90 protein-coding genes, 1 tRNA gene and 2 pseudogenes (1 of these 93 running past the window's edge) are annotated in these 91060 nt (G+C 57.2%); 48 read left to right on the top strand and 45 right to left on the bottom strand.

The window, feature by feature from the left end; translation table 11 throughout:
* Positions 1-25: 25 nt before the first annotated feature.
* Complete coding sequence (locus LVD08_RS07380; protein ID WP_247267815.1) at positions 26-943, bottom strand: DMT family transporter; 918 nt, start codon at positions 941-943, stop codon at positions 26-28.
* Positions 944-1223: 280 nt separating this feature from the next.
* Between LVD08_RS07380 and LVD08_RS07375 the strand changes: the two genes are divergently transcribed.
* The 3 genes from LVD08_RS07375 (at position 1224) to LVD08_RS07365 (ending at position 2664) form a co-directional block, all read left to right on the top strand.
* Positions 1224-1805 carry a DJ-1/PfpI family protein gene (locus tag LVD08_RS07375; protein WP_103368246.1) on the top strand — a complete coding sequence of 194 codons (582 nt, stop codon included), beginning with the start codon at positions 1224-1226 and terminating at the stop codon, positions 1803-1805.
* Positions 1806-1818: 13 nt separating this feature from the next.
* Positions 1819-2124, top strand: coding sequence for a ribbon-helix-helix domain-containing protein (locus tag LVD08_RS07370; RefSeq protein WP_150370430.1), 306 nt, complete (start codon positions 1819-1821; stop codon positions 2122-2124).
* A 195-nt stretch (positions 2125-2319) separates the two neighbouring features.
* Positions 2320-2664, top strand: a complete 345-nt coding sequence (locus LVD08_RS07365) for a YegP family protein (protein ID WP_247267814.1) — start codon at positions 2320-2322, stop codon at positions 2662-2664.
* Between the two features lie 123 nt (positions 2665-2787).
* On the opposite strand, the gene LVD08_RS07360 is transcribed toward LVD08_RS07365, so the two are convergent.
* Positions 2788-3672, bottom strand: coding sequence for a dihydrodipicolinate synthase family protein (locus LVD08_RS07360; protein WP_247267817.1), 885 nt, complete (start codon positions 3670-3672; stop codon positions 2788-2790).
* 22 nt (positions 3673-3694) lie between these two features.
* The gene (locus tag LVD08_RS07355) at positions 3695-4477 is read right to left on the bottom strand and encodes an aldolase (RefSeq protein WP_103368249.1); all 783 of its coding nucleotides are present in this window, start codon (positions 4475-4477) and stop codon (positions 3695-3697) included.
* A gap of 106 nt (positions 4478-4583) precedes the next feature.
* On the opposite strand from LVD08_RS07355, the gene LVD08_RS07350 reads away from it, so the two are divergent.
* Positions 4584-5126, top strand: a complete 543-nt coding sequence (locus tag LVD08_RS07350) for a helix-turn-helix domain-containing protein (protein WP_027614428.1) — start codon at positions 4584-4586, stop codon at positions 5124-5126.
* A 99-nt stretch (positions 5127-5225) separates the two neighbouring features.
* Here LVD08_RS07350 and LVD08_RS07345 read toward each other — a convergent pair whose 3' ends face one another.
* Positions 5226-6245, bottom strand: a complete 1020-nt coding sequence (locus LVD08_RS07345) for a DUF4917 family protein (RefSeq protein WP_247267813.1) — start codon at positions 6243-6245, stop codon at positions 5226-5228.
* Positions 6246-6398: 153 nt separating this feature from the next.
* Here LVD08_RS07345 and yiaY point away from each other — a divergent pair, with 153 nt between their 5' ends.
* Positions 6399-7547: an L-threonine dehydrogenase gene (yiaY, locus tag LVD08_RS07340; RefSeq protein ID WP_096797067.1), complete on the top strand. Its 1149-nt coding sequence runs from the start codon at positions 6399-6401 to the stop codon at positions 7545-7547.
* Positions 7548-7691: 144 nt separating this feature from the next.
* Here the strand turns inward: yiaY and LVD08_RS07335 are convergent, their stop codons facing one another.
* Positions 7692-8180, bottom strand: coding sequence for a DMT family transporter (locus LVD08_RS07335; protein ID WP_115988043.1), 489 nt, complete (start codon positions 8178-8180; stop codon positions 7692-7694).
* Positions 8181-8257: 77 nt separating this feature from the next.
* Here LVD08_RS07335 and LVD08_RS07330 point away from each other — a divergent pair, with 77 nt between their 5' ends.
* The 8 genes from LVD08_RS07330 to LVD08_RS07295 all read left to right on the top strand — a co-directional run bounded on the left by LVD08_RS07330 (position 8258) and on the right by LVD08_RS07295 (position 14085).
* A complete protein-coding gene (locus LVD08_RS07330) occupies positions 8258-9169 on the top strand; it encodes a LysR family transcriptional regulator (protein ID WP_247267812.1) in 912 nt (303 codons plus the stop codon).
* A gap of 22 nt (positions 9170-9191) precedes the next feature.
* Positions 9192-9926, top strand: a complete 735-nt coding sequence (locus tag LVD08_RS07325) for a hypothetical protein (RefSeq protein ID WP_247267811.1) — start codon at positions 9192-9194, stop codon at positions 9924-9926.
* Between the two features lie 37 nt (positions 9927-9963).
* Entirely contained in the window at positions 9964-10680 is a 717-nt protein-coding gene (locus tag LVD08_RS07320; protein ID WP_247267810.1) for a hypothetical protein, read from the top strand.
* 4 nt (positions 10681-10684) lie between these two features.
* Positions 10685-11101 (top strand): fosfomycin resistance glutathione transferase, encoded by a 417-nt coding sequence (gene fos, locus LVD08_RS07315; protein WP_027614435.1) that lies wholly within the window; start codon positions 10685-10687, stop codon positions 11099-11101.
* Between the two features lie 60 nt (positions 11102-11161).
* Positions 11162-11800, top strand: coding sequence for a LysE family translocator (locus LVD08_RS07310; RefSeq protein ID WP_097086642.1), 639 nt, complete (start codon positions 11162-11164; stop codon positions 11798-11800).
* 79 nt (positions 11801-11879) lie between these two features.
* The gene (locus LVD08_RS07305; protein WP_247267809.1) at positions 11880-13229 is read left to right on the top strand and encodes a sensor domain-containing protein; all 1350 of its coding nucleotides are present in this window, start codon (positions 11880-11882) and stop codon (positions 13227-13229) included.
* Between the two features lie 118 nt (positions 13230-13347).
* Positions 13348-13506, top strand: coding sequence for a KGG domain-containing protein (locus LVD08_RS07300; RefSeq protein WP_003222499.1), 159 nt, complete (start codon positions 13348-13350; stop codon positions 13504-13506).
* Between the two features lie 75 nt (positions 13507-13581).
* On the top strand, positions 13582-14085 hold the full coding sequence (locus tag LVD08_RS07295; protein WP_027614439.1) for a DUF4142 domain-containing protein: 504 nt from the start codon (positions 13582-13584) through the stop codon (positions 14083-14085).
* A gap of 100 nt (positions 14086-14185) precedes the next feature.
* Here the strand turns inward: LVD08_RS07295 and LVD08_RS07290 are convergent, their stop codons facing one another.
* Positions 14186-14596, bottom strand: a complete 411-nt coding sequence (locus LVD08_RS07290) for a low affinity iron permease family protein (protein WP_047598058.1) — start codon at positions 14594-14596, stop codon at positions 14186-14188.
* Between the two features lie 187 nt (positions 14597-14783).
* Between LVD08_RS07290 and tam the strand changes: the two genes are divergently transcribed.
* A complete protein-coding gene (gene tam, locus LVD08_RS07285) occupies positions 14784-15554 on the top strand; it encodes a trans-aconitate 2-methyltransferase (protein ID WP_247267808.1) in 771 nt (256 codons plus the stop codon).
* A gap of 117 nt (positions 15555-15671) precedes the next feature.
* On the opposite strand, the gene LVD08_RS07280 is transcribed toward tam, so the two are convergent.
* The 3 genes from LVD08_RS07280 to LVD08_RS07270 form a co-directional block, all read right to left on the bottom strand.
* Positions 15672-16400 carry a class I SAM-dependent methyltransferase gene (locus tag LVD08_RS07280; protein ID WP_247267807.1) on the bottom strand — a complete coding sequence of 243 codons (729 nt, stop codon included), beginning with the start codon at positions 16398-16400 and terminating at the stop codon, positions 15672-15674.
* Positions 16401-16556: 156 nt separating this feature from the next.
* Positions 16557-16964 (bottom strand): type II toxin-antitoxin system HicB family antitoxin, encoded by a 408-nt coding sequence (locus LVD08_RS07275; RefSeq protein WP_247267806.1) that lies wholly within the window; start codon positions 16962-16964, stop codon positions 16557-16559.
* 36 nt (positions 16965-17000) lie between these two features.
* Complete coding sequence (locus tag LVD08_RS07270) at positions 17001-17180, bottom strand: type II toxin-antitoxin system HicA family toxin (RefSeq protein WP_247267805.1); 180 nt, start codon at positions 17178-17180, stop codon at positions 17001-17003.
* Positions 17181-17961: 781 nt separating this feature from the next.
* Here LVD08_RS07270 and LVD08_RS07265 point away from each other — a divergent pair.
* Positions 17962-20388: a DEAD/DEAH box helicase gene (locus tag LVD08_RS07265; protein ID WP_019096082.1), complete on the top strand. Its 2427-nt coding sequence runs from the start codon at positions 17962-17964 to the stop codon at positions 20386-20388.
* A gap of 231 nt (positions 20389-20619) precedes the next feature.
* On the opposite strand, the gene LVD08_RS07260 is transcribed toward LVD08_RS07265, so the two are convergent.
* From LVD08_RS07260 to LVD08_RS07230, 7 genes are all read right to left on the bottom strand, one after another.
* Positions 20620-21717 (bottom strand): ImmA/IrrE family metallo-endopeptidase, encoded by a 1098-nt coding sequence (locus tag LVD08_RS07260; RefSeq protein ID WP_019096083.1) that lies wholly within the window; start codon positions 21715-21717, stop codon positions 20620-20622.
* Positions 21707-22327, bottom strand: a complete 621-nt coding sequence (locus tag LVD08_RS07255; RefSeq protein WP_019096084.1) for a hypothetical protein — start codon at positions 22325-22327, stop codon at positions 21707-21709. Before LVD08_RS07255 ends, LVD08_RS07260 begins: the two co-directional genes overlap by 11 nt.
* Before the next feature lie 223 nt (positions 22328-22550).
* Positions 22551-24521 (bottom strand): hypothetical protein, encoded by a 1971-nt coding sequence (locus LVD08_RS07250; RefSeq protein ID WP_019094044.1) that lies wholly within the window; start codon positions 24519-24521, stop codon positions 22551-22553.
* A gap of 92 nt (positions 24522-24613) precedes the next feature.
* Positions 24614-24985, bottom strand: coding sequence for a hypothetical protein (locus tag LVD08_RS07245; protein ID WP_019096085.1), 372 nt, complete (start codon positions 24983-24985; stop codon positions 24614-24616).
* Positions 24986-25124: 139 nt separating this feature from the next.
* Positions 25125-25742 (bottom strand): hypothetical protein, encoded by a 618-nt coding sequence (locus LVD08_RS07240; protein WP_026022909.1) that lies wholly within the window; start codon positions 25740-25742, stop codon positions 25125-25127.
* 75 nt (positions 25743-25817) lie between these two features.
* Positions 25818-29195: a site-specific integrase gene (locus LVD08_RS07235; protein WP_123482939.1), complete on the bottom strand. Its 3378-nt coding sequence runs from the start codon at positions 29193-29195 to the stop codon at positions 25818-25820.
* Positions 29192-30646, bottom strand: coding sequence for a tyrosine-type recombinase/integrase (locus LVD08_RS07230; protein ID WP_019093000.1), 1455 nt, complete (start codon positions 30644-30646; stop codon positions 29192-29194). The genes LVD08_RS07235 and LVD08_RS07230 overlap by 4 nt, the downstream gene beginning before the upstream one ends.
* Before the next feature lie 496 nt (positions 30647-31142).
* Between LVD08_RS07230 and LVD08_RS07225 the strand changes: the two genes are divergently transcribed.
* From LVD08_RS07225 to LVD08_RS07215, 3 genes are read left to right on the top strand one after another with little or no spacing between them, the layout of a single operon-like run.
* Entirely contained in the window at positions 31143-32186 is a 1044-nt protein-coding gene (locus LVD08_RS07225; protein ID WP_019092999.1) for a hypothetical protein, read from the top strand.
* A 7-nt stretch (positions 32187-32193) separates the two neighbouring features.
* The gene (locus LVD08_RS07220) at positions 32194-33366 is read left to right on the top strand and encodes a hypothetical protein (protein ID WP_019092998.1); all 1173 of its coding nucleotides are present in this window, start codon (positions 32194-32196) and stop codon (positions 33364-33366) included.
* Positions 33363-34049, top strand: a complete 687-nt coding sequence (locus LVD08_RS07215) for a hypothetical protein (protein WP_019092997.1) — start codon at positions 33363-33365, stop codon at positions 34047-34049. The genes LVD08_RS07220 and LVD08_RS07215 overlap by 4 nt, the downstream gene beginning before the upstream one ends.
* Positions 34050-34956: 907 nt before the next feature.
* Here LVD08_RS07215 and LVD08_RS07210 read toward each other — a convergent pair.
* Positions 34957-35751: an AraC family transcriptional regulator gene (locus LVD08_RS07210; protein ID WP_019092995.1), complete on the bottom strand. Its 795-nt coding sequence runs from the start codon at positions 35749-35751 to the stop codon at positions 34957-34959.
* Positions 35752-35839: 88 nt separating this feature from the next.
* Between LVD08_RS07210 and LVD08_RS07205 the strand changes: the two genes are divergently transcribed.
* Positions 35840-37048, top strand: a complete 1209-nt coding sequence (locus LVD08_RS07205; protein ID WP_019092994.1) for an MFS transporter — start codon at positions 35840-35842, stop codon at positions 37046-37048.
* A 79-nt stretch (positions 37049-37127) separates the two neighbouring features.
* The gene (locus LVD08_RS07200) at positions 37128-37709 is read left to right on the top strand and encodes an NAD(P)H-dependent oxidoreductase (protein ID WP_019092993.1); all 582 of its coding nucleotides are present in this window, start codon (positions 37128-37130) and stop codon (positions 37707-37709) included.
* Between the two features lie 42 nt (positions 37710-37751).
* On the opposite strand, the pseudogene LVD08_RS28040 reads toward LVD08_RS07200, so the two are convergent.
* The 3 genes and pseudogenes from LVD08_RS28040 to LVD08_RS07185 all read right to left on the bottom strand — a co-directional run.
* Positions 37752-37901, bottom strand: a pseudogene (locus LVD08_RS28040) (LysR substrate-binding domain-containing protein); the annotation flags it as partial.
* Between the two features lie 301 nt (positions 37902-38202).
* Positions 38203-39090, bottom strand: a complete 888-nt coding sequence (locus LVD08_RS07190; RefSeq protein ID WP_026022880.1) for a GntR family transcriptional regulator — start codon at positions 39088-39090, stop codon at positions 38203-38205.
* 111 nt (positions 39091-39201) lie between these two features.
* A complete protein-coding gene (locus LVD08_RS07185) occupies positions 39202-40518 on the bottom strand; it encodes a CitMHS family transporter (protein ID WP_026019990.1) in 1317 nt (438 codons plus the stop codon).
* A 348-nt stretch (positions 40519-40866) separates the two neighbouring features.
* Between LVD08_RS07185 and LVD08_RS07180 the strand changes: the two genes are divergently transcribed.
* The 6 genes from LVD08_RS07180 to LVD08_RS07155 all read left to right on the top strand — a co-directional run bounded on the left by LVD08_RS07180 (position 40867) and on the right by LVD08_RS07155 (position 48521).
* On the top strand, positions 40867-43473 hold the full coding sequence (locus tag LVD08_RS07180) for an aconitate hydratase (RefSeq protein WP_019095798.1): 2607 nt from the start codon (positions 40867-40869) through the stop codon (positions 43471-43473).
* A gap of 31 nt (positions 43474-43504) precedes the next feature.
* Positions 43505-44653, top strand: coding sequence for a 2-methylaconitate cis-trans isomerase PrpF (gene prpF / locus LVD08_RS07175; RefSeq protein WP_019094145.1), 1149 nt, complete (start codon positions 43505-43507; stop codon positions 44651-44653).
* A gap of 79 nt (positions 44654-44732) precedes the next feature.
* Entirely contained in the window at positions 44733-45959 is a 1227-nt protein-coding gene (locus LVD08_RS07170) for a lactonase family protein (RefSeq protein ID WP_247267804.1), read from the top strand.
* A gap of 31 nt (positions 45960-45990) precedes the next feature.
* Complete coding sequence (locus tag LVD08_RS07165) at positions 45991-46701, top strand: TerC family protein (protein ID WP_019094148.1); 711 nt, start codon at positions 45991-45993, stop codon at positions 46699-46701.
* Positions 46698-47432, top strand: a complete 735-nt coding sequence (locus LVD08_RS07160) for a transporter substrate-binding domain-containing protein (RefSeq protein WP_019094149.1) — start codon at positions 46698-46700, stop codon at positions 47430-47432. The genes LVD08_RS07165 and LVD08_RS07160 overlap by 4 nt, the downstream gene beginning before the upstream one ends.
* 177 nt (positions 47433-47609) lie before the next feature.
* A complete protein-coding gene (locus LVD08_RS07155; protein WP_080591066.1) occupies positions 47610-48521 on the top strand; it encodes an alpha/beta hydrolase in 912 nt (303 codons plus the stop codon).
* A 187-nt stretch (positions 48522-48708) separates the two neighbouring features.
* On the opposite strand, the gene LVD08_RS07150 is transcribed toward LVD08_RS07155, so the two are convergent.
* The gene (locus tag LVD08_RS07150; protein WP_019095799.1) at positions 48709-49167 is read right to left on the bottom strand and encodes a winged helix-turn-helix transcriptional regulator; all 459 of its coding nucleotides are present in this window, start codon (positions 49165-49167) and stop codon (positions 48709-48711) included.
* Between the two features lie 96 nt (positions 49168-49263).
* On the opposite strand from LVD08_RS07150, the gene LVD08_RS07145 reads away from it, so the two are divergent.
* Positions 49264-50211, top strand: a complete 948-nt coding sequence (locus tag LVD08_RS07145) for an aromatic alcohol reductase (protein ID WP_019094704.1) — start codon at positions 49264-49266, stop codon at positions 50209-50211.
* A 131-nt stretch (positions 50212-50342) separates the two neighbouring features.
* Here LVD08_RS07145 and LVD08_RS07140 read toward each other — a convergent pair whose 3' ends face one another.
* The gene (locus LVD08_RS07140; RefSeq protein ID WP_080591072.1) at positions 50343-50798 is read right to left on the bottom strand and encodes a helix-turn-helix domain-containing protein; all 456 of its coding nucleotides are present in this window, start codon (positions 50796-50798) and stop codon (positions 50343-50345) included.
* Positions 50799-51086: 288 nt separating this feature from the next.
* Between LVD08_RS07140 and LVD08_RS07135 the strand changes: the two genes are divergently transcribed.
* Both LVD08_RS07135 and LVD08_RS07125 read left to right on the top strand, forming a co-directional pair.
* Positions 51087-51818: a metallophosphoesterase family protein gene (locus LVD08_RS07135; RefSeq protein WP_019095800.1), complete on the top strand. Its 732-nt coding sequence runs from the start codon at positions 51087-51089 to the stop codon at positions 51816-51818.
* 471 nt (positions 51819-52289) lie between these two features.
* Positions 52290-52787 carry a hypothetical protein gene (locus tag LVD08_RS07125; protein WP_019094616.1) on the top strand — a complete coding sequence of 166 codons (498 nt, stop codon included), beginning with the start codon at positions 52290-52292 and terminating at the stop codon, positions 52785-52787.
* Between the two features lie 123 nt (positions 52788-52910).
* Here the strand turns inward: LVD08_RS07125 and LVD08_RS07120 are convergent, their stop codons facing one another.
* On the bottom strand, positions 52911-53987 hold the full coding sequence (locus LVD08_RS07120; RefSeq protein ID WP_019095801.1) for a hypothetical protein: 1077 nt from the start codon (positions 53985-53987) through the stop codon (positions 52911-52913).
* Between the two features lie 171 nt (positions 53988-54158).
* Here LVD08_RS07120 and LVD08_RS07115 point away from each other — a divergent pair.
* Positions 54159-54800: pseudogene (locus LVD08_RS07115) on the top strand (methyl-accepting chemotaxis protein); the annotation flags it as partial.
* A 197-nt stretch (positions 54801-54997) separates the two neighbouring features.
* Here LVD08_RS07115 and LVD08_RS07110 read toward each other — a convergent pair.
* Positions 54998-55900 carry a LysR family transcriptional regulator gene (locus LVD08_RS07110; protein WP_019095802.1) on the bottom strand — a complete coding sequence of 301 codons (903 nt, stop codon included), beginning with the start codon at positions 55898-55900 and terminating at the stop codon, positions 54998-55000.
* 105 nt (positions 55901-56005) lie between these two features.
* On the opposite strand from LVD08_RS07110, the gene LVD08_RS07105 reads away from it, so the two are divergent.
* Entirely contained in the window at positions 56006-56449 is a 444-nt protein-coding gene (locus tag LVD08_RS07105; protein ID WP_019093162.1) for a (R)-mandelonitrile lyase, read from the top strand.
* Between the two features lie 109 nt (positions 56450-56558).
* Here the strand turns inward: LVD08_RS07105 and LVD08_RS07100 are convergent, their stop codons facing one another.
* Positions 56559-57200 (bottom strand): HAD family hydrolase, encoded by a 642-nt coding sequence (locus tag LVD08_RS07100; RefSeq protein ID WP_019093163.1) that lies wholly within the window; start codon positions 57198-57200, stop codon positions 56559-56561.
* Between the two features lie 52 nt (positions 57201-57252).
* Here LVD08_RS07100 and LVD08_RS07095 point away from each other — a divergent pair, with 52 nt between their 5' ends.
* Both LVD08_RS07095 and LVD08_RS07090 read left to right on the top strand, forming a co-directional pair.
* Positions 57253-58146, top strand: coding sequence for an HNH endonuclease (locus tag LVD08_RS07095; RefSeq protein WP_247267803.1), 894 nt, complete (start codon positions 57253-57255; stop codon positions 58144-58146).
* Positions 58147-58195: 49 nt separating this feature from the next.
* Positions 58196-58426, top strand: coding sequence for a hypothetical protein (locus LVD08_RS07090; RefSeq protein WP_019093165.1), 231 nt, complete (start codon positions 58196-58198; stop codon positions 58424-58426).
* A 174-nt stretch (positions 58427-58600) separates the two neighbouring features.
* Here LVD08_RS07090 and LVD08_RS07085 read toward each other — a convergent pair whose 3' ends face one another.
* The gene (locus LVD08_RS07085) at positions 58601-59659 is read right to left on the bottom strand and encodes a tyrosine-type recombinase/integrase (RefSeq protein WP_019093166.1); all 1059 of its coding nucleotides are present in this window, start codon (positions 59657-59659) and stop codon (positions 58601-58603) included.
* 446 nt (positions 59660-60105) lie between these two features.
* Between LVD08_RS07085 and LVD08_RS07080 the strand changes: the two genes are divergently transcribed.
* Positions 60106-60897 carry a hypothetical protein gene (locus tag LVD08_RS07080; RefSeq protein ID WP_019093167.1) on the top strand — a complete coding sequence of 264 codons (792 nt, stop codon included), beginning with the start codon at positions 60106-60108 and terminating at the stop codon, positions 60895-60897.
* A gap of 83 nt (positions 60898-60980) precedes the next feature.
* Here the strand turns inward: LVD08_RS07080 and LVD08_RS07075 are convergent, their stop codons facing one another.
* The 3 genes from LVD08_RS07075 to LVD08_RS07065 all read right to left on the bottom strand — a co-directional run bounded on the left by LVD08_RS07075 (position 60981) and on the right by LVD08_RS07065 (position 63291).
* Entirely contained in the window at positions 60981-61883 is a 903-nt protein-coding gene (locus LVD08_RS07075; RefSeq protein WP_019093168.1) for a ribonuclease H1 domain-containing protein, read from the bottom strand.
* 64 nt (positions 61884-61947) lie between these two features.
* A complete protein-coding gene (locus tag LVD08_RS07070; RefSeq protein WP_019093169.1) occupies positions 61948-62304 on the bottom strand; it encodes an MbcA/ParS/Xre antitoxin family protein in 357 nt (118 codons plus the stop codon).
* A gap of 339 nt (positions 62305-62643) precedes the next feature.
* Positions 62644-63291: a TetR/AcrR family transcriptional regulator gene (locus tag LVD08_RS07065; protein WP_019095803.1), complete on the bottom strand. Its 648-nt coding sequence runs from the start codon at positions 63289-63291 to the stop codon at positions 62644-62646.
* Positions 63292-63800: 509 nt separating this feature from the next.
* On the opposite strand from LVD08_RS07065, the gene LVD08_RS07060 reads away from it, so the two are divergent.
* Positions 63801-64490 carry a hypothetical protein gene (locus LVD08_RS07060; protein ID WP_247267802.1) on the top strand — a complete coding sequence of 230 codons (690 nt, stop codon included), beginning with the start codon at positions 63801-63803 and terminating at the stop codon, positions 64488-64490.
* A 481-nt stretch (positions 64491-64971) separates the two neighbouring features.
* Here LVD08_RS07060 and LVD08_RS07055 read toward each other — a convergent pair.
* The 4 genes from LVD08_RS07055 to LVD08_RS07040 all read right to left on the bottom strand — a co-directional run bounded on the left by LVD08_RS07055 (position 64972) and on the right by LVD08_RS07040 (position 67458).
* Positions 64972-65045, bottom strand: a tRNA-Gly gene (locus LVD08_RS07055).
* Between the two features lie 255 nt (positions 65046-65300).
* Complete coding sequence (locus LVD08_RS07050) at positions 65301-66185, bottom strand: alpha/beta fold hydrolase (protein WP_027614445.1); 885 nt, start codon at positions 66183-66185, stop codon at positions 65301-65303.
* Positions 66186-66501: 316 nt separating this feature from the next.
* Positions 66502-67194 carry a pseudouridine synthase gene (locus LVD08_RS07045; RefSeq protein WP_247267801.1) on the bottom strand — a complete coding sequence of 231 codons (693 nt, stop codon included), beginning with the start codon at positions 67192-67194 and terminating at the stop codon, positions 66502-66504.
* 33 nt (positions 67195-67227) lie between these two features.
* Positions 67228-67458, bottom strand: coding sequence for a cysteine-rich CWC family protein (locus LVD08_RS07040; protein ID WP_098967655.1), 231 nt, complete (start codon positions 67456-67458; stop codon positions 67228-67230).
* Positions 67459-67831: 373 nt separating this feature from the next.
* Between LVD08_RS07040 and LVD08_RS07035 the strand changes: the two genes are divergently transcribed.
* Positions 67832-68080: a hypothetical protein gene (locus tag LVD08_RS07035; protein ID WP_103368263.1), complete on the top strand. Its 249-nt coding sequence runs from the start codon at positions 67832-67834 to the stop codon at positions 68078-68080.
* 179 nt (positions 68081-68259) lie between these two features.
* Positions 68260-68658, top strand: a complete 399-nt coding sequence (locus LVD08_RS07030; protein ID WP_007963255.1) for a hypothetical protein — start codon at positions 68260-68262, stop codon at positions 68656-68658.
* 65 nt (positions 68659-68723) lie between these two features.
* Here the strand turns inward: LVD08_RS07030 and LVD08_RS07025 are convergent, their stop codons facing one another.
* The gene (locus LVD08_RS07025) at positions 68724-69836 is read right to left on the bottom strand and encodes an enoyl-CoA hydratase/isomerase family protein (protein ID WP_183781618.1); all 1113 of its coding nucleotides are present in this window, start codon (positions 69834-69836) and stop codon (positions 68724-68726) included.
* A gap of 132 nt (positions 69837-69968) precedes the next feature.
* On the opposite strand from LVD08_RS07025, the gene ung reads away from it, so the two are divergent.
* Positions 69969-70661, top strand: coding sequence for a uracil-DNA glycosylase (ung, locus tag LVD08_RS07020; RefSeq protein WP_247267800.1), 693 nt, complete (start codon positions 69969-69971; stop codon positions 70659-70661).
* 127 nt (positions 70662-70788) lie between these two features.
* On the opposite strand, the gene LVD08_RS07015 is transcribed toward ung, so the two are convergent.
* Genes LVD08_RS07015 through LVD08_RS06995 form a run of 5 tightly spaced genes read right to left on the bottom strand, consistent with a single transcriptional unit; the run spans position 70789 to position 76158 of the window.
* The gene (locus LVD08_RS07015; RefSeq protein ID WP_247267799.1) at positions 70789-71823 is read right to left on the bottom strand and encodes an AbrB family transcriptional regulator; all 1035 of its coding nucleotides are present in this window, start codon (positions 71821-71823) and stop codon (positions 70789-70791) included.
* Entirely contained in the window at positions 71816-73330 is a 1515-nt protein-coding gene (locus LVD08_RS07010) for a tripartite tricarboxylate transporter permease (protein WP_183781620.1), read from the bottom strand. Before LVD08_RS07010 ends, LVD08_RS07015 begins: the two co-directional genes overlap by 8 nt.
* A 1-nt stretch (position 73331) precedes the next feature.
* Positions 73332-73790 carry a tripartite tricarboxylate transporter TctB family protein gene (locus LVD08_RS07005; RefSeq protein WP_027614453.1) on the bottom strand — a complete coding sequence of 153 codons (459 nt, stop codon included), beginning with the start codon at positions 73788-73790 and terminating at the stop codon, positions 73332-73334.
* Positions 73791-73848: 58 nt separating this feature from the next.
* Positions 73849-74826 carry a Bug family tripartite tricarboxylate transporter substrate binding protein gene (locus LVD08_RS07000; protein WP_027614454.1) on the bottom strand — a complete coding sequence of 326 codons (978 nt, stop codon included), beginning with the start codon at positions 74824-74826 and terminating at the stop codon, positions 73849-73851.
* 39 nt (positions 74827-74865) lie between these two features.
* Positions 74866-76158, bottom strand: coding sequence for an OprD family porin (locus LVD08_RS06995; protein ID WP_027614455.1), 1293 nt, complete (start codon positions 76156-76158; stop codon positions 74866-74868).
* A gap of 237 nt (positions 76159-76395) precedes the next feature.
* On the opposite strand from LVD08_RS06995, the gene LVD08_RS06990 reads away from it, so the two are divergent.
* Together LVD08_RS06990 and LVD08_RS06985 are read left to right on the top strand one after the other, a co-directional pair.
* Entirely contained in the window at positions 76396-77067 is a 672-nt protein-coding gene (locus LVD08_RS06990; RefSeq protein WP_003222545.1) for a response regulator, read from the top strand.
* Entirely contained in the window at positions 77060-78445 is a 1386-nt protein-coding gene (locus tag LVD08_RS06985) for a sensor histidine kinase (RefSeq protein ID WP_247267798.1), read from the top strand. Before LVD08_RS06990 ends, LVD08_RS06985 begins: the two co-directional genes overlap by 8 nt.
* A 117-nt stretch (positions 78446-78562) precedes the next feature.
* On the opposite strand, the gene LVD08_RS06980 is transcribed toward LVD08_RS06985, so the two are convergent.
* A complete protein-coding gene (locus LVD08_RS06980; protein WP_247267797.1) occupies positions 78563-79384 on the bottom strand; it encodes an HDOD domain-containing protein in 822 nt (273 codons plus the stop codon).
* Between the two features lie 35 nt (positions 79385-79419).
* Complete coding sequence (gene ygfZ / locus LVD08_RS06975) at positions 79420-80361, bottom strand: CAF17-like 4Fe-4S cluster assembly/insertion protein YgfZ (protein WP_247267796.1); 942 nt, start codon at positions 80359-80361, stop codon at positions 79420-79422.
* 149 nt (positions 80362-80510) lie between these two features.
* On the opposite strand from ygfZ, the gene LVD08_RS06970 reads away from it, so the two are divergent.
* Positions 80511-80765, top strand: a complete 255-nt coding sequence (locus LVD08_RS06970) for an FAD assembly factor SdhE (protein ID WP_003222550.1) — start codon at positions 80511-80513, stop codon at positions 80763-80765.
* A complete protein-coding gene (locus LVD08_RS06965) occupies positions 80749-81201 on the top strand; it encodes a protein YgfX (RefSeq protein ID WP_247267795.1) in 453 nt (150 codons plus the stop codon). The genes LVD08_RS06970 and LVD08_RS06965 overlap by 17 nt, the downstream gene beginning before the upstream one ends.
* Here LVD08_RS06965 and nadB read toward each other — a convergent pair.
* Complete coding sequence (nadB, locus tag LVD08_RS06960) at positions 81170-82786, bottom strand: L-aspartate oxidase (protein ID WP_247267794.1); 1617 nt, start codon at positions 82784-82786, stop codon at positions 81170-81172. The two genes, LVD08_RS06965 and nadB, sit on opposite strands and share 32 nt — an antisense overlap.
* 558 nt (positions 82787-83344) lie before the next feature.
* Here nadB and rpoE point away from each other — a divergent pair.
* From rpoE to LVD08_RS06940, 4 genes are all read left to right on the top strand, one after another.
* Entirely contained in the window at positions 83345-83926 is a 582-nt protein-coding gene (gene rpoE, locus LVD08_RS06955; RefSeq protein ID WP_003172477.1) for an RNA polymerase sigma factor RpoE, read from the top strand.
* Between the two features lie 30 nt (positions 83927-83956).
* A complete protein-coding gene (locus LVD08_RS06950) occupies positions 83957-84544 on the top strand; it encodes a sigma-E factor negative regulatory protein (protein WP_003222558.1) in 588 nt (195 codons plus the stop codon).
* An 8-nt stretch (positions 84545-84552) separates the two neighbouring features.
* Positions 84553-85515, top strand: a complete 963-nt coding sequence (locus tag LVD08_RS06945) for a MucB/RseB C-terminal domain-containing protein (RefSeq protein WP_247267793.1) — start codon at positions 84553-84555, stop codon at positions 85513-85515.
* A gap of 210 nt (positions 85516-85725) precedes the next feature.
* A complete protein-coding gene (locus tag LVD08_RS06940; RefSeq protein WP_007963275.1) occupies positions 85726-87156 on the top strand; it encodes a DegQ family serine endoprotease in 1431 nt (476 codons plus the stop codon).
* A 78-nt stretch (positions 87157-87234) separates the two neighbouring features.
* On the opposite strand, the gene LVD08_RS06935 is transcribed toward LVD08_RS06940, so the two are convergent.
* On the bottom strand, positions 87235-88668 hold the full coding sequence (locus LVD08_RS06935) for a M48 family metalloprotease (protein ID WP_007963277.1): 1434 nt from the start codon (positions 88666-88668) through the stop codon (positions 87235-87237).
* A gap of 98 nt (positions 88669-88766) precedes the next feature.
* Here LVD08_RS06935 and LVD08_RS06930 point away from each other — a divergent pair, with 98 nt between their 5' ends.
* Complete coding sequence (locus LVD08_RS06930) at positions 88767-89006, top strand: sulfurtransferase TusA family protein (RefSeq protein WP_007963279.1); 240 nt, start codon at positions 88767-88769, stop codon at positions 89004-89006.
* 31 nt (positions 89007-89037) lie between these two features.
* Positions 89038-90108 carry an AI-2E family transporter gene (locus LVD08_RS06925; RefSeq protein WP_027614463.1) on the top strand — a complete coding sequence of 357 codons (1071 nt, stop codon included), beginning with the start codon at positions 89038-89040 and terminating at the stop codon, positions 90106-90108.
* Positions 90109-90239: 131 nt separating this feature from the next.
* On the opposite strand, the gene LVD08_RS06920 is transcribed toward LVD08_RS06925, so the two are convergent.
* Entirely contained in the window at positions 90240-90713 is a 474-nt protein-coding gene (locus LVD08_RS06920) for a peroxiredoxin (protein ID WP_003222570.1), read from the bottom strand.
* 10 nt (positions 90714-90723) lie between these two features.
* Positions 90724-91060: the 3' portion of a glycine cleavage system protein R gene (locus LVD08_RS06915; protein WP_007963284.1), read on the bottom strand. It continues 224 nt past the right edge of the window; the window shows 337 of its 561 coding nt (coding positions 225-561); its start codon lies beyond the right edge, outside the window; it ends in the stop codon at positions 90724-90726.

The raw sequence follows: 91060 nt of genomic DNA, 5'->3' as shown, positions 1-91060 counted from the left end.
GATGAAGAATCAGGGCGAATACCGATCAGTTTGAGATTCTAGGGTTGCTGAGCAACATAGAATCTCCCACATGGGGTTTGATGGCGGTCTTGCGCCCAAGCATCACCGTTGCGATGACCCCGCAGGCAAACACCCAGGTAATCGGCTCGACATGTTCACCAAAGAACAGCGCCGAAAACGCGATGGTGAAGAAGATCTGCAGCAACTGGATCTGACTGACCCGCGCGATCCCGCCCATCGCCAACCCGGCGTACCAGGCGAAGAAGCCGAGAAACTGCGAAAACAGTGCCACGTAGCCGAACGCCCACCAGGCCTTGGCTGACACTGCACCGTGATGTTGCAGCGCCAGATACAAGACTGGCCCGATCAGCAGCGGCGTCGACAGCACCAGCGCCCAGCAGATCACCTGCCAGCCGCCCATTTCCCTGGCCAACCGGCCACCCTCGGCATACCCCAGACCGCCGACGGCAATTGCGCCGAGCATCAACAAGTCACCGGCCTGAATGCTCCCGGCGCCGGTGTACAACGCGTAGCCGAGCACCAGCGCACTGCCCAGTGCGGCGCAGGCCCAGAAGGCTTTCGACGGGCGTTCATGGGACAGCCAGGCGGCATACAGCGCCACGCACAGCGGCTGCAAACCGTTGACCAGGGCGCCGTGGGACGCCGGTAAGGTCTGCATGGCCCACGCCGACAGCACCGGGAAGCCGAGAATCACCCCGGCGATCACCAGGCTCAGGCCTTTGATCTGCTGCCAGCTCGGCCACTTCTCGCGTCGCCATAACAACAACGCTGCCGCGGGAATCGCCGCGAACAGCGCGCGGCCGAGGCCGTTGAGCAGCGGATGCAGTTCCTGCACCACAATCCGGGTGAAGGGCAGGGTGAGGCTGAAAATCACAACCCCGAGCAGGCCGAGGGCCATGCCGGTGTTTTCGCGCGAGGACATGTGAGTGACCAGAATTGAAGGTGACAGGAAGGTGGCTTCATCTAGCCATAAACCGGGCGGGTCGGGCTGTTACAGCTAGGCACAGACTTAGGCGTACAGTTTGAGGGCCTCTTCGCGAGCAGGCTCGCTCCCACAGTGGACGGCATTCCAGTGTGGGAGCGAGCCTGCTCGCGAAAAACGATAACGCGGTCTTCGAGGTAGTAGCCGGTTGTTACCCGCCCCAACGGATAAGGTCTACCTTGAATACTCCTGCAAGCCCATTCCCAGAGGAGTCCTCCCCATGGCCGCGAAAAAAATCCTGATGCTGGTCGGCGATTACGTCGAAGACTACGAAGTGATGGTGCCGTTCCAGGCCCTGCAAATGGTCGGTCACACTGTGCACGCCGTGTGCCCGGACAAGGCTGCGGGCAAGACTGTGCGCACCGCGATTCATGACTTCGAAGGCGACCAGACTTACAGTGAGAAACCGGGTCACCTGTTCGCCCTCAATTTCGACTTTGCCAAGGTCACCGAGGCCGATTACGACGCGCTGCTGATCCCCGGCGGTCGTGCGCCGGAATACCTGCGCCTGAACGAAAAAGTCCTGGAGCTGGTGCGCGCCTTCGACAAGGCCGGCAAGCCGATTGCTGCGGTCTGCCACGGTGCGCAATTGCTGGCAGCGGCCGGCGTTCTCGAAGGTCGCGAGTGCAGCGCCTATCCGGCCTGCGCCCCGGAAGTTCGGCTGGCCGGTGGCACGTTCATCGATATCCCGGTGACCGACGGCCACGTTCAGGGCAATCTGGCGACTGCGCCAGCATGGCCGGCGCATCCGAACTGGCTGGCCGGTTTCCTCGGTTTGCTTGGCACCAAAATCACCCTGTAACGAGGATTCGCCGATGTGCGAGCTCTACGTCAAGGCCGACCCGATTCTCTACGAATCCCGCTCGCGCTCGTTGCGCATCTGCGGCGTGGTGACGACCCTGCGCCTGGAAAACCAGTTCTGGGACATCCTCAGCGAAATCGCCGAAGTCGATGGCATGACCACCAACCAGTTGATCGCCAAGCTGTATGAAGAGGTGATGGATTATCGCGGGGAGGTGGTGAATTTCGCTTCGTTCCTGCGGGTGAGTTGCACGCGGTATCTGAGTCAGCGACGGGTGAGTGCGCCGGAGTTGTCGGTGGTGCGGGCGGGGGTGAAATAGCCAACACCGGGGTGACGCCTTCGCGAGCAGGCTCGCTCCCACATTGATTGCCGAGTGCTCACCTATTTTTGTGATCACTGGAGATCTACTGTGGGAGCGGGCTTGCTCGCGAAGAGGCCATTACAGGCGACAGAAGTCATGGGCTGGTCTTTACTCATTGGCGCAAAACCTTTCAACCGCCAAGGAGAAACGAGCATGTCCGGATGGTACGAAGTGAGCAAAAGCAGCAACGGCCAGTTCAGGTTTGTGCTGAAGGCCGCCAACGCTGAAACCATTCTCACCAGCGAGCTCTACACCACCCGCGCGGCTGCCGACAGCGGCATTGCTTCGGTGCAGACCAATAGCCCGCTGGATGAACGCTACGAGAAGAAATCGACGAAGGATGGCCACCCATACTTCAACCTCAAGGCCGCCAACCATCAGATCATCGGCAGCAGCGAGTCGTACTCCAACGATGCCGCGTGTGCCAAAGGCATCGCGAGCGTCAAGGCCAATGGGCCGAGCAAAGTGATCAAGGACAAGACCTTGCCGGTGCTCTGAAGAGCACAGATGAGCAAAAATGTGGGAGCGGGCTTGCTCGCGAAAGCGGTGGATCAGTCAATGGAGATGTCGACTGACACGACGCCTTCGCGAGCAAGCCCGCTCCCACATTGGGTTTGTGTGTCAGCGCAGGGTCTTGAGGATCGCTTTTAGCTGAGCTTGCCCTGCTTCGCTCAGCGGGAACACCGGTAGTCGTGGAGCGCCGACTTCCAGCCCGATTTCACGCAGTCCGGCCTTGATCGTCGCTGGCAAACCGCCCTTGAGAATGAAGTCCAGCAGCGGCAACTGGCGGTAGAACAACTCACGCGCCCGTTGCAGATCACCGGCCAGCGCAGCCGCGTACAAATCCAGATTCAGTTGCGGGATCAGGTTCGGCGCAGCGGTGCACCAACCCTTGGCCCCGGCGGCGAAAGCCTCCAGCGCCAGCGGATTGCAGCCGTTGTAGAACGGTACCTGACCGTCGCCCAACAGTTGCAGCTTGTGCATGCGCTGAATGTCGCCAGTGCTCTCCTTGACCATGGTCACGTTTTCCACGCCATTGACGATGCGCAGAATCAGCTCGACCGACATGTCGGTGCCGCTGGTGGCCGGGTTGTTGTAGAGCATGATCGGCACACCGACGCTGTCGCCGATGGCGCGGTAGTGCGCAAGGATTTCCGCTTCAGTCAGCTTCCAGTACGACGCTGGCAGCACCATCACCACGTCAGCGCCGTGGGCTTCGGCGAAGCGTGCGCGGCGTACGGCTTTGGCGGTGGTCAGGTCGGACACGCTGACGATGGTCGGCACCCGTTTGGCTACGTGCTTGATGCTGAACTCGGCGACCTGATCCCATTCGGCGTCGCTCAGGTAGGCGCCTTCGCCGGTGCTGCCCAGCGGAGCGATGGCATGGACGCCGCTGTCGATCAGACGATCGATGGATTGGCCGAGAGCCGGCAGATCGAGGCCTTCGCCGTGGGTGCCGAACGGGGTGATGGTGTAACCGATGATGCCGTGAATATTGGACATGATGAGTCTCCGGAAAAAGCTGAAATCAGTTCAGGCAATCGGCGTGTTGGCGCAGGTTCTGCCGGGCGTAGTAGTTGAAAGCGGCGGCGTGGCGTTTGGGTTTCGACACCCAGTCATGGGCCTCGCGCCCCAGCGCCGGAATGATCGGTTTGATGGTGCCGGCGGCCATCGCCAGCAGCTGCAGTTTGGCGGCGCGCTCGATCAGTTGGGCGATGACACAGGCTTCTTCGATCGTGCTGCCGGTCGACAGTTGGCCGTGGTGCGACAGTAGAATCGCGCGCTTGTCGCCCAGTGCACCGGCAATCAGTTCGCCCTCTTCGTTACCCACCGGCACGCCCGGCCAGCCTTCGAGAAACGCGCAGTCGTCGTACAGCGGGCACAGGTCCATGTGGGAAATCTGCAGCGGCACCTCCAGCATCGACAGCGCGGCAATGTGCGTCGGGTGCGTGTGGATGATGCAGTTCACGTCCGGCCGGGCGCGGTAGACCCAGCTGTGGAAACGGTTGGCTGGGTTGGCCATGCCGTGGCCTTCGAGCACTTCCAGATCTTCGTTGACCAGCAGCAGATTGCTCGCGGTGATTTCATCGAAACCCAGGCCCAGTTGCTGAGTGTAATAGGTCCCCGGTTGTGGGCCGCGAGCGGTGATCTGCCCGGCCAGACCGGAGTCATGACCGCTCTCGAACAGGATCCGGCAGGTCAGCGCCAGCTTTTGCCGGTCAGTCCACGTATTATCCGCCAGCGTGTTTTGCATCTGGGTCAGCGCTTGCTTGACCAGTTGCTCTTTGGGTAGTGCTAATGTCTTGGCCATGTCTGTGTCCTTTGGGTGATTGCAAATGACACTAAAGAGCCTATATGACACAAAGTGTCATAAGCAAGCATCAATCGTCGTTTCCTTGATGGAATAACTGCTGCGCATGTCTATCCGTTTGAAATTGTTGAGAAAAAAACTTGGCGTGACACTTGAGGCGCTGGCGGAAAAATCCGGCATGACCAAGAGTTATCTGTCGAAGGTCGAGCGCGGGCTGAACACCCCGTCGATTGCGGCCGCGCTGAAACTGGCGAAAGCGCTAAACGTGAAGGTCGAGGAATTGTTCTCCGAAGACAACGTCAGCCTCGACAGCTACAGCCTGGTGCGCAGTCACGAACGCCAGTCACTGGCGGCCAACGATCAGAGCCCGGGGTATGCGGTGCTGGCGCATCAGGTCAGCGAGCGCAACCTGCTGCCGTTCATCATCTACCCGCCGCGCGAGTTCACCGACAAGACCTTCAAGGAGCATTTGGGCGAGGAGTTTCTGTTCGTCCACGAAGGGCAGGTGGAAGTGGATTTCATGAACGAACGGGTGCTGCTGGAACGGGGCGATGCGCTGCATTTCAACGCGCAGAAGCCGCACCGGATCAGGTCGGTGGGCGAGGTGCAGGCGCAGTTGCTGGTGGTGGTGCACAGTAGCGAAGAATGAGTTGGCCCCAAAAGCTTCGCGAGCAAGCCCGCTCCCACATTTGGAATGCATTCCCCTGTGGGAGCGGGCCTGCTCGCGAAAGCGTCAGTCCGGTTTACATCAAACCTCGACCGGCACCGACAACTTCGGATTACCCAACGCATGCGTCTTCGCATCAAAAAACCGCAACTCAACCCCGGTCCCTTCGAACACCTTCGCGTAATGCCGCTTCTGATGCTGAATGAACGCCGCACTGCGCGGATAAATCGAGATCGCCACACTCGCCGGTTTCGCCAGGCGCAGTGCCCTCACGATGTGAGCATCCTGCTCGCCCAGCGCATGACCGAAGATGCACAGGTTCTGCGCGTGTCCCAATAACTGCTCGTAGCAGAACGACAGATACTCCGAGCTGCGAATAGTCTTTAGCTTGTCCGCGCTCGGCCCTTCGTTGACGAACAGCGGCACGTCGTCCAGCGTCTTGATCGTGTTGTTGATCGCGAAGCTGCCGAGCAGGGTGCCCTCGGTCGAGGTCAGTTTGCGCGCGGTGCCGTCCTGATTGCGCACCAGGTGCAAACCGCCGTGCAGGTACAGCAGGCGCGGTTTGGCGCTGGCGCTGTCGCTCAGATCAAAACTGGCGTCGGGGCCGTTGAACAGGTCGTCGATGGCCTCGCTGCGGTGCTGGATCGCCCAGTAGTTGAGCAGGTCGTAATTGGTGGTGAACACCGTGCGATAACGCGCCAGTTCTTCATTGAGCGTGGCCAGGGTCGAGGCCTGCACCAGGCGCCATGGAATGTGCACCGCATGTACGCTGTTGATCAGCGCTTCCTTGATCGCGTAGTAGCGATTGCGCGGTGCGGCCGAGCTGACGGCCAACGCTTTGTTGACCCGGCTGGTGGTTTTCAACGCACCGAGCACCTGCTCGAAGCTGCGCGTCTGCAACGCGTCGAACACGCTCAGTTCCGACGGGCTCAGCGGTTTTTCTTCCACGGTGCGCGCGTTTTCGAACAGCGAGTCGTAGCCGAAATCGTCCCACACCGCGCGGCTGGCGCCATTGCCCACCAGCAGACCGTTGAAGTCGGCGGTGGCGCGCAGGGCGCTCCAGTCTTCGAGGGTGGCATCGACATCCAGAAAATCGGTCATTGCGTGGGCAGTCTCAAAACAAAGGGCGGATGGACGGCGACTTTATCACGAGCGGGCATTGAGCCAGATCAACATCGGTGGTGACCGATCGGTCGATCCTGTGCACATCCGCCGTATCGGAGCAGTCGATTCGGCCCCAGTCAGGAGACGCGCATGAGCAGCACCTTTTTCATTCCGGCGGTAAACATCATGGGCAACGGATGCCTCGACGAGGCCATGGTTGCGATCCGCAACTACGGCTTTCGCAAGGCGCTGATCGTCACCGACGCGGGGCTGGCCAAGGCTGGCGTGGCGACCATGCTCGCCGAGAAACTGGCGATGCAGGACATCGATTCGGTGATCTTCGATGGCGCCAAACCGAATCCGAGCATTGCCAATGTCGAGGCCGGGTTGGCGCTGCTCAAGGACAGTCGCTGCGATTTCGTGGTGTCGCTGGGCGGCGGTTCGCCCCATGACTGCGCCAAGGGCATTGCTCTGTGTGCGACCAACGGCGGGCAGATCCGCGACTACGAAGGCGTCGATCAATCGAGCAAGCCGCAATTGCCGCTGATCGCCATCAACACCACCGCCGGCACCGCCAGCGAGATGACCCGTTTCTGCATCATCACCGACGAATCACGCCACGTGAAAATGGCCATCGTCGACCGCAACGTCACGCCGCTGCTGTCGGTCAACGACCCGGCCCTGATGGTCGCCATGCCGAAAAGCCTGACGGCCGCCACCGGCATGGATGCGTTGACCCATGCCATCGAGGCCTACGTCTCAACTGCGGCCAACCCGATCACCGATGCCTGCGCACTGAAGGCCATGACCTTGATCAGCAACAACCTGCGCCTGGCCGTGCGTGACGGCAGCGACCTCGCGGCGCGGGAAAACATGGCTTACGCGCAGTTCCTCGCCGGCATGGCGTTCAACAACGCATCGCTTGGCTACGTGCACGCCATGGCCCACCAGTTGGGCGGTTTCTACGACTTGCCCCATGGCGTGTGCAACGCCGTGCTGCTGCCGCATGTGCAGACCTTCAACGCGTTGATCTGTGCCGAACGCCTGACTGACGTCGCTCACGCCATGGGTGCGGACATCCGTGGTTTCAGCCCGGAAGAGGGCGCTCAGGCGGCGATCAACGCGATCCGTTGTCTGGCCAAGGACGTCGAGATTCCGGGTGGCCTGCGTGAACTCGGCGCCAAGCTCAGCGACATCCCCGTGCTTGCCACCAACGCGCTGAAAGATGCATGCGGCCTGACCAACCCACGGGCGGCGGATCAGCGGCAGATCGAGGAGATTTTCCGTAACGCGTTTTGAGATGCGCCGTCCTGATATGTTCAGCAGAGCTCACTGGCCCCTTCGCGAGCAAGCTCGCTCCCACAGTTGAAATGCGATCACTGTGGGAGCGAGCCTGCTCGCGAAGACTGACTCGTCAACACCACAAAACCATGAGCTCTCAGATCAGCCAACCGCCGCCACATTCCGCTCAAACACCCCACCAAACTGAATCAACACCACCCCGCCAATCAGCAGCAACGCGCCCAACACCCGCGACGCCGTCAGCTGTTTTTCCACCAACCCGAACAACCCGAAGTGATCCAGCACCATCGACGCAATCACCTGGCCGGCCAACGCCAGCGCAACAAACCCCGACGCGCCGAGCTTCGGCAGCAACATCACCGCCAGCGCCACAAAGCACACGCCGAACGCACCGCCAGCCCACATCCACAACGGCGCCTTGCTGATAAAACCCAGCGACGGCAGCGGCAGGCGCAACGCCAGAATCACCGGCAACAGCACCAACACACTCACCAGCAACGAGGCCAAGGTTGCCCATAGCGGATGGCCGAGGCCCCGCGCCAGATTGCTGTTGATCGCACTCTGAAACGGCACCACCGCCCCGGCAAACGCGGCCAGCAGCAATAAACCGACCCACTGCAACGTACTCATGATCACTCTCCAACAGGTTTTGCTGGACTCTAGGTTATTCGTCGCGCAGATTTAAATTCCGTTTTGTCATCCAGAACATGCACAAGATGAATGATCTGCGCCGTATCGATCTCAACCTGCTGGTGGTCCTCGACGCCTTACTCGGCGAGCAACATGTCACCCGCGCCGCCGAGCGGCTACACCTGAGTCAACCGGCGGTCAGCCATGCGCTGGCGCGGCTGCGCGACTTGCTCGGCGATCCGCTGCTGGTGCGCGCCGGTTCGACGCTGGTGCCCACGGCGCGGGCGCTGGAACTGGTTGCGCCACTGGCCGAAGCGTTGGTCCAGGTGCAATCGCTGCTGGCGCCGAACACGTTCGATCCGGCCACTGCGCGGCGAACCTTTCGTGTGGCGATGTCCGACTACGGCGCGGCCATCATCCTGCCCGATCTGATCCGCACCTTGCGCCGCGAGGCGCCGGGCATCGACCTGCAGATCAGCCATGCGAGCCGCGAGGGCATGCTGGAGGGTGTGTTCAACGGTGACATCGATTTGGCCGCCGGGGTGTTCCCGGAAATGCCCAACGAGTTGCGCAGCAGCGTGCTGTTCGAAGAGCGCTACGTCTGCCTGCTGGATCGCTGTAGCTTGCCGGCCGACGGCGTACTGGATTTGCCGACCTACCTGTCGCGCCCGCATGTTTTGCTGGAAATGCGCGGCAGCGGCACCCCGGAAATCGAGCGGGCGCTGACCTCATTGCACGAACGCCGCCGCGTCGCCATCAGCCTGCCGCACTGGAACGTCGCGCCGCAGTTGATCAGCGGTACGGATCTGATTCTCACGGTGTCGTCACGCAGCGTGCGCGAGATTGATCAGCAGGAGCTGATTGTGCTGCCGCCACCGTTCGAGATTGCGCCGTTCACGTTTGTGCTGGCGTGGCATAAGCGCCGGGGTGGGGATCAGGCGTTGAACTGGTTGAATCGCCGGATTGAGAAAGGGATAGTGCGCGGCTGAAAACGTTATCAAGGAGTGGGGTGTGACAGTGAAGTCTGGATGGATCGGGTGGGTGGCCCTGAGTGGGTGGTTGATGGCGGGGCAGGTGTTGGCTGGTTGCGTGCCAACACCGATGGCAGGAGATCTGGATCTTTCTGTCTGCAAGGAGTGGCCTGCATATCCAGGATTAACCATCAACGCCACTGCACAGTTTAAGCGCGGATCCCCATCTGATGACCCAGAAGCGCTGAGTACCTACGATTTCGACTTGTCCGTTCTGGACACCGCTCAATCGAAGCCCATTGCGACTTATTACAAAGCGGCTGCATTTGTATTGGATGGCGTCAGTTTGCGAGAAATAACGCTCGATACGGCTCGCTACACACTGACTACCGATCTTCGTGCCTTTGGCGTACGTGCGTTATCCACTAATGGATCCCGGATCAATCCGATGGAAGAAAACCTGCTTTCGCTCTACGTGAAAGAGGGCGAAAAATTGCGCCCGGTATTGGATAAATTAGTGGTTTATCGGTATGGCGGCGAGTGGGATGGTGACTGCGAAGGCGAGCGATATGAGATTTCAAGAACGGTGGAAATCGCTAAAACGAGCTCTCACGGCTATGCAGATCTGATTGTCGAAACCTTGGAGAAAGACACAACAAGTGTGGGGACGGGAGACGCATGTAAAACTGAAACCACTGACAACAAACCCGTTTTGACAACATTGCACTACGACGGAAAATCCTACGTTTTGCCAAACGGTTTCCAAGGCCTGTAACTCGCCAGCCCAACACGACACTTATCAAGGAAGAACCATGCTTAACCCCACGAGACTCCTGATCGCCCTCGGTTTGCTAGCCATCACCGCCCAAGCCCACGCCGCCTGCACCACCAAGAATTTCGACGGCAAATCCATGTCACGCTGCAACGTCTGGCCGGCGTTCCCGAGTCAGGCGATTTCGGTCAAATCCACCTATCTGGCCGATTCCGGTGGTGACGATGCCGGGGCGTTCGATCTGGACCTGGCGCTCCTCAATGCCAGCAACGCCAAACCCATCGCCACCTACCGTAAGCCGGGCGCCTACAACTCTGATGCCGTGCGCCTGGATGATGTGCGCATCGACACGGCGCGCTACCGTTTGACGCCGGATATCCGCGCTTTTGGGCTGCGAGCCAAGTTCGTCCACAGTTCCCATGCCATTCCCTACGAGAAAACCGATCTGGCGCTGTATGTGCGCGAGGGCGACGAGTTACGTCCGGTGCTTGAAGGCCTGGTGGTCTTCAAGAACAACGGTGAGTTCGTGAATGACTGCGAGGGCTACAGCAAAAAAATCCGCCGGACCCTCGAGATCGCTCCAACGAGCCACAATGGTTTCGCTGATCTGATCGTCACCACCACCGGCAGCAAAATGAAAAACACCAAGTCCGGCAATCAGTGCGTTTCGACAAACACCGACCTGAAGAAAAAACAGATCACCCTGACGTACGATGGCCAGCAGTACAACATCCCTGAAGACCTCAGAGGTTACTGACCCCATGCTTACCGGCCTCAACCACCTGACCCTCGCCGTCAGTGATTTGCCCCGCAGCCTGGCGTTCTATCGCGATGTATTGGGTCTGCGCGTCGAAGCCTCGTGGGACGCCGGTGCCTATCTGTCGCTGCCGGGGCTGTGGTTGTGTCTGTCGCTGGATGCGCAGCGCACCACCGAGCCGTCCGTCGACTACACCCATTACGCGTTCAGCCTCGCCGAGGCAGATTTTCCGTTGTTTGTGCAGACGCTAAAAGCGGCGAATGTGAAGGAATGGCGCGACAACCGCAGCGAAGGTGCGTCGTTCTACTTTCTTGACCCTGATGGCCACAAGCTTGAGGTTCACGTCGGTGATCTGGCTTCGCGACTGGCAGCCTGTCGGTTGAAACCGTACACGGGCATGCGTTTTTACGACGCGTCGTGATCAGACACATTGGGCTGATATAGACTGGCCATCATTTGTACTGGCGCCAGCAGGTTTTCCATGACTCCATCGCTGCTAATGGCCGTTCTGGCCTCGGGTTTCATATACGGCATCACGCCCGGGCCGGGTGTTCTGGCGGTGTTCGGCATCGGTGCGGCGCATGGGCGACGGGCCGGGGCCGGGTTTCTTTGTGGGCATTTGCTTGGCGATGTGGTCTGGTGCAGCACCGCGCTGATCGCCATCGTCGGTGCCCGCGAGATCGGCAGCACCGCATTCGATGTGCTGGGTGTGCTCAGCGGCTTGTACCTGTTCTGGCTTGGCTGGCGCGCAGTGCGAGCCCAGCGGCGCAGCGCTGATCAGCCACAGGGCGCGGCGCGTCAGCCGTTCTGGCACGGCATCCTGTTCGGCCTGACCAATCCCAAGGCGTATCCGGTGGCGGTGGCGACGTTTACGGCGCTGCTGTCGAGCCGCGCCGAACTGCTCAACTGGTCGATGCTGCCGGGGCTGATCGCCCTGAGCTTTCTCGGCGGATTGCTGGCTTACGCTATCTTGATCGGCGTTGTCGGCGCCCGACGGGTGCGCACGCTGTATCAGCGCCACGAGCTGATGATCACGCGTTTGTGTGGCGTGATGTTCATCGGTTTTGCGATCAACGCACTGATGCACGCACTACCGGGATTGCTGCCGAACAAGGCTTGAAGTTGTGTGCAGGGATGCGTGAACAAAGGGTCAGGGATGGTTGAACAGTGCTGCATTGTCCGGACACCCACGCTGAACCATGGAAAGCCGAAATTCCGCGCCGTTGGCGAGTTATATGGACCTGTTGCTCGATGCCGTCTGCGCGGTGGACAGGCAGGGCCGTTTCGTTTTTGTCAGTGCTGCCTGCGAGCGTATTTTTGGTTATACGCCTGACGAGTTGATCGGCCGGTCGATGATCGAACTGGTGCATCCCGCAGACCGCCAGCGCACCCTGGCTGCCGCCCACGACATCATGAGCGGCGAACCCAAGCACAACTTTGAAAACCGTTACGTGCGCAAGGATGGCCGCATCGTCAACATCCTCTGGTCGGCGCGCTGGTCGGAGGTCGATCAACTGCGCATCGCCGTGGCCCGCGACATCACCGAGCGCAAGCAGGCGGAATCGCGTCAGGCTGCGCTGTACGCGATTTCCGAGGCGGCGCATGTCGCCGAAGACTTGCTGGCGCTGTTCAAGCGCATCCACCTGATCATCGGTGAGTGGCTGCCGGCGCTGAATTTCTCCGTGGCGCTGTACGACGAGCACTGTGCGCAGCTGAATTTTCCCTATCACGTCGACGATCACGAATTGCAGCCCGAGCAACCTGGCACCGTTACCGGGCGTTTGTGTGCGGAGGTCATCCGCAGCGGTCAGCCGATTCTGCTGACGCCGGACAGCCCCGACGCCTCGCCCGACTTCGCCGCGCTGGTGGCGGGGCAGGACTCACCGTGCTGGCTCGGTGTGCCGCTGAATTCGAAGAACGGCACCATCGGTGCGCTGATTGTCAAAAGCCTGCCGGGCGGCGAGCGTTACACCGAGCAGGACAAGGAACTGCTGCAATACGTCTGCGCCCAGGTCGCCACCGCCATCGAGCGCCAGCAGTTGCACGCGCGGCTCAAACGCATGGCGCAGTACGATCAACTGACCCAGTTGCCCAATCGCGGGTTGCTCAAAGACCGCCTCAAGGCTGCGCTGGCCGCTGCCCGTGATACCTCGGGAAACATGGCGCTGCTGTACGTCGATCTGGATCGCTTCAAACAGGTCAACGACACCTTTGGCCATGCGGTCGGCGACATGCTGCTGCAAACGGTGGCGAGTCGGCTCAAGGGCTGCGTACGCGACACCGATACCGTGGCGCGCATCGGTGGCGACGAATTCGTGGTGCTGTTGCACAGCGTTCACGCCGCTGAAGACGCCGACAGCGTGGCCGGAAAAATCCGCCAGGTGCTGGTGCAGCCGATGCGCCTGGACGGTCACAACCTGCATATCGAACCGAGCATCGGCGTGGCCCGTTATCCCGAACATGGCAGTGAGGAGCAACAATTGTTCCGGCATGCCGACCAAGCGATGTACGCCGCCAAACGCCTCAATCATCGGGCGGTGGATAGCTGAAACAGTGCGCGCCGTTCGTCGCGGCGCGGGCAACTTTTCTAAACCTTTGGCAGTCCGGCAATTCTCAATCTAGGCGGGCATCTGCTCGCCAACGATCAACACCAAGAGGAAGAGAATCATGCCTAATTCAAGAAACTCGAACTCGGGAAACTTCGCCAACGATCGAACCAAGGCCTCTGAAGCCGGTCGCAAAGGTGGGAAAACCACCACCACGACGGTCGACAAAGAGCCTGCGAAAACCGAAATGGGCCGCAAGCCAGCTCAGAAGTCGAAGTAGTCGGTGAGGTAGTTTTGATTGAGAGGCGGGGGTGCAAGCCCCCGCTTGAATTTGCAGAGATAGGAGGGCGCGACCATGAGCCGGATGGCCACCCAGATACGTCGTTTCAGTTTTGCCACGCTGTTGGGTTTGTTCGCGGGCACAGCATTCGCCCAATCGCCTGCCGACTTCATCAACGATGCGTCCGCCAAAGGCATGGCCGACATCGAAGCCAGCCGTCTGGCGCACCAGAAATCCGAATCCAAAGAGGTCAAGGATTACACCATTGTCGTGATCAATGACCGCACCACGGCCAACCAGCATCTGGCGAAGATCGCGAAGAAACTCGATCTGCCGGTCGCTCCCCGTGAAGAAATTGCCGACAAGGCCAAGACCATGATCCCTCAGGTCAAGGACGGTGAAACCTTCGACCAGGCCTACGCCGCGAGCCAGGTGAAAGCGACCGAAGAGGCCATCCAGCAGATCCAGCAGGAAGCGCAGTCGACCGACGTGCCGGAAATCAAGGCATTTGCCGACGAGACGCTGCCAAAACTGCAAAGCCATCTGGAAATGGCGCGGGCGCTGCAAGCCAGTCGCTGACACCAACTGCCAATCAAAAGATCGCAGCCTGCGGCAGCTCCTACATAGAACGGTGTAGGAACTGCCGCAGGCTGCGATCTTTTGTTTTGTTCAACTTTACTTAGCAGTCATTCAAATCCTGCTTCGGCTTGCTCTTCTCCCCCAGCCCCTCAAGGTTGAACACCTCGCTTTCCCCCAAGCTGCGGTAATGCTTGCGCAGCGCCTCGAGTTGTTTGAGATCCAGCGATTCCAGACCGAGCATCGCGTTCTGCGCCTCCTTGTTCACCCGCAATAACTCATCAAGCTTCAGATGCAGGATGTCGGTATCACGGTTCTGCGTATTCTGGATCAGGAATACCATCAGAAAAGTGATGATCGTGGTCGAGGTGTTGATGATCAGTTGCCAGGTGTCATTGAAATCAAAAATCGGCCCACTCAACCCCCACAGAAAAATCAGAATCAATGCACCCATGAAGGTTTTCGGGCTACCGGCCCAGAGGGCCAGGGTCTGGGAGATTTTGGCGAATTTCATTGCGGTGTTCCTTATTGGGAGAGCTTGAAATTCAGACATCCGGGGCGCGATGAAAATTCTACTTACAAATGGCGACTGCCAATAATTGTGAGGGCGAAGACATCCCTTGCAATAAGCCCGTCTGGAACTGCCCGCAGCGCTACCTGTATTGTGACGAACCGCTGGAATGTCCCGACAGGAGAACGCAATGAGTTGGTCCGCCAGACAATACGTCGCTTTCGAAGATGAACGCACCCGCCCGGCCCGTGATCTGCTGGCGGCGATTCCCCCGGTTCAGGCGCGATCGGTGGTCGATATCGGTTGCGGCCCGGGTAACTCCACCGAGCTGCTGGTGCAGCGTTTTGAGCTGGCGCAGATCCGGGGTCTGGACAGTTCGGCAGACATGATCGCTGCGGCGCGCAAGCGCCTGCCGGAGTTGCAGTTTGAGGTCGCGCAAATCGATAGTTGGGCGGATCAAGGGCCGTTCGATGTGATCTTCGCCAACGCCGTGTTGCAGTGGGTGCCGGATCACGCGGCGTTGCTGCCGGCGTTGGCGGGTAAGCTTTCGGACGGTGGCAGTCTGGCGATCCAGATGCCGGACAACCTCAACGAGCCTTCTCATCGACTGATGCGCGAAGTCGCCGCCAACGGCCCATGGGCCGCGAAACTCGCCGACGCCGCCGGGCAGCGCACCGAGATGGCCAGTGCCAGCGATTACTTCTCGATGTTGCGTCCGCACTGTGCGCGGGTCGATGTGTGGCGTACCACCTATCACCATCAACTGCCGGGCGGGGCGGCGGGGGTGGTGGAGTGGTTCAAGGGCAGTGGTTTGATTCCGTTCCTGAATCCGCTGACTGAAGAGGAGCAGGCGCAGTATCTACAGCAGTATCTGGCGGCCGTTTCCGAGGCGTATCCGGCGTTGCCTGATCGTTCGGTGCTGTTGCCGTTTCCGCGGCTGTTCATCGTCGCGACTCGCTGAAGCCAGCCTTCAGCCACCTGTAGTGAGGGGATGGACTGCGCAGCAGGCCCTTTAAGCGGTTGCTACGCAACCATCGGGGATAAATCCCCTCACCACATATTGTTTGCTCAGATCAGATTAGCGCTGCACCGCCACCAACATCATCATCGGCCGTTCCCGCTCTTCAGCCAGCGCTGGTTGCGCGGCCACCTCCGCATCGCTCGGCCCCCATTCGTTGACATGGCGAATGGCAAAACCTGCCGCGATCAACGAATTCAACAGCGTGCCCATCGTGCGGTGCTGCTTGATTACCCCTTCGGCCAGCCAGTTGGTTACCCGCTCGCCCTCCATCTGATAGCTGTCCAGCGGCCAGCGCTTGTGACCGTCGCTGTCGACCAGCCAGTCCGGATTGCGCGGCGCCATGAAGATCGGGTGTTCGATGGAGAACACAAAATGCGAACCCGGTTTTAACGCCGCGTACAGATGAGCGAACAGTCCGGCCAGATCCTTGATGTAGTGCAGCGCCAGCGAACTGTAGGCCAGATCGAAACTGCAGGCCGGCAAGTCGAGATGTTCAAGGTCGGCACGTTCATAGCGAATGTTCGCCGCCGCAGTGGTTTCGCGCGCCCGCTCGAGCATCTTTTCCGAGACATCCAGCCCCAGCACATTGGCGGCGCCGTGCTCACTGGCCCAGCGGCTGAACCAGCCATAGCCGCAGCCGAGGTCGACCACGTTCAAGTCGTGCATCGATGGCAGCAACGCCTTGAGCGCCGGCCACTCCGGCGCGGCATCGAGGCCACCGATGGAGCGGTTCATCTGGCTGTAGCCCTGGAAAAACTCCGGGTCGTCGTAAATATTTTGCGTCATGGGGGAAGTGCTCTTTTGAGTTCGGTCATCAGCGGCACAGAGGCCGCGCCATGGAGTCCCTCGAAAGTCAAAACGCGTATTCGTCGATGGCCGCGCAGGGGGAGGGTTGTGGATGATGGGTGATGGGGAAGTCCTGGCGGAGAGCCGGGTTTGCATTCAACCTTGCTGCAAGACCTTCAACGCTGCCGAAGCCAGAAACCCCGAACGACTTTTCTCTTCCGGGTGATGAAGCACATATTCATCAATGCGGTTGAGCAGATGGCCGGGCAGCGTGATGTTGAGTTTCTGCGCCTTGCCCAGGTATTTGGTAACGTCGATATCAACCACAGCCCAGGCACAACCGGCATATTGCGGGTTCACTACGTGCACGCCAAGCTTGCTGGCTGGCGGGATCGGCGAACCGTCCTCTGCCAGAATTTCGAAATGACCCTCAATGGCTTCGCGAGCCATCGCGACGGCATCATCCAGATCATCGCCGGCAGAAAAACAGCCGGGAATATCCGGCACTTCCACTCCCCAGGCGTGTTCTTCATCACCTATTGAAATTGCGATCGGGTAAAGCATGTTCGTGGTCCTCCTGGGCGCTGTTGGCGGAGTAAGTCAGAGCAGCGCCTGTTTCATAATGCTGATGGCCGTTTTCTTTAGCAGGTCTTTCTTCGGGTGCGGCACCGTCACCAGTCCAGGCTTGACGGGATGTTTAAAGTGATGATGACTGCCTTTGACCCGCACCAGATACCAGCCGTCTGCGACGAGTTGACCGATTAAAAAGCGGCTATTCACAACACCTCCTTGTGGTGTGCTTGGTGGGTACTATAACTACTGATTTTTTTTTATCAACACCATAACCACCGAGCGGTCATCGACTTTTAATTGGCTCGCTGGCAAGGTCCAGTCTAGGCTGGGGCTTCGCGTTGGGATGATGGGTGTGTTGCAGGCCTTTACGGGGCAATGCGGACAAATCCCGGACACAAAAAAACCGGCCCTGTAGGCCGGTTTTTCTGTTCCTGCATCCCCCGTCATAACACGACGTGAGACCTGAATGAGTGGAGCGGGTAGAGGGAATCGAACCTTTATTGGATATTTCCCGCCTGAAGCGTGTATCCGTGTAGTGATTCTCTTCCCCTGCGACCCGGTTTTACGGGCGAATAGCTTTCTTTTTCATTGTGCACCATGGTGCACCTTGAAATCCATCACCCCACGGAACGATAAACAAGGAATCGGTCGCTCAATCCTGATGCTTCAAAGCAGCGCATGGCAAGGTCGACAGGGTAGCTCGATTGCGAGTCTAGCGGAGCTCGGAGAGTACGATGCGGTTATCTTCGGCACCCCGACCGGCGTCGACCCTTTGGACGTCGCGTCCACTTGCATGAGGTGGAGCAAGCTGTCAGAGGAGGCTCCGACTCCTCACAATTAATCGTTGATGATGAGATCCAATCCGACGAACATGAGCCGCTAAAGCTCAACGGCGATTGGGAGGTAAACAAGGATGGTGGACTTCAACAAACTCAGATCGCAGTCTCAGCGACCTGCACCGATAGATCCCCTGGAAATCTTCAGGCGCATGCCCAAGCCGCAAGGCATCAATGATCTTTACACCAGTCAAGCTGAGGTGCTGGAGGCCTGGTTCAAGCGCAAGGACGAGCGTGACACGGTGGTCAAGCTCCATACCGGGGGAGGAAAGACTCTAGTAGGTCTGCTGATTGCTCAGTCGACCTTGAATGATCTGAAAGAGCCTGTGCTGTATCTGGCTCCGACCACGCAGTTGGTCAAGCAAACCCTGGAGAAAGCAAAATCGCTTGGGATTCTCGCTGTCCCATACACCCGAGGGCAGCCGCTGCACGATGACTTTATAAACGGCAAAGCGGTGATGGTCGCGTCGTACAAAGCGTTATTCAACGGCCATAGTAAGTTTGGGGTTCGTGGGGGGCGGATGCCCATTAAAGTGGGCGCAGTAATCCTCGATGACGCCCATGTGGCATTCTCTGTTGTGCGTGAGTCGTTCACTCTTGAGGTCTCCTCTGAGGATGACAAGGAAACGTATAACGCGCTGTGCACCTTATTCCGTAACGCCTTTCGAGAAATTGATCGACTGGGAACCTTTGACGATACCGTTTCGGGCCTGAACAACGGCGTCGTGGAAGTACCTTATTGGGCCTGGAATGAGCAGTTGGACACTGTAAGGGGAATGTTGCGTGGCAACGGCGAGGACGTTCCGTTTGCTTGGCCATTACTGCGGGACAATCTGCACCTGTGCCATGCGCTGATCAGTAGCAAAGCATTTACTGTTACGACTGTCCTGCCCCAGGTGAACAATTTCCCCACATTCGCTGATGCTCCCCGGCGAATCTATATGTCGGCGACCATCGCTGACGATAGCGAGATTGTCCGTACGTTCGACGCCGATCCTCAGCATGTGAACAACGCGTTGGCCTCCAGATCTCTCGCAGGGATCAGTGAGCGGATGATCCTGATCCCAAGCCTGATGCAGTTCGATTTCGATGCACAAAGCGTCGCTAAATCCATTCTCAAGCAAGTCGCTGCGATGAACCTTGGGGCTGTGGTATTAGTGCATGCCAATTATGCTGCAAAGGCATGGGATGGCACTGCTCAATTCGCCGAAGGCTCAGACCAAGTTGAGAATGCAATTGAGGCACTGCAATCCCGCAGAACCAGTGGGCCAGTCGTATTTGCCAACCGTTACGATGGGATCGATTTACCTGGCGATTCATGCAGAATCCTGGTGATGGAAGGGCTTCCCTCCGGGACGTCTGATTATGAGCTCCTGCGTGCTGCCACCCTATACGGTGGGGCTACCATCAGTCGCATGCTAGCGCAGCGCATAGAGCAGGGTATCGGACGTGGAGCGCGTGGAGCGGGTGACCATTGCGTAGTGCTGCTTCTTGGTTCTGATTTAGCGGGTTGGATTGCCAAGGACGCGAATTTTAAGCTGCTCACGAGCGCGACCCGAGCACAGCTCGAAATGGGGTCGACGGTCAGCAAGGAAGTCAGTGACGTTAACGATTTGGGGAATACAATCGGGCTCAGTATCAACCGGAACACTGAATGGGTTGAATACCATGCCGCCATGCTCGCGGAATACGTGGGCCCGGAAGCCCCAGATCCGAAGCGGTTCGATACGGCGTCGACGGAGCGCAAAGCTTTCAACCTCTGGGCGGATGGCTGTTATGACAAGGCCATCGCTCGCTTGGATCAGGTAGCAGGTGCTCAGGACGCGGTTGATGACCAAACACGCGGTTGGCTGTACCAGTTGGCAGGCCGGATAGCGAACAACTGGGGACAAGCCGAGCGCAGTGACGAGCTCCAACGATCGGCATTTTCGGCGAACCGTAACCTTCTACGTCCGCGCACCTCATCACCCTACCGACCCCTCCCTACTCCTGGTGCGCAGGGCGCAGCGATTGCATCTCAGCTGCGTGGATATCGGATGAGACGTGGATTGCTTCAACGTTTCGAGCAGGTGGTATCCAGGTTGAACAGCAACGCTTCTGCCGCCCAGTTTGAGCAGGCGCTTGCAGACCTCGGTGGCTTGATAGGTCTTTCTACCGAACGCCATGACGTCGGTGGGGAGGGGCCTGATGTTCTCTGGCTTCTACCCAACAAGGCTGCTCTGATCCTGGAAGCAAAAAGTCGCAAGCTGGACAGAAACCCTTTAACCAAGGAGGAGCATGGTCAGCTCCTGGTCGCAGAACAGTGGTTCGTTCAAAACTACCCCGGATACTCAAGTCTCCGTGTAGTTGTGCATCCTACGAACAAGGCAACCGCAGCAGCGTCAGCACACGAAAGCTATGCCCTCACACTTGATCGGCTCAATCAACTGGTGGCAAATTCCCGGGTGTTGCTGAGAGAGCTCTGCGAGTCTCAGTTGACCGACATTGAGCTTGAAGGGCATTGCCAGCAGCTAATCGAGCACTCGCAGATACGTGCGGACAGATTGGCCAACTACTTAGTGCCTTTTGTGGAAGGGTAGTGGATATCCACGCATAGTACTTCTGGAATCGGTGGACGGCGGGCGCATGGTGCGTCAGCCGGTCGCCCAAGTCGAAGGTTCAGTAGGCTAGTGCTCGCTAGCTGGTTACCTCGATCAGCTGCACCTGCATTTTTCAGGATTTTAGTTTTACGGTTCTACGCTCGTCAGAGGGAGGATATGTGCCTGCAGTCGTTCGAAGTTGAGCGCCATATCCGCCTCCTGGTAGATCCTTTAGACCAGCCTCAAAGGTGGTTCAGGTGGTGTGAGCATGAAGCGGCTTTCAACCATCTCACGGGTAAGCCCACAGGCCTTGAGAGCCTTTCTCCAGCTAGCGTGATCCAGCAAATCCAGCGCGCGCTGCACCAGTCGAGGGGATTCCATCTCGATCTGATCATCGAGATCTTCCCGCCGTGTGAAGCCCTTGCGATTCAGATAGGTGAAGCCTGACTTGGCCTGTTCTTGGCTGATGAGATCCAAGGCCTGAGCCCGATAGATCAGCGCCTTGAAACTAACCTTCCACCTCAGCTTGAGCTCACCCAAGGCTTGCCAGTTGAGATACCTGCCTCGCATTGCAGGGAATTCTCCTGCAAAGCTGGCCCTGGGCATCAAAAGGGCACTTGCGAATTGGTTGGCCTGATCTTCCGTGTGCCGGCAGCCCGTTTCCACACCTTGGTGCATCACCAGGTGACCGAGCTCATGGGCGATGTCGAAACGTTGTCTGCACGGGTTCTGCTTCGCGGTATTGCGAACAATCAGTGGGCGCTTGTTGTGTAGGGAAAACGCGTCGATGCGGTCATCCGCTTCAGCGATATTGACGACCAGCACTCCAATCTTCTCGACCAGTCTGGTGACGTTCGAGAGAGGCCCCAGCCCCAACGATTGCTCTCTACGAAAACGCTCTGCAATCTGTTCGATAGTATCGACGCTTGTCACTGGTTCATCGTGTGTCCGAAAGCTGATATCCGGGAACGCGACTTCTTTGTCGAGCTCATCGATCAGCAGTTCGAAAAGCTCAACCTGAGCTGCAATCGATTTCTTCACCGTCACCGTTGAGGCGCGCACGCTTCGGAAATGGCATTGCTCAAGTTCAACGGAGCTGCGTCTAGGCGCAAAGAAAAACTCCTGAGTGACGCCCAGAGCCGTGCTCAGCATTTCAAGCTGCGCGGCGGAGGGAAATCCATTCACCTCCAGTTTGTGAGCATACTGCCGGGTAACCCCAAGCAGGTCACCGATGTCTGCAAGCGACCAACCGGACGCGCAGCGCGCAAGGCGCAGCTTGTCCGGAGAGAATTCGTCGCCTAATGCCAGTTGCTGTGTTCTATCGTCCATCTACGCTGCCAGGTTCGTCGGGTTTTTTCGTGTCGGCGTCTTTGTTTCTGCGAACCACCAAAGGTTCCTCGATCTCGACTTGAGCAGGGAGATCGCTGGTTCTGACCGGCACGCTGGCCTTGTATTCATGTGCCCAGTGGCAAAGGATATTTTGGTTGATATCGAAGCCCACGATCGTGGCTTTGAACTCAGGGAATTCGAGGTCGTTGTTCCCATCGACAAACAGTCTCCAGGTGGAAACCTCGGGGCTGGCCTCGAAGAGACTCAGTTGGTGCAGCTCGACCAGATTGGCCTTGAGCCGATGCAGTTTCTTAGGAGCATCAGGATCGTCGGTGACGATCTGTAGCAATACACCGTTGATGCTGATCGTGAAGTCCATGGTGCCGTTTCGCAGCTCAAGCCATGGCAGGGTCACATCGGCACCCAACGCCTTACAGAGCCCTTGGAGACGCCCGTAGAGCAGGGTTGCGCGGGTGTATGCGGTATCGTTTGGGGTAGATGCATCAGCCAGCGCCTGATACGCAACTGAGATCACTTCCTGGCAGACCAGATCCAGGTATTCGGGGAGCAACTCGGGTGCGAAATGACTTGGGTGCTGGGTTTCGTGCATCGATACGACCTCGAAAACTGTGCAAATAAGGGATACTGTCAACCGGCATTTTTGTGCAGAAATCTTGGTTTGTCAACTGGATGGTCTTCTGGCTCTTCGCACCCAAAAACGTCTCAACCAGCGGATATCGAGCCAAAGCGTTTATTGATCGGTCGCGTCTATGCGAGCTCTGTGAGCAGCCGACACAACGCATGGTTGGAGTAATGCTCAGCAGTTCCTGACATCACTCAACCAGCGGCACAATCCTCTGCAAAGTCCCAGGGCTCGCAAGCCTCGGAGAGCCCTCAATCTCATACACGCAGTGCTCAATCACGCGAACTCCTTGCGCCTGCAGGTTCCTGACGAAGGCAGCCCCCATCTTTTCTCCACCAGCACCGCCTTGAGCGGAGGTGAACACCAGTACCGGAGGGAGCTCGACCCCCAGTGCTTCGCTCGGGCTCAGTGCAAATCCTGCATCCCATGAGTACCCCGCGAACTCGTCCGCTTTGATCATCCGATACGTCTGTGACTGAGACACGAAAAGCTCATTCGACCTGACGTTCACAATGCGAATCAGGGCGTCATCCTTACGTCGAAGACCACGTGGAGAGAGCCGAATCAGATCGCCCTTTTTAGGCACTTTCGTATCGGCTGGAACTGAGCTGTATCGTCGATTGAGCAACTGGTTAATATCAGGGCAATCACAGATCACCGCGATGCGCTGAACGTCCTCTGCATCGATCCGTGCCTCGATCTCGGAGAGTTTCCGAAGGCATTGCTGTATTGGCAAAGCACCTTGCTGGCGAATGCGGACATCCACGGTGGGGAAGTAGCGAGACATCTGATCAACAGCTGCATTGGCCGGCAGGGTGGCATCGACCAGCGCAACCAAATTCACCACATTCTCCAGCTCTGCCAGCAGCTGAAAAATCTCGAACAAGGGCAACTGATTGAGCTGATGTACGACGATTGCCTGGGCATGCGCGCCATCTGTAATTTCGTAGAACGGAACAGGGGCATGACCTAACTCATTTTCATAGGCCGCGCACCTGGCCTTCGCGATCGTCACCGAGGTCGGCACGGTATTCGTCAAAAGCTCCGAGACCGCACAGTACTGCTGGGTGAATTCGACGGCTGCTTGGACATCGTCATATCGAACGAGCAGTACGCGTGAATTCAGTGCCAAGGTCACTTCGTCGAGCATGTCGAAAGCGAACATGTCCGGGGTGAACGCGCTCAAGCGGCTGAAGGCGTGTTCAATCTCACGCTCGCTATAGGTTGGGTGAAAGGGCGTGCAGATCCTGGTCAGATGATGGCGTACTGCGCTCTGCAGGATATGGTTCGACTTGAGCTGAACGTGGCCCTCCGTCGCCACAACCCAGCCGTGGCCCTCACACTCGCGAATCGCTTCAAGCACATCATCGGAGCCCGCGATGACGCTGCCGATAACATCACCACCGCCATCTACCTCAACCGCATTGACCCCAACCACGTCAGCCCCACATCCATAAACAGAAGCGACTTCAACAAGGGTGTTCCCCGCCGTTGACTGGGCTTCCAGATGCCTTAGCAGTGCCCAGGCCTTCCTCAATCCAGGCGTCTGATCGAAGCCTGGATGATCCAAAACTGAGTCGTCATTGGTCTCCAGAAACGGTAGTGCCAGTGGAGGATGAATAAGGAGGAAGCAGGCGTTTAGTGGCAGACAAATCACCATCTGCTCCGCACTGGCTTGGTCGAATCCTTGAATCATGATTCCAGACACCGACTCCTGGAAGTCCATGTACTCCTGCCATGCGAACTGCAACTGGGCCGTCTGAGCATCGCCCAGGTGCTTCCCAAGAATGAACCGACTTTCATGGTCAAGCAGCTGTCGCACACTGCGCTGTTCCAGCAGAGCAGCTTGTTCCAAAACGCTCGCGAGTCCGGACGGCGGTGAGTATTGGGGGAGCGCTTTCTGTGTACTCACGAAGCCCGCCAGTGCCCTGCATTCGTCATATTCCACGCAAAGAGCGGGGTACAGGTAGGTAATGACCAGCCCCCTCCCGCGCTTAGCGATGGACGCGCGATAGGTCATGCCGGGGAATATGGGTTTCGACACAAGCTCCGGATCGAGCCACGCCTTGAAGGATGTCCCGGTGGCCAGCGATAGGAGATGGAATTGCCGCTCGCCATCCAGCGTGAGCGTGAATTTCCGGACGAAGTAGTACTTTGCCATTGGCCTGATGCACCGTTGGGTAGAAAGACAGGGAAATGAAGCTGGACGAAAGCTGCTGTGAAGCCGCGAAGCGGGGCCTGCCTAGGGCCCAGTCAGAACGTGAGGATCTTCCCTGACCGAATGATCTCTTCCCGGAAAGCCGCACGCTGCAAGCCACGCTCGGCATCTCGCAGCTGGGTTCTGAGCAGCTGGATCTCGGTTCGTAAGCTGGCCAGCGATTTGTCGTACTGCGAATGGGCCTTGGTGGAGGGTTGGGATCGCACATGCTCCAGCAGCAGCTCTGCAATCTGGGACAGCTCTGGCCCGCCACGCCCCTCGTAAAAGACTTGCCTGGTAAGCCCCACCGTCCCGGCCAGCCATGCAAGGTTTATCTTGCCGGCCCGCATCCGCACGCTCTTACCTGACTCGATGATCTCCAGGGCTACCTGGCGCAGCCTCTTCGCCGACTCCAGTTCCGGTTCCATGGCGCGTAGCACCTCATGCGGCGAACCGCCTCCAGAACCGACTCCAGAAGCACCTACAGAAGCACTCCCAGCTGACCTAGCCCCAACTCCCAACCCAACTTCAGCCTCAGCCTCAGCCTTGGAGATACGATCATTCAGTTCACGCACGGGCATTCTTCCATTCGACATAGGGGGCAATGAGTGTTGAGTCGGCTATCGGTTTCGGGATGCCGCTGACATCTGAGAGGTCGGTCAGGGTGTCGTTTATGATCCGAATGGCCCGCTTGTGATCGAGGATCCTGTCCACCAACTGGCAGGTCACTTCATACTCGCGCTGGTACTCAGCCACTCCGCTGGCCTTGGTAGCAACGTCCTGAGACCGGGCAGCCTGCATGGGGCGTTTCGACAAATCGTCCACGATGTTGCGAAGCTTGGCGTTCTCCTCCTCCAACTGGGTGTTTCGGATCATGACCGGATGCAGTGGATCTATGTGCGTGTTGTATGGGGTGGGTGGGGCACTTCCATCGCCAAGGAGCCCTGGGTAAGCGTCGAGGCACTTCCTGTATGACTTTCCACGCTTCAAGAGCAGGCTGCGGTCGACGCCGCAGATACGAGCGACTTCATCAGCCAGCTGGCTGATGTTTTTGAAGGGCTCAGCCTGTTGTTGAAGCACCTGCAAGGCGGCATGGATTCGAGCAATCGTTGCCTTGAGTTGTGCTTCACCTCGTCGCTCTTTGGGTGTTCGAGCAGTCGGAGCTTTAGTGGGTGTTCCTTTCATGGTCAGTTTCGCGCAGTCCTGCAAGCTCGCCTGGCCAATTCACCTAACTTGGACACACGAGCTCGCCTGGTCATCTCAATTTGCCCCTGCCATTGAGGCCTGATGGTTGAGGAGAAGGGCGGAGGGCTTGCTCAGCGCATACGCGGAGATTTCCTCAAATGTAAGGCCTGTACCGCCCATGATCGACAAGATCTGCCCGATGTAGATTTCCCTTTCCTCGAACGGTTGGTTGGCAACCTGGAGGAACTCCGGATTACGTGCGAGCTCATCAAGAATCAGGGGGTAATGTTCTGATGCGAATGCTGGAAACTGGGAGGAATCTATCAGCATCGAAATAACGCGCTGCTTGGGATCTGCCATATCGACACTGTGACGAACAGCGTTAGCAAGGTCGCGATGACGAGCGATGTAGCCTTTAGGAAATTTTTCTTCTCGCCATTTTTTTTCAAGAATTTGGATGACTTGACGATAGCCAGCCAGCTCCAGAGTGCACAGCGAAAGTTCGTCGTAAATTATCTCGGCGTTGGATGAGTTGGGCTGGTACTTTAGTGTCTGCTGTAGCCTAGGTTTGAGGTTTTCAGCACGGTTAGCAAGGTCGCGGACTTTTGCGTTAAGGCCAGGCAGGTGATCGACACCGAAGACAGCGTAAGGGCAGATACCACAGGTACGAGCCTTCCGGGTGAAAGCCATCAGTTTTTTTGGGCACTCGCCATCAAGTGCGCACATGCAACAGTCTAGAAATTTGATGCGCTGAGTTTTCGTGCTGGCAATCAAGTCCAGGCCAGTTTCATCGGCATCCAAAATATCAGGGATTACAGAGACAAGATGCTGGTCGCGCACGGTCTCTTCACGATGTTGTGTCCAGCCTTTGACTAGGGCTGAGTTGGGCGATGACGGGGCGGGAGGCCGTCCGGTCAGAGCCGCGAATGCGTGCGCCGAAACCGCTTGGTTGGCGGAATCAATCAGTGCCAGCGTTTCTTGCTTAGTCGGCACTACGTAATGAGCGGACGTGTACCGCTGTGCGTGGCCGACTTGTCCTCCGATAATGGCGTAGTCGAGGTAGGCATAAATGCGGCGATGAGTAATCCACGTCGCACGCAACGCATGGGGAGTGTGTACTGCTGACCAATTCCCACTGGCTGTTTGCTCCACGAAATCATGGCGATTTTCAGGGGATACGAAGCTGTTGTACACCTCCTGAAAGCCCCGAAGTATCAACGTCCACTTGAGGGCGTATGATGCATCGGAAAACGGTGCGCCGTTCGCGAGCCAGGGACTTCTGAAAAGGGGGTGGATTTTTTTATATTTATTAGTGCTATTGGGGTCTTTCTCGTAATAAATGCCTGTGTATTTTTTGCCGTATTCTCTTGTCTGGAAATGGCGCTCTTGAAGCAGCACGTCCATGACTTTGTAAGGCAAAGTCACAGGACGGCTATTGCCGTTTTTGTCCGTGTTGACATAAAGGATACAGCTACTCAGACTCCCCCTCAGGGAATGATCATAGTATTTATCGAAGCTGCGAACATCAAGCCATTGGCAATTTTGCAAGCGTAGGCCTGAAAACAGGGCCACTGTGAGCATCCTCACCTGCGATAACCATGGTACGTATACTTCCCCGTTACTGGATTTGAACTTTTCATTCTTCCAAGAGTACGCGTTGATGATTTTTTTGAGGGGGATCTCCAGGGCTTCAGAACTGCCATCAGGGTTCCACAGTTTGATGGAGTACGAAATTCCGTATTTCTCAATGTCAATCCAGACGCTGTTTTTCAGATCCAAGGTGTCTTGGAAACTCAGTAAGCCTTTGATGCATTTGTTCTGGAGTTCGACTCCGACCGCATCGAGTGCCAACATGTAGGCTTCAACCATCATCATGGAGTTAATGGGCAAGGGAACCTTGTCACTTTTTCCCGACGGGCCACTTCCAGGTGAGTCCAGCTCTGGATGGATTGGGTTTTTGTAGGGCCCGCTGATCAGTACTTTGCCGTTTGGCAGTAATTCGCTACCGTTCGCTATCGCGACCTCAAAAAAACGCCATACAGAAAAGATGAAGTGTGCTTTGGTTTTAATGCTCCGCTTGAGGTCATAAAACTGCATCAGCGTGAGGGGAAGATCGACCTCGGAGTTATCTTCGTTGTTAGTGAGCTTGGTATTTTTGCTCGTGCGATGCCAAAATATGGAGCGATGGAACTCCTCAATATTGGTCGGGAATTCGATACCGCTTTCTGGATGTTTGCTCAGCCATGCGGGCAGATACCTGCCCAGGTAGTCCATCAAGATATGAATATAGCCAATCTCTTGCCGGCGAGTGGTCTTCGCGAGTTCTTCGATATGGCCAAAATGCAGATTTCCTGCTTTGATCCATGAGAGTAAATTTTCCTCAATGTGCGGGTTTTGTGGGGTGTTGTAATAACCCTCAATCCATTCGTATGTACCGCTGGTGGGGCGCCTGCGACCAGGAAGAACCGCGTACTCTTCGGGAGAGAGTACACTCTGCGCTTCCCAGCTTTTTGTATTGCGGGCAAGTTTTTCCTCAGATTTTTTTTGGTTCCTCTTCTTGCGGCCATCCAGCCCTGAGTTATAGCGTGCCCTTCTCCATTTGAGGTTTTCGCTTTTTGATTGATTAGGGTCGATCGAGCCCCAGTGTTTTGCAAACTCCTCATAAGATTTTCTGATTTCGGCGCTCGATTCTTCAATCCTTGTCGTGCTTAAGTGAGTATGATAGCCCTCAAGCAGTCGCGCTTGATCAGGACTTACAATCGCCGGATATTTTTGGGCGAATAGGTGAAGCCAAGATAAATAGGAAAAGTGAAGGCATATACCGCCCTTCTTAGCTTTGCTTTTTATTTGACGTTGTTTGTCAACAACTGCAGGAGCTGCCTCCCATAACTCTTCGAATACCACATCTTCAGGTTTTTTCCAGTTAACGCGATACTGGAATGTTCGACTGCAGCGCTTCTGATGCGACTCTTTAATTCCAGTGATCTCGTGAATGAAATCCTCAGATCTGCCAATCATCTCGGGATACTTGGGCCATACACCACTCAGGTTGAAGCTGTAGGGGAGGGTGGCGTTTCCCCTCGACCATAAGAGTACGAACATCGCCCGGATGGGGATGCGAAGTCCGCTTACATCTTTGGGAGGTGATGTATGCTCGCCCGTAAGCTGTACGTACAAGGGCATTGCAAGATCGAGCTGTTTGTCCGGTACGAGGCAGAGCCTGTAGAGCGTTGTGAGCTCCTGATAGGTCAAAGCTCGACCTTTACGATGCCTCAGGAAGATGGTTAAGGCCAGGCGATGTCTGGCTTGCATATCCTTCAGAAGCTCGGGATTGGTTTTCCCCGCAACGTTCTCGGCCTCCATGGCTTTCTGAGCCAGCTCTTCCAGGATTGCCGCAGCGCTCTCAAGGACATCATCGCCGTGCAGGGTGATACTGTCGGTGGTGTTGATCACGCTTCTGGGCCCCGCTCAAGCAGTTCTTCGCTCAAGCGCGCGTAGGCCAGGCCACGGTAGTGGTCAATGCTTTCGCCCTTGCCTTGGTGGTACACGAGTTCGTTGGCAGCATCGACGTCCACAAGGGTGTTGATGCCCAGATCTGCGGCATAGATCTCGGTACTCCGGAGGTCGGCGTGACCCATCAGCAACTGGATTTCAGGTAGATCGAGGCCCGGCTTAGGTCGGCCCGGCACCATAACGTAGTTGCGCGCCCACACGCCGAAGAGGTGCCGGAAGTCGTGGGACGAGTAGTTTCCCTGGGGAGCGACGAACTTCAGTTTCTTCTGGGTGGCTTGAATGCGGCGGTTGATCGCCTTGTTGACGGTGTTCGAATTGAGCTTGCAGAGAGGTGCGCCGTAGGTGTCTTCATCAAGCGATAGCAGTAGCCATGGGCTGTCGGAGCAGGGGCGCACAGCCATGTAATCAGCCAGCTTCTGCCAGAAAATGGATTTGAACGGCTCGAACATCGTGACGACAGCAGTCTTGCGACCTTTGAACCCAAAGCTTCCCTTGTTCGTCGTATCACGTAGGCCATTAGGGTCTTCTACGCGAATGATCCTCTTGTGAACGTCAACGTCCTCCAGGCGAACCCCAACCGCTTCCGACAGCCTCAGGCTGCCAAGTCCAAAGCTCCAGATCAAACCGTCCAATGGCGTTGGGGCGTTCTCAAGCATGGGTAGGATATGTGGGAAGCCAATGTGCTTGGCCTTCCGGTCTTTTTTGACCTTCGGGGCACGCAGGCCGCCTCGGGCTACCTTTGCGCCGGCACCAAGGGTGGGTTTGACCTGCAGCGTGTTGGCATGGATTTGAGCTAATTCCTGAGGGCTGCGCAGCCTGGGATTGAGTTCCGGCAGCGCATTGGTTTGAGTCTGAGGAGGCAGGCCGGTCAGCACGGAGGTCAGTTCTGCCTGCTCGAACGAGATCGCGCTGCAGACGTTCAGCATGCGATTGGCGCCTGCGATGTACTGCCCGGCAGACTTGGGGGAGATCGTTTTGCGGCCCGTTCGGATGAATGCCTGGCGGACGATCGGGTCTTTGGCCTGCGCACCATCGATGAGATATGACGGGAAAAGGTGCATGGTTTTCGATGCAGTCGCAGGGTCGAGTCGGCCAGAGAGGGTGCCGGTTTCGTAGAGGAACTCGGTGAAGACCCGCCCACCTCTCTCCATCGCAATGGCCGCGTTGCGCGAGCAACTGATGCCGATCTCACCCCAAAGGTGCTCGGTGAACTCATTGTAGAAATCCAATGGTGCACCTGTGGCTGTCTCGTAGAGCCTGGGTGGCTCGCATTTGACTCGCGTGAGGCTGTGCATCGCCTCGATGCTATTACCGGCGGTTGGCTGCTTTTTCGGGGCCTTGGGGGGTGGATTCGAGCCCTGGCCAACCAAGGCAATCTTCGATTTACGCATATATTGACAACACTCCTGAATCGTGATGTAATCTAGGAAGCAGGATGGTATTGACTGTAAAGTACAATTTGAAATGACAAAAAGTTCTTATTTTTAGGTTTTTTATGTCTTTTTTTGTATTTTTATCGCCTTATTGTGCTACTCAGCACGGCCCTGAACCCCTCCCTTGCTCCCGCAAAGCCGCGTAATCAAGGGCTCACAGCCTCCCTTCGCCCCGGTCACCCGCCAAACCCATGTCGTTGACCAACCAGTGCGCTCTCAACATCAATTTCATGACTTTTTGTCCACTTTCGCGATGCGCCAGGGGTGAATCAGCTGCTGCCAACCCGACGAGCAGCCTTATCGCGGGGTGATGTCACGATGGTCGGCTTCAGCGTTTTGCGGTAATTTGTACTGGCATGAAGCCATACCCACCGCAGGACGCACCTTCCCGGCAAGGGCTTTTAATCCCTGGTCGCTTCCGTTCCTGCGCACTTATTTCGTGACAGGAACGACCATGTCAGGCGGCGAAACCGAAAAAATTGCGAGGCTCGCGGAGCTCGTTTCCAACGAGATCTTCAGCTTCTTCCGCTGGAAGAAAGAGGGGCCGGCGAACCTCAACTTCGGCTGTGTGAAGAAGGAAACACACGCGCCCTTGAAGAAGTCTGAACACACGCATCCCACTGACGTGGTGTTCAAGTACGCAGACCCTTATCTGAACAAAGCCGTCTACCTTCATACCGATTTGAAGAGCTACGCGGTGGGCTCAATCACGCTGGACTCGATCAAGAAGGCCTTGAAATCTCTGGGCAAGACCATCGACTGTGCGCGTGCCTCGACGGAGTGGCAGACGCGCTACCACTTGGCCAAGCGTGAGAGGTATGAGGTTCGTGGGATGCTGTTCGTGTACAACCACGACGACGAGTACGACAAGAATTTCTACGATCACTTCAAGGACTACAAGGGCGAGAACCTGCACATCAAGGATTCTCAGCAGATTCATATCGTCGAGCCTTCACTGATCAATTACCTGAAGACGCTGCAGGTCGATGTGAATGCCCTCAGGGCGGCAGGGACATTTCCGAAGGACAACTACACCTTCTATTACCCTGACCTCGTGTTGCACAAGGCCAGTGGCGAGTACTGGGAGCGTGCGGCCACGGCTGAGCTCATCGCTTCGCCGTACATGATCATCCATCACAAGGAAGTGATCTCGTACTGCGAAAAGGCCATGAAGCTGACTGAAACGTATAGCGAAGGCTACCTGATCTACTATCGCCGCGATGGCAGCAGTGAGATCGAATTCCGGTACCTCTTTGACGCCCTGTCCAGGTTCCAGATCCTCAACGCCAACAAAGACTTGAAGATCCGGATCAGGGTTGCCAATCGCTACCATCACAGCAGCATCCTCAGCAATTTCAACGCTGCCATCAACAGCTACGTCACTGAGTGGGGCGAAGACGAGAATCGCAAGCGGAAACTGCAGGCGATCGAACTGGACATCGTAAATCACGCGATTCCGAACTATAAGCCCGAAGCGATCGGCTGGGAGCGAGACTGACATGAGAATGGGTAGCCTGTACTTCGCGTCCGACAAAGCGATCTATGACGCGCTCACGCAGCGAAGCCTGACGAGCGCTGAGCTCCGGAAGGTCTTCCTGTCCAGGGGAATCGTGATCTCCAACGAGTCAGACAAGAAATTCCTGGCCAATCGGTTCAGTGCCCTGTTCCATGACTACTACGACTATCGGAACCTGTCGCTCCTTGTGGGTGGCCGTGACAGTCGTGAGAAGACCACGAATGTGGTCGTCACTACGGCGGTTACGAAAGATCAGCTGACCGACGCGTTGACCTCCGTCAAAGAGTGGCTTGTGGATGACCAGCACGAGCAGGCTGAAGTAGCCATCCATGGCGATCAGCTCAAGCTCACCGTCAAATACCAGAAGCTTGATCTGAGCCAGGCTGAGTTCCGCCAGGTCGTCGAGAAGACGGCGGAGGTCATCCTTGAGAAGCAGGGCAGCGGCTGGAAAATTACCGGCCCCATGAACGAGAAATTCAAGGACATCACCGATCAGTTGTATTCCCAGATCGAGATTGTCACTGACAATGATGTGTCGACTCGCAGCATCTCCCTGGAGGCAATCCCGGACGCCGGCATCAGGACAAATTTCCTTCGCAGCTTGATCCGCAACCTCAAGGACATGGAGGTGGTCGATGTTGTCGACGTCTCCACATTCAACCCTAAAGATCACGATGATGATGACCTGGATCTCAGTGATGAGGCGTTGGTGATCGAGGATGCAGTTGAGTTTGACTCAGGCGATGAGGGTGAGGAAGCGGATGGTGGCGATCCGGAAGCCGAGCTGGCCAGGCCGCAGCCTGAAGCCAAGGTTCACAAGATTATCCGCATCGACAAGGCATCGCTGAAGGGCAAGGGTGTATTGGAGTCCAAGCAGCTCATGGAGCTGGAGGGCCACGGCTTCTACATGTGGAAGATTCGATGGACAGCCCGCGAAAAGCCCTTAGGTTCAGAGATCGTTCAGTTCGAGGCTCAATTTGGCAATCAGGCCAAGTACTGCGATTTTTCCTACATTGTCAAAGGTGTCTACAACTACAACAACGGAAAATACGCCAAGAACCCCGTACGCGCTGAGCCGGTGCTTGAGCAGAAGCTCAAGATCCGCTTGGAGGAAGCGGCGCAGAAGACACTGGACGACATCGAAAGGAGCTTGATGGCATGAAGTCAAAGCGGCTGAAACTCTGGGTTCTGACCGCTCGTATTGACTTTCAGACCCTTGTTCATGGCCTTCGGCAGCAGCCGTTCAACGACGAGAATCGGCTCGGCGTCGAGATTCTTGAAATCCTGGATGGCAAGGCCACCTTTCGGTACCACGAGCAGCGGGATATCACGCAGTCTTTCACGAACCCTCTTGGTGAGACGGTTGAGTCGAGTTACTCGACGTTCATCAGCTTTGACATGGTGTTCGAATCGCTGGGGGCGGATCGTTTTTCGATCTGCATGAGTTCGCCGCCCAAGGATCTGAAGCCGTTCGTTGAGCTTATCCGGGCCGCAGCCGGGACAACATTCGCCCTGGAGATAGTGAAGCCAGATATTTTGTCGGTCTACCAACAGTTGAAGGCCGACAAGCGCCTCACGAGGGTCATGGCCAAGCGCATCGTATCCGGCGCGGTCACCTTTGATATCGAAAGCAGCTACCGGGTGGATATCGCCTCGACCGGTAATGCGATGACGAAATTGCTGGAGATCACAGGTGGGCGCTCGGCGCCGATCGACAAGATCAAAATCGTCTACATGTACGACTCAGTGCCTGTGCAGGTCGAGTTGTCGCGATCGGGGTCGGTTGCGATTTCTCTGGATGACGATGAGCACCTGCACTTACTGACGAGACTGTTAATTCGCTAGCAGGCTGGATACTTCGCAACATGGGGGGAGAGAGGGTGAACTGGCTCGCCCCTGCGCAGATAGAAGATTGACCATAAAACTAGTCAGATGATTGCTTACCCAGAATTTGGAGGTCACCTACCACATATCCAAAATGATATTTAAATTGAGTCAAAGAGCTGTGGACGTTACCCCCCTACGCTAGCGAAGTTCGCCATGTGGAGCTGGATGGAAGGCAAAATCGGTGAGAGCCGGCACCCAATTCGGACTCAAATTGAGTCTATTCAGCTCGACCTGTAAACCCAGAAAGTGACTTGTTAACCTTGGTGGTTTACAGGTTATTTTTCTGGTTTACACCCTCTCCAGGCTGGGGTGCGGCTAGCCCGAATCAAGGCTACGTGTCATCTTCCGCATGGTAAAGCTGGTCGTCAGATTTTGACGATCTGAGATTTCAGGGACAACGTCATGGCCAGGCGCCGGTTAGTGAAGGTCTTGAGGAATCCCGCCTTGATGGCCTTGCTCTGGGCCGGGGGAGGTGCTTTCCACAGACAGATGTTATGAACTCGTCGTTTTCGCTTAGCCCATCAAACCCGCTTGCCTTGGCCGCCCACACACACACTTCTAGGCTAATACCATTTGTGGGGTTCGTTGGGATCCTGGGTCACCCTGAGTCGTTCGAGATTCATGACATTGAGCGTGGGATCGCCCTCGGCACCCCGCTTGATCTTACCCACGCGTCCTGGGATCGCGATCGGGTATTGAGTCGAACTCTTTGAGACGGCGTAGTGGGCCTCCATCAGCCGGGCATGGTCGAAGTAGAACTGATTCTCGCCAACGGTATTGCCTGCAAACACTGGTTCTAGGTGCTGTCGATGTCAGCGTATTCGTCGCACATTGCGCGCAGTCTGGATGTTCAACAAGCAGAGCACTATCGCAGAGAGGAAAAGTACAGAGTGGGCGGTTTTCCCAAGGCTTTCTTGAACATTGTGATAAAGGCGTTAACAGAGTCATAGCCCAGGGTGCCTGCCACACGCTGCACGGGTACGCCTTCTGCCAGATGACTCAGTGCGATCATCAGATGCAGTTGCTGGCGCCAGCGTCCGAAGCTCAGCCCAGTCGTACTTTCCACCAGTCTGGCCAGCGTTCGCTCACTCGTTGCAAGCCGATTGGCCCACTCGCGCAACGTGGTTCGGTCACCGGGGTCTGCAAAGAGCGTATCCGCGATTTGTTTGATCTTGGGGTGGTCTGATATCGGCAAATGCAGCTCTTTCAGCGGAGCATCGGAAAGCTGCTCAAGCAGTACTGCAACCAGCCGCGCAGTTTTGCCCTCGGAAAGACTGGAGGGTTCCTGCTCTGCGAGGTGAAGGATCATCTCTCGGACAATGGGTGTAATGGCAACCGTACAGCAGGCTTCAGGCATCTCTGCTGCACCGGGTTCAATAAACAAAAAACAAGTGCGGGCGTTTTCGGTCATGCGGCAACTGTGCGGCGTGCCGCCGGGAATCCATACTGCATGTTGGGGAGGCACAAGCCAAAGTGCGTTCTGCACCTCACAGCTCACCGCTCCGTGCAAAGAGAGGATTAGCTGGCCTTTGCGATGATCGTGGGCGCGGGCAACCGAATCATTGAGGGCAGGCGCAACCTTGAGCGCAATCGCAGCCTGATCGAAGAGATTTGAATCGAAATCTTCCGGTGAGGAAACGACATTTTTTGAGCTTGGCATAATTTAGGTATCAGGTGTCTTGATATCTATATTACATAATTCTGAACCTCTCTACAGTGGTCTTCTTTTCAGAGGACAGCTAGAGAATATGTCAGTTACAAAAAATAAGTGGCAGACCGTTGCGCTCGTCGCGGGCATTCTGCTTATTGCCTTAAACTTGCGCGTTCCCTTTACCAGCATCGCGCCTGTTTTGCCGCTCATCCAGAAAGATTTTGGCTTGAGCGCCTCGGCTCTAGGCCTACTTACTTCACTGCCTCTCCTGGCTTTTGCCGCCTTTTCCCCGCTCAGCGCGTCGGTCGCCCGCCGGTTCGGAATCGAGCGCACGCTCTTCGGTGCACTGTTGGTCTTGTCATCTGGCATTCTGCTCCGTTCCGTAGGCAGCGCATGGGCGCTGTACTCCGGTACGATACTGATTGGCACCGGCATAGCCCTGGGCAACGTACTGCTCCCCGGCCTGATCAAACGCGACTTCTCAAAGAGAATGGCGTCCATGACCGGCGCTTACTCCATTACGATGGGCGCAGGGGGCGCGGTGGGATCTGCAGTGATAATTCCCCTCACCCAATCCTGGGGATGGCCTGTTGCCCTGAGTTTGTTGATCGCCGCCCCATTGTTGGCGCTGGTTGTGTGGCTCCCGCAGTTGAAAAAGCACGAACACGTGAATCTGTCTGGCCCGAAACAAGTGGCAACCGTGGCCGTATGGCGTTCGCCGCTTGCATGGCAGGTCACGCTCTTCATGGGGCTGAACGCGATGCCCTTTTATGTCGCCGTAGGCTGGCTGCCGACCATTCTGATGGATCATGGCATAACCCCGGATAAGGCAGGAGCAGTACACGGAACGCTTCAACTGAGCACAGCCATCCCCGGATTGGTTCTGGCGGCCACGCTTCGCCGTCTCAACGACCAGAGATTGGCCGCCGCTACTGTCAGCCTCTTAACCACCTCATCTCTGATCGGGCTTTTATATGCCCCAGGCTACGCCATGTTGTGGGCCGCATTCATGGGCTTTGGCTCTGGTGCAAGCATGATGTTGGGCCTGACATTCATCGGCTTGCGCACAAAACATTCGGGTGACACAGCGGCACTTTCAGGAATGGCGCAATGCGTTGGCTACTTGATGGCGGCCGCAGGCCCCTTAGTGCTGGGCCAACTGCACGACTGGACGGGTGGCTGGGCAGCACCGCTGCTGATTACAGCCGCAATTTCTATTGCGGGCGCATTCACCGGGATGCTGGCTGGGCGTAACGTTCAGCTCGAACCCGCTCGTCGCAAAAGCACCATCGTGCCATGCCACTGACCGGTAAACATGACTGATACGTGTCGAGACCGACCAAGTCGTCCTATCAAGACCCCAATGTAATCACTGAGTAATATGTATGAGCAACGTACTGATTATCAACGGCGCAAAGCCATTCCAATTCGCCAAGGGCGAACTCAACAATATGTTCGCCACACTGGCGACTGAGCACCTCACAGCACTCGGCCATAGCGTTTCCACTACAGTGGTCGACGCTTCTTACTCGGTTGACGAGGAAATTCAGAAAATCGCTAATAGCGATGTCATCATCTATCAGATGCCCGGTTGGTGGATGGGCGAGCCCTGGGTTGTCAAGCGCTACATCGATGAAGTCTTCAGCGCGGGCCATGGCGTCCTGTATGCCAGCGATGGCCGCTCAAGTAGCGACGCCTCGAAAAAGTATGGAAGTGGTGGCCTGTTGCAGGGCAAGAAATACATGCTGTCGCTGACCTGGAACGCGCCACTGGAAGCCTTCGACGACCCGGAGCAGTTTTTCCACGGTGTAGGGGTAGAGGGCGTCTATCTGCACTTTCACAAAGCCAATCAATTCCTCGGGTTGGAAGCACTGCCCACCTTCGTCGCCAACGACGTCGTGAAGAATCCGCAGATTGAGCAGGACATCGCCAACTATCGCCGGCACCTCGATCAATGCTTTCTTTGAACCGTCGTCGTTGCTATCAACGCACGAGCCCGCTATCCAGTCAGCAAATGCGCTCACGACCGGGGAAAGAAAGCGCTGAGGCGGGTATAGCAGGTGCAAAGGAACCGAAGCAGGCTGCCAATCAGCAAGCACTTCGACCAGCCGACCGTCTCGCAGATGTTCGGAAACCACGTTCTCGGCAAGTTGCACCAGCCCAAATCCTTCTAGGTGGAAACCATGGCCTTTAGCAGTAGTGCGAGGAGGATATGTTTGCCGGACGGTTACAAAGCTTGAGCGCGACCTCGTCTAACGGCGTGATCGAACTGGGAACTGGCACTAAAGCGAGCGCTCGTAAGTCTTGTGCTGAATGTTTTATATGAAAACATAAGTCAATCGGCGCGTCATGGGATAATAGGGAGACCGCAAGCTCGAACAACGTCATTAAAACTCAAGAGTGAGCGCATGCGACCAGGTTGATCGCGTCAACGCTCTAGGGGTGATTCAAGTGGAAATTTCATTCAAACAAAGCAGGATCGACTTTGTGTCGGCGAGCTTGTTCAAGGTGGCGCCGCATCTGGTCAGCAGCAGCCAAGCGGTCGCCACGTTCCAGGCAATCGAGAATCGCTAAGTGCTCTTCCGCTTGGCCTTTACGGGGTGTGCGTGCGCTGGCCTGGCGGTACTCCACCAGGCGTCGTAACTGGTCGAGACGGCGGACAGTCTGCTGCAGGAAACGGTTACCCGAGCACGCTGCCAATGTCTCGTGGAACTGGGAGTTGGCCTCAAAAAGCTCCTGAGGCGTCATGGTCAGGTAGCCGCCGTTCGCGATGAATTCCTGCTGCTTACGACATGCCGCCAACGTCTCGCGATCAATCTGAAAAGTCGGTGACAAAAGGCCAGAAGGTTCGACGGTCGCTCGGAAGGAGTAGCTTTCTTCGTAAGCCTCAACAGAGTCGATCATGGGAAGCAGACGCCACCCTTGGCCTGCACGCTGTTCAACCCACCCTTCTTGCTGCATCCGAGACAGCACGGCCCTCAGAGCTGCTCTGGACACATCGAACTGCCGCATGAATTCGATCTCGGTAAACAGTTCAGGAAGCTGCCGACTGAGGCGAAGTTCTGCAAGCGTCAGGTACAGAGGATCGTCGCTCTTCTCCATGACTTCAGAGACAAGGTCGCTCAAGTCGTCACTGGCTCGCGCGAGGAAAAATCCCCTGTTGCGGTCGTAGGTCAGCATACCCTTTTCAACCAAATGGCCCAGGGCAAACTTCACAGGCGTGCGCGACACATTCAGTGTGTTCGCGAGCTGTGATTCAACCAGATGATGGCCAACAGCGAAGCGTTCACGTCGGACGTGGGAAACGATGTCACGCGCGATGCGTGCTTGCAGCGGGCTTAGAGGCATTAGGTCGGAAACCACAGAGATCTGAACCGAAGAAAGCCCATTCTAGCGCGTCATTTTACGCTGTGGCAGAGACCGTTTGGCCTCCGCCTCAATTATGACGTCCAGCGGGGCTTACCGAACCTGATAGAAGGGAAATGCCCCAAACAGAAGGCCGCCCACCAACAGGCCGAGGCTGGCCAAGATAGCCCATTTGAGCGCGAAGCGTTGATGATCTCCGAGATCTACTTTGGCCAAGGCAACGAGCAGATAGAGCGATGGCACCAGCGGGCTGAGTAGGTGGACGGGTTGACCCACAACCGAAGCCCGCGCGATTTCTAGTGGAGTTATCCCGTATTGGGCTGCAGTCTGTGCGATCACCGGAAGGATGCCAAAGTAGAACGCGTCGTTAGACATGAAGAATGTAAACGGCAGGCTAACGAGGGCGGTGAAGACAGCCAGGAACGGGCCGAAGCTTGGTGGGATTACATGCAGCAAGCTTTTCGCCATTGAGTCCACCATGCCGGTTCCGGAAAGGATCCCCGTGAAAATGCCCGCAGCAAAAATGACTGCTGTAACTGCCAACACATTCGTCGCATGAGCGGCAATACGTGCTTTTTGCTGCTCAATGTTCGGGTAGTTGAGCATGATGGCAATGGCGAAGCCGACCATGAACAGGATCTGGATAGGCATTGCGCCAATGATCAGGCAAGTGATGAGGCCTAGCGTCAAGATCAAATTCGGCCAAAACATTTTCGGACGACGATTTTCATCACATTGCTCTGCTGATCCATTGCCCAGCGACACAGGGCCGTGATGAAGACCGTCCATATCAAGAATGCCAATGCGCGCACGCTCTTTGCGCCCAATGACTACAGCAGTAAAGATGAGGCAGGCGCAACCTAGCAGCATGCCAGGAATCATGGGCAGGAAAATCTCCATTGCATCCACATGCAGCGCTGCTGCTGCGCGAGCAGTTGGCCCACCCCACGGCGAGATATTCATGATCCCGCTGGCAATGTTCACCAAGCATGTCATGCCCAGCACGCTCATCCCCAGTCGCTGATACAGCGGCAGGAATGCAGCGCAGGCAATCATGTAGGTAGTCGAGCTGTCACCATCCAGCGACACCAGCATCGTCAGCACCGCAGTGCCTACCGAGACCTTCAGAGGGTCGCCTTTCACCACTTTCAAGATGAAGCGGACGAGCCCGTCGAACAGCCCAGCGTCGATCATTATACCGAAGTAGAGAATCGAGAAGGTCAGCATCACGCCGGTTGGAGCAAGTGTTTTGACGCCGTCGAGCATCATGGCACCGAGGCCTACGTAATGGCCTCCGATCAGCGCGAAAACGATAGGTATCAAGATCAACGCGATGAGCGCAGAAAGGCGCTTCGTCATGATCAAGTACATGAAACAGATAACCATTGAAAAGCCAAGGACTGTTAGCACGGTCGAACTCCCATTTTTTAGATCTATGTGGCTCTGGTCGGCCATATGGCCTGGATAGCGCAGTAGGTCTCAGGTCGAGACCGGCTCGATCCAAATGGGAGTGGTGGTGGAGCGGGGGCAAAAGAGCTTGATCATGGCGGGCCTCGATTTTTCTTATCTTTATTTTTTCTACCGTACCTGACTGGGCGCTACGTCGAAGGAGCGAGCATGCGCAGTAGAAATCGTTGCTTGGGTACGTCCGACACTCAAACGAGATGAATCGGATGAGTCAACATTGACCTATATCATCACAAAGTGCAATATGCGTCCCACAAGAACGTTACCCGTGTTGTTTGTGAGGAATAGTCAATGCCTAAGTCAAAGGGTCAAATCGTTTCCGCCAACGGAATCGAGTACCGTGTCAGCGACATCCGTGGGGTCGTGACCGACCTGGGTGGTGATTACGCGAAGCTGCCCTACAGCTTGCGAATCCTTGCCGAGAACGTTTTGCGTGGAGAGGCTGACCCTGAAGCCGCGCTCAAAGTCATCTGCGCCCGCTCTAAAGAATTCGACATTCCTTTCCGTCCAGCTCGCGTCGTTCTGCAGGATCTGCTCGGTACGCCGGCGCTGGTCGACCTCGCGGGTTTACGTGACGCCGTCGCTGCTCAAGGCGGCGACCCAAGGCTGGTCAACCCTGTCACTCCGACCCACCTTGTAGTGGATCACTCGCTCAACGTAGAACGCTGGGGTGACGCCAGTGCACTCGCCGATAACGAAACCATTGAGCGTGAGCGCAACGCCGAGCGTTTCCAGTTCCTGGACTGGTGCAACAAGGCATTCAGCAATCTGTCGATCATTCCTTCGGGCAAAGGCATCCTTCACCAGATCAACTTGGAACGCTTGACTACCGTAATTGGCACTCAGCGCCGTGATGGTGAGCTGTGGGCGTTCCCGGATACGCTGGTCGGCACCGACAGCCACACCACCATGATCAATGCCATCGGCGTGCTTGGTTGGGGTGTCGGTGGTATCGAGGCTGAAGCAGCGATGCTGGGTAAATCCCTGATGCTTCGTCTGCCTGAAATTGTCGGTGTGCGTCTGGAAGGCACCTTGCCCCAAGGCTACCTGGCAACGGACATCGCTTTGGCTCTGACCGAGCTTCTGCGCAAAGCTGGCGTGATTGGCTCGTTCCTGGAGTTCTTCGGCCCAGGTGTTCCACAGTTGTCTCTTGCTGACCGAGGCACCCTGTCGAACATGGCGCCTGAGTTCGGCGCTACCGCTGCCATGTTTGCCATCGACGACCGCACGCTGCATTACCTGCGCATGACCGGTCGCGGCGGTCAGATCTCGGGCCTGACCGAAGCCTATGCTCGTGCTCAAGGCCTGTGGCATGACAGCCTTGGCGAGGTTGAGTACAACCGAGTCGTTACTCTGGATCTCGGCACCGTGGCGCGTTCTATCGCCGGCCCGAAACAGCCTCACCAGCGTATTGTGCTGGGTCAGAAGGCACCGGCAACTAATCTACCAACTGGCCTGGACAATGGTTCGGTCGTATTGGCTGCCATCACCAGCTGCACCAACACCTCCAACCCACGTGGTGTGATCGCCGCTGGTCTGGTGGCACGCAACGCCCGTAAGCGTGGTCTGAAGCGCGCCCCATGGGTAAAAACTTCGTTTGCGCCAGGTTCGATGGTGGTTGCTGATTACCTGGAACGTTCGGGTCTGAACAAGGATCTGGATGCACTGGGCTTCAACCTGGTTGGCTACGGGTGCACAACTTGTAACGGTATGTCGGGCCCACTGCTGAGCCCTGAGATCGAAGAAGAGATCCGCACTCGCAAGCTGGAAACCGTGGCTGCGACATCCGGTAACCGTAACTTTGAAGGCCGTGTTCACCCACTGGCTCGCGAAGTCTTCATCATGTCGCCGCCGCTGATCGTTGCTTACGCTATCGCCGGTACCTACCTGATCGACCCGGAAAAAGACGCGCTGGGCGTGGATGACAACGGTGTGCCTGTCTACCTGCACGAGCTGTGGCCAACCGACGAGGAACTGACCTCTATCGAGGCTGAAAACCTCACCGCCGACCTGTTCGACAAGGCGTATGAAGACGTCCCTCGCGAAGCCGGCCTGATTGCCAGCGACCTGCGCGCCGGTGTCAGCGACCAGTACGCATGGCAAGCGAACAGCACCTACATCCGCAAACCTCCATACTGGAGCGATGCGGTGACGGCCACCGACACGAGCAAAGACCTGAGCAACATGCGCGTCCTTGCCATGCTGTCGGACAACATCACTACCGACCACATTTCTCCTTCGGGTGCGATCCTTCCGGAAAGCGATGCGGGCCAGTACCTGCAATCGCACGGTATCGCGGTACCTGACTTCAACTCCTACGGCACACGTCGCGGCAACCATGAGGCTGCGCAGCGCGCCACCTTCGCCAGCCCGCGCCTCAAGAATGAGTTGCTCGAAGATGGTCGTGAAGGCCCATGGACGCTGCTGCTGCCTGAGAAAGAGGTCACCACCATCTTCCAGGCTGCCGAGATCTACGCCGATCGCAAGCAGTCCCTGATCGTTGTCGCCGGCAAAGAGTATGGTAGCGGCTCGTCTCGTGACTGGGCGGCTAAAGGCCCGCGCCTGCTGGGTGTGCGCGTCGTTGTGGCTGAGAGCTTCGAGCGTATCCACCGTACCAACCTGGCGGGTCTCGGCATTCTTCCGCTGCAGTTCGAGCAGGGTGTCTCGCGTCAAAGCCTGGGTCTGAATGGCCGGGAAACCTTCAGCGTGGAAGGCATCACAGATGACTTCCAGCCAGGCGCCAAGGTCACTCTGGTGATCGAGCGCGAAAATGGCGAAATCGAGCGCGTCACTGTCGTGAGCCGTCTGGATACCTTTGAGGACGTACGTTACTTCCGCAGCGGTGGTCTGTTGCCGCAACTGCTGATCGAGAGCATGAAGAACGCATCCGCTAACTGATGTGTCGCTGATTTGTCGCAGGAGATATCAAATGACTCAAAGACGTATTCCAGCCGTTTACATGCGTGGCGGCTCCAGCAAGGGTGTGTTCTTTCTCGACAAGGATCTGCCGCCTGCAGGCCAAGAGCGAGATGCCATCCTGCTCCGCGTGATCGGTAGCCCGGATGTGTACGGCAAGCAGATCGACGGGATGGGTGGTGCGACCTCCAGTACCAGCAAGGTGGTGATCATCGGTAAATCCAGTCGCGAAGATTGTGACGTGGATTACCTGTTCGGGGCTCCGGCCATCGAGACGCCAGTGATCGACTGGTCGGGCAACTGCGGCAACCTGAGCTCGGCTGTCGGCCCATACGCCATCTCTGAAGGTCTGGTAGATGCGCCTCGCGATGGCATCGCCGTCGTCCGTATATGGCAGGCCAATATCCAGAAACGCATCATCGCGCATGTGCCTATGCGCAACGGCGAGGTTCTGGAAGAAGGTGATTTCGTGCTCGACGGTGTGGCGTTCCCCGCTGCTGAAGTCGTGCTGGAGTTTCTTAAACCAGGCGGCTCGGGGGGCAGCATCCTGCCGACGGGTAACGCCATCGACGAACTGGATATTCCAGGCATTGGCAATATGCCCGTCACGTTGTTGAACGCTGGTAACCCTACCATCTTCGTTGAAGCTGACCGAGTGGGCCTGAAGGGCACCGAAACTCAGGATCAGGTAAATGGGGACGCTGAGCTGCTGGCACGCTGCGAAACCATCCGTGCCCACTGCACCGTTGCCATGGGACTGGCCGCCACCGCCGAAGAGGCAACTCGTCTGCGTCCGCACACGCCGAAGCTGTGCTTCGTGGCCAAGCCTCAGGCCTATCAGGCGGCAGGCGGCAAGCTCGTTGAACCTGGTGATATCGATGTGATCGCCCGGATCTTGTCGATGGGCAAACTTCACCATGCGATTACGGGTACGGGTGCAGTCGCTGTCGCCGTCGCGGCAGCTCTCGACGGCACGCTGGTGAATCGTATCGTGGGTGACATCGGGGATCGTCAAGTTCGTATGGGGCATACCGCTGGCAGCGTGGCAGTAGGCGCAAAAACTGTGCTGGAGGACGGTGCCTGGAGTGTGGACAAGGCTGTGATGAGCCGCAGTGCTCGCCGTCTGATGGAGGGCTGGGTACGGATTCCTGAAGTCCTCTGATCCAGCCCGTGCTCATGTCGGCTTCCGTCCGGCATGAGCACAACCCTGATCAATAATAAAAACAACAGAGAACCACACCATGAGTTCATCCGAATTCCCGCGTCACTCGATGCTCCGCCGTCAATTCATTCAGCTTTCTGCGCTCGCGGCAGGCGGTGTATTGGCTGGTGGCTTCACCCTCCCGGCACACGCTGCTGCTACCAGTGATAAAAGCAAGATGACCAATAACAAACGGTCGCATACCCCTCGGTTTGCTTATGTTGGATCACGCACAACCAAAGAGCGCAATGCCCGTGGCGTAGGCATTACTGTATACCGTTATGCGCCTGAAACGGGTGCGTGCACATTGGTTCAGACGCTCAATGATCTGGTGAATCCATCGTTTCTGACCTTCGACCACTCGCAGACTCATCTTTACTGCGTACATGGTGATCTCAGCGAGGTGAGCTCGTTCGCCATTGATGCGAAGAGCGGTGAGCTGACCAAGCTCAATACAGTTGGCACCCAAGGCAAGAACCCCGTTCATCTCAGCGTCGATCCTTCCGGTAAGTTCCTGGCTGTTGCGAACTACGCCACTGGCGGTTTTGCGATCTTCCCGATTCAGGATGATGGTAGCCTCGGCGCACTGGCTCATCTGGAGTCGCTGCCTGGCGAGCCTGGGCCGCATAAAGTGGAGCAAAGCAGCTCTCATCCACACATGATTCCTTTCGATCCGTCCGGACGATTCTTGGTCATTCCCGACAAAGGATTGGATGGCGTCTTCGTCTACCGGGTGCAGCAGAACAACGCGAAATATGGCGCCACCCAGGTCAGCATGGTCAAAGCACGCGAAGGCTCGGGCCCGCGCCACGTGGTATTTACGCCGGCAGGGAAGAACGCTTACGTCGTAAACGAACTCGACAGCAGCGTCACCGGGTACGCCTACGATCCTGAGCAAGGCTCGCTAAAGCCTCAGGAAATTGTCTCCACTCTGCCGTCGAACTTCACAGGCAATAGCCGTGCAGCGGCCATCGTGATGGCGCCGTCTGGAAAATACCTCTACGTGTCGAACCGGGGCCATGACAGTGTGACGACTTTCGCGCTGGAAGAGAGTGGGGCATTTGCTGCCAAGGCTCACACTTCGTCTCAAGGGGGTAAGCCTCGCTTCATGAACCTGACTCCGGATGGCACACGTCTGTTTGTCGCCAACGAAGAGACAGACACCATTGTCGGCTTTGATGTTGATCAGGCTTCCGGGGTGCTTACCTCGAACGGTCAGTTGATCAAGACCGGCAGCCCGGTGTGCATGATCTTCAAAACTGTCTGATTAACCGGCCCCCTGGCTTGGAGAGCTCATTTTGATCGAACTCATAAACTCGCCAGGGTTCTGGCTGGCGGTGATGCAAATCATCGCCATCGATATTTTGCTGGGTGGCGACAACGCGGTGGTCATCGCGCTGGCTTGTCGCAAGCTCCCAGAAGCTCAGCGCAATCGCGCCATCATTGGTGGCGCGTTGGGAGCGATCCTTCTCCGGATCGCCATGATCTTCTTCGCTCTGCAATTGCTGGAGCTGCCGTACCTAAAGCTAGTTGGCGCCGTGCTCCTTCTGTGGATCGGGATCAAGCTGATCGTTCCCGAAGGCGAGGACGCTCACGATAACTTGGCTGCGAGCCCCAAGCTTCTGGGGGCAATCAAAACGATCATCGTCGCCGACGCGGTGATGAGCCTGGATAACGTCGTTGCTGTGGCGGGAGCATCCAACGGCCAACTGGAACTCGTGATCTTCGGCATCGTCATCAGCATTCCCATCATCATTTGGGGCAGCAAGTTGGTGCTGCACTTCATGGATCGGTACCCGATAGTCATTACGCTGGGAGCGGCACTGCTGGGCTGGATCGCGGGTAGGATGGCGATCACCGACATTAGCGTGCCGGCAGTGCCGACATGGGCTCATTACGCCGCTGGAGCATTAGGTGCGCTCATGATTTTGATTATCGGAAAAATGATTATCCATTGGAAAGAGGCAGGCGCTAGCCAGTCAGAAGCGGAAAGGAGCGAGCGATCGTGAAATTTGAACTTGCCAACGTGTGTAGGGATTTGGCTCCTCACGGGACACTGCGGGTGGCCATTAACCTTGGCAATCCTGTCTTGGCGAAGCGAGATGAGCAAACTGGAGTTCTTTCCGGAGTGTCAGTTGCGTTGACAAAGGCCCTTGCCGATGAGCTTGGCATCCAAATTTCGATGGCGACGTACGATGCTGCCGGCAAGGTGTTCGCTGCTTTAGAAGAACAGGCTTGGGATCTTGCATTTCTGGCAATCGAGCCAGTTCGGGCCGAGAAAATCGCGTTCTCGAACCCCTACGTTTGTATCGACGGAACCTATCTTGTGAAGACCGATAGCAAATTCCATCGAGCCTCTGCTCTGGATACAGGCGGAAACCGTATCGCCGTAGGAAAGGGTGCCGCCTACGACTTGTTCCTGTCCCGCACACTCAAGAATGCTAACCTCGTCCGAGCGGAAACCTCGTCTGAAGCTGTCCACACCTTCCTGGAGTTGGGCCTGGATGCAGCCGCTGGTGTTCGCCAACCATTGGAGCGTTTCGCCAAGTCGACCACTGGCGTGAGGGTGCTAATGGATAACTTCACAGAAATCCGTCAGGCACTGGCAGTGCCTAAAGGCCGCGATATTGCGGCGGAGTATGTCCAGGGCTTCGTTAACCGCCAATTGCGAAGTGGATTCGTAGCTAAGGCTCTTGGTGACAGCGGCGAGTTCGACGCCCATGTCGCCATGCCCGCTTGAATCCTCATGAAAAAAACCAGATCTGCACTGGCTGAATGAGGCGACAACCTCTCTCATGAGCCTATGCCGTTCTTGGACGTCTCTGCTATGCCCCCCCAGTTGGCAATCTCCGCTACCCGAGGATGAATCTAATTGCTCAGATCAACAACTTGGCTGAACCCCAAGACTGAGCCTTCAATGGTCTATAGAGATCTTTTCCCTGTGATGGAGACAGTGCTTGCGAGCGGCGTTACGCTTCTCGGGGGGCTGCAATATCATAGAGTTGATGGCTACCGTCCCCTGACGCTCGACCTTTACTCCCCGTCGAAGAAAGGGCAGCCTCACCCAAGGCAGTTACCCCTGCTGATCTATATCCACGGAGGAGGTTGGAGGCGTGGTGACAGTCACCGATGCGGTGTTTTCACTGACTTTCCGAGATTATTGGGCGATATTGCGAGCAGAGGTTATGTCGTCGCAGCGGTGAATTACCGACTTAGCTCAGAGGCGAAATGGCCAGCGCAAATCGACGATGTTCGAACTGCTGTCAGTTTTCTGCTGAACCAAGCTGATGCATTCGGTATAGATCCGCAAAGGGTCTACGCTTGGGGCGTATCAGCCGGAGCTCAGTTGGCTGCCTCGCTGGGCAATCCAACTGAATCGGTAAGTAGTCAAGATCAGCATTGTCCGGTCACGGCACGCGTTCATGGCGTAGCGGCTTGGTATGGAGTTTTCGACTTCACCACTCTCGGTGATCAAGCGCTACGGCTGGGAATTGACATTCCAGATGATGCGCCGGAGTGGAGGCTTATAGGGGCGGAGTCTGGCCAGGATCGCACTGCTCGTTTTCGCTCAGCCAGTCCCGCTTTTCACCCCACATCTCGAACTTCGCCGATGCTGATTTTAGCCGGGAAAAAGGATCGGAAGGTTCCATATCTTCAAAGCGTGCAAATGAAGGATGCACTGGATAGTGTGGGTGTGCCAAATTCTTTATATATATATGAGGAAGTAGGGCATAGCTTCATCTGCGAAGATAACCCTGCTGAGACTAATCGAGTCAATCTATTGGCAATCAATCAGACTATTGGTTTTTTCGATGCTTTGGCCTTTTAGTGTCGACTGAGCAGCAGCATTGGTACCCAACATTAACAGCCAGCGCAGGCGTCGCCTGAGCTGGTGTCACTATGTGCAATGCATGGTCAGCATGCTCAATGCTGATGGCCCAACAAACAGCGTCAGTGCGATTGATCAATTACTACGCTATTCCTCGGCACCGGGCTTCTAGTACGCTGTGAGTAAATCAGTCAGACGCTTCTGAGCCTAATGGTGTCGACGTGGGTATTTGCCATACAGGCTTTTTATCATTCTGACTGTCGAAATTACGCCGCGCCTTGCGGAAATCCTCAACGTTTTCGACAACCCACGTCCAGATGGGGGACATGCGGATCAACAGTTCCATACCCAGCGGCGTCAGCTCATACTCGACACGTGGGGGAATTTCACCAAACTCCCGCCGATTCACTAAGCCATCCCGCTCCATGGCGCGCAACGTCTTGGTCAACATCCGCTGAGTCACCCCGGTCATCTGCCGTTTTATTTCGGCATGGCGCATTGTGCCGTACACCCCCAGGGCATGCAGGATGCCTAATGACCAGCGGCTGCCTGCGTGAGCAAGCACTTCCCGTCTGACGCCATCATCGTCTTCTCTAAGCGTTCGGCAGATTGTCTCAGCTTGGCTGAGAGCCTCCTGACTGGACATTTCTTTGTCTGGTATCACCGGTGTGCCTTCTTACAAGCGTTGCCTAATCGTGCAAGCATTTGTTCATCTTACAGGCAACAGGTCTCAGGAGAAATCATGACCGAAGTGACCCAGCTTTCCCCCCAATCCATTCTCGTTCTAGGCGCCGGTGAGCTTGGATTGCCGGTTTTGCGCAACCTGGCGAGGGTAGCGAAGCGTGCGCCAGGTTCCACAATCAGCGTCCTCCTCAGGGACTCGACCATCAACACTCAAATTCCTGAGAAAAAGGTTGAAATCGATGAGCTTCGGGCCCTCGGCATCCAGATGGTAGCCGCAGACCTCGTGAATGACTCGATAGATCAGTTGGCTGAGGTATTCGCACGTTTCGATACCGTAATCGGCTGTGCAGGCATGGTTGCAGGCCGGGAAACCCCAATGAAACTGGCTACCGCTGCCCTCAAGTCCGGTGTGAAGCGATACTTTCCCTGGCAGTTCGGTGTCGACTTCGAGGTGATCGGTCGGGGCAGTCCTCAGGATCTGTTCGATGCTCAGCTTGATGTACGCGAGTTGCTTCGTGCCCAGGATAAAACTGAATGGGTAATCATCTCGACTGGGATGTTCACCAGCTTTCTGTTCGAGCCTGTATTCGAGGTGGTCGATTTCGAAAACGACACAGTGAACGCACTGGGCAGTCTTGAGACTAGCGTGACGCTTACGACTCCAGACGATATCGGCGCCTTGACAGCGGAAATCGTTTTCTTCGAACCCCGCTTTCGTAATGAAATTGTTTATCTGTCGGGAGACACTGTGACGTATGGAGAGGTCGCCAGCCTCCTCGAACGCGTATTGGGTCGCCCTTTCAAACGTAACGTATGGACTGTTCCGTACCTGCTCCAAGAATTGGAAAAAGACCCCACCCATCACATCAAGAAGTACCGTGCTGTGTTTGCTCAGGGCAAAGGTGTGTCATGGCCTAAAGCTGGCACCTTCAATGCGCAGCAGTCGATCCCAGTCACAACCGCTGAGAAGTGGGCCCAGGCAAACCTGACCACCTCATCAGTGTAAGTGGGGTAGCTGGGCTAACGTTTCCGCGCTCGAAATTTACCTGCTACAAGACTCTTCAGTCTGATAGGGCCACCGATAACCGAAGCTACAAAACGGGGTAGGGATACCTGATTTTCCTGAGCACCACTCCCCTAGTTTTCGGTGGTAGGGGAGCGATCCCATAGAAAGCCTACCGTCGAGCGGCTCATCCCAAGCTGCCTGGCGGTTTCGGCTTTCGTCAGCCCAGCATTCTTGCTCTCAAGCACTTGCTGCAGTTTCAGAGGATCGGCTGGGCGCGCGGCGGGGCGCTTCATAATCTCTTTACCGGTCAACTGCTCTGCGATATCGCTCGGACTGATCTTCTCTTCTATCGCCTTCAGTTGGTCTGCTGCTTCTGTCAGCACGGTCGAGGTGGGGACGTTGTCTCGTGTCGCAATGACAAGGGAGAGCAAAGCAACCGGGCTCAGGTTAAGGGCGGCGGCGAGCTCTGTGAACTTGTCGAGGGTAGGGGAGCTGAGCGCATTCTCGATCTTTGCTGCGTAGGTGCGCGAGATGGCATGGCCCAGCCCTTCCTGGGTCAGACCCAAGCTTCCTCGGACTGTCCGTATAACTGCTGCAAGCGCCGGCCTTATCAACGCAGATCCCCTTAAAACTGAGGATGTAGCCACGGCGCGGTGTACAGTTACACAGCATATAGTGTATAAAACCGATCATGCGCGTCGCGGTGGATGCCTTGTGGCGCCCACGTCATGGATGGCTTGTGAGAAGTGTCATTAGCCTGGCACTCCTACAAGCCTGTGCATCCTTGGAAGACAGCGTGGGAGCGGCGTTCAATAAACCGTTAAATCGTCAGTTGCTTACGCCATGTCGTTGCAAATCCTATGGAGGGTGAAGGCTTGAAAGTCAGGATCTACTCAGACCTGCACCGTGAATTTCACCCTTGGAATCCCCCCGAGTGTTCAGGCGTTGACCTGGTGATATTGGCTGGAGACGTAGACAAAAAGACTCGCGGTGTCCAGTGGGCCAATGAGTCGTTCGAATGCAAGGTCGCCTACGTCATGGGTAACCACGAGCTGTACGGCGGTCATCTCGATCGCACGCTGCAGAAGATGCGGGAAGCCGCTGCGGCGCACGTGCATGTTCTGGAAAACCAGATCTTGGAGTTGGCTGGTGTCAGGGTGCTTGGCACGATGAGCTGGACAGATTTCACGAGCACTGGCGACCAGGTTGCCGCTAGCAACATGGCGAGAGAGTGGATGACAGATTTCAAACAGATCAGGACAGATAGTAACTACCGTCGCATCCGTCCAGATGATCTGGTCAGCCGAAATCAGCTGGCCAAGGCGTGGCTGACTGAGCAATTGAATCAACCCTATGAGGGCAAGACGGTTGTCGTGACCCATCATTGCCCGTCCTCGGTTGTGGCCGGAACTCAAAATGAAGGGCATCTCAATGCCGCCTATACCAACGAGTGGGCAAGCCTGATCGAGAAAAGTGACATATGGGTATTCGGCCATACTCACCATGCTGTCGATGTAACACTTGCCGGCTGCCGATTGATTTCAAATCCGCGAGGCTATCCAAATGAGCCTACGGGTTTCGATCCGTTTTTTGAGATTGAGATCTGATGTCGAGTTCAGTATTGAAGTATGAGTTCAGGAGCAAAGAAGGTGGCTCGGCTCCTAATCAAACTATTCCCATCGAGGTTGTACAGGCGCGAAATCTGGATTGGGGTGTGACTGTAGATGCCTACTTGGTCGGGGCGGCCAGGGTAGGAGATCGCTTTGCGGCAAGTGTTTTTCACGATTTGTCGGGCGTTAATCACAATGCCATGACTGTAGTGACTCCCCCTCTGCAGGAGGTTGAGCGCAGGTGCGGATTCAAATTAATGCGAAGTGTAAGTGGTGCGGACTACTTTGTTATTGCCAGTGAACTGAGTGGCTCAATGCCTTAAGTGCAAACTATATGTGCGTGCTTGAGTTCGACAAGCGCTGTTGGCATTCTAACAACTGCAAATGATCAGTTTTGAGAGTGCTTCCTTTTCTGCCAAAAATACGGTGGGGTAGGTGGCCTGTGTTCAAGTGAATTAAGGACGTTCCATGTCTGACCTCAAGAAAATTAAAGTAGTAGTGAAGAACTATGATATGCAGGGCTCGGGTGACCTGGATGCACTGTATGGCCGGGTTAGGCTTGAGGATGAACAAGGTCAGACGTTTTACTTCAAACAGGTAGTAATGCCGAAATACTTGAGGCAACATGGCGCGATGGCAATGAATGTGCCGCGCACATGGTTTTACAAGCATGTTTCCAAGAAATCAATTGTGGTTATCGCATTTGAGAATGCTAGCGGAAAGGTTGAATATGACCTTAGTGATCTGCAGTTGATCGCCAGGTCAACAGTTATGAAAGGTATTTTAATGACGATTGCGGCGATCCCAATGGGCGTTATCGCTGCGACGGCGACTTATGGGCTAGGGCTGATACTCATTCCTATGGGGTTCTGGTATGGATATCGGAATACGTTCAAGCTGCCAGCGATGCTTAGCCGAAAAAGAATTCTCCGTGACTTGTCTGTCTATGGTATCGAGGTTCGATAAGCCATTGTTCGATGAGATGAACTCTGTTAGCATGCCCCGTATATGGAGCCACTCTGCGCTCTAGACCTTGTAGGAATAGAGCTCCGTAGCGCCTGAGTCTCTCAGGCGCTCTTGTTTCCAAAGCTAGGATTTATCGCTGAGGAGTCTTTGGAGCTCCTCGCGAAGCACGGGGTCTTTATTTTCGATTAGATCGTCAGGAATGCAGGCGGATAGAGTTAGTCTGCCATTCTCAGATTTACCGTAGTACAGCGAGCTTAAAATCCCACCAAAACGAGCAAGTGGCGCGTCTCTGGTAATGATACCATAAGAGCGGGTAGGGTCTTTTTTCTGAAGATTTAAGAAGACTTCCATGATGGTGATGTCTAGGCAAGCGTTATATGCTGATTTTTCTGGATAGGGGTGCGTGATTTTTAAAACACCTAGGCCCGGCGAGTTTTTCGGTGGGGCAGAAACTCCAATCAGTGCTAAAAGCGTAACCACATCTATTTGTAAGTTGTATTTGGTAGCTATCCCCGCAATGCGCCTCCAGCGCTCGATCACTTTATCTGTGGCGAAGCAGGCTTTCACGTGAGGCGCAACCTCAATGAGGAATGCCATGCGGTTTTCTATTAATGGTCTCACGTGCGATAAGATCCGCCACGCGTAATCCTCGACAGGTATTTCATGTTGCGTAATAGGAACGCCGGGAGCAGAAACTTCAAGTTTCTGCCTGGCCTCTTGGGCTTGGCTTGAAATTTCTTGCTTAGTAGGAAACTGCTGCCTGTTTGCTTCCATTGCGTACGGAAGTATATCAAGGCTCATGTTGAAGTGTTTTAAATCGTCAAACCATCCAGCAAGGCTTTCTTTCTTGGCCAAATCGTTATCAAAGTAATTGCCTAGTCTGCTTATGAAGTTCCGGTCTGCAAACATAAGCCGCTTGATCATCCCGAAACCAGGCGGTAACCAGCCCCCTTTTACCAAGCAATATGACTGAAGAAGGTCAGGGATCCGTGTTTTTACCGTAATGCTTGTAATAGAGTCATCTTCCAAGACTTCAATGTCTGTGAAGTTTACTTCTATGGATTGGTTATCTCTGAAGTTGTTTAGGTCGGCAAGGTTTAGTGGCTCTATCGTCCAGCGAGTAAGCGTGACAGTACCATGGTCACTGGTATTTATTCGAAGGTTTCCATTATCCAAAACACTCATCTCGCCAATAGGCATGATTCATCCTTAGTTTGCACGGCTATAATGTTTTTTGTCAAAACATGTTACGACGCCAATCCATGCCTCAATCAGAGCACGATGAATCAATACCACAGAGGCTGGCGTGTTTTCTACCTGAAAGGTCACCCATTCCCACCCGGCGAAATGAGCCTTGAGGCCGCTAGCCGCTCCAACTCAGCAGCTCTAGCAGGACGTGCACGCGTGGATGAAACCGTTCAGGCAATCACCCTGATGGTTGAAAACGTCGGGGATGCGTCGCAAGAGGTGCGGGGACTTGCCGTCATGGCAACCGACATCAGTAAGGTGTTGGATGTAATACGCGCGATTGCAGAGCAAACCAACCTGCTCGCCCTGAATGCTGCTATCTAGGCGGCGAGGGCAGGTGAAGCGGGTCGGGGGTTTGCGGTTGTGGCAGATGAGGTGAGGGCTTTGGCGCATCGGACGCAGCAATCCACCAGCGAGATCGAGCAGATGATCAGCACGATTCAGAAGGGCACCGAAGCTGCCGTCTCGGCAATGAATCAGACAAACACCCAAGCCCAAAGAACCCTGGATACCGCCCAGGGTGCTGACACGGCGCTGGTCGAAATCACCGCTTCCATCCACGACATCACCGAGCGCAGTGTCCTGATTGCAACCGCTTCGGAAGAGCAGGCGCAGGTTGCCAGGGAAGTGGATCAAAGCTTGGTGAGTATCCGAGACCTCTTACACCAAGCGTCAGAGGGCTCCAGCCAAACAGCGATCGCGACCTCTGAGCTCACCGGGCTTGCAGTCGAGCTCAATCGGCTCGTGAAGCAGTTCAACATCTAACACCAGTTCGCAATGTGGAAGGCACGTACCACCGGAACGCTGAAGCGACCAGGTGCATGCAGTCCGGCTTCCTGTTTCACCTTGCAGGGTTGATCAAAGCTGAGCGCATCAAAGCACGATCCTGCAGGGTTTTTCTTCGTAGCACCGAGACACTCAGCAGCGCGGGGGTGAGAGCGCCAAATACCTCGGTTCCCCTGTCAGACCGGCGCCTCATCGCTCCTGAGCGCATTCAGAACCACCTTGAAAGCGGCGGTCTGCTGCCGACCTTTTGGGTAATAAACGTGCAGACCAGGAAAGGTTTCCGACCACTCCCTCAGTACCTCTTCAAGCGCGCCACTCTCGATGTGTTCATGAACGTGCGCATCGGCAAGCTGCGCTAGTCCCACCCCAGCCAAACAAGCTTCAAGGATCTGAACTGAACTATTCATGATCAGAGGCCCTTGTACCCTGACCCGAAATTCACGGCCTTCGCTGGTGAATTCCCAAGGGTAGAGTCCGCCATGCGTAGGCAACCGCAAATTGATACACCGGTGGGTCATCAAATCTTCTGGTCGTTCGGGCACACCATAACGCTTGAGGTAGGCAGGTGAGGCCACGGTTACCATGCGCAGAGGCGGCCCGATGGGCATCGCCACCATGTCGGTATCAATGGTGTCCCCCAGTCGCACGCCTACATCGAATCGTTCGGCGACAATGTCCGTCAACCCATAGTCCGTGATCAACTCGATCGTCACGTCTGGGAATGCTTCGATCACCGGTCGCAGCTTCGGCCAAATAACGTAGCGTGCTGTGACCTCATCAGCGGTGATGCGCACCGTGCCCGACGGATGATCCCCCAGCTCCGTCAGCGTGCCCAAGTGGCCATCGATCTGATCCAGCAATGGAGCAATATCCCGTAGAAGACGCTCGCCCGCTTCCGTGCGAGTAACGCTGCGGGTGGTACGCGTGAGCAGACGTACGCCTAGCCCTTCCTCAAGGCCCTTGATGGTTTGGCTCACAGCCGAAGGCGAAACCCCCAGGCGCGCAGCTGCACGAGTGAAATTGGTTTCCTGGGCGACTGCCACAAACACCGCCAAATCCCTAAGATTGTCTCCCTTCATTATTAAGCTCAGCTTCAAACCGAATTATTGATTTTACCGATTATCGAATTAAAGCGCGCTTGTTAAATTGGTTTCAACGACAATTTTGATGAGAGGTAAAACGCAATGATTGAAACCAACAACTCCAATGCCGACATGGTGGTCTTCCGTGCCGGTTCGAGCAAAGCGATTCCAGGGCCCGCTGATTGGTTCACGGGGCGCGTGCGCATTGATCGCATCTTTACAGCGCCCGCACCTGCTCGCATCGGCATAGCGGTTGTGAACTTCGAACCAGGCGCCCGTACCAACTGGCACACCCACCCGCTGGGCCAGGCAATGCTGGTCACCGATGGCGTGGGTTGGACTCAGTGCGAGAATGGGCCGAAGACCGAGATCCGAGCGGGCGACCTGATCTGGTGCAACTGCGGTCGTCGCCACTGGCATGGAGCGACCGACACCACCGGGATGCAACACGTTGCTGTCAACGAATTCCTGGATGGGAAGCCGGTGGACTGGCTTGAGCCTGTGACCGACGAGACCTACCTGGCCGGGCCGGTCAAGAAGGACTGAGTCTCTTATCCACCCCTGCACACCACGACTGTTGATCAACGGGCAGCCAGGGTTCCCCGAGCCCAGATCGCGAAGATAAATTTGTGCATCTGGGCGCGCTTGTTCCGAGCTAAGCGATGGGGCGGGACACCTTCAATACGTATTCGGCAAACTCATCGAGGTCGGCGAAATCTTTACCCCCATTACGGTTCAGCAGAAATCCCCGAATGCCCACGGCCATAGGGCCGTCACGGTCACACTTTTCGGAATCGCCAATCATCAGCACAGCGTTTTCTTCACAGGCATCGCTGGTCTCTGCCCCCATGAGTTCGCAAGTAGCTCGATACAGGAATGGCTGGGGCTTCAGGGCTCCAACAGCGAAGCTGAAGCCATAGGCATCCATGGTTGGGTACAGACGCCGGACAGGCGCTGCGTATGGGGCTGCCGAATTGGACGCGATGGCAATCTTGATGCCCTCAGCCTGCAATCGCTCGACGGCTCGAATCCCATCGTCGAAGGCTTCGATACCGTCCAGCTCTGCTTCCAGGGCACCTTGAATCTCGGCCATGCGATCTGCAGGGATCTTGATCCCGAAGTGCTCTGCCGCATCGCTCAGGCTCAGAGCACGAGCCATGATGTGGTGAAGGTCATCTGGTCGCGGCCTGCGACCCTGGCGGATGCCCTCCTTGAGAATCTGACGGTAGGGGTGGGTAGCTTTGGGGATGCGGACAAGCGTGCCGAAGGCATCGAAGAGGACAAATTTGACGGACATTTGAGCGCCTTGATCAACGAGGGCGACTGCCCGTGCGGTCAGAAATGATACCGTGTATCCGGGCCTACTGGGCTTATCTGAGCCGCATCGTAAAAAGGTTAGCTCCGAGTTCGTTTCACCGATCCCACCGTACCTGGAAGCCTCTCAAAAAATGGAAAAGTGCTTATTCTGCGATGTCGACCTGAACCCTGGTAGCGATGAACACATCTTTCTGTCCGCTCTGGGGGGCCGTCTGATCACCCCTCGCGCCACCTGCACGAAATGCAACAATGCTTTTGCAGGCCAAGAGACTGGCAAGATTGATGACGCCCTGGCTGATGCCTTTGAGCATGTCCGAAATGGTCTCCAAATCTGGACAGGTCGGAAAAAACCTCCGCCCACGATCGCGAATGCAGGTGTGTTGGAAGAGGGCGCATCGTTCGATCTAGCCCCTGGGTTCATACCCTTCATCAGGCCACCTAAGGTGCCGAGCGACCTCCAGGTTGGGAGTGTCTTGAACCTGAGTGTCCCGAATGAAGCCGAGGCCAAGCGGGTACAATCAATCCTGAACAAGCGCAAGCTGCAGGCGGATTTCTCGAACGCGATGATGATTGAGCGGAAAGTGCCGCCAATCAAGTTGGGCTCGAAGTTTGATGGCATAAAGGTGTGGAAATGCATCGCAAAGTCGGCTGTTGCAGGCTTTGTGCTGCTGTACGGTAATGAGCGGGCCCGCGCAGTCATAGATCCTGATGTGAGAGAAGCGATCATCTGTGGCGAGCCGGCCATCAACGAGTTCTGCGGGTGGGATTTCGTCAACCCGTGGCCAACCATCTCGAAGATCGAGCCCCACCATAAGTGCATTGGCGCAGAGCTCTCGGGATTTGAGCATTCCCTTCCGAGGTTTAGCCATCAATCCTCGATCAATGAGCCCTGCTCGGTTCGTGATCGAGGGGATAGCACCCTCTAGCTACCTCCCGAGGACACCGGAATCGTTCAGGACGGAACACTCACGCACGATGGCTGCAAACAAAGCCGCATTGGATCGTGTGCTTGAGCAGTGGAGCATCGAGAGCCATGCAGAAAATCGCAGCCGACTCACTCAAGAATTGAACGGCAAGCTCGGAGCTGCACAGACCGAGGAGGAGCAGGAAGCCATCATTGATGAGTTCATCAGAAAGGTGGCAACGCTTGAGCTAGGCGAAGCGTGGGAGACTGCGTTGGATTTGACGTTCGGAGACAACGAGTAACGTATCGCGCGTAACGAGCCTTGGAAGTCACTACCCCAAGGCTCGCCGATTGAAGCGCTCAGGCAGCTCTATGTGCCCAGGCCTAGCATGCTGTTAGATGTGGGTCGTCCATCCTAGTCCTCACGGTCTTCCCATGTGCCCCTGGGTCTTTCAAGACTCAGAGGCTTTCCCGGTTTACTTGGCAGTCTTCAAGGCCGCATCAACGGCTGTTGTAGTGAGTGAAACGTAGTGTTCGGTAATGGAACTAAAAGAGTGACCCAGCTGATCGGCGATTCGCTTGCCAGGCTGTTGCGGTGGGGTGGACGCTGCTAGTTGTGCCATAGCTGCCCGTCTCAAGGTGCTTGGCGTGAGTTTTGCGCGGGGGAGTTGAGCTTCTCGTTCCCACGACTGAAAAATCCGAAGCAGTTGCGATGTCGACATGGGTTGCTTTCGGTCATCACTCGGGAAGAGATAGTCATCGGCAGAGAGATTTTCCTCCCTGATGTACTTCTCGATTACTGCTGTGTTCGCAAGAGGTAGTGGTGGTTTTGCTTTCGTGATCTCAACGGACATCTCCTTGCTCGAAGGCATTTGGGTTTCCAAGCTGACAACCTGGGAAACCTTGGCACCAAGGATGACGTGCCCCCGAAGCCCTGTCTCCAGCAATGCAAAAAGGCTCCGGTCGCGAAGGCTTCCTGAGTTATCGACGATCCGCTTGATCGCATCACTGTGAGTGAAGACATCCAGTCCCAACGCAATGGCCTGGAGCTTCGATGGCTTGTGCGTTATAGGTGGACACGTGTAGCGCGGGACTTCTGATTTTGGGGCGGTGGTGTTCAAAGGACAGATTTCAGTCTGGTTGAAATCAGGCATCGGGATCTTGGTCACCTCCACGCCTCGTGAGGCAACTTCCTTGAACGTGCTAAGCACTTTCAACGGGAGCGTCTCGACAAAAGGGTCGAGCACACTGCGCGGTACTGAGGTGTCGTTCGCCAAGGCCAATACCGAAAAAATCTCAGCCGCGAGCTGGGTGTGCGTGGTACTCAGGGCAGGCGTTTTTGCATCCCGAGGCCAGATGGCGGACTGTTTCATGAGATCGTGGTAATTGGCATACCCTAGTCCCTTGGACAGGGTCTCTCGGGCAAAAGAGAGCTGGACGGGTGATTGGCCTGGCCATCGTTTCTGGATGAGTTTGGCGAGTCTTTTGAAGGCGGCTTGGGGGAGCAGATCTTCGGGATAGACCGGAACGCGCATGGCAATTCTCCAATGTCTCGGTGTCGGCTGCCCGCTGACAATTGTCGAAGTGCGTGCGAAAGAAGGGGAGAAACACCTGAGGCGCAAAGGCTTTGCATGCCGACCGCTCGATCCAGGAAGACCGTGGTCGATACGGTAGCATCGCTTCAGGTGCTGATCAACACTCAGGGACTTGCCAGCTTGCCAGGCTTGCCGGCTTGCTAGGCTTGATCGTGAGAGGGATTTATTCGGCTGCCCTGATGGAAGTCATCGTACAGGGGGCAACCGGGAAACTGTCCTGGGTTGCGAGCTATGCTTCACAGGATGGGCTCTGCTGATATTGATTGCTGAGTTATATTTTTATTTGCTTCAGCACCCTATTGCCTGAGCCGGTTCGCTTGCATGGGGTGGCGGATAAAGGTATCAGCGTCGCAGGTTGAAGACTCTTAACGAACAAGGAATGATCTATGTGGGAACAGCATCCTGATACTTGTGCAGTGGTTTTTGACCCGGCTAACGAGAAGATATACGAGTTTCGTAGGTCAATGCTCATTAATCAGATAACTCGCGATGCTGATAGAATTGCTAAAAGTTTTGATGCGCTACACAGTGCTGACCTTGAAAAAATGAGTGCACTTTTCGCCCATTGCTCCGCTATCTGGGCATCGGGGATGTTCAGGGCCGAACGCAACGAAGATAAGCTTCGCATGGCGTGTGCAGAACTCCTCTCCAATGCCCTGAATTCCATGGTTGGCGCGGCCTACATGCTTCGGGGTGGCTTCGTTTTGCAGCCTGGGCCGGTCGTGCGATCAGCCATTGAAACCATGGCCGTAGCCCTACATCTCATGCAATTTCCGGAAGACTTTCAAAAGTACCAAGAGCACAAATTTGAGTCTCCGCGTGCCGTTTCCAGTGCCAAGCGCGTATTCCCTCCATTCGGCCATATCTACGGCTTGCTGAGTCGAGAGTTTACGCATATTGGAACTTTGCATAAGCAGTTCACACCCATTCGTGAATACACAGGCACTGAAGAGTCGTTGCAGTTAAATATTCAGTTCCTGACTGGAGGGATATGGATGTGCTATGTGTCCTGCGAGCTGGTATTTCTGGATAGTGTGGCTGAACCAAGATATTGGCGTGAACTGCCTGAACAAGTTGAGGGAAAGACTGCTTATTCTTACGAGCCCAGTGACGAGGAGCGAACTTGGATGGCGGACTTCCTAGGCTTGAATAACCCGGTCTTTGGTGGAGGTGACTGAGGTGCATCAGGTGCCCTTCTTTACATGCGCTCGGATGCCGGTGCTGCCGAGGGAGGTTGATCTTGCCGCTTGGTTGCACTCGGTTAGGGGAGGCGGTCGATCGCGGCGCCGTAGTCAAAATCCACGGTTGATCCCGACACTAGGACTGCTTCGAGCTGATGCTTGGATGCGTTCTTGACGATGCGAAATTCGCTGACTTCCCCTGCCTGGCGGGTGAGGTTCCAGATCAACCTGAGCTTCTCGGTGGCCATGCCCAGCTGTATCGCACCTTGGGCAGACTTGGCCAGGAACGCATTGAGCTTGTTCTTTAGCTCAAACCTGGAGTCGTATTGGTAAGGGCCGAGGGTGAAGGGGCCGTCCCCGATGATTCGATCAAACTCGACTCTGGGCTTCATGTGCAAAGCTTGGATTTGGCGATGCTCCCTCGTGCGGTTCCAAACCGTGATACCCCTGGCGGTACAGTGCTCGATCCAGCGTGTCTCGGCCTCCAATGAGGCCTCTTTAGATTCGCAGGTTTCCACGACTTTGAATGCTGGGGTCATTCCGTCATCGAGTATCTGGGCGATCTTGGCTGCCGCGCGCTTGCAGTCGTGATTGGCTTTCCCAAGATGGCCTCGTTGCCGGCCTTCGAAGTCGCCTGTCTGCCCCACGTATAACGGCTCCTCCGTTACGGGATCAATGATCAAATAGACGACATAGTCCTTGGCAACCACGCCGTCCAAGGTCGGCTGTTGAGGCTGTTGAGGAGTGACGGTCGGCAGTTGCGCGGACGCTTGCGTGCTGAAGTGAAAAACCGGTGAGTGGTTCGAGCCTGGCGTGGGGGTGTTCTGGCGGTACCACTCTTCAGCGAGCTCAAGCGTTGCGAACGACTGGTGTTTCGCTTCCGGAAAGCGGTCAATGGACAAGCGAGCCCCACCTTCCCAGCTATTGAAAATCCCGAGTTTCCGTCCGTGGACAACAGCGTAGAACTTCGGCTTCTTCGCCATCCTGTGCAACCTCCCTGAATCACTTAATCCGCCTGCGGGGTGATCTGCAGACCTCGCAATGCTTTCAGGCACCGAACCCGTGCTCAACGCGCCCAAGAAGTGTCAAGGCGTCGTCGATGTGGGCATCCCTCGGGCGTTTCGCTCCCAACGCTCGTGAGGGTTTCGATAGCCAGTCCACCGCACTTTTCTTGTCACCGAAGATTGCCATCGCTGCATCAAGCAACCGTGGGTCAATCGTTTCCGACGACTCCGGGCTTTCCCCCCTTGGACTCATCGCGTCATTGATGGCCTCTGCGAGCGTTTCCAAGGCCTCTCTGAGGCGAGCATTTTCTCGGAAATCATCAGAGCTTGGCTGGTGCTCTCTGCAATGGTGCAGCAGGGCCTGCGCCTCATTATGGTTCAGATCGAGCTCGATCAGCATGGCGACTCCTTGGGTGGGCTCAGTATCCGGATTATGGCAGCGTCCGGATCGGGTTTGCCTTTGCTTCGCACTTTCCCCCGAGCTTTCCCATGAGTCCTGCTGCAGGCGAAGTACGACGCAGATGATCAGACCCTGGCGGTTCCCCTGTAGCCATTGAGTGATCTTCTACCTGGAGTCAGACCTGTGTGGGCTGTGTGGGCTAAGTGGCTTGGTTTCAGTAGGGAGGCTCTCGGTAGGGGCCCAGGGGCATCAGGGCTCAGATGTCAGGGAGTGGAGCGGCCTGCGGTGTGTGGTGCAGTTGTGCGGCTGGTTGCAGGCCTTTCGCTGATCTGGTGGATTTCAGTGCCGGAGCGATCGCAGGAAAGCGTCCACGGTGCGCTCCACGATCTGCTCGATCTCCTCGCGGGCTAGGGGCTCGCTGTTGGCTCTAACCTGTTTCCAGAGAACTCGACCATCGAGTGTCTCCATGAAGTCACGGGCGGCGGTTTCAGGCTCTTGAACTGCCAAGACACCTCTGCGTGCCAGTTCGGCCAGATAGTCGCTGATGACGGTCATTGCCGGCGCCTGGATAACCTCGTCAAATCGATCGGCTAGCACAGGAAATCGTCGGCCTTCCATGATGACCATGCGTAGGAAGTCGGCGGCGGTCGGGCCAGACCAGAAGCATGCGAACTCGGTGCCGATCTGCATGAGGCCCTTCCTCGGGTCAGCCAGCGCGCGCTCATCCGTTGCCACGTTCATGACGGAGAAGGCTTTCCACATCCGCTCTGCCACCGCCACGAAGAGCGACTCCTTGCCTTCAGGGAAGCGGTTGTACAGAGTCTGGCGGGTCACCGCTGCAGCCTTGGCAATTTCCTCCATGCTGGCCCCTTCGTACCCGTGCTCGATGAACATCCTGCCCGCTGCGGCCAAAATCCGGACTGGACGAGAGGCGCTCTCGCCTGGGTTGAGCAATTCGTCGACTGGGGAGGAAGTGGCTACGTTCATTTCGGTTACCTGTGCAGAGTAGGTTAAGTGTTACTGAAAGAGATGTGATTCGCCACCCATGTTTTGTGTGAACGGCTTTACTGGGATGTAAAGTAAAGCTGATTGGGTTGCTGGGCTTGATGAGTGGGATTAGTTATGCCGGATTATTTGGACAGGGTCGCTGTTTGATTATCTGCCGCTTCGCTTTTGGTTTTGGTTTCAGCTTTGGCTTTGGTTTGATGGTTGGGCTTATGCTCTGCTCGGGTTGGATGGTTGATGGTTGATGGATGGTTCGCGCTGAGGGTACCCGTAACGGTGAGATTTATTTTCGGATAGGTACCGACACCTCACTGCTGAGGCCTTATCATCGGATTATCAATTAATTGAGGTTTTTAAAATGGATGTTAAAGGTCGTTCTGCTGCAGTCGAAGCGTGTGAAAATATTTTGCGTGAGGACTTTAAATACAACGAGGAGCACGGTATCTGGCGCAGTACCAATCGGATCATTGAAAGTCTGCTAGGACGCTCCAGTGAGCTTGCTGATGTCTACGTGGAGCTTCACGCCGCGTTGGCTGAACAGCCTAGGGCGCTGGCATCATTCTTCCTTCGACGTTTTCACAACTGCGGTGTACTCCTGGAATCCTGGAAAGATTAAAGAAGCTCGCGAGGATCGGGACAAGCTCACGGAGTTGAATGTGCGAATTGCAAAAGTTTCAGAGTTGCTCTCGGAACTGCTCTCGCAGCGCACTCATGTTAAAGAGAAGTCTAGTTTTAGTAGTGATACTTACTACCATGTTATGGATGTCGTTGACGATGCTTCCGAGGATAATGGGCTTTTCAGGTCTCACCTGAAGAAGAAGTTAGATGGCTTGACCTATCAATATGATCTCAAGTATTGGCCTTCCATAAGTAAGGTGGTGGCACAGATTGGCATCAATGCGGCTAATGCAGTAACAGTTGCGGATGACTCCGCTGCAAATGCAGCAACTGAAGCTCGTCGCCCTGGGCTGGCGGACTTCTTGAAAGCATTTGAAGCAGAACTTGATAGGAATAGGGTGGAGAATATCGGTTTTATTCCCGATGACTTTTCACTGACCGATAGTTCTATGGCTTCGTTGGTAAACTGCGGGCTAGGGCTGGGAGTTGAAGATTTGATCGAATCCACCTTTGTAAAGCGCTACCGCCAACGTGAACGTGAGCGTGATCGTGATCGTGGTTAGGAGCGCTATCGTGATCATGTTCAGGAGCACTATTGGAAGGTGGGGAACGACTGAACATTGGAATGAATGCTGGTGGTCGTTTGGAGCCCTGTCGACGTCGAGGTGATTTTCGAGGGGGAGGGCTGACCGTTCTGCTCACTCCTTTTCGGGAATTCTGGGTCGTCTTCTGAGAGGCACTCTGGGCGCCTCTCTGGCGCGTTAGTCCGGAGCGGCATTCAGGAGCGCCATTCTGGGACGCACGATGATGAGCTGGTTGGCGATCCAGGCTTGGTACGGAAATGAGATTTTGGGGGTTTATTGGGTGGCCCGAGGGGCAATGGTCTGTCGGTTTGTGATTCTGGACGGCGCTGACGGTGCACCAAATTTTGGTGACTCTAGGGAGGGCTTGGGAGCTTGAATCTAGGGACTGCTATCAGGCTTTCCGAGGCTTCCTGATTGAGGGGGGAATCCCCTGGAAGGCCCGGAAACACTGGCTGGAAGGTGGAGCGGGTAGAGGGAATCGAACCCTCACCGATTGCTTGGGAAGCAATAGTTGTACCATTCAACTATACCCGCTTTTCTTGCCTCGACGGTGCACTAAAGCGGCGTGTCCAATAAGAACCCTCAACTAAAGCTTGGGAAGCTTTCGTTTTGCCACTAAACTATACCCGCTCAGAGCGGCTGACTTTGTACCAGAGTCGGGCGCAGATTTGAAGTTTTTCTTTTGCCCGCAGCGCGTTACAGCATTGAAAACGGTCATTCGCGGGCAAATCTGCAGGACAATCAATGCTGGTCTTTCAGCCCCACAGACTCGCTCGCGACGACGCTTTTTCAAATGGCCAATGCATGGTGATCCTGGACGAACGCGTAACGCGTTCGGCTCGACTGCGTTGAGGGTTTCAGGAAACCAAGCAGTGCGTTCTGGCTATCGCGGCACGCAGCCTTGTGCTCCATGTCGAGGAAGTGGCCGGTGGCCTGCAGCGTGGTGAAAGTGCTGTGCGCCACATGGTTGCCGAATATCCGGGCGTCTTCGGCGGCGGTGTATTCATCCCATTCGCCGTTGAGAAACAGCACCGGCACGTTGATCTTCTTCGCCGCATTCAGGTAGCACTGGCGATCGCTGTGCAACACGTCACTGATGTGGAAGTGCATCTGCCCGTATTCGTGCTCGGCCAGGCTGCTGACGTGGCGATAGTTGAAGCGCTTGAACAGTGACGGCAGGTGTTTGCCGATAGTGCTGTTGACCAGGTGCCCGACGCGGTCGCCGTCGCGCTGGCCGAGGTAATCGACACCGCGCTCCAGGTAATCAAGCATGTGTGCGTTGATCACCGGCGAGAACGAGCTGATCACGGCTTTCTCGATACGCCGCGGCTGATGGGCCAGGGCAACCAGGGTGGCTGCGCCGCCCCAGGAAAACGACAGCACGTGTTCGGCGCCGAAGTGGTCGATCAGTTCCAGCAGGATCTGCCCTTCGACTTCCTTGGTCAGATGTTTCTCGTGGCGGTTGTGGATTTTCGACCTGCCCGCGTAGGGCTGGTCGTAGCAAACCACGTTGAATTGCGGGTGCAGGTTTTTCACAGTCTGTGCAAACGACGCAGTCGTGGCCATCGAGCCGTTGACCAGGATGATGGTCTTTTCTGCGGCGTCTGCGCGATAGAACTCCGTGTAAACCCGATACTGACCCTGTATATCCAGCACAGCGATTTCTGGCCTCATGTCATAAGACTCCTGGCAAGCAAGCGGGTATGCGCGCAAATAGAGATTGCACGAGCTTTGTGACAGGTAGGCATACGCCTGGAATTTGCCTGGCCCATGTCGATCCATGACTACGGTCGACGGGTGTTGTTATTGGCGGGCAGTCTGCCGGCTGAGGCGCAACCCAAGGGGCTGACGACCGGCAAAAAGTTTCTTGGAAGTATGTTGTGACTCATCGGTCACAATTTGGCCGACGTCCTGATTCAAGCAGTGGGATGGGGATCGCGCAAGTGCCGTTGGTAAATTGTTCGACAACTTCTGCTGAGCGGTCGCCGGCTTAGAACAAATGAATCTCTTCGGTGCGCAAAGCGCGGTACTCGCCCGGTTTTAGCGCGTTATCCAGCGACAGCGGGCCCATGGATTCGCGATGCAAGCACAAGACTTTGTTGTTGAAGTGACCAAACATGCGCTTCACCTGATGGTAGCGACCCTCGACGATGCTCAGGCGCGCCACTCGCGGGCCGAGTACATCGAGTTGCGCCGGTTGCGTGGTCAGGTTTTCGAAGGCGAAGTAGATGCCTTCGGCAAACGTGAGCGCGTATTGCGGCCCGATCTCCTGTTCGGTCTCGACGTAATAGACCTTCGGCAGTTTGGTCTGCGGTTGGGTCAGGCGTCGCGACCAGCTGCCATCGTTGGTGATCAACATCAGTCCGGTGGTGTTGAAGTCGAGGCGTCCGGCGATGTGCAGGTCGTCCTTGTCCGGTTCATCGATCAGGTCAAGCACGGTCGGGTGCTGCGGATCGCGAGTGGCACTGACGCACCCCGGCGGCTTGTGCAGCATGAAGTAGCGTGCCGGTTTGCCGAGTTGCAGGACTTCTTCGTCGACTTCGACGCGGCTGAACTCCAGCACTTCGCTGTGCGGGTCGCTGACGACTTTTCCGTCGATCCGCACGCGCTTTTCCACCAGCAACAGGCGAACCTGCTGACGGTTATAGCGGGGCAGGTTGCTGAGGAAACGGTCGACGCGCATGGTCAGGAATCGGCGGATAAAGGGGCGCGTATCTTACGGGATCGGCCGCGCCGCTGCTTGCAGTTGCGCCTCGACCTGCGCGCAGCGCGGGCACAGACAGGATTGATTGCGCAGCGCTGCGGGCAAGGCTTCAAGTACTGCCGGATCGATGCTCACGGCATAGCACCAGCAGGCCTGGTCGGCGGTGCGCGGGTCAGCCAGGGTGCAGTCGTTGCGCGCGCCGCAGGCCGGGCAGAGGTCGGGTTTGATGTCGGAATCAGGCATAGGACGAGTAAGGCATTTCCACGCAATTGCGGTTACGGCCAGTTTGTCTGGCCTGCTACATCGCATGATCGGCCCGAGACAGCAGGGTATGCAAGGTGTCATCAGCATGTACGGTGGTGGCACCGATGTATGCCTGGACATTACGCAGGCCAACAGTGGGAGCGGGCTTGCTCGCGAAGGCGTCCTGTCAGTCAGTGATTCGTCACTGACCCACCGCTTTCGTGAGCAAGCCTGCTTCCACAGAGGATTTTCAGTGTGACTGACACCGCTGATCTGAAGCCTTTGCGCGCCCGGCACTTGCCCCGGACCTGACAGTCAAAACTGTGTCGGCTGCGCTGTCCTGCTGCGGCCGCAGGTCTTTCAGGAGGCCGTCATGGTTACTTCCAAACTGTTGCGCCGGGTGCTGCTGGGAGCGGTGCTCGGCTTGGGTCTGTCCGGGTGTTATTACTACGCCGGTCCTTACGATGCTTACCCTGCCACTTACTACTATCCAGGCTATTACTCACCGTATTACTACGGCGGTTATTACGGCCCGCGCTATTACGGTGGCGGGCACTATTACTACGGCGGTCACGGCTATCGCGGCGGTTACGGACGCGGCTATCACGGTGGGCACCACTGATCGGCGGCTGAATGACAGTGTTTTCCAAATGAACAGGATTTCATCAATCACATGTTTCAACTTGTTACGGAAGCGCACCAGATTCGGAAAACGCTGTCAGATGTTCCGTCAGTCACCGAATAAACGACTGATGCCTGCCAGCGTCGCTGGTGCGGCTACCCGCGGTCCAGGAGGCCGCCATGTATCGACGAATTCTTCTACTTGCTGCGATGATGTTTTCCGTTGCCGGTTGCGCTCCCTACTCCTACGCAGACAGTTATTACAGCTCGGAGGTCTACACCTCACCCGCTCCGGCCTACTACAACACTGGCGGCACCTATTACAGCGGTGGCAGCACCTATTACTCGGCCCCGCGCTACTATCAGGCGGCCCCGCGTTACTACCAACCGGCTCCGCGTTACTACTCGGCGCCCCGCTACTACCAACCAGCGCCGCGCTACTATGAGAGTCGTCGCTGGCACGACAATGATCGTGGCCGTTGGGACGGCCACCGCGGTGGGGGTTGGGATCGTGACCGGGGTGGGCGTGATCATCACGGTAACCGCGGTGACCACGGCGGGCGAGGCGGTCGCTGGTAATCATCCGCAAACAAAAAAGCGGCGCATTGAGCGCCGCTTTTTTGTGCCTGCGATTTGCCGGGCAATCAGTAAACCGTCAGATCCGCCAACGGATGCCGACCTTCCCAGACCTTGTGAAAATGCGCCTCGACCACCGCGTCCGGGACGTTATTGATGTCCGGCCAATGCCAGTGCGGTTTCTGATCCTTGTCGATCAGCCGCGCGCGAACCCCTTCGCTGAATTCCGGGTGCCGACAGCAATTGAGGCTCAGGGTGTATTCCATCTGAAACACTTCGGCCAGCGACAGATAGCGGGCGCGGAGGATCTGTTCCCAGACCAGATGCGCGGTCAGCGGCGAGCCTTCGCTCAGGGTTTTCGCGGCGCGGGCGATCAGCGGGTCGCTGCTGTCGCGTTGCAGGCTGATGGCTTTCCAGGCACAGGTGACGTCGCTGACGTCGAGCAGTTCGTCGATCCGCTGACGGCGGGGTAACCACTGCGCCTCGGGCATCTGCCCGACGGCTTCCTGTTGCAGGGCCTTGAACAGACTGTTGAGCTGCATGTCGGTCTGTTCCTGCCAGTTGAGTTGCAGCAGGCCTTCGATCAGCTGCGGTTGCTGCTCTTCAAGCAGGAAACGGTCGGCCAGATCCAGATCGATCGCATCGCGGCCATTCATATGTGCACCCGTCAGACCGAGGAACAAGCCGAGCTTGCCCGGCAACCGTGACAAAAACCAACTGGCCCCGACGTCCGGATACAGACCGATGGTGATCTCCGGCATCGCCAGGCGACTGCTCGGCGTGACGATCCGCGTGCTGGCGCCTTGCAACAGGCCCATGCCGCCGCCGAGCACGTAACCGTGGCCCCAGCAGATCAGCGGTTTGGGGTAGGTGTGCAGGCTGTAGTCCAGGCGATATTCGGCGGCGAAAAACTGCGCAGCGAGTGGCGGGACTTCGCCGGGATGGGCGCGACAGGCCTCCACCAGGCTGCGCACTTCGCCGCCGGCGCAGAACGCTTTGGCGCCGTTGCCGCGCAATAGCACGCAAACGATTTGTGGATCTTTGGCCCAGGCGTTCAGTTTGTCGCTCAGGGCGTTGATCATCGGCAAGGACAGCGCGTTGAGCGACTTTTCAGCATCCAGGCTGGCGATCCCGAGGCGGGCGCCGTCGGTGCCGGTGAGTTCTTCGAAGTGCAGATTCATCGTGACCTCGATCGGGAAATTGAGCGTTCAGTATGATCGCTGTGCGGGAAAGTGCCGGATCTGTGTCAGATCAATTGACAAGCGTGGTCGGCTTTCCTAGGGTTCGCCCCATTGTTTTTGCCGGGTATGACCATGACTGCTGACGACCGTATCAAACTCGAACCGAGCTGGAAGGAGGCACTGCGTGCTGAATTCGACCAGCCTTATATGGCAGAGTTGCGCAATTTTCTGCAGCAGGAGCGGGCGGCCGGCAAGGAAATCTACCCGCCGGGCCCGCTGATTTTCAACGCGCTGAATTCGACGCCGCTGGATAAAGTCAAAGTGGTGATCCTCGGCCAGGACCCGTACCACGGCCCGGGCCAGGCCCATGGCCTGTGCTTTTCGGTGCAACCCGGCGTGCCGGCGCCGCCGTCGCTGGTCAACATCTACAAAGAGTTGAAACGCGACCTGAACATCGACATTCCCGACCACGGCTACCTGCAGAGCTGGGCCGATCAGGGCGTGTTGATGCTCAACACCACCATGACCGTCGAGCGCGCCAATGCCAACGCGCACAAGGACAAGGGCTGGCAGTTCTTCACCGACCGGATCATCGAACTGGTCAGCGAACGCCAGCCGCATCTGGTGTTCATGCTGTGGGGCGCGCATGCGCAGAGCAAGCAGAAGCTGATCGATGCGACCAAGCACCTGGTGCTGACCTCGGTGCATCCGTCGCCGCTATCGGCTTATCGGGGCTTCCTCGGTTGCGGGCATTTCAGCCGGACCAACAAGTTTCTCGAGCAAAATGGCGAAGCGCCAATTGAGTGGCGTCTGCCTCCGATTTGATGGGTTGAATGGGCGGGCCCCTTCGCGAGCAGGCTCGCTCCCACAGGTTCCTGTGGTTGCCACAGATTGTGTGAACACCTCAAAACCCTGTGGGAGCGAGCCTGCTCGCGAAAAGGGCGGCGCGGTATTACTCGGGATTACGGTTCCAGTACTTGAACAACGGCTCCGCCAGAAACAGTACAAACAGCAGCCGCATCACCTGCATCGCCGTCACTAGCGGCACCGACAGTTGCAGGGTCTCCGCCGTCAGGCTCATCTCGGCAATCCCCCCGGGCATCATGCCCAACGTCAGCGAACGCAGATCCAGATGGGTCAGCGCACTCAAACCCAGCGCGGCCAATGTGGCGATCAACATGGTCAGCGCCGTGCCAATCAGCGTACGGCCCATGAATGACGGCGCGCGGCGGAAGAACTGTCGATTGAAGTGACAGCCCAGCCCGCTGCCGATCAGCCACTGGCCGATCTGGCTTCCACCGTCCGGCAGGCCGATGTGCAAATCCCAGGCAATGCTCACCGTGGCACTGACCAGCAGCGGCCCGAACAGCCACGGATTGGGCTGACGCAAACGCTGCCAGAGCCAGGCGAGCAGGGCGCCCGTGGGAAACAGAATCGCCAGCCAGCGCCAATCGACGTTGCCGGCGTGGGAAATCGGTGTGCCGTTGCCCAGCAGATACTTGAACGCGGCCGGCACGCACAGCACCACCACCAGCACCCGCAGACTCTGCCCCGCCGCGACATGGCTGAGCAGCGCGCCATTGCGCGCGCCGAGGTTGACCATCTCCCCGGAGCCGCCGGGCATGCTTGAGAAAAACGCCGTGGCGCGATCTTCGCCGGTGCGGCGCATCAACCACACCCCGACCACCGCCGACAGGCTGGTGACCAGCGCACCGAAGAAGATCAATCCGAAATGACTCAGCACCTGCTCCATCACCAACGGGGTGAAGTGCAGGCCGATGCCGATGCCGACAATCCATTGGCCGCATTTACGCCCGCCGGGGATTTCCGTGAGTTGCCACGGGGTCAGGCAGCGCACGAGGATGATCGCCAGTAACGAGCCAACCATCCATGGCAGTGGCCAGCCGATCTGGCTGGCGATAAAACCGCCAAGCAGACCGACCGGCGGGGTCGCCCACCAGCTTCTGAGGGAGGAGCGATCAGACATCGGCGATGGCGCGTTGCGCTGCCGCACGTTTGCGCCAGATGCGCAGCAGCGGCATCAGCAACATGATCGCGGTCAGGATCCACACGCCGAAAGTGATCGGACTCGACCAGAGGATTTCCAGCGCACCGTTGGAAATCGACAGCGCACGACGCAGGTTCTGCTCCATCAGCCCGCCGAGAATGAACCCGAGCAGCACTGGCGACAGCGGGAAATCCAGCTTGCGCAGGATGTAGCCGAAGATGCCGATGCCGACCATCAGGAACAGGTCGAAGGTGGTCGCATGCACCGCATACACGCCGATCCCGGTGATGATCGCGATCACCGGCACCAGCGCCCAGTTCGGCACGGCGAGGATGCGGGTGAAGATGCGGATCATCGGGATGTTGAGGATCACCAGCATGATGTTGGCGATGAACAACGAAGCGATCAGGCCCCAAACGATGTCCGGTTGCTGTTGGAACAGCAGCGGCCCCGGGGTGATGTTGTACAGCGACAGCGCGCCGATCATCACGGCGGTGGTGCCCGAACCGGGTACGCCGAGGGTCAGCATCGGCACCAGTGCGCCGCAGGCCGAAGCGCCGATTGCAGTCTCAGGAGCGGCGAGGCCACGGGCGTCACCCTGACCGAATTTGCCGCCGGCACCGGCGATGCGTTTTTCGGTCATGTAGGCCACGGCACTGGCCAGCGTCGCGCCGGCACCCGGCAACACGCCCATGATGAAACCCAGCAAGCCGCAACGGATGTTCACCACGAACACCGACGCCGCTTCCTTGAAGTTGAACATCATGCGCCCGGTGGCTTTCACCGCTTCCTGACCGCGATGGGTTTTTTCCAGCAGCAGGAGGATTTCACTGACCGAGAACAGACCCAGTACCAGCACCACGAACTGGATGCCGTCGGTCAGGTGAATGTTGTCGCCGGTGAAGCGGTATACGCCGCTGTTGGCGTCGATGCCAACGGTCGACAGAAACAGCCCGATCAGCGCCGCAATAAAAGTCTTCAGCGGACGATCACCGGCCATGCCGCCAAGGCAGACAATCGCGAACACCATCAACACGAAGTATTCCGCCGGACCGAAGGCAATCGCCCATTTCGCCAGTAACGGGGCGAACAGCACCATGCCGCAGGTGGCGATGAACGCACCGATGAACGAACTCCATGCCGACAGCGACAGCGCGACACCGGCCAGACCCTGGCGCGCCATCGGATAGCCGTCGAGGGTGGTCATCACGGTGGAGGCTTCGCCCGGAATGTTCAGCAGGATCGAGCTGATCCGCCCGCCGTATTCGCAGCCCAGATACACCGCCGCCAGCAGAATCAGCGCCGACTCCGGTGGCAGGCCGAGGGCGAAGGCGATCGGGATCAGCAGGGCCACGCCATTGATCGGACCCAGGCCCGGCAACAGCCCGACCACGGTGCCGATCAGCGTGCCGGTCAGGGCCGTGACCAGGTTGTACGGACTCAGCGCGACGCCGAAGCCCTGACCCAAATAACCGAGAGTATCCATATCAGTTCTCCAGAACGTCGAGCAGGCCCAAAGGCAGCGGAACGTCCATCAGACGGTCGAACAGCAGGTACAGACCGATGGCCATCAACGTTGTCACCACGATGCTCGGCAGCCAGCGACCGCCATACAGGCGCGCCATCGGGATGCCGATCAGGATGCTGCTGAGGATGAAGCCCAGCGGTTCGAACAGGCCGGCGAAGACCAGCAGCAACAGCACGCAGATGCCGATCTTGGTCAGGGTTTCGCGATCCAGCGGCGGCTCGTCTTCGCTGTGTTTGATCGGTGCCGGGCGGAACACCATGTACAGCAGCGCCACGCCCATCAGGCCGAGCATCAGCAGAGGAAAGGCGCGTGGGCCGACCGGTTCATAAGAAAAAGCCGCTTGATACGGCCACGCCATCAGCGCCAGGCCGACGCAGGCCAGCAACAGCACCGAGGCGAAAATGCGTTGTAAGAGCATGGGAAACTCCTGTGCCGAGGCCTCGATGCGCGAGGCCGCAGCCGCTAGACAGAGACGATCACTGAATCAGGCCGAACTCTTTGGCCAGCACTTTGTAGTCCGCGACCTGCTTCTTCACGTAGGTGTCCAGCTCCGGGCCGGTCATAGCGAACGGAAACAGTTCACGCTGATCGCGCAGCTTGGCGAACTCATCGGAGGCCAGCAGTTTGTCGAAGGCGTCTTTCCACCAGGCGTAGTCTTCGTCGCTGACTTTTGGCCCAAGGTAGAAACCACGCACCACCGGCCAGACGATGTCGTAGCCCTGCTCGCGCGCGGTCGGGATGTCTTTCATTTCCGGTTCGTCGATGCGTTTATCGGCGAACACCGCGAGCAGCCGCATGTCACCGCTCTGGATATGCGGCATGGAGTCGGAGATGTCGGTACTACCCACCTGGATGTGACCGCCGAGCAGTGCAGTAGCGATTTCGCCGCCGCCTTCGAGGGCGACGTAACGCAGGTCACGCGGGTTGATCCCGGCAGCCTTGGCGATCAGTGCGGTCTGCATCCAGTCCTGGCTGCCGACGGTGCCGCCGGAACCGATCACCACGGAGCTCGGATCTTTCTTCAGGGCTTTGACCAGATCGTCGAGGGTCTTGTAAGGCGAATCGCTTTTCACCGCGATGGCACCGTAACTGGTGCCGACGGCGGCCAGCCAGCGCACGTTGGTCTCGTCGAAACGACCGAACTTGCCTTGCGCCAGGTTCAGCAACGAACCGCTGGACCACGCCACCAGCGTGCCGGCATCGGCCGGGCGCTGGGCGACGACCGCGTTGTACGCCACCGCGCCGACACCGCCGGGCATGTAGGTCACGCGCATCGGTTTGGTCAGCAGTTTTTCGTTGACCAGTGCACTCTGCGCCAGTTTGCAAGTCAGGTCGAAACCACCGCCGGGGGAGGCCGGGGCGATGCATTCCGGACGTTTCGGTTCGGCCATCAATTGGCCGGCGAACAGCATGACGCCAGCGGCCAGAGCAACTTTACGCAGTGATAAGTTCATCTATGTCTCCTTGGGAGTTGTTGTTATGGACGTACTGAATTACCAAAGGGCAACGCTATAGCTCACCAGCAGACGCACTTCATCGGCATCGCGAGCGGAGTAGTTGGAACGGTAGGTGGCATTACGCAGGCGTACGGCAACGTCCTTCAGGGCGCCGCTTTGTACTACATATTTGATCTCGGTGTTGCGCTCCCACTCTTTGCCTTCTTCGCCATTCTTGAGCTTGATGTTGTCACCGCTCAGGTAACGGCTCATGAACGACAGGCCGGGGATGCCGAGGCGGGCAAAGTCGAAGTCGTAACGCGCCTGCCAGGAGCGTTCTTCGGCGCCGGCGAAGTCGTTGATCTGCACGAAGTTGACCAGGTACGGGTCGCTGCCATCGACATAGGGGAACGCGCTGTCGCCGGACATGTGCTGATAACCGGCGCTGAACTTGTGGCCGCTCAGGGCGTAGCTGACCAGACCGTTGAGCGAGCGGTTGTCGATCTCGCCGCCACGGGCCGCGCCCTGATCGTCACTGACCGCAAAGCGCAGGTCGGTGGCGAAGGTGCCCGGGCCCATCGGCCGCGAGGCGACCAGACCGAAGAAGTGCTGGTTATAGACTTCGTCGAGCTGGGCGAAGTGGTAACTGCCGGTGATCTTGTCGGTGAACTTGTAGTCCACGCCGGCAAAATCGAAATGCTTGCCGGCCACGGTGCCCGCGAAGCGGCTGTTCTTGTTGTTGAGGGCGATGTCCTCGAAATCGGTGCTGTCGCGATCCTTGGCTTTCTCCAGACGCCCACCGGTGAAGGTCAGGTTCTTGAGCTCTTTGGAGGTCAGCAAACCACCTTCGAACGTCTGCGGCAGGATGCGCCCGTCATTCGGTTTGAGGATCGGCAGTTCAGGAATCAGGCTGCCGATTTTCAGCTCGGTGGCGGAGATTTTCACTTTGCCGGTCAGGCCGACTTTCGAGTATTCGTTGGCGGCGCGCCCGTCATCGTGGGTCGGCAGCAGGCCGGTGCCGGTACGATCCGGGCTCGAATCAAGCTTGACCCCGAGCATGCCTAGCGCATCGACACCGAACCCCACGGTGCCGTCGGTGTAACCCGATTGCAGGTTGAGCATGAAACCCTGCGCCCATTCATCACGCTTGCTTTGCTGGGCACTGGTGCCGTCGCGAAAGTCGCGGTTGAAGTACATGTTGCGGGTTTCGAAGGTGGCGGAACTGTCTTTGATGAAGTCGGCGTAGCTCAACGGTGAGAAACCGGCGAGGGCAGCGGTGCTGGCGAGGGTGGCGTGGCGCAAACGAGAAGGACGAACAGGCGTAGAAGCCTTGGTCTGCAAGGACGGCATGCGGGTGTACTCCGTTTATTGTTCTTATTGGTCGAAAACGCTTCGAGGCGTTTTTCGTATCGCTGTGTGGCAGCAGCGACGGCAGTCGAAACTGTCCGTGACCGGACTCTAACGGGCTAACCTTTCACTAACCTTTCAGCTGGATTTCGCGGGTTTCGGGCTTCACAGCGGCGGTTGCGGCTGTAAACTCCCGCGGCAAAGAGTGGCGTCGGCCATCCCTGAATGAGGTAGAGATCCATGCGTGTTCTGCTCGTCGAAGACCATTTGCAACTGGCCGAAAGTGTCGCCCAGGCGCTCAAGAGCACCGGTCTGACCGTGGACGTGTTGCACGATGGCGTGGCCGCCGATCTGGCGCTGGGCAGCGAGGAATACGCAATGGCGATCCTCGACGTCGGCCTGCCGCGCATGGACGGTTTCGAGGTGCTGGCGCGCCTGCGCGCACGCGGCAAAAACCTGCCGGTGTTGATGCTGACGGCGCGCAGCGATGTGAAGGATCGCGTACACGGACTCAATCTCGGCGCCGACGATTACTTGGCCAAACCCTTTGAACTGACCGAGCTCGAAGCGCGGGTCAAAGCCCTGCTGCGACGCAGTGTGCTCGGTGGCGAGCGCCAACAGCGCTGTGGCGTGCTGGCCTACGATCTCGACACCCGGCGCTTCAGCCTCGGCGAAGAACTGCTGACTCTGACCTCTCGCGAACAAGCCGTGCTCGAAGCGTTGATCGCCCGCCCGGGGCGGGTGATGAGCAAGGAGCAACTGGCCGCTCAGGTATTCGGTCTCGACGAGGAGGCCAGCCCCGATGCCATCGAAATCTACGTGCATCGTCTGCGCAAGAAACTCGACGGCCAACCGGTGGCGATCGTGACCTTCCGTGGCCTTGGTTACCTGCTGGAAAGCCGCGATGCATAAGCCCAGCAGCCTGCGCTGGCGGTTGCTGTGGAACCTCGCGTTGTTGCTGGTGGTGTTGATGCTCGCCAGTGGTCTGAGCGCTTACTGGAACGGGCGCGAAGCTGCCGACACGGCTTACGACCGCACCCTGTTGGCCTCGGCGCGAACCATTGCCGCCGGCCTGTCGCAGCGCGACGGCACGCTCAGCGCCGACGTGCCCTACGTGGCGCTGGACACCTTCGCTTACGACAGCGCCGGGCGGATTTACTACCAGGTCAACGACATCCACCAGAAGCTGATTTCCGGCTACGAAAACCTGCCTGGACCACCACCCGGTACGCCAAGAACCGACGATTATCCGGCGCTCGCGCGCTTCTATAACGCGACGTATCGCGGGCAGAACGTGCGCGTGGTCAGCCTGCTCAAAGCGGTCACCGAGCCGAACATGAACGGCATGGCGGAAATCCGTGTCGCGGAAACCGATGAGGCGCGAGTCAGCATGGCCCGCAGTCTGGCGGCCGATACGCTGCTGCGCCTGGGCATGCTGGCGATCGGCGCCCTGTTGCTGGTGTGGTTTGCGGTGAGTGCCGCGCTGCGCCCGCTGGAGCGTTTGCGCACGGCGGTGGAGGAGCGTCAGCCCGATGATTTGCGGCCACTGCCGCTGGTGGAAGTACAGCGCGAATTGTGGCCGCTGGTGCGCGCGCTCAATCACTTCACTGAACGTTTGCGCGGGCAATTCGAACGACAGGCGCAGTTCATCGCCGATGCCGCCCACGAACTGCGCACGCCACTGGCAGCGTTGAAGGCGCGGTTGGAACTGGGGCTGCGTTCAAATGAGCCGGAAACCTGGCGCACAATCCTGGAATCCTCTGCGCAAAGCACTGATCGCCTGACCCATCTGGCCAATCAACTGCTGTCGCTGGCGCGGGTGGAAAACGGTGCCCGGGCGATTGCCGAGGGCGGCGCGCAATTACTGGATCTGAGTCAGTTGGCCCGCGAGCTGGGCATGGCTATGGCGCCGTTGGCTCATGCGCGCGGAGTCGCGCTGGCTCTGGAGGCGGATGAGCCGGTGTGGCTGCGCGGTGAGCCGACGTTGCTCAATGAGCTGCTGAGCAATCTGGTGGACAACGCACTGGCGCATACGCCACCGGGCGGCAACGTGATTCTGCGGGTCGCGGCGCCGGCGGTGCTTGAAGTTGAAGATGACGGGCCGGGGATTCCGCTGGAGGAGCGGGATCGGGTGTTTGAACGCTTCTATCGGCGCAATCAGCAGGTTGCGGGCTCAGGGTTGGGGCTGGCGATCGTCGGAGAGATCTGCCGGGCGCATCTGGCGCAGATCACCTTGCACGATGGAGAGCAGGCCGGTTTGAAGGTCCGGGTGAGTTTTATTGCCGGATAAATGTGGTTTTGGTGCGGGCCTCTTCGCGAGCAAGCCCGCTCCCACAGGGAATCCACGCCGTACACAAATCCCCTGTGGGAGCGGGCTTGCTCGCGAAGGCCGCGCCGCGGTTCCGGATCAGTAAAACATCGTCCGCGATTCTTCCAGATCCGCGCACAACTCCTTGTTCTCCGGATCGATCCCAAGCTTCCTGAACGCCGGCACGCTGAGCGGGTCAATCCGCGCAATCGGATGATCGCTGTCCTTGTGACAATACAGACTCGCCACCTGCACCAGATCGACGTAATCGAGGTGCGCCGATTCGCGTTTGAAATCCAAGTACAGCCCCGGCAACGCCACCAGTTGTTCGGGAAATTCCCAGACCCGCAACAGCTTGTCGCCCAGCAGCGGGTGAATGTGGTCAATCACATGGTTGAGGCTGACCGGGTCCGACAGCAGTTCGTAGTGATCTTCGGCGTAGGTCAGGATCGGCAGCACGCCGATCTGATGCACCAGTCCGCCCAGCGCCGCCTGATCAGGTTTGAGTTGGGTGTGACGGCGGCACAGGGCGTAACTGACGCCGGCGATTTCCAGGCTCTTGCGCCAGACTTCGCGCATCTTCTGTTCGACCACCTCGGAGCGGGCGTGGAAGATCTGTTCCATCACCAGCCCGATCGCCAGGTTGCTGCTGTAGTTCACCCCCAGTCGGGTGATTGCGGTGTGCAGGTCGGTGACTTCCTGGGTCGCGCGCAGCAACGGGCTGTTGACCACTTTGATCAAGCGCGCCGACAGCGCCGTGTCGCGGCCAATCACTTTGCTCAGGTCGCTGACACTGATCTCCGGGTCTTCGGCGGCCTTGCGAATTTGCAGGGCCACTTCCGGTAATGTTGGCAGAACCAGGTCATCGTTATCGATGGCCTCAACCAAATCCTGTTGGACCTTATCCGCCAGCTCGCTCATGTAGATTCTCTAGGGTGTTGCAACAAAAGCTGCGATCAGCGCTGGATTTCGCGGTCGCGATCCAGTTCGTAGGGCAGGTCGAGCAAATGCAGGGCTGGCCCTTCGAGGGCGCCCAGGTGCAGATCACCCGCTTCGGCAGCTTCGGCCTGCAACACCGCCAACAGTTCAATCTTTTCTGCGGCGCGGGCGGCAATCACCACTTCGCCGATGGCGCTGCTGTGGCTTGGGGCGAACAGCGGGGTGCCCGGCTCCGGCAGTTCGCTCGCGTCCAGTTGCACGCGATAGAGACGACGCTTGAGCTTGCCCAAGTACTGCATGCGCGCGACGATTTCCTGGCCGGTGTAGCAACCTTTCTTGAAACTCACGCCACCGACGGCCTGCAGGTTGAGCATCTGCGGGATGAACAGCTCGCGGGTGGTCGGCATGACCTGACCGATACCGGCGCGAATCTGCCCCAGCAGCCATTGGTTCAATTCGCCTTCAGGCAGGGCGGCGGACAGTTTGGCCTTGATGGCATCGGCTTGATCGGCCGGTACCCAGAGTTCGGCGCGATCCGGCGAGACGCGAATCGCGATCAGGCCTGCGTTGCGCACCACGCTGTCGGTTTCGCTTGGCAAGTTCAGACCCAGGCTGGCCAACGCGGCGTCGTCGTGCTCCAGGCCAAAACGCACCCAGGCGGCGCTTTCGTCGGTCAGTTTGGACTTGGAGAACACCGCGTACTTTTTCAGATCCGCCAGTTGCGGCTCCAGCAGTTCACTGGCCATTGCCAGCAGCACGCCGTCACCTTCGAGCAGAATGCGGAAGCTCGACTGCATCCGGCCTTTTTGCGTGCAGCGCGCGCCCAGGCTGGCCTGGCTGTCGCTGAGGTAATTGATGTTGCAGGTCAATTGGCCTTGCAGGAATTTGCCGGCATCCACGCCGCGAACCGCGAGTACGCCTTCATGAGACAGGGTGCAGAAAAAAGCAGAATCGGCCATGGGTCATCGCAGGGTAAAAAGTCTGGGGCACATCATAAGGGCGCGTTGTTGAAATGGGTAGTTGATAAAGGATCGGTGGTGCCCGACCAAAGCCGACTGTGCGACCCGCGCCGGGGCTGTATACTGCGCGCCTATTTGAGGAGGGCTCCATGGTCGAACAAGTTGAACTCAATCGCCTCTTCTGGCACAGCCGCCGTGGCATGCTGGAACTTGACGTGCTGCTGGTGCCGTTCGTGAAAGAGGTCTATCCGCACCTCAACCAGGTCGATCGCGACTTGTATGTCCGTCTGCTGACCTGTGAGGATCAGGACATGTTCGGCTGGTTCATGGAGCGCAGTGAGTCCGAAGACCCTGAGCTGCAGCGCATGGTCCGGATGATTCTGGACCGTGTTCAGCCCAAGTAACACGTTCGAATGCCGCTGGCATGCCTCACGGCAGTTGCTGGCGGCGTATCTGTTGGCCCAGGCGTTCGCGCTGGGTGTGTTGTTTCTCCTGTCGATTCCACTCTGGGCCAATCTGCTCGGGGCTTTCGCCTGTCTGCTGCACGCCGCGTGGGTATTGCCACGGCAGGTTCTGCTGAAGCATCCGCAGGCTTTTTGCCGATTGCGCCGCGACGCTGATGGCTGGCAATTGTGGAATCAGGCGGGCGGCTGGCAAGCAGTCCAGCTGCGCCCTGACAGCCTGGCGTTGCCGTTGATCGTGGTGCTGCGCTTTCGTTTGCGCGGGGAGCGGCGGGTGCGCTCGATCTGTGTACCGCGAGACTCGCAGACAGCGGATGTGCACCGACGCCTGCGAGTGCGGCTCAAGTTCAGCCGGCGTAGGTGGGCGGTACCAGAATAGTGTCGAGCGCCTCGGGCAGCAGGTTCGGGTAGTCGAGGGTGTAATGCAGGCCGCGACTTTCCTTGCGCTCCATGGCTGAGCAGATCATCAGTTCGGCGACTTGCGCCAGATTGCGTAGCTCGATCAGGTCGCGGCTGACTTTATAGTTGCTGTAGAACTCGTCGATCTCGTCCAGCAACAGACGCACGCGGTGCTGCGCCCGTTGCAAGCGCTTGTTGGTGCGCACGATGCCGACGTAGTCCCACATGAAGCGGCGCAGCTCGTCCCAGTTGTGGGCGATGATCACGTCTTCGTCGGAATCGGTGACCTGGCTGGCGTCCCACTCGGGCAGGGCGGTTGGCGCGGTGACGTCATCCAGTTGTGCAAGGATGTCCGCTGCCGCCGAGCGGGCATAAACGAAGCATTCGAGCAGCGAGTTGCTGGCCATGCGGTTGGCCCCGTGCAGGCCGGTGAAGCTGGTTTCGCCGATGGCGTACAGCCCCGGCACGTCGGTGCGACCGTGCTGGTCAACCATCACCCCGCCACAGGTGTAGTGCGCCGCCGGTACGACCGGGATCGGCTGCTTGGTGATGTCGATGCCGAAACCCAGGCAGCGCTCGTAAACCGTCGGAAAGTGGCTTTTGATGAAGGCTTCAGGCTTGTGGCTGATGTCGAGATAGACGCAGTCCACGCCCAGCCGCTTCATTTCATGGTCGATGGCGCGGGCGACGATGTCGCGTGGCGCCAGTTCGGCACGTTTGTCGAAGCGCGGCATGAACCGTTCGCCGTTGGGCAGCTTCAGGTGCGCGCCTTCGCCACGCAAGGCTTCAGTGATCAGGAAACTCTTGGCCTGCGGGTGATACAGGCACGTAGGGTGGAACTGGTTGAATTCCAGGTTCGCCACTCGGCAGCCCGAGCGCCAGGCCATGGCGATGCCGTCACCGCAAGCGCCGTCGGGGTTACTGGTATAGAGGTAGACTTTGGCGGCGCCGCCGGACGCGAGGATCACGAAGCGTGCGCCGTAGGTGTCGACTTCGCCGGTAGCGCGATTCAGCACATAGGCGCCGAGGCAGCGCTCGCCACTCATGCCCAGACGGCGTTCGGTGATCAGATCAACGGCAACTCGCTGCTCCAGCAGTTCGATGTTGCTGCGTTCTTTGGCTTGGGCGAGGAGGGTGGTGAAAATCGCTGCGCCGGTTGCGTCGGCGGCATGGATGATGCGCCGATGGCTGTGGCCGCCTTCGCGGGTCAGGTGGAATTCGAAACCGCCGTCTTCGGTGCCGGACTGTTCGTCGCGGGTGAACGGCACCCCCTGGTCGATCAGCCACTGAATGGCTTCGCGGCTGTGCTCGACGGTAAAACGCACCGCGTCTTCATGGCACAGACCGCCGCCGGCGTTCAGGGTGTCGTCGACGTGGGATTCGACAGTATCGGTATCGTCCAGCACGGCAGCGACGCCGCCCTGGGCCCAATAAGTCGAGCCGTTGGCCAGATCACCTTTGCTCAATACGGCAATGCGCAAATGACCCGGCAGCGTCAGTGCGAGACTCAAACCGGCAGCGCCGCTGCCAATCACCAGAACATCGTGTTGAAACTGTTGGCTCATTTCAGGATTCCGCTCAAAGCGACCCGGATCGGGGTTGGCGCAAGACAGCTGGATCGGCGAGTCAAGACAGCCACACAGCCCACTAGTATATAGAGGGGTGGAGCGGCACAATAGCCGAGCTCGTATGGCATTGTGAAACTACTGTGACGACAAAAGCTTGACGTTTCGTCGGACGTTTTTTTCTGTCGTTTTGGGAAAAGGCGACTGTATCGAGGATGAAACAGGCTTTTTCAGCACGCGGTTGCTCAATGTCGCTTCAGCACGGCTATAAATAATTGGAACTTTTGCCAGAGGCCCAAGATCAATAGTCAGTTGCCAGAAGCACGGGACAGTGTCGGCTTCAATGCAGAACCTGCGATTGGGTTTTTGCCGGCGAACCGATGACAAGATTATTCGCGCAGCCGGTTTATCCCGCGCTGCGTTTTTCGTGCGTGCCAAATCAGAGCCCGCAGGAAACTTGCCTGGAGGGGGAGAACTTTTGCGAAAAGCCCGAGTCTATGTTTGCAAGTCTGGTCGTTTAGTTATGCAAGCCTCCTCCATGCTTATCGAGGAGTGTTCATGCTAACCCAGGAAGAGGATCAGCAGCTGGTCGAGCGCGTTCAGCGTGGCGACAAGCGAGCTTTCGATCTGCTGGTGCTGAAATATCAGCACAAAATTCTCGGGTTGATCGTGCGTTTCGTGCACGACACCCATGAAGCCCAGGATGTGGCTCAGGAAGCCTTTATCAAGGCCTACCGAGCGCTAGGAAACTTTCGCGGAGACAGCGCGTTCTATACGTGGCTTTACCGCATTGCCATCAACACGGCAAAGAACTATCTGGTTTCACGCGGCCGCCGGCCGCCGGATAGCGATGTAAGTTCTGAAGATGCAGAGTTCTACGACGGCGATCATGGCCTGAAGGATCTCGAATCGCCGGAACGCGCGTTGCTGCGGGATGAGATCGAAGGCACCGTCCATCGAACCATTCAGCAACTGCCAGAGGATTTACGTACGGCTTTAACTTTACGTGAATTCGATGGTCTGAGTTACGAGGACATTGCGAGCGTCATGCAGTGTCCGGTGGGTACCGTGCGCTCCCGGATTTTCCGCGCCCGGGAGGCCATCGATAAAGCCCTGCAGCCGTTGTTGCAGGAAAACTGAGACAGCGGCGACAGCCAAGAGAGGAACGCCATGAGTCGTGAAGCCCTGCAGGAATCGCTGTCCGCAGTGATGGATAACGAAGCGGACGAACTGGAATTGCGTCGAGTGATCAATGCACTGGACGATGTTGAAACCCGTGAGACCTGGGCTCGTTATCAGATCGCTCGGGCAGCCATGCACAAGGATCTGCTGCTTCCGCGTCTGGACATTGCTGCGGCAGTTTCTGCTGCGCTGGAAGACGAAACGGCTCCAGCCAAAGTATCCCGCGGCCCTTGGCGCAACCTGGGTCGTCTGGCCGTTGCGGCTTCGGTGACCGTTGCGGTACTGGCTGGTGTGCGCCTGTACAACCAGGACGAAATCGCTGGCGTCGAACTGGCCCAGCAGTCCAATCAGCCTTCGCTGGTTGCGCCGCAGGTCAAAGGCCCGGCTGTTCTGGCAGGCTACAAGGAAAGCTCGGAAACTACCGGTCCGATGGCCAACGGCGTCCTGCAAGGTCAGCCAGGCTGGCACGATCAGCGTCTGCCAGGCTATCTGCGTCAGCATGCCCAGCAAGCTGCGTTGAAAGGTACTGAAAGCGCTCTGCCTTATGCGCGTGCAGCAAGCATGGAAAACCGTTAAGGAGGATCATGCGCGCCATACCTCTACTTTCGCTTCTGCTTAGCGGCTGGTTCATTGTTCCAGCCCATGCCGACGAGGCCCAGGACTGGTTGATCCGCCTGGGTCAGGCCGAGCAGCAGCAAAGCTTCCAAGGCACTTTCGTATACGAGCGTAATGGTAGTTTTTCTACCCACAATATCTGGCATCGTGTCCAGAGTGGTCAGGTCCGCGAGCGTTTGCTTCAGCTCGACGGCTCGGCTCAGGAAGTCGTGCGTGTTGATGGGCATACTCAATGCGTCAGCGGCACTCTGATTGCGGGGTTGGGAGACTCTCCCAACTCGACCGCTCGTTCGCTTGATCCCCAAAAGCTGAAAAACTGGTATGAGCTTGCCGTCATCGGCAAGTCGCGCGTGGCCGGGCGTGATGCGGTCATCGTATCGCTGACGCCCCGCGACCAGCATCGCTATGGGTTCGAGCTGCATCTGGATAAACAGACCGGATTGCCACTGAAGTCGTTGTTGCTCAACGACAAGGGGCAGCTACTCGAGCGTTTCCAGTTCACCAGCCTGAATACCGCTGATGTCCCGTCGGACAAAGATCTGCAAGCTGGCACCGAGTGCAAGGCCGTTACTATTGATAGTGACAAGGCGTCTGCCGTGAAAACGGCTCAGGTCTGGCATTCCGACTGGCTGCCTCCGGGTTTCGTGCTGACTAGCAGTACTTCACACAAAGATTCTGAAACCAAGACTCAAGTCAGCAGCCTGATGTATGACGACGGGCTGGCCCGGTTTTCAGTATTTCTTGAGCCGTTGAACGGTGCAACAGTGACCGATACCCGCACGCAGTTGGGGCCGACTGTCGCTGTTTCCCGCCGCCTCACTACGCCTGAGGGTGAGATGATGGTGACGGTGGTCGGCGAAATTCCAATCGGCACGGCCGAGAGGATTGCCCTTTCGATGCGCAACGATGGCGCTGCAACCAGCAAGCAGTGAGCTGATTTCAGTCATTTCCACTTCTTCTTCGAGACGTAGATGAAATGTTTGCTCAGCATTTTCATTTGCAAATCACCCGAAAGTTTTTTATAGGTCAGAGCCTCACGGCTCTGGCCTTGTCTGTTGTTCCCGGAACAAAAATACCGGCCCGCGGTTCCCGGTGTTCCTTGCTCCATATCGCTTAACCCTGCTCGTCGTAACGGGAGCTGTATGTCGATACTTAGCTTGAAGTCTTATCTCTCCATTTTCGCCACCGTGCTGGTGCTGGGTCAGGCTGTCCCCGCTGTCCAGGCGGCCGACCTGCCGGATTTCACCCAACTGGTTGAACAGGCCTCGCCTGCAGTGGTGAACATCAGTACCACGCAGAAGCTGCCGGACCGCAAGGTGAACCAGCAGATGCCTGACCTGGAAGGCTTGCCGCCGATGTTGCGCGAGTTCTTCGAGCGCGGCATGCCGCCTCAGCAGCGTTCGCCGCGCGGCGATCGTCAGCGTGAAGCGCAATCGCTCGGTTCGGGCTTCATCATTTCCTCCGATGGCTACATCCTGACCAACAACCATGTGATTGCCGATGCCGATGAAATCCTCGTGCGTCTGGCTGATCGCAGTGAAATGAAAGCCAAGCTGATCGGTACCGACCCTCGCTCCGACGTGGCCCTGCTGAAAATCGATGGCAAGGATCTGCCGGTGCTCAAGCTCGGCAAGTCCCAGGACCTGAAGGCGGGTCAGTGGGTTGTGGCAATCGGTTCTCCGTTCGGCTTTGACCACACTGTGACCCAAGGCATTGTCAGCGCCGTCGGCCGTAGCCTGCCGAACGAAAACTACGTGCCGTTCATCCAGACCGACGTGCCGATCAACCCGGGTAACTCCGGTGGCCCGCTGTTCAACCTGAACGGTGAAGTGGTCGGGATCAACTCGCAGATCTACACCCGTTCCGGTGGCTTCATGGGGGTGTCGTTCGCCATTCCGATCGACGTGGCGATGGACGTTTCCAATCAGCTGAAAAGCGGTGGCAAAGTCAGCCGAGGCTGGCTGGGCGTGGTCATCCAGGAAGTGAACAAGGATCTGGCCGAGTCGTTTGGTCTTGATAAGCCGGCCGGTGCGCTGGTTGCGCAGATTCAGGATGACGGTCCGGCAGCCAAGGGTGGCCTGCAAGTGGGCGACGTGATCCTGAGCATGAACGGTCAGCCGATCGTCATGTCCGCCGATCTGCCACACTTGGTCGGTGCGCTGAAAGCGGGCGCCAAGGCCAACCTTGAAGTGATTCGTGACGGCAAGCGCAAGAATGTCGAGCTGACCGTCGGTGCGATTCCGGACGAGGACAAAGAGCTGGCAGCACTGCCGAAATCCGGCGCGGAAAGCAGCAGTAACCGCCTCGGTGTGTCGGTGATCGAGCTGACCGCCGAGCAAAAGAAAACCTACGACCTCAAGGGTGGTGTGGTGATCAAGGATGTTCAGGATGGTCCTGCGGCACTGATCGGTCTGCAGCCGGGTGACGTGATCACTCACCTGAACAACCAGGCCATCGGCTCCACCAAGGAGTTCGCCGAGATCGCCAAGGCGCTGCCAAAGAATCGTTCGGTGTCGATGCGTGTTCTGCGTGAAGGTCGCGCGAGCTTCATCACCTTCAAACTGGCTGAATAACCCGGTTGCGGTGAAATAAAAACCGCCTCGAAAGAGGCGGTTTTTTTATACCTGAATTTTTTTGTCGCTGATGAAAACTCAGCCCATCATGTCCTTGATCATGCGCTCCTGCTCCATCAGCTCGCGCTGGCGTGCATCGATCCGCGAGGACAGCGGGAAGTTGCTGCCCGCCTTGCGCTTGGCAAAATCAAGCTGCTGGATCGCCTGACGATAATCGCCGACCAGCGCGAAGTACTCGGCGCGAGCCTGATGCAGACCGATGATGTTGCCGGACAGACCACGGGTTTCCGCGACCTGATACCACACGTCCGGATCATTCGGACGGGATTTGAGCAAGCTGTCGAGGGCTTTCTCGGCGTCGGCGGTGCGATTCTGTTTCAGCAACAGATCGACCCGAACCTGATTCAGTGGGTAGTTGCCCGGATACTGGGTGAGCATCCGGTCAACCCGCGTTTGCGCATCCGGCAGGCGGTTGTTGGTAATGTCCAGGTCGATCTGCGCGAGGTTGTAGATGATCTCGTTGGGTGACTTGGCCAGCAGCTGTTTGAGATTCTCCCTGGCTTCATTGAGCTGGCCGCCCTTGATCTGGGCGATCGCCAGGCCATAGCGCGCCACGTCGTTCTTCGGGTTCTCGTCCAGTTGTGCACGAAAGCGCTTGGCGCCCAGTCCCGGGGTTTCTTCGTAGATCAGCTGAACACGGGCGCGGATCAGCTGATAGCGCATGCTGTCTTCGATGCCGCCCGCCGGCGCTTGTTCTGCGCGGTTACGGGTGTCGGCGATACGCGATTCGGTCACCGGGTGAGTCAGCAGAAATTCTGGCGGCTTGGCGTCGAAGCGATACTGGCGCATCAGGCGTTCGAACATGGTCGGCATCGAGCGCGGGTCGTATCCTGCCTTTTCCAGATTGAGGATGCCGATACGGTCGGCTTCCTGCTCGTTCTGGCGCGAGAAGGTACGCTGCGACTGAATGGCTGCGGCCTGAGTGCCGGCGATGGTCGCGATCCCGGCATCACCGCCACCGGCGGCGGCAATCACGATCCCGGCGAGCAGCGCCGCCATCATCGGCACCTGCATCCGCTGCGAGGCTTCTACACCGCGCGCGAAGTGGCGCTGTGACAAGTGCGCCAGTTCGTGGGCCAGTACCGAGGCGTATTCGCCTTCAGTCTGCGCGTTGAGGAACAGGCCACCGTTGACCCCGACCACGCCACCCGGCGCCGCGAAAGCGTTGAGTTGCGGGCTGTTGATCAGAATGAATTCCAGGCGCCGATCAGTCACCTGGCTGGTTTCCACCAGCTTGTAGACGCTGGATTCGACGTAGTCTTTGAGCTGCGGATCGTTGAGCTGTGCAACCTGGCTGCGCAACATCGCCAACCAGGCGCGGCCCAGCTGATATTCCTGTTGCGGAGAGACAATGGCAGAACTGGCGTCGCCAAGTGACGGCAGATCGTCGGCAAAGCCCGGTGAGGCGAGCAGGCAAGCGAGCGTCAGCAGGGTAGGGCGCAGAAATGTCATGCACAAAGCCTTAGAAGACAAAGACCTTACTGTAGCCGGACACCGGGCTTGCGACCAGATATTCTAGGCCCCTCAACCACCTGAACCGGAGTGACGCAATGACTGACGCTGTAGCCCATGACTGTGAATTGGACGCCAGTGGCCTGAATTGCCCGTTGCCGTTGCTCAAGGCCAAGATGGAACTCAACAAGCTGCCCAGCGGCGCGGTGCTCAAGGTGATCGCCACGGACGCGGGTTCGCAGCGCGACTTCCGCACCTTTGCCCGTCTGGCCGGTCATACGCTGCTGCGCGAAGAAGACGAAGCGGGCGTCTACCGTTACTGGTTGAAAAAAGCCTGAACCGACAGCGTAAAAGACCTAAGGATTATTGATGTTCAAAGTGTTACGCGACTGGATTCAGCGCTACTTTTCCGACGAAGAAGCGGTGGTGCTGGCGGTGCTGCTGTTTCTCGCCTTCACCGCAGTGCTCACGCTCGGTGGCATGCTCGCGCCGGTATTGGCCGGCATGGTGCTGGCGTATCTGATGCAGGGGCTGGTACTCGCACTGGAGCGTATGCGCGTGCCTGGCGCGGCGGCGGTGGGCCTGGTTTTTGCGCTGTTCATGGGCGTGTTGCTGGTGTTCATCGTGGTGGTGTTGCCGCTGCTGTGGCATCAGTTGATCACGCTGTTCAACGAGTTGCCGGGGATGCTCGCCAAATGGCAGTCGCTGCTGCTGTTGCTGCCCGAGCGTTATCCGCATCTGGTTTCTGACGAGCAGGTGCTGCAGGCCATCGAAGCGGCGCGTGGCGAGATAGGCAAGTTCGGCCAATGGGCGCTGACCTTTTCCCTGTCGAGCCTGCCGCTGCTGGTCAACATCATGATCTATCTGGTGCTGGTGCCGATTCTGGTGTTCTTCTTTCTCAAGGATCGGGCCATGATCGGCGAGTGGGTGCGCGGCTATCTGCCCCGTGAGCGAGCGCTGATCACCCGCGTGGCGCAGGAAATGAACCGGCAGATCGCCAACTACATTCGTGGCAAGGTTATCGAGATCGTGATCTGTGGCGGCGTGACCTACATCGCGTTCGTCGCGCTCGGCCTCAACTATGCGGCGCTGCTGGCGTTGCTGGTCGGGGTGTCGGTGGTGGTGCCGTACGTCGGCGCGGTGGTGGTGACCGTGCCGGTGTTGCTGATTGCGTTGTTCCAGTGGGGCTGGAGCGATCAGTTCATCTATCTGATGGCGGTCTACGGGATCATTCAGACCCTGGATGGCAACGTGCTGGTGCCGTTGCTGTTTTCCGAGGCGGTCAACCTGCACCCGGTGGCAATCATTTGTGCGGTGCTGTTGTTTGGCGGGTTGTGGGGGTTTTGGGGCGTGTTCTTCGCAATTCCGCTGGCGACGCTGTTCAAGGCCGTGCTGGATGCGTGGCCGCGCAAGGAGCCGGTTGTCGCTCCGCTGCTGTAGCGGTTGAGCCAGATTTTAGATGAAGGCTATTCGCGAGCAGGCTCGCTCCCACATTGGATCTGTGCCGTTCACAAGTTCAATGTGGGAGCGAGCCTGCTCGCGAAGGCGTCAATGAGGGCGACGCAAAACCTTCAGGCTTTATTCAAGGCCTGAGCCGCAGCCAGCACAGCATCCACATGTCCCGGCACTTTCACGCCGCGCCATTCCTGGCGCAGCACGCCATTCTTGTCGATCAGGAACGTGCTGCGATCAACGCCCAGATATTCCTTGCCATACAGTTTCTTCAACTTGATCACGTCGAACAGCTGGCAGACGGCTTCGTCCTTGTCGCTGATCAGCTCGAACGGAAATTCCTGCTTGCACTTGAAGTTCTCGTGAGACTTCAGGCTGTCGCGGGAGATACCGAAAATCTCGGTATTAGCGGCCTGGAACGCCGCGTACTGGTCACGAAAACCCTGGCCTTCGGTGGTGCAGCCGGGGGTGCTGTCCTTCGGATAGAAGTAGATCACCACTTGCTTGCCCTTCAGGGCGGACAAGCTGACGGTCTGCCCGCTGGTGGCAGGTGCTTCGAAATCCGCAACCGGTTGGTCGATGACAACGGCCATGAAAGCTTCCTTACATTGGGTTTTGTGGGCGCCAAGGTTCGATCAGCGCATCCAGGTTCATCGCGTCGGCGAAATCCAGGAACTGGTCGCGCAGCCAGCTGATCTGGGTGCCGGCCGGCAGCGTTACGGTGAACGTGGCGTTGAGCATGGTGCCGCCGGTCTGCGGGGCCTGATAGGTATCGCAGGTCAGGTTTTCCAGCTCGACGTTGTGATCCATGAAGAACTGGCACAGCTCATTGATGATGTCCGGGCGATACGCCGAACTGACATAAGCCACGTACGGCAGGGCCTGTGGACGATTTTCGAGGGCCGCACTGCGCACCACGTTGACGGTGAAGGCGTGGCGC

Source organism: Pseudomonas sp. YL2 (genome assembly GCF_023063025.1).
Lineage (GTDB): Bacteria > Pseudomonadota > Gammaproteobacteria > Pseudomonadales > Pseudomonadaceae > Aquipseudomonas > Aquipseudomonas putida_A.
Note: the sequence above shows the minus strand (reverse complement) of the source record. Positions and strands in the feature narration are given on the sequence as shown.

Coding starts and splice junctions, on each gene's coding strand:
- rpoE (WP_003172477.1), top strand. CDS start 83,345: ATGCTAACCCAGGAAGAGGATCAGCAGCTGGTCGAGCGCGTTCAGCGT.
- LVD08_RS06935 (WP_007963277.1), bottom strand. CDS start 88,668: ATGACATTTCTGCGCCCTACCCTGCTGACGCTCGCTTGCCTGCTCGCC.
- LVD08_RS06990 (WP_003222545.1), top strand. CDS start 76,396: ATGCGTGTTCTGCTCGTCGAAGACCATTTGCAACTGGCCGAAAGTGTC.
- LVD08_RS07260 (WP_019096083.1), bottom strand. CDS start 21,717: ATGGACGATAGAACACAGCAACTGGCATTAGGCGACGAATTCTCTCCG.
- fos (WP_027614435.1), top strand. CDS start 10,685: ATGCTTACCGGCCTCAACCACCTGACCCTCGCCGTCAGTGATTTGCCC.
- LVD08_RS07030 (WP_007963255.1), top strand. CDS start 68,260: ATGTATCGACGAATTCTTCTACTTGCTGCGATGATGTTTTCCGTTGCC.
- LVD08_RS07075 (WP_019093168.1), bottom strand. CDS start 61,883: ATGGCGAAGAAGCCGAAGTTCTACGCTGTTGTCCACGGACGGAAACTC.
- LVD08_RS07335 (WP_115988043.1), bottom strand. CDS start 8,180: ATGAGTACGTTGCAGTGGGTCGGTTTATTGCTGCTGGCCGCGTTTGCC.
- LVD08_RS07180 (WP_019095798.1), top strand. CDS start 40,867: ATGCCTAAGTCAAAGGGTCAAATCGTTTCCGCCAACGGAATCGAGTAC.
- LVD08_RS07105 (WP_019093162.1), top strand. CDS start 56,006: ATGATTGAAACCAACAACTCCAATGCCGACATGGTGGTCTTCCGTGCC.
- LVD08_RS07230 (WP_019093000.1), bottom strand. CDS start 30,646: ATGCGTAAATCGAAGATTGCCTTGGTTGGCCAGGGCTCGAATCCACCC.
- LVD08_RS07110 (WP_019095802.1), bottom strand. CDS start 55,900: ATGAAGGGAGACAATCTTAGGGATTTGGCGGTGTTTGTGGCAGTCGCC.
- LVD08_RS07145 (WP_019094704.1), top strand. CDS start 49,264: ATGACCGAAGTGACCCAGCTTTCCCCCCAATCCATTCTCGTTCTAGGC.
- LVD08_RS07290 (WP_047598058.1), bottom strand. CDS start 14,596: ATGAAATTCGCCAAAATCTCCCAGACCCTGGCCCTCTGGGCCGGTAGC.
- LVD08_RS07250 (WP_019094044.1), bottom strand. CDS start 24,521: ATGGCAAAGTACTACTTCGTCCGGAAATTCACGCTCACGCTGGATGGC.
- tam (WP_247267808.1), top strand. CDS start 14,784: ATGAGTTGGTCCGCCAGACAATACGTCGCTTTCGAAGATGAACGCACC.
- LVD08_RS06995 (WP_027614455.1), bottom strand. CDS start 76,158: ATGCCGTCCTTGCAGACCAAGGCTTCTACGCCTGTTCGTCCTTCTCGT.
- LVD08_RS07045 (WP_247267801.1), bottom strand. CDS start 67,194: ATGCGCGTCGACCGTTTCCTCAGCAACCTGCCCCGCTATAACCGTCAG.
- LVD08_RS07025 (WP_183781618.1), bottom strand. CDS start 69,836: ATGAATCTGCACTTCGAAGAACTCACCGGCACCGACGGCGCCCGCCTC.
- LVD08_RS07010 (WP_183781620.1), bottom strand. CDS start 73,330: ATGGATACTCTCGGTTATTTGGGTCAGGGCTTCGGCGTCGCGCTGAGT.
- LVD08_RS07005 (WP_027614453.1), bottom strand. CDS start 73,790: ATGCTCTTACAACGCATTTTCGCCTCGGTGCTGTTGCTGGCCTGCGTC.
- LVD08_RS07070 (WP_019093169.1), bottom strand. CDS start 62,304: ATGCTGATCGAGCTCGATCTGAACCATAATGAGGCGCAGGCCCTGCTG.
- LVD08_RS07225 (WP_019092999.1), top strand. CDS start 31,143: ATGTCAGGCGGCGAAACCGAAAAAATTGCGAGGCTCGCGGAGCTCGTT.
- LVD08_RS07350 (WP_027614428.1), top strand. CDS start 4,584: ATGTCTATCCGTTTGAAATTGTTGAGAAAAAAACTTGGCGTGACACTT.
- LVD08_RS07100 (WP_019093163.1), bottom strand. CDS start 57,200: ATGTCCGTCAAATTTGTCCTCTTCGATGCCTTCGGCACGCTTGTCCGC.
- LVD08_RS07300 (WP_003222499.1), top strand. CDS start 13,348: ATGCCTAATTCAAGAAACTCGAACTCGGGAAACTTCGCCAACGATCGA.
- nadB (WP_247267794.1), bottom strand. CDS start 82,786: ATGAGCCAACAGTTTCAACACGATGTTCTGGTGATTGGCAGCGGCGCT.
- LVD08_RS07155 (WP_080591066.1), top strand. CDS start 47,610: ATGGTCTATAGAGATCTTTTCCCTGTGATGGAGACAGTGCTTGCGAGC.
- LVD08_RS07120 (WP_019095801.1), bottom strand. CDS start 53,987: ATGCCTATTGGCGAGATGAGTGTTTTGGATAATGGAAACCTTCGAATA.
- LVD08_RS06980 (WP_247267797.1), bottom strand. CDS start 79,384: ATGAGCGAGCTGGCGGATAAGGTCCAACAGGATTTGGTTGAGGCCATC.
- LVD08_RS07375 (WP_103368246.1), top strand. CDS start 1,224: ATGGCCGCGAAAAAAATCCTGATGCTGGTCGGCGATTACGTCGAAGAC.
- ygfZ (WP_247267796.1), bottom strand. CDS start 80,361: ATGGCCGATTCTGCTTTTTTCTGCACCCTGTCTCATGAAGGCGTACTC.
- LVD08_RS07190 (WP_026022880.1), bottom strand. CDS start 39,090: ATGCCTCTAAGCCCGCTGCAAGCACGCATCGCGCGTGACATCGTTTCC.
- LVD08_RS07035 (WP_103368263.1), top strand. CDS start 67,832: ATGGTTACTTCCAAACTGTTGCGCCGGGTGCTGCTGGGAGCGGTGCTC.
- LVD08_RS07090 (WP_019093165.1), top strand. CDS start 58,196: ATGGCTGCAAACAAAGCCGCATTGGATCGTGTGCTTGAGCAGTGGAGC.
- LVD08_RS07080 (WP_019093167.1), top strand. CDS start 60,106: ATGTGGGAACAGCATCCTGATACTTGTGCAGTGGTTTTTGACCCGGCT.
- LVD08_RS07065 (WP_019095803.1), bottom strand. CDS start 63,291: ATGAACGTAGCCACTTCCTCCCCAGTCGACGAATTGCTCAACCCAGGC.
- LVD08_RS07170 (WP_247267804.1), top strand. CDS start 44,733: ATGAGTTCATCCGAATTCCCGCGTCACTCGATGCTCCGCCGTCAATTC.
- LVD08_RS07380 (WP_247267815.1), bottom strand. CDS start 943: ATGTCCTCGCGCGAAAACACCGGCATGGCCCTCGGCCTGCTCGGGGTT.
- LVD08_RS07355 (WP_103368249.1), bottom strand. CDS start 4,477: ATGGCCAAGACATTAGCACTACCCAAAGAGCAACTGGTCAAGCAAGCG.
- LVD08_RS07310 (WP_097086642.1), top strand. CDS start 11,162: ATGACTCCATCGCTGCTAATGGCCGTTCTGGCCTCGGGTTTCATATAC.
- LVD08_RS07215 (WP_019092997.1), top strand. CDS start 33,363: ATGAAGTCAAAGCGGCTGAAACTCTGGGTTCTGACCGCTCGTATTGAC.
- LVD08_RS07345 (WP_247267813.1), bottom strand. CDS start 6,245: ATGACCGATTTTCTGGATGTCGATGCCACCCTCGAAGACTGGAGCGCC.
- LVD08_RS07320 (WP_247267810.1), top strand. CDS start 9,964: ATGCTTAACCCCACGAGACTCCTGATCGCCCTCGGTTTGCTAGCCATC.
- LVD08_RS07210 (WP_019092995.1), bottom strand. CDS start 35,751: ATGCCAAGCTCAAAAAATGTCGTTTCCTCACCGGAAGATTTCGATTCA.
- LVD08_RS07255 (WP_019096084.1), bottom strand. CDS start 22,327: ATGCACGAAACCCAGCACCCAAGTCATTTCGCACCCGAGTTGCTCCCC.
- LVD08_RS06970 (WP_003222550.1), top strand. CDS start 80,511: ATGGTCGAACAAGTTGAACTCAATCGCCTCTTCTGGCACAGCCGCCGT.
- LVD08_RS07150 (WP_019095799.1), bottom strand. CDS start 49,167: ATGTCCAGTCAGGAGGCTCTCAGCCAAGCTGAGACAATCTGCCGAACG.
- LVD08_RS07040 (WP_098967655.1), bottom strand. CDS start 67,458: ATGCCTGATTCCGACATCAAACCCGACCTCTGCCCGGCCTGCGGCGCG.
- LVD08_RS07280 (WP_247267807.1), bottom strand. CDS start 16,400: ATGACGCAAAATATTTACGACGACCCGGAGTTTTTCCAGGGCTACAGC.
- prpF (WP_019094145.1), top strand. CDS start 43,505: ATGACTCAAAGACGTATTCCAGCCGTTTACATGCGTGGCGGCTCCAGC.
- LVD08_RS06945 (WP_247267793.1), top strand. CDS start 84,553: ATGCGCGCCATACCTCTACTTTCGCTTCTGCTTAGCGGCTGGTTCATT.
- LVD08_RS07085 (WP_019093166.1), bottom strand. CDS start 59,659: ATGCGCGTTCCGGTCTATCCCGAAGATCTGCTCCCCCAAGCCGCCTTC.
- LVD08_RS07370 (WP_150370430.1), top strand. CDS start 1,819: ATGTGCGAGCTCTACGTCAAGGCCGACCCGATTCTCTACGAATCCCGC.
- LVD08_RS06925 (WP_027614463.1), top strand. CDS start 89,038: ATGTTCAAAGTGTTACGCGACTGGATTCAGCGCTACTTTTCCGACGAA.
- LVD08_RS07125 (WP_019094616.1), top strand. CDS start 52,290: ATGTCTGACCTCAAGAAAATTAAAGTAGTAGTGAAGAACTATGATATG.
- LVD08_RS07240 (WP_026022909.1), bottom strand. CDS start 25,742: ATGAAAGGAACACCCACTAAAGCTCCGACTGCTCGAACACCCAAAGAG.
- LVD08_RS07015 (WP_247267799.1), bottom strand. CDS start 71,823: ATGTCTGATCGCTCCTCCCTCAGAAGCTGGTGGGCGACCCCGCCGGTC.
- LVD08_RS06950 (WP_003222558.1), top strand. CDS start 83,957: ATGAGTCGTGAAGCCCTGCAGGAATCGCTGTCCGCAGTGATGGATAAC.
- LVD08_RS07305 (WP_247267809.1), top strand. CDS start 11,880: ATGGAAAGCCGAAATTCCGCGCCGTTGGCGAGTTATATGGACCTGTTG.
- LVD08_RS07205 (WP_019092994.1), top strand. CDS start 35,840: ATGTCAGTTACAAAAAATAAGTGGCAGACCGTTGCGCTCGTCGCGGGC.
- LVD08_RS06920 (WP_003222570.1), bottom strand. CDS start 90,713: ATGGCCGTTGTCATCGACCAACCGGTTGCGGATTTCGAAGCACCTGCC.
- LVD08_RS07330 (WP_247267812.1), top strand. CDS start 8,258: ATGCACAAGATGAATGATCTGCGCCGTATCGATCTCAACCTGCTGGTG.
- LVD08_RS07000 (WP_027614454.1), bottom strand. CDS start 74,826: ATGAACTTATCACTGCGTAAAGTTGCTCTGGCCGCTGGCGTCATGCTG.
- LVD08_RS07220 (WP_019092998.1), top strand. CDS start 32,194: ATGGGTAGCCTGTACTTCGCGTCCGACAAAGCGATCTATGACGCGCTC.
- LVD08_RS06930 (WP_007963279.1), top strand. CDS start 88,767: ATGACTGACGCTGTAGCCCATGACTGTGAATTGGACGCCAGTGGCCTG.
- LVD08_RS07365 (WP_247267814.1), top strand. CDS start 2,320: ATGTCCGGATGGTACGAAGTGAGCAAAAGCAGCAACGGCCAGTTCAGG.
- LVD08_RS06985 (WP_247267798.1), top strand. CDS start 77,060: ATGCATAAGCCCAGCAGCCTGCGCTGGCGGTTGCTGTGGAACCTCGCG.
- LVD08_RS07200 (WP_019092993.1), top strand. CDS start 37,128: ATGAGCAACGTACTGATTATCAACGGCGCAAAGCCATTCCAATTCGCC.
- LVD08_RS07295 (WP_027614439.1), top strand. CDS start 13,582: ATGAGCCGGATGGCCACCCAGATACGTCGTTTCAGTTTTGCCACGCTG.
- LVD08_RS06940 (WP_007963275.1), top strand. CDS start 85,726: ATGTCGATACTTAGCTTGAAGTCTTATCTCTCCATTTTCGCCACCGTG.
- LVD08_RS07275 (WP_247267806.1), bottom strand. CDS start 16,964: ATGCTTTACCCGATCGCAATTTCAATAGGTGATGAAGAACACGCCTGG.
- LVD08_RS07265 (WP_019096082.1), top strand. CDS start 17,962: ATGCCCAAGCCGCAAGGCATCAATGATCTTTACACCAGTCAAGCTGAG.
- ung (WP_247267800.1), top strand. CDS start 69,969: ATGACTGCTGACGACCGTATCAAACTCGAACCGAGCTGGAAGGAGGCA.
- LVD08_RS07245 (WP_019096085.1), bottom strand. CDS start 24,985: ATGGAACCGGAACTGGAGTCGGCGAAGAGGCTGCGCCAGGTAGCCCTG.
- yiaY (WP_096797067.1), top strand. CDS start 6,399: ATGAGCAGCACCTTTTTCATTCCGGCGGTAAACATCATGGGCAACGGA.
- LVD08_RS07050 (WP_027614445.1), bottom strand. CDS start 66,185: ATGAGGCCAGAAATCGCTGTGCTGGATATACAGGGTCAGTATCGGGTT.